The sequence below is a fragment of the Paenibacillus whitsoniae genome, assembly GCF_003955665.1.
Taxonomy (GTDB): Bacteria; Bacillota; Bacilli; order Paenibacillales; family NBRC-103111; genus Paenibacillus_E; species Paenibacillus_E whitsoniae.
The window spans coordinates 288,358-403,700 of the sequence record NZ_RXHU01000015.1; the positions used below are offsets into that span (position 1 = coordinate 288,358).

69 protein-coding genes (2 of these 69 only partly in view) are annotated in these 115,343 nt (G+C 48.2%); 15 read left to right on the plus strand and 54 right to left on the minus strand.

What is annotated here, in order from left to right; all coding sequences use genetic code 11:
- The 3 genes in view from EJQ19_RS05855 to EJQ19_RS05865 are tightly spaced (at most 36 nt apart) and all read left to right on the plus strand, a layout consistent with a single transcriptional unit that may run on beyond the window.
- A protein-coding gene (locus EJQ19_RS05855) for an ABC transporter permease (protein ID WP_206438368.1) crosses the window boundary here: on the plus strand, positions 1-628 show its 3' portion. The gene continues 335 nt to the left of window position 1, outside the view; 628 of the gene's 963 nt are visible here — the last part of the coding sequence; its start codon lies off the left edge, out of view; its stop codon occupies positions 626-628.
- 18 nt (positions 629-646) lie between these two features.
- Positions 647-1,537: a carbohydrate ABC transporter permease gene (locus tag EJQ19_RS05860; protein WP_126140256.1), complete on the plus strand. Its 891-nt coding sequence runs from the start codon at positions 647-649 to the stop codon at positions 1,535-1,537.
- A gap of 36 nt (positions 1,538-1,573) precedes the next feature.
- Positions 1,574-3,193 carry an extracellular solute-binding protein gene (locus EJQ19_RS05865; protein ID WP_126140257.1) on the plus strand — a complete coding sequence of 540 codons (1,620 nt, stop codon included), beginning with the start codon at positions 1,574-1,576 and terminating at the stop codon, positions 3,191-3,193.
- Here EJQ19_RS05865 and EJQ19_RS05870 read toward each other — a convergent pair.
- The 5 genes from EJQ19_RS05870 to EJQ19_RS05890 form a co-directional block, all read right to left on the minus strand.
- Positions 3,190-5,535 (minus strand): helix-turn-helix domain-containing protein, encoded by a 2,346-nt coding sequence (locus EJQ19_RS05870; protein ID WP_126140258.1) that lies wholly within the window; start codon positions 5,533-5,535, stop codon positions 3,190-3,192. The two genes, EJQ19_RS05865 and EJQ19_RS05870, sit on opposite strands and share 4 nt — an antisense overlap.
- A 149-nt stretch (positions 5,536-5,684) precedes the next feature.
- Positions 5,685-10,145 carry an OmpL47-type beta-barrel domain-containing protein gene (locus EJQ19_RS05875; RefSeq protein WP_164716343.1) on the minus strand — a complete coding sequence of 1,487 codons (4,461 nt, stop codon included), beginning with the start codon at positions 10,143-10,145 and terminating at the stop codon, positions 5,685-5,687.
- A 118-nt stretch (positions 10,146-10,263) separates the two neighbouring features.
- Positions 10,264-11,118, minus strand: coding sequence for a carbohydrate ABC transporter permease (locus EJQ19_RS05880; RefSeq protein WP_126140260.1), 855 nt, complete (start codon positions 11,116-11,118; stop codon positions 10,264-10,266).
- Positions 11,112-12,086: an ABC transporter permease gene (locus EJQ19_RS05885; RefSeq protein ID WP_241242748.1), complete on the minus strand. Its 975-nt coding sequence runs from the start codon at positions 12,084-12,086 to the stop codon at positions 11,112-11,114. The genes EJQ19_RS05880 and EJQ19_RS05885 overlap by 7 nt, the downstream gene beginning before the upstream one ends.
- 27 nt (positions 12,087-12,113) lie before the next feature.
- Positions 12,114-13,703, minus strand: a complete 1,590-nt coding sequence (locus tag EJQ19_RS05890) for an extracellular solute-binding protein (RefSeq protein WP_126140261.1) — start codon at positions 13,701-13,703, stop codon at positions 12,114-12,116.
- A 273-nt stretch (positions 13,704-13,976) separates the two neighbouring features.
- On the opposite strand from EJQ19_RS05890, the gene EJQ19_RS05895 reads away from it, so the two are divergent.
- Positions 13,977-16,313, plus strand: coding sequence for a helix-turn-helix domain-containing protein (locus tag EJQ19_RS05895; protein ID WP_164716344.1), 2,337 nt, complete (start codon positions 13,977-13,979; stop codon positions 16,311-16,313).
- Between the two features lie 164 nt (positions 16,314-16,477).
- Here EJQ19_RS05895 and EJQ19_RS05900 read toward each other — a convergent pair whose 3' ends face one another.
- Together EJQ19_RS05900 and EJQ19_RS05905 are read right to left on the minus strand one after the other, a co-directional pair.
- Positions 16,478-19,126, minus strand: coding sequence for a 3-keto-alpha-glucoside-1,2-lyase-like domain-containing protein (locus EJQ19_RS05900; RefSeq protein WP_126140263.1), 2,649 nt, complete (start codon positions 19,124-19,126; stop codon positions 16,478-16,480).
- 233 nt (positions 19,127-19,359) lie between these two features.
- Positions 19,360-19,827 (minus strand): nuclear transport factor 2 family protein, encoded by a 468-nt coding sequence (locus EJQ19_RS05905; RefSeq protein ID WP_126140264.1) that lies wholly within the window; start codon positions 19,825-19,827, stop codon positions 19,360-19,362.
- A 145-nt stretch (positions 19,828-19,972) separates the two neighbouring features.
- Here EJQ19_RS05905 and EJQ19_RS05910 point away from each other — a divergent pair, with 145 nt between their 5' ends.
- Entirely contained in the window at positions 19,973-20,614 is a 642-nt protein-coding gene (locus tag EJQ19_RS05910; protein ID WP_164716345.1) for a TetR/AcrR family transcriptional regulator, read from the plus strand.
- A 196-nt stretch (positions 20,615-20,810) separates the two neighbouring features.
- Here the strand turns inward: EJQ19_RS05910 and EJQ19_RS05915 are convergent, their stop codons facing one another.
- The 7 genes from EJQ19_RS05915 to EJQ19_RS05945 all read right to left on the minus strand — a co-directional run bounded on the left by EJQ19_RS05915 (position 20,811) and on the right by EJQ19_RS05945 (position 27,340).
- Positions 20,811-21,578 (minus strand): ABC transporter permease, encoded by a 768-nt coding sequence (locus EJQ19_RS05915; protein WP_126140266.1) that lies wholly within the window; start codon positions 21,576-21,578, stop codon positions 20,811-20,813.
- Positions 21,579-22,337 (minus strand): ABC transporter ATP-binding protein, encoded by a 759-nt coding sequence (locus EJQ19_RS05920; protein WP_126140267.1) that lies wholly within the window; start codon positions 22,335-22,337, stop codon positions 21,579-21,581.
- An 8-nt stretch (positions 22,338-22,345) separates the two neighbouring features.
- On the minus strand, positions 22,346-22,702 hold the full coding sequence (locus EJQ19_RS05925) for a DUF1048 domain-containing protein (protein WP_126140268.1): 357 nt from the start codon (positions 22,700-22,702) through the stop codon (positions 22,346-22,348).
- Positions 22,703-22,713: 11 nt separating this feature from the next.
- Entirely contained in the window at positions 22,714-23,061 is a 348-nt protein-coding gene (locus EJQ19_RS05930) for a DUF1048 domain-containing protein (RefSeq protein ID WP_126140269.1), read from the minus strand.
- Positions 23,058-23,366 (minus strand): PadR family transcriptional regulator, encoded by a 309-nt coding sequence (locus EJQ19_RS05935; RefSeq protein WP_277600924.1) that lies wholly within the window; start codon positions 23,364-23,366, stop codon positions 23,058-23,060. Before EJQ19_RS05935 ends, EJQ19_RS05930 begins: the two co-directional genes overlap by 4 nt.
- 117 nt (positions 23,367-23,483) lie before the next feature.
- Positions 23,484-25,184: a P-loop domain-containing protein gene (locus EJQ19_RS05940; RefSeq protein ID WP_126140270.1), complete on the minus strand. Its 1,701-nt coding sequence runs from the start codon at positions 25,182-25,184 to the stop codon at positions 23,484-23,486.
- Positions 25,185-25,465: 281 nt separating this feature from the next.
- On the minus strand, positions 25,466-27,340 hold the full coding sequence (locus EJQ19_RS05945; protein WP_126140271.1) for an ADP-ribosylglycohydrolase family protein: 1,875 nt from the start codon (positions 27,338-27,340) through the stop codon (positions 25,466-25,468).
- A gap of 116 nt (positions 27,341-27,456) precedes the next feature.
- Here EJQ19_RS05945 and EJQ19_RS05950 point away from each other — a divergent pair, with 116 nt between their 5' ends.
- The 5 genes from EJQ19_RS05950 (at position 27,457) to EJQ19_RS05970 (ending at position 32,650) form a co-directional block, all read left to right on the plus strand.
- Entirely contained in the window at positions 27,457-28,353 is an 897-nt protein-coding gene (locus EJQ19_RS05950) for an AraC family transcriptional regulator (RefSeq protein WP_126140272.1), read from the plus strand.
- A gap of 123 nt (positions 28,354-28,476) precedes the next feature.
- A complete protein-coding gene (locus EJQ19_RS05955) occupies positions 28,477-30,063 on the plus strand; it encodes a spore germination protein (protein WP_241242749.1) in 1,587 nt (528 codons plus the stop codon).
- Positions 30,064-30,096: 33 nt separating this feature from the next.
- Complete coding sequence (locus tag EJQ19_RS05960; protein WP_126140273.1) at positions 30,097-31,245, plus strand: Ger(x)C family spore germination protein; 1,149 nt, start codon at positions 30,097-30,099, stop codon at positions 31,243-31,245.
- Positions 31,246-31,273: 28 nt separating this feature from the next.
- Positions 31,274-31,519 carry a hypothetical protein gene (locus EJQ19_RS05965; RefSeq protein ID WP_126140274.1) on the plus strand — a complete coding sequence of 82 codons (246 nt, stop codon included), beginning with the start codon at positions 31,274-31,276 and terminating at the stop codon, positions 31,517-31,519.
- Between the two features lie 30 nt (positions 31,520-31,549).
- Complete coding sequence (locus EJQ19_RS05970; RefSeq protein WP_126140275.1) at positions 31,550-32,650, plus strand: GerAB/ArcD/ProY family transporter; 1,101 nt, start codon at positions 31,550-31,552, stop codon at positions 32,648-32,650.
- Positions 32,651-32,737: 87 nt separating this feature from the next.
- On the opposite strand, the gene EJQ19_RS05975 is transcribed toward EJQ19_RS05970, so the two are convergent.
- The 18 genes from EJQ19_RS05975 to EJQ19_RS06050 all read right to left on the minus strand — a co-directional run bounded on the left by EJQ19_RS05975 (position 32,738) and on the right by EJQ19_RS06050 (position 60,804).
- Positions 32,738-34,420: a glycoside hydrolase family 2 protein gene (locus EJQ19_RS05975; protein WP_126140276.1), complete on the minus strand. Its 1,683-nt coding sequence runs from the start codon at positions 34,418-34,420 to the stop codon at positions 32,738-32,740.
- Positions 34,421-34,422: 2 nt separating this feature from the next.
- The gene (locus tag EJQ19_RS05980) at positions 34,423-36,774 is read right to left on the minus strand and encodes a helix-turn-helix domain-containing protein (RefSeq protein WP_126140277.1); all 2,352 of its coding nucleotides are present in this window, start codon (positions 36,772-36,774) and stop codon (positions 34,423-34,425) included.
- Between the two features lie 32 nt (positions 36,775-36,806).
- On the minus strand, positions 36,807-38,381 hold the full coding sequence (locus EJQ19_RS05985) for an extracellular solute-binding protein (RefSeq protein WP_241242750.1): 1,575 nt from the start codon (positions 38,379-38,381) through the stop codon (positions 36,807-36,809).
- Between the two features lie 37 nt (positions 38,382-38,418).
- Positions 38,419-39,303, minus strand: a complete 885-nt coding sequence (locus EJQ19_RS05990; protein ID WP_126140278.1) for a carbohydrate ABC transporter permease — start codon at positions 39,301-39,303, stop codon at positions 38,419-38,421.
- Positions 39,303-40,208: an ABC transporter permease gene (locus EJQ19_RS05995; RefSeq protein WP_241242751.1), complete on the minus strand. Its 906-nt coding sequence runs from the start codon at positions 40,206-40,208 to the stop codon at positions 39,303-39,305. Before EJQ19_RS05995 ends, EJQ19_RS05990 begins: the two co-directional genes overlap by 1 nt.
- A 296-nt stretch (positions 40,209-40,504) precedes the next feature.
- The gene (locus EJQ19_RS06000; protein ID WP_126140279.1) at positions 40,505-42,874 is read right to left on the minus strand and encodes a glycoside hydrolase family 95 protein; all 2,370 of its coding nucleotides are present in this window, start codon (positions 42,872-42,874) and stop codon (positions 40,505-40,507) included.
- Positions 42,871-43,797: a glycoside hydrolase family protein gene (locus tag EJQ19_RS06005; protein ID WP_126140280.1), complete on the minus strand. Its 927-nt coding sequence runs from the start codon at positions 43,795-43,797 to the stop codon at positions 42,871-42,873. Before EJQ19_RS06005 ends, EJQ19_RS06000 begins: the two co-directional genes overlap by 4 nt.
- Positions 43,794-44,957, minus strand: a complete 1,164-nt coding sequence (locus EJQ19_RS32780; protein ID WP_277600925.1) for a glycoside hydrolase family 43 protein — start codon at positions 44,955-44,957, stop codon at positions 43,794-43,796. The genes EJQ19_RS06005 and EJQ19_RS32780 overlap by 4 nt, the downstream gene beginning before the upstream one ends.
- Positions 44,923-45,354, minus strand: coding sequence for a family 43 glycosylhydrolase (locus tag EJQ19_RS32785; protein ID WP_206438371.1), 432 nt, complete (start codon positions 45,352-45,354; stop codon positions 44,923-44,925). The genes EJQ19_RS32780 and EJQ19_RS32785 overlap by 35 nt, the downstream gene beginning before the upstream one ends.
- A gap of 106 nt (positions 45,355-45,460) precedes the next feature.
- The gene (locus tag EJQ19_RS06015; protein ID WP_126140281.1) at positions 45,461-50,689 is read right to left on the minus strand and encodes a discoidin domain-containing protein; all 5,229 of its coding nucleotides are present in this window, start codon (positions 50,687-50,689) and stop codon (positions 45,461-45,463) included.
- A gap of 62 nt (positions 50,690-50,751) precedes the next feature.
- A complete protein-coding gene (locus tag EJQ19_RS06020) occupies positions 50,752-52,197 on the minus strand; it encodes a glycosyl hydrolase family 28 protein (RefSeq protein WP_126140282.1) in 1,446 nt (481 codons plus the stop codon).
- 130 nt (positions 52,198-52,327) lie between these two features.
- A complete protein-coding gene (locus tag EJQ19_RS06025; protein ID WP_126140283.1) occupies positions 52,328-53,962 on the minus strand; it encodes an extracellular solute-binding protein in 1,635 nt (544 codons plus the stop codon).
- 47 nt (positions 53,963-54,009) lie between these two features.
- A complete protein-coding gene (locus EJQ19_RS06030; protein ID WP_126140284.1) occupies positions 54,010-56,358 on the minus strand; it encodes an AraC family transcriptional regulator in 2,349 nt (782 codons plus the stop codon).
- A 167-nt stretch (positions 56,359-56,525) separates the two neighbouring features.
- Positions 56,526-58,139, minus strand: a complete 1,614-nt coding sequence (locus EJQ19_RS06035) for an ABC transporter substrate-binding protein (protein WP_126140285.1) — start codon at positions 58,137-58,139, stop codon at positions 56,526-56,528.
- A 54-nt stretch (positions 58,140-58,193) separates the two neighbouring features.
- Positions 58,194-59,075, minus strand: a complete 882-nt coding sequence (locus EJQ19_RS06040) for a carbohydrate ABC transporter permease (RefSeq protein ID WP_126140286.1) — start codon at positions 59,073-59,075, stop codon at positions 58,194-58,196.
- Between the two features lie 11 nt (positions 59,076-59,086).
- Positions 59,087-60,064: an ABC transporter permease gene (locus EJQ19_RS06045; protein ID WP_126140287.1), complete on the minus strand. Its 978-nt coding sequence runs from the start codon at positions 60,062-60,064 to the stop codon at positions 59,087-59,089.
- 138 nt (positions 60,065-60,202) lie between these two features.
- Entirely contained in the window at positions 60,203-60,331 is a 129-nt protein-coding gene (locus tag EJQ19_RS32790; protein WP_277600923.1) for a hypothetical protein, read from the minus strand.
- Positions 60,328-60,804 carry a hypothetical protein gene (locus tag EJQ19_RS06050; protein WP_126140288.1) on the minus strand — a complete coding sequence of 159 codons (477 nt, stop codon included), beginning with the start codon at positions 60,802-60,804 and terminating at the stop codon, positions 60,328-60,330. The genes EJQ19_RS32790 and EJQ19_RS06050 overlap by 4 nt, the downstream gene beginning before the upstream one ends.
- Before the next feature lie 162 nt (positions 60,805-60,966).
- Here EJQ19_RS06050 and EJQ19_RS06055 point away from each other — a divergent pair, with 162 nt between their 5' ends.
- Positions 60,967-62,016, plus strand: a complete 1,050-nt coding sequence (locus EJQ19_RS06055; protein WP_126140377.1) for a DUF3231 family protein — start codon at positions 60,967-60,969, stop codon at positions 62,014-62,016.
- Between the two features lie 126 nt (positions 62,017-62,142).
- Here EJQ19_RS06055 and EJQ19_RS06060 read toward each other — a convergent pair whose 3' ends face one another.
- The 4 genes from EJQ19_RS06060 to EJQ19_RS06075 form a co-directional block, all read right to left on the minus strand.
- Positions 62,143-64,221: a 3-keto-alpha-glucoside-1,2-lyase-like domain-containing protein gene (locus tag EJQ19_RS06060; RefSeq protein WP_164716346.1), complete on the minus strand. Its 2,079-nt coding sequence runs from the start codon at positions 64,219-64,221 to the stop codon at positions 62,143-62,145.
- Positions 64,222-64,409: 188 nt separating this feature from the next.
- Positions 64,410-65,234: a carbohydrate ABC transporter permease gene (locus tag EJQ19_RS06065; protein WP_164716347.1), complete on the minus strand. Its 825-nt coding sequence runs from the start codon at positions 65,232-65,234 to the stop codon at positions 64,410-64,412.
- Positions 65,219-66,103 carry a carbohydrate ABC transporter permease gene (locus EJQ19_RS06070; RefSeq protein ID WP_164716348.1) on the minus strand — a complete coding sequence of 295 codons (885 nt, stop codon included), beginning with the start codon at positions 66,101-66,103 and terminating at the stop codon, positions 65,219-65,221. Before EJQ19_RS06070 ends, EJQ19_RS06065 begins: the two co-directional genes overlap by 16 nt.
- 63 nt (positions 66,104-66,166) lie before the next feature.
- Positions 66,167-67,558 carry an ABC transporter substrate-binding protein gene (locus EJQ19_RS06075; protein ID WP_126140292.1) on the minus strand — a complete coding sequence of 464 codons (1,392 nt, stop codon included), beginning with the start codon at positions 67,556-67,558 and terminating at the stop codon, positions 66,167-66,169.
- 204 nt (positions 67,559-67,762) lie between these two features.
- Here EJQ19_RS06075 and EJQ19_RS06080 point away from each other — a divergent pair, with 204 nt between their 5' ends.
- Both EJQ19_RS06080 and EJQ19_RS06085 read left to right on the plus strand, forming a co-directional pair.
- A complete protein-coding gene (locus tag EJQ19_RS06080) occupies positions 67,763-69,394 on the plus strand; it encodes a response regulator (protein WP_164716349.1) in 1,632 nt (543 codons plus the stop codon).
- 13 nt (positions 69,395-69,407) lie between these two features.
- A complete protein-coding gene (locus EJQ19_RS06085) occupies positions 69,408-72,311 on the plus strand; it encodes a sensor histidine kinase (protein WP_126140294.1) in 2,904 nt (967 codons plus the stop codon).
- 71 nt (positions 72,312-72,382) lie between these two features.
- Here EJQ19_RS06085 and EJQ19_RS06090 read toward each other — a convergent pair whose 3' ends face one another.
- The 8 genes from EJQ19_RS06090 to EJQ19_RS06130 form a co-directional block, all read right to left on the minus strand.
- Positions 72,383-74,161: a glycoside hydrolase family 36 protein gene (locus tag EJQ19_RS06090; protein WP_126140295.1), complete on the minus strand. Its 1,779-nt coding sequence runs from the start codon at positions 74,159-74,161 to the stop codon at positions 72,383-72,385.
- 22 nt (positions 74,162-74,183) lie between these two features.
- On the minus strand, positions 74,184-80,702 hold the full coding sequence (locus EJQ19_RS06095) for an S-layer homology domain-containing protein (RefSeq protein ID WP_126140296.1): 6,519 nt from the start codon (positions 80,700-80,702) through the stop codon (positions 74,184-74,186).
- Positions 80,703-81,007: 305 nt separating this feature from the next.
- Positions 81,008-82,927 (minus strand): family 43 glycosylhydrolase, encoded by a 1,920-nt coding sequence (locus EJQ19_RS06100; protein WP_164716350.1) that lies wholly within the window; start codon positions 82,925-82,927, stop codon positions 81,008-81,010.
- Between the two features lie 570 nt (positions 82,928-83,497).
- Complete coding sequence (locus EJQ19_RS32155) at positions 83,498-86,941, minus strand: CBM96 family carbohydrate-binding protein (RefSeq protein WP_206438372.1); 3,444 nt, start codon at positions 86,939-86,941, stop codon at positions 83,498-83,500.
- Positions 86,942-87,191: 250 nt separating this feature from the next.
- Positions 87,192-88,991, minus strand: coding sequence for a glycoside hydrolase family 20 zincin-like fold domain-containing protein (locus EJQ19_RS06115; RefSeq protein WP_126140298.1), 1,800 nt, complete (start codon positions 88,989-88,991; stop codon positions 87,192-87,194).
- Between the two features lie 81 nt (positions 88,992-89,072).
- Positions 89,073-90,635 carry a type 2 periplasmic-binding domain-containing protein gene (locus EJQ19_RS06120; protein ID WP_241242752.1) on the minus strand — a complete coding sequence of 521 codons (1,563 nt, stop codon included), beginning with the start codon at positions 90,633-90,635 and terminating at the stop codon, positions 89,073-89,075.
- A gap of 49 nt (positions 90,636-90,684) precedes the next feature.
- Positions 90,685-91,557, minus strand: coding sequence for a carbohydrate ABC transporter permease (locus tag EJQ19_RS06125; RefSeq protein ID WP_126140299.1), 873 nt, complete (start codon positions 91,555-91,557; stop codon positions 90,685-90,687).
- A 13-nt stretch (positions 91,558-91,570) separates the two neighbouring features.
- Positions 91,571-92,533 carry an ABC transporter permease gene (locus EJQ19_RS06130; RefSeq protein WP_126140300.1) on the minus strand — a complete coding sequence of 321 codons (963 nt, stop codon included), beginning with the start codon at positions 92,531-92,533 and terminating at the stop codon, positions 91,571-91,573.
- Between the two features lie 265 nt (positions 92,534-92,798).
- On the opposite strand from EJQ19_RS06130, the gene EJQ19_RS06135 reads away from it, so the two are divergent.
- Positions 92,799-95,060 carry a helix-turn-helix domain-containing protein gene (locus EJQ19_RS06135; RefSeq protein WP_126140301.1) on the plus strand — a complete coding sequence of 754 codons (2,262 nt, stop codon included), beginning with the start codon at positions 92,799-92,801 and terminating at the stop codon, positions 95,058-95,060.
- A 138-nt stretch (positions 95,061-95,198) separates the two neighbouring features.
- Here the strand turns inward: EJQ19_RS06135 and EJQ19_RS06140 are convergent, their stop codons facing one another.
- Together EJQ19_RS06140 and EJQ19_RS06145 are read right to left on the minus strand one after the other, a co-directional pair.
- Entirely contained in the window at positions 95,199-96,560 is a 1,362-nt protein-coding gene (locus EJQ19_RS06140; protein ID WP_126140302.1) for an RICIN domain-containing protein, read from the minus strand.
- A 453-nt stretch (positions 96,561-97,013) separates the two neighbouring features.
- On the minus strand, positions 97,014-97,604 hold the full coding sequence (locus EJQ19_RS06145; RefSeq protein ID WP_126140303.1) for a TetR/AcrR family transcriptional regulator: 591 nt from the start codon (positions 97,602-97,604) through the stop codon (positions 97,014-97,016).
- 195 nt (positions 97,605-97,799) lie between these two features.
- Between EJQ19_RS06145 and EJQ19_RS06150 the strand changes: the two genes are divergently transcribed.
- On the plus strand, positions 97,800-98,654 hold the full coding sequence (locus tag EJQ19_RS06150; RefSeq protein ID WP_126140304.1) for an SDR family oxidoreductase: 855 nt from the start codon (positions 97,800-97,802) through the stop codon (positions 98,652-98,654).
- A 245-nt stretch (positions 98,655-98,899) separates the two neighbouring features.
- On the opposite strand, the gene EJQ19_RS06155 is transcribed toward EJQ19_RS06150, so the two are convergent.
- From EJQ19_RS06155 to EJQ19_RS06190, 8 genes are all read right to left on the minus strand, one after another.
- Positions 98,900-102,424 carry a golvesin C-terminal-like domain-containing protein gene (locus EJQ19_RS06155; protein ID WP_164716351.1) on the minus strand — a complete coding sequence of 1,175 codons (3,525 nt, stop codon included), beginning with the start codon at positions 102,422-102,424 and terminating at the stop codon, positions 98,900-98,902.
- 185 nt (positions 102,425-102,609) lie between these two features.
- Positions 102,610-103,431 carry a carbohydrate ABC transporter permease gene (locus EJQ19_RS06160; protein ID WP_241242753.1) on the minus strand — a complete coding sequence of 274 codons (822 nt, stop codon included), beginning with the start codon at positions 103,429-103,431 and terminating at the stop codon, positions 102,610-102,612.
- Between the two features lie 18 nt (positions 103,432-103,449).
- Positions 103,450-104,325: a carbohydrate ABC transporter permease gene (locus EJQ19_RS06165; RefSeq protein WP_241242754.1), complete on the minus strand. Its 876-nt coding sequence runs from the start codon at positions 104,323-104,325 to the stop codon at positions 103,450-103,452.
- A 205-nt stretch (positions 104,326-104,530) separates the two neighbouring features.
- Positions 104,531-105,880: an ABC transporter substrate-binding protein gene (locus EJQ19_RS06170; protein ID WP_164716352.1), complete on the minus strand. Its 1,350-nt coding sequence runs from the start codon at positions 105,878-105,880 to the stop codon at positions 104,531-104,533.
- Between the two features lie 119 nt (positions 105,881-105,999).
- On the minus strand, positions 106,000-107,595 hold the full coding sequence (locus tag EJQ19_RS06175) for a response regulator transcription factor (RefSeq protein ID WP_126140308.1): 1,596 nt from the start codon (positions 107,593-107,595) through the stop codon (positions 106,000-106,002).
- A complete protein-coding gene (locus tag EJQ19_RS06180) occupies positions 107,592-109,316 on the minus strand; it encodes a sensor histidine kinase (RefSeq protein WP_126140309.1) in 1,725 nt (574 codons plus the stop codon). The genes EJQ19_RS06175 and EJQ19_RS06180 overlap by 4 nt, the downstream gene beginning before the upstream one ends.
- A gap of 449 nt (positions 109,317-109,765) precedes the next feature.
- Positions 109,766-114,988 carry an OmpL47-type beta-barrel domain-containing protein gene (locus EJQ19_RS06185; protein WP_126140310.1) on the minus strand — a complete coding sequence of 1,741 codons (5,223 nt, stop codon included), beginning with the start codon at positions 114,986-114,988 and terminating at the stop codon, positions 109,766-109,768.
- Between the two features lie 34 nt (positions 114,989-115,022).
- Positions 115,023-115,343, minus strand: the 3' portion of a protein-coding gene (locus EJQ19_RS06190) for a peptidylprolyl isomerase (protein ID WP_126140311.1). 756 nt of this gene lie beyond the right edge of the window; only the last 321 of its 1,077 coding nucleotides appear in the window; its start codon lies beyond the right edge, outside the window; its stop codon occupies positions 115,023-115,025.

Below are 115,343 nucleotides of genomic sequence, written 5' to 3' on the forward strand. Positions count from 1 at the left end.
CGCCATCTTCCTGAACGAGATACGAAACCGTTTCTATAAGCGATTCGTGCAGACGGTGAGCTATTTGCCGCATTTCATCTCGCTGCCGGCGATCGTCGGGATGCTGTTCATGTTCCTCTCGCCCCAGGACGGCCCGTTCAATATGCTGCTCGTCAAAGTCTTCGGTATGGAACCGATCAATTTCATGGGGCTGTCGGAATGGTTCCGGCCGTTGTACATTCTGTCCGATATCTGGACGACGCTCGGGTGGGGCGCGATCATCTACCTCGCCGCCTTGACGAACGTAAACCCGGATATGTATGAGTCCGCCTCGCTGGACGGGGCAAGTCGCGTGAAAATGATCTGGCACATTACCCTGCCGGCGATCCAGCCTACAATTATGATCATGCTGCTGCTCCAGATCGGCAAAATGATGTCGCTCGGCGCGGACAAGGTCCTGCTCATGCAGTCTCCCGTCACCTACGAAGTATCGGATGTGATCAGCACGTTTGTGTACCGTCGAGGGCTTGAGTTCGGCGAATACAGCTTCGCGACGGCGGTTGGATTTTTCAACTCCGTAATTAACATTTTTCTGCTGCTGAGCGCCAACTGGTTCGTGAAGAAGACGACCGACAACAGCTTATTCTAAACCGAAGGAGGTGATTCTATGATCCGAGATCATTCGTTATCGTCCAAAATGTTGGACATTGTGGTGCACGCGGTCATGATTGTGATCCTGATCGTGACCATTTACCCGGTGCTCTATGTATTATCCGCATCGCTCAGCAGTCCGACCGCTTATAATCTGGGCAAAGTGACGATTTTCCCGGTGGATGTTACACTAAAAGCATATCGTCTCATCTGGGAAGCCAAAACCGTCCCCCATTCTTTCTTGAATTCGGTCGTCTATACGACGCTCGGCACCGCGATAAGCATGCTGCTCACGACCTCGCTCGCTTACGCCATTTCGCGAAAAAAACTGACGCTGCGCCGATTCTACATGATGTTCGTGCTGATCACGATGTATTTTAACGGCGGCATGATTACCAATTTTATACTCGTAAAAAACTTGGGACTCTACAACACACTCTGGGCCATCGTCCTGCCAACGGCCGTATCTACGTATTACCTGATCATCATGCGGTCTTACTTCCAAGCGGTTCCTGAAGAACTGAATGAATCCGCTTACTTGGACGGAGCCAACGATCTTGTCATTTTCATACGTATTACACTGCCTTTATCGATGGCGGCATTGGTTACCATTGGCCTCTTCTATGCCGTGAACTATTGGAACGCCTGGTTCTCCTCGTTGCTATATTTGAAAGATACCGATAAATACCCGCTGCAGATGGTTTTGCGACAGATCATCATCCGCTCGGAACTGCTCATGCAATCCATCAAGGCGGGTGAAGCATCGGCCAGCGAGATGGCTTCTACGGACGTAACGTCGATCAAATACGCAACGCTGTTCGTGTCCATCGGCCCCATGATGATCCTGTATCCATTCATTCAGAAATATTTTGTCAAAGGCGTCATGATTGGTTCGTTGAAGGGTTGAGCTTGCGAAGATTATGAAACCAAGGGGGAATTACACATGTTAAAGAAACCGTTTACACTTGTGGTAGCCATCATCCTGCCTCTCACACTGGTCGTCGGCTGTTCCAAGGGCACCGACACGTCGTCAGCATCGCCAACTGCCGCATCTTCCTCATCAACCGGCAAATACGACAAGGAACTGACGATTACCGTGTCCAGAGCGATATTGGATGCCTCAACGGTTAAGGATGAATTGGAAGCGAAAATGTTGAAAGAGAAATTCAACCTTGTGTTCAAGGCTGAGGACTACAGCCGCAACGACTGGGCGACCAAGACGACTCTGCTGTTCTCCACGGGAGACGGACCCGAGTTCATCCCTTACTCCCGCGATCAATGGAAATCGATCGAATGGATGTCAGCGGGCTACCTGCGCCCGTTTGAACTGGACGAGATCAAGCAAAAGCTGCCGAATTACCTGAAAATTTGGAGCAACGAAGAATGGGATACCGTGCTCAAATCGACGCGTTTCTCCGATGGCAAGCTGTACTTCCTGCCGAATAAGCGGACGATCCCGGTGCAGACGGCATGGCAATACCGCAAGGATCTTTTTGATAAATACGGTCTGAAATTCCCGAAAACGCCGGATGAAATGATCAACACGCTCAAGACGATCAAGGACAAAACGGGGCTCATTCCTTTCGTAGTGCCAGGAAACTCGTCATCGCCGCTGTGGGCCGTCAGCACGTTCTTCCAAATGTTCGGTTTTCCTGACCTGCTGCTCACCTGGAACTCCTACGTGGATCCGGCTACCAAACAGTTCTATGCTTACCCGCTTGCAACCGACCAAAGCCGCAATATTCTTGTATTCCTGAACAAAATGTATAAAAACGGCCTGCTCATGAAAGATTTCGCTACAGCTACCGCCGACCAGACCAACAAACTGATCGCGCAAGGCAATCACGTCATCGCGCAGACGATCAATGATCCTTCCTTTATGGACGGACAGCAAAAGGCTGCCGCTCCCGACGCCAAATGGGCGTGGGTCGACAATTACGATCATCCGAGCAGCGACCCGAACAAGACGATTTACAAGAAAGAATCGTATTATTCGTTCTGGGGACCGGCGATCAAGAAAGGCATAAGCCAGGAGAAGGTGGACCGTCTCCTTGACTACTTGAACTGGGCCGTCTCGGAGGAAGGCCAGCTCTGGTACACGTATGGGAAGGAAGGGGTTACGTACGAGAAGAAGGACGGCGTCCCTACGTTCTTGCCGACCATGAGCACGCCAACCCAGGCGCAGGGCGATAAGCTGGCGAACTACGGTATCAATATCGGGGTAATCGGATTAGGCGGGTTTATTACACCTTACAAAACGTTTGACCAAACCTTTAACAAAGCAAAGCTGGAGATGAGCACGGTTATCCCGTCCAAGCCGAATTACTACGGACCCATCGAGCCGATCCTTCAATTAAGCGATGCGGACCGAAAGAAACTGGTTGGCCTTGAAACGACACTGAACGGGGTGCGCGACGAGTACTGGCTGAAATTCATTATGGGTGCACTCGACCCGTCCAATGATGGGGATTGGAAAAAATTCATGGACGCTGCGAACAAAGCCGGTCTGCCGGAAGTCGTGAAGCTGCGGACGGATGCTTACAACAAAGCGAATAACAGTTAACTCTGCATGTCCTTATAGGACGATGGGGATACGCCCATCGTCCTTTTGAACGCTCGGCGGAACGAATGCGTGCTATTGTAACCTGCCTGCACCGCGATATTGTCAATGGACAACGAGCCTTCTGCAATCAATCGGCAGGCAAGCGAAATGCGGAGCTGTTCCAGGTACGAGCTGAACGTTTCACCGGATTGTTCTTTGAAAAACTGCGACAAGTACGATTCCGATAAATTAAAATGAGAAGCAATCGCATATAAGCTGATGTTCGGATCCTGAAAATGATCGTTGATATACGCCACGATTTTGTCCAGGAGGTGCGTGTTTCTGCTTTTCTTGTTTCTCTCGTTCGAGCTGCAGAGGTGGTGGAATTGGAGAAAGATTTCTCGCAGGCTCGGCTCGGCGCCTGAGAGGTTCAGCCCGAGATCCGCGTCTGTCTCCTCGACGAGAACGTGATGACCCATCTCCTCCTTCAACTTAAGCTCCGTCGCCTGCAGTTCGCTGAACAGATGCTGCTTCATGCCGGCGGACAACGTCCGGGTCAAGAAGTTCTCGTTGTACAGATGCTGCAAAATGTGAGCAAGCTCCGTGGCATTCCCCGCCTTAATGACATTCATGAGGCGGATCTCCACTTCCGTCGGGTAATAATAGCCCGTCTGCTCTTTGGCCATTCGGGCATACCACCCGATCGCCGACTTGCCGCTGTCCGCCGCATGGCTGTCCGTGACGGCCAGCTTCGCTTCCTGGTATGAATAGTGCACATCGAGCAGATCCTCATAGATGCTGCCGATGCCAATCATAGGTACGATCACATACCGTTCCTTGATGTCCCGGTTAATTTGGAGAAACAGGTCGTCCAAGTCGCCAACAAACGCCTTCTTTTCCACCGTATCAGATCGAATCAAAACGGCGAGTTCATTCTCATGCATCGTGTGAATGTAGCCTCTCTCCTGAAGGTGATCACGAATGATTCCCTCTATCACGGCCCGAAGGATGTTCAATTCTTCCAAGCTCTCTGCACTGAGCGTTTCGTTATGTTTGTAGATATGGAGTACCGCGATGACAAAGCCGTTCCCGTGCATCTGAAGACCCGCATGCACTAGCATCGCATGCATTTGCGCGCGGTCTTCAAACTCGCCCTTGAACAGACGCTCGATGAACACGTTTTTGAGCGTCTCTGCCTGTCGCTGCAGCATTTGTTGCAACGATTGATTGTTATCGATTAACCGGGTAATGCTCGTCTGTAAATAATCGACCTCATTCGCCCTCTCGGTCTGTTCCTGCTTGCTGCCGGGCTGGTCGTTGCCCCAGAACGCTTTGAGGACCTTGACAATATCTTTCCACGGCTTAGAGTGTCTATTGGCCATCCACAAGGAAATGATCGTGCCAACAACGAGCGTCGCTGCGGCGACAGACAGGGCAATCGTGCGGATGTAATTGACCTTGCCCATCACTTGTTCAATCGGCAAAGACACCACGTAGGTCAAGTTGTTGTAAGCCGACCGGGTGTAGACAAAGAGATGATCTTCTCCCTCGATGGTCGCATGTATATAGCCGTGCTGCTCGGTCGCGCTGCGAATTTTCGCCGGAATCGGAATGTCCGCACTTGCCGTAACGATTTCACCCTTATCATCCAAAATGGCAAATGTCTGACCTGCCGTCTCATCTGTTCCTTCGGTTCCGTCGATGCCGACAAGCTTCATAATATCCTTGTCCTCCATCGCGAATACGACCACGGCTTGGATCTCCTGATTCGTGCCAAGCGGCAGGGAGGTCATGTAGGTGATGCCTGATGTCTCTTTTCCGCTCACCCTTACGTTCCGTGAAGGGAGCATGTCGCGCAAGTGCGGCTTATCGAACAGCAGGGCGTGCCACTCCTCGTACGACATGCCCTCGTAATGAAATTCGTCTTCATAAAACGTCTTTGACGAGTCGGTCATTTGGACTTTGGAGAATACAAGGTCGCTATTTTTCAACACAACGAAAAAGGTATTCGTGAATGCGCTTCCAGTTATAGCTGACGAATGAAAATCTTTATAATAGTTCCAGATGTCGAAGAGCTCCGGCGAGTTGCCGAGCGGCTTACGCAAATAAAACAGCCCCATCAAGCGTGAATCGTAAGACAGTTTAATCGCCGCTTCATCCATATCCGTCCACTGTTTGTCGAGCAAATCCCGTGCTTGTTCCAGGACGTACAGCTTGGCTTCGCGGGACTGCGTCTCAACGATTTGAACCGCCTCGTAGTAGGTAAAGCTGGACAACACAATTGGAATGATCAACATGAATAAGAAGGAGATCATAAACCGTTTGAACACATGGTTTGTACTGAACTTCCCACGCAAGAGCATCCGAACCACCTCAGCGATATGAAGTATTATCGGGTTATTTTAACACATTAGAAAAACCATTGCGAAAAAAAAATGAGCAAATGAACCAAAACCTATCCACGCTAGAGCAACAAAACAGCCCACTCTCACTGAGAGTGGGCTGCCTTCCTTTATTCCAATCGGGCTAGCAGGTATCGGGCGTCCCTGAGCAGGAAGCTCGCAGCCGCGTCGGAGATATGCTTCCCGAGCTGTGCCTCCACTTCCTGAATAAACGGCTTTACCTTGCCGTTTCTCAATTTGGCTTGCAGGCTGTTGGCGATTCCGGGCTGATCAATCTCCTTGCTCCCGGCGAATCGGTTCACCATTGCCATGAGGGTCGGAAGGCCGGTCACCGTCTCGAAATGGATCGTGGTGCTCGCCTGGTTGCCGGCCTTTTCTGAGGCTGACACAACAAGCGTATGCATGCCGGGCGACAACGTATAGAGCGGGATTGCCGTTCCTACTGCGTATGCATATGTGTCCACCGTCACGGTAGTCGCGCTGCCTTCCGCCCCGGATAAGTTATCGTTCACCTCGATCAGTGGCGTCAACTCCCCCGAGCCGTCGTAAGCCCCGTTACCGTTCGGCAAAGTAACCGTAATCGACGGCGCCGTTTGATCCAGATTGACGGCAACCGTCTTGGGCATCTCCGCATTGCCGGCCCGATCTGTCGATCGGATGCTGACGGCGTAGCTGCCGTCCTGATCGATCGTGATCGGTCCCGAATACGAATGCCAGCCGCCTTCCCCGTTCAAGCGATATTCGCTTCCCAAGATACCGGACTGCCGGTCCTCCGCCAATAATTCAAGTGTTACCGGATGGACGTACCACCCATTCGCCCCGTCCGGCTGCCCCGGATGCACAGCTGCCGTTGTGACAGGGGGCTCCGTATCCCGCAGTTGCAGGAGATACGGCGTCAGGGGCTGCAGCTCGAAGCTCGTTCCCGTGAAAGTCTCCCCCGTGATCAGGTTCGTAAATCCGGTCAGCGGGATGCCGTCCCGTTCCGCTGATACCGTAATCGAAGATGCACCATAATTGACTGCGTTCACTAAGGGCGCCCCGTCGTAATCGACGCTTCGCCATTCTACCCCATAAACAGGCTGCCGGGTTACCGGATCGACCAGTCCGATACGGCCGGGATCGACGTTCTCCAAGAGAGGAAGCAGTTCCACACGGATCTGTTCGGCCGTCCGGTCGGTTGAGGCGATGGTAACCGCATGAGCAAAAATATAGTCTCGGTCTGCGGTGGATAACAATTCGCCATGAGGACTATACTTCAGCGTTCCGGAGCCAATCACAAGTACCTTCCCTCCCTGTTCCTGGAACTGCCGAATGCCTTGCAGCGTAGCCGCATCTGCGCGAACCGCATTCGGAACGATCAGCAGCTTGTAATCGTTCAAGCCGCCGCTTGCGATCTGCCGTTCCGAGACGTAGCCGGCTTTCCGCCCGCTGTAGGACAAGGCCTCATAAGCCCGCAAGCTGACCTTGGCATAATCGCTTGTAAACACGCCCGATGCCAGCGAGTACAGAATGGCAACTTGCGGCTTTTCATTCTGCAGGGCGGTTACTTCCTTCGCCAGCCGGTTCAGGTCAAGATTGGTGCGGCCAATATCGGCAACCACATCCGGACGGTGAAGAATGCTGCCTTCCCGGCTTGATGCCGCGTCGTATGTGCGTTCCCAGATCCAATACGTAGTGGCGCTCTCGCCGTGAATGGAGCTCTGCCACAGATCGGAACGGACATGGTCGGCCTGCTCCGGAATGTACGATTTGTCCCCGTCTGCAATGACATGATGCTCGGAATTGAACACCGGCGCTTGCTTGAAAGAAGTCTGAAGATCGTAGAAGCTGAGCTCTTCCATAAACCCTTTGGGTCCTTCATTAATATAGTTCCAGTTATCGTTGCCGTTGATCTGGCTCAAACCGGAGAACCGTTCCACGTCGATTCCCCAGGACAGGCTGCCTTGCGGATCGCCCATGATCTTCGCATGCACAGGCAGCTCCGGAGCAAGTTCATGAATAATGCCGGCCATCCATTCATGCCAACGGGCGAAATAGTCCTGATTGAACAGCACGTAGTCGTAAGCTGCCGGGGTGGCCGTAATTTGCGCTGGCATCGTGACATCGGCGAACGAACTGTAATTTTTGTTGTACACCACGTTTAACGACTGGATATCCCCGTTATAGATACTGCTCAAGTAATCCTGCCACGCGCCAACAGCATAGGGATCCTGATTGGCTTGATAGGTCGGCTCGTTGCTTAGCGTGACGCTGTGCAGCGAAGGATACGTTTTTATCAGCGGAATCAGCGTCCTCAGATAGTCTTCGATGATGCTTCGAGCTATTGGCTGCATCATCGAGAATTTGATGCCACCGCTATTCGTCGTTTTCAGCTCTGGCCATTTATCCAAGGCCCACGCAGGAAAATAGTGCGGTGACAAAAGCAGGTTGACGGCAATATCATTATCTGCGGCGCGCTGAAGCACCTGCCGGATATCCGAGTCGATTTTTTTCGTCGATACGATGTACGGTTTATTTTCCGAATAGCCTCCCAGCTCTTCAAAACCGGGATTCTGCACGAGATTGACCGTGCTCCCTGCCTTGACGACGGATAGATCGTCGATCCAAACCGTCCCTGCATTCTCGGAAAGAACCGTCAACCGGTAAGAGGTTTCGGCCGCTCCAGTCGTGTACGTGTAAGAGACTTCTGTCCAATTGTAAGTTCCGCTTGGGAATGATTTGCGCTGCTTCCATCCCGCTCCTCCGGGAAACCAGACATTTTTGGCGTTCTCGCCTTTGACCCATACTTTAAAGGTGTAAGTCGTATTGGGCTCTACCGGAATAGTCTGGCCTACATTCACATAAACGTTGGATTGGAACGGACTGCTGTTCGCAATCCGCAGCGAGTAGTCGCCCGAATGGCTGTCGCCGCTAACCGGATTCACCGATGCCGTGACGCCGCCCGAACGGCCGACCTCGTATTGATTCACGAAATCCTTATTGTCAACGATCACGTCGCGGGGACCAATCTCAATCTGTATGATGTTGGCGCCGAGGTCCTGAAACTTCGGAATATCGCTCCTGACCTGATTGAAGTGGCCGTAGCCCGTATAGAAAATCGGCCGCCGCTCCGTCGCTCCGGTGCTTCTCACGTTGGTATTCCCCAGGAAGGAATAGCCGGAAATATCGGACTTTCCGGTGACATATCGCGGAGCGGCTTGAGGCACCTGCGCCCCGCTCAAATAGCTCTGCAGCTTAGCCTCCGCCTCGTCATACAAACGCTCCAGTTCAAAGGCTACATATTGGGCCCGGCTTAGCCTGCCATTGGCAATATCGTCCTTGCCGTACTGGACAAAGTCCTTAATGACCGTGTAGTTGACCCGTTCATAATCGGTTGACAACCCCTGCGCTTCATTCTGCAGGAGCAGTTGCTCCAGCTGCGGAAGCTTCGCATTCACGCTGTCCAGGATCGCGCCAACCGCTTGCGCGCTCAAATTGGCTTCCACTTGGAAGCTCTGTTGCTTCGTTTGGCCGGACACGGCATCCGCCATCGTAAAATCAAGCTGATACGTCTTCGCCTCCGTCGCCGTAAAGGGCAAGGTCAGCTCCGCAGCAGACTGACCGGGGATGACGACCTGCTGCCGAACGCCGAGTACCTCCGAGGCCAGTTCCAGTGTCTGGGGCGTGTTCTTCCAGTTCACTGCGTACAATTTGTAATCGTTTGCAATCATGGTATCGGTCTTGCCCGGACCTTCCACCCAGAAGCTCCATGGCTCAGCAGTCGGAATAAGCTGCAGGCGGGCGTGATCGTCTGGACTTTTTGCCTTCCCGATGCCCGGCGTCCACTCGATCCACCCCTTCCGGCCTGCACCGTCATTGTCGTTGATCAGCAGCGTGAAAGGAAGAACGCCGTTTGCCGGCTTTCCTGTCGATATCGTCGTCCACGGCATTTTAACCTCGTAGACCGTTTCATTCCCCTGCTGCGACGCGGCCGCCGTTATCTGATCCTTGCCGGCTACGGCCTGCCCTTCGCTGAACTGCCATAGATGGGCCGTGCCATCCATGTAGTTGATCCCGTATTCGGGCCCGTAGATCCCGCCGGGACTGAAGGCGAACTGGATGCTATCCCCTCGCCACATCGTGCTGTCGGCAACGGGGGTGTGCACATTATCCTTCACCCGAGCCGCCCAATAAAAGAAATCATCATCGTACGCCAAATAAACATCAGCGGACACATCGGCCTCTCCGGTCCATCCGCTCATGACGACTTGCCCAGATGCCGCCGGCAGATGCAGCCCCGAATAGGACCCCCACTCATTCAATGTCCCGTCAATCGCGATATTTCCCGCGTGAATGACAGGTATGGCGGTATGTCCGCCAAAGGTAGTCTGGAACGAATCCCATGGTGTGATGACCGGAGTAACGGATTGATAGGTGGCATCCGTGACAGATGCGGATGCCACCACTTCTGATAGCGCTTTCAAATCCATCCCGTAGGCAGTCGATTGAACGACTCCTCCGACGCCGAGCAGCCATGCAAGCGCCAGACTGCAGCCAACTTTCCATGCCTTCCTTGATGACGCCTTTCCCATTGCTTCAACCTCCCTAATGGTCGCCATATATGAATGGCGTTTTTGTTCTCAGCCGACAGGAGCGACGAGCGGACGGTTTCTCGCCCGCTCGGTTCTCCTATGGCCACTTCGTCCTGCGTTAGCCCTTCACGGAACCCAGCAGCACCCCCTTGACGAAATATTTTTGCAGAAATGGGTACACACACAGAATCGGGCCTACCGTGATCACGATCGCCGCCGCTTTAAGCCCCTCCGGTTGGATGTACTGGGAAGGGTCCGTGCCGCCAAGCAAGGAGTCGATCGGCGTCTGCAGCATCTGGTACAGCTTGACCGTAACGGGCAGAAGCTGGGATTTGGTAATAAAGTATAATGCGCTCGAGTAGGTGTTCCACAGCGCTACCGCATAGAACAGGGAGATGGCAGCCAGAATCCCCTTGGATAAGGGCAGAACCAGCTTCGCAAACACGGTAAGATCGCCCGCTCCGTCCATTGTCGCCGACTCCTCCAGCTCTGTCGGCAAGCCTTCGAAGAACGATTTCATGACGAACAAATTGTAAGCACTGACCAGCCCGGGCAGCCAAATTGCCCAGAACGTGTTGAGCAGATGCAGCTGTTTGACCAGCAAGAACAAAGGAATCAAGCCTGTGCCGAACAGCATGCCAAACAGCACGATGTAGGTAAACAGACGCCTGCCTTTCAGCCTTTTTTTGGACAGCGCGTAGGCTGCGAGGGTCGTCGCGAGCATCTGGAGAGCAGTTCCGATGACGGTGATGACGACCGTATTCCCCATCGCCTTCAGCAATTGCCCGTCGAGCAGCAGCTGTTTGTAGGCAAGCACATTAAATTCCACCGGGATCAGCTTTACCTCCCCGGAGATGATCGCCCTGCTGCTGCTGAACGACATGGATATCACATTGAGAAACGGAAACAACGTGACGAACGCGCACATCGCCAGGAACGCGTACAGAGGCGCGTATGCAAGTCTTTTTACCATAAGCCGCCCTCTCCCAGCTTCTTCACGATTTTGTTCACAAGCACCACCAGGATTAATCCAATAACCCCCTGAAACAACCCGACGGCCGTGGCCATGCTGTATTGCGCGTTCTGGAGCCCGGTTCGATACACATAGGTGCTGATCACGTCCGCCACACTGAATACAGCCGGGTTCTGCAGATTGTACACATGCTCGAAACCGACGTCCATGACCTTGCCCATCTGCAGAACCAGAAGGACCGCGATCGTGCCCCGAATGCCGGGAATCGTGATGTGCCAGATTTGACGCAGCTTGCTCGCCCCGTCCATCTTCGCCGCTTCGTATAGTCCCGGATCGATGGCGGAGATGGCTGCAATATAGATGATCGTCCCCCACCCCGCGCTTTGCCAGACGGTGGAGGCGCTGAAGGCAACCGGCCACCATTCGGGTCTGGTCATGAAATAGATCGGCTCCAGCCCGAACGACCGGATCACGACGTTGACCACGCCTGTCGAGGGCGACAGCAAGGAAACGATAATGCCCCCAAGCACGACCCATGATATAAAAAACGGCAAATACAGCATATTTTGGATCATGCGCTTGTACCAATTCACCCGCACCTCATTGAGGAGCAGGGCGAGCACAATCGGCGCAGGGAATGCGAACACGAGATTATACAGGTTGAGCAGCAGCGTATTGCGCAGCACGATCCAGAAGTCGTGACTAGCGAACAGCGTCCGAAAGTGCGCCAGCCCGACCCATTCGCTCCCCCAAATCCCCGCGATCAGGCGAAAATCCTTAAACGCGATAACCTCTCCGTATAACGTAACGAACTTGAACAAAAGAAAGTACAGCATGGCCGGCAACAAAAAGAGGTAGAGCACCCGGTCGCGGTACAAAGTCTTTAGCAGAATGCCGCTCCCTCGCATGGGGCCGGCTGCGGCAGGGACTGCACCGGGAACCGTACGGCGCTCCATTGTCTTCTCCATTTTGATCTCCCCACTCTCCTGGCCGAATTACTTCAGCTTGTCTTTGTTAGCGTCGTACCAGGCCTGAACCTTAGCCGTTACGCCATCTCCTCCGAGGCTGTCCCAGGCTTTGCGAATTTCTGTGACGGCTGTATCGGCGGTCATGCTATCCGTCATGGCCATTCGGGTAATGATCTCTTTCCATTTGGCTTCGAATTGCCCAGAGATCGCCGAATACTCCGCAACGGACGGGACGTAAGGAATATCCTTACGGAACTTGACGGTATTCGAATAGTTGATGATGTCTCCCTTGAGCTTGGCGAATTCCAGGCCGACCGGATCGGTTCCCGCTTGCGTAATCAGCGATTGCGGCGTCATTTGCTCCTGCTGGACGACTCTGTATTCCCCTGCGTAGCTGACCTCTTTCTTCCACTTGTCGGAATCGGTCGTGACCGGAATCTGGTTCTCCAGCTTATAGTGAACCCCCTCGGTTCCATAAGTCAGCGGCTTCCAGCCGTTGTCCAGCATCCAATCGACGAACTCGATCGCCGCCTTCGGGTTTTTCATATCTTTATTGAAGGCTGTCAAAAGATGATTAGGCACCTCAAGCTGATAACCGTTCGTTCCGTACTTGGTAGAAAGCGGAGGCACAACCGCAATCTTCGCGTTCGGATTGTTTTTCTTCAAGTCGTTGAAGGTATTATCCATGTTGATGTTGCTGAAAAAAATGCCGGATCTCCCGGTCGTCCACAGCTGCTTCTGGCGGGAAAACTCCTTGTCGGTGGCGAACTCCTTGTCGACTAGATTCTCCTTGTAGGCAAGCTGGCGGAAATTAAGCGCATCCTTGTACCTGTCGATGAAGAAACTTTGCACGGTCTTGCCGTTCTCAACAAACCATTCCGCGCTGCGCGCCATAAACCAGTCGTCCGTAATTGCGTTGTAGGACGTGGACATCGCCAGCGGAATCGTATCGTTGGCCTGATTCCCGTCGGGATCTTTGTCGCGGAACGCCTTGGCAACGGCAATCAGGTCGTCCACCGATTTGGGCATGGATAATCCCAACTTATCGAGCCAGTCCTGCCGAATGAAGATGGCCGTGTTGGCGCGCGTAGGCCTCATACTGGCGATGGCATACATCTTGCCGTCATCCAGCGTCAAATAAGGCTTCAGCTCCGGATGCTCCTTCAAATATTTTTTATAGCTCGTGCTGTACTTCTCGATATACCCGTCAAGCGGCTGAATCGCACCCTCATTCGCCCAGCGGACGATGAAGTCATGGTTGAACGTGGTCAGCATATCAGGCGCCTGCCCGGAAGCGATCAGCACATTGAATTTGTCCGCTTCCTGATTTCGGGGGATCGGCACCCACTTCACCTTGACGCCCGAATTGTCATTGATGTACTTGGTCCAGCGGTTGTCTTCATACGTACCTTCGCCGGTGGCCACCTGCCCCCTGTCATAGATCGACCCGGAAATCTCTTTAGGGAGCGATGCATATTTGTCCCCGCTTACAGCCGGTGAGCTTTCCCCCGCCTTAGATGGCTCCGATTGCTCGCTGCAGGCGGATAAAACGGCCGTTCCGCAAAGCACAAGCGCCAGCAAGCCCATCCCGGTTTTTTTTGCCTTGATACCTTTCATTTGTTTGACCTCCCGTTACTTCGTGTTATGTTCGGAATAGATGGCGAAGAGCCATACTGCAATCGGCCTTCGTCCCCAATCACAAGGCAACTATAGCCGATCGATCGCGGACAACGAAAGTGGCACAATCTACGATCAGGTTCGATTTGCTGCTATTCGCCGCGTTTTTGTAGAAAACGCAAGTCCATGACGGAATGTGACACTCGACTCCCCCATTCGGCCGACTATATAATAGAAGAGCTTTGGAGTAGGATTCGGGGGAGTGCATGTGGGTTGAATAGAAAAATATCCGTTAAGCTCCAACTCATCAATATCGCTTTAATTGTAACCATCATTTTGTCAACTGTCGCCATTTCCTATATTAGCTATATCCGCCACCTGGAGAGCCAGGTGATCAGCTCCAACCTGAACGTGCTCAGCCAGATCGGCAAGCGGGTCGACAGCATGCTGCAGGAAATCGATCTGACGATGCTAACCTTTCTTCGGGGCAGCGAAAGCCTGTCATTCTTCGACAGTCCCGCTTCGAACTCGCCGCAGTCCCTGATGGGCATCTCCGCCTTGCAGGACAGGCTCGGCAGCATTCTCGGAGCCAATTTCAACATGAAATCCGTCATGCTCTATGCCAAGAACAGCGGGAAGCTCGTCACTCCTGCCGATTATTATAGCGTCAAGGATGCGCCCCAGATGAGCTGGGTCCAATTGTTCAGTGGCACCACTGCCAAATTCGACAAATGGACAGCCCTGCCCACCGGGACCGATGGGGGACCGATCGGGAGCGACTTTCTGATGGTTCGCTATTACCCGTTCACGGCCGGAGCCGCTGACAGCAAAGGAATCGCAGTTACCCGTATCAACGAAAGAAGCATCTCCCGGATGTTCGAGGATCTGCAATTCAACGACAGCTACAATGTTTTCCTTGTGGACAGGAACGGAACCATTATGTCTCATAAGGATCCGGCGCTCATTCATCAGAGCATACGCGACAAGAGCTACAGCGAGAAAATATTGGCCCAGCAAGGGCAGGGCTATGTCATCGATAACACCGATCACGGACGCAATCTGGTGTTCTACAACCATTCGTCTTATACCGGCTGGACGCTGATCTATGTCGTGTCCCGGCAGCAGCTCGGCACGTTGTCCTACATCATCCGCAATATCCTCATCGGCGCTGCCTGCCTGCTTGCGATGCTGGCGATCGCGGTAACCCGGTTCGTCAATAAGCAGTGGTTCGTGCCTATCGAGAATTTCATCACGAGACTGGATGATCTTGTCAGCCGCAGCCACCCTGGCCCCGGGAATCATCGAACCGCGTCATCGTTTTCATACAGCGACCTTCAGAATAGAATCCAGCAAGTGTTCATAGGCTATTCGGATGCGGAGAGACGGCTTCACGAGAGTCTTCCCGCCTTGAAGCTGCAGATCATGTTCGAGATGCTCACAGGCAAACGGACGAAATTCGAAACAGCCGAGCCTCTTCTGAAACATGTCGGGATCGCCCTGCACCCAGCTAACTATATTGCGCTCACCGCCGAATTCGATCACAGGTCGGTGCAGAGCTCCGGCGATTTGCAGCTGTATCTCTACGCATTGTGCAACGTTGCCGAGGAATCGATCGGGTCCCTCCATGACGGGGATGCCGTGAAAGGGGCCGCCGTTCAAATCAATGATTATCAAGCTGTCATCCTGCTGAGCTTCGCCTGTGACCGTCCCGCCGATAATGCGGGATTGGCGCTGATCTTTGCGGAAAGATTGAGAACCAATACCGAGCAGCTGTTCAAAAAAACAATCAGCATCGGGGTAGGCTCCCCTTATCCCGGTTTTCAGGACATTCGAACGTCATACCTGGAATCGGCGGCTTTTGTTGCTTATAAAATTTTGACCGGCCCGAATGCAATCATCACCTCGGAGCAAGCTGGTTCGTGGGATAGCGGCAAAATGACGGAGGTGTTCGAGACGGTGGATGGGGTGCTCGAGGCCGTCAAGCAGGCGGATGCCGGTCGGACGAACCTGAAGCTGGATGCCCTGTTCGACAACGTGGCAGCCACGAATTTAACCAAGGATATGATGGTGCAGCTCTGTCTTCAAGTGCTGCTCAAGGCGCTTCGGATCGCGGCGGATTCGAGTCTGGACGAGAGATTTCAAGAGGATAAGGACACCGTTCTTGATCGGTTTCAGCATTGTGAAACGATGCAGGAGATGCAGGCCGTGCTCGGCGGGCAGTTGAACGGGCTGATCACGGCAATGATCGAAAAGCGGAGCACCCGCAAGAAGACGAACGATCTCATTGAGGCCATCCAAGCCTATTTGACGGTTCATTATGTAAACAGTGACATCTCGGTTAATTACATGGCGGATCTGTTCGGCATCTCCCCCAATTACTTAAGCAAGCTGTTTAAAGAACACACGACGATGAATTTCATCGACTATCTGATCGAGGTACGCATGAAGGCCGCTAGTGAACTGCTGCTCGAAACCTCTCTCAAGCTCAACGAGATTGCGCTGCAAACCGGCTTCAGCAACTTCTCAAGCTTCCTGCGCAACTTTAAGAAATATTACGGCATGACGCCCACGGAATACCGGCAGGTGCATGCGGATTCGATTGCCAAATGAATAACGGGCCGTCGAATAAATTTTTGACCCCTACCGAAAAGCCCACCGCTTGTAGCGATGGGCTTTGGGAAACTCGATAATTTTATCTAAGCCAGTGGAGACCGTGCATCGGTGCCTGCGAGGTATGAAGAACATGATTTAAAAGGCTTTGGAATTTCTCGACACTAGTTAGCAGTCAGCACCAAAGGGTCATCAAAAGATGCATTTACCGAAGTGGTTCTGAACCCGATTTTTCCCGTTGTCAATTCCGTTACCGGATTGGTCCAATCTGTCTTTAGGGCGCCATCCACATACCCTTTTATCGTGTTGCCTTGAACGGAAGCCTGAATCGTATACCACTGGTTCGCCTGAGCTGTGAAAGGCGTGCTGGATACCAGGGTGAGCTGCCCTGACACGGATTTGTACAACTCCAGTTTTTGATTCGATGCATTGATGCGATACATATAATAATTATCCGCATTCTGCACCCTGAACACAATGCCTGCATTGCTATTCGCGATCGGCATTTTCACTTTGGCTTCAAACGTATAATCCTTCCATGCATCGCCGGCGGTAATCAGCGCAGCCGTCGAATTATTTTGATTCAGAACTTTCGTACCGTCTGTTTTCACACTCCAAGAACCGGAAGATGACGTCCACCCTGTCGTAGTGCCATTTTCAAAGTTATCGCTAAACAGAATGATTGGAGAAACGATGACATCGTCAAAATGGACGCTCGCCGAAGTGGTGCGGAAGCCGATTCCCCCTGTCGTCAGTTCTGTTACAGGATTGGTCCATGTCATTTTTAATTCGCCATCCACATAACAGGAAATTTGGTTCCCTTGGACAACTGCCTTAAGCGTATAAAATTGCTTCTCCAGGGCTGTGAACGGCGTATTCGCTACAGACGTCAATTGCCCGTTCACGGATTTGTACAGCTCCAGCTTTTGCGTGGATGAATTAATTCGATACATATAATAATTGTTGGCATTCTGTACCCTGAAGACAATGCCTGCATTGGCATCCGTAATTGGCATTCTCAATCGAGCTTGAACCACGTAATCTTTCCATGAGCCACCGCTATTAGCGGTAATGAGGGATGTGGTTACTTGGCTCCCGCTGGACAACACGTGATTCGTATCGACAGTCGGCACGGTCCAGCTGCCTGCAACAGATGTCCATCCCGCCATATCTCCATCTTCAAAATTATCACTGAACAGCGGAGTGGAGTTGGCAAAATTGACTCCGTTTACATTACTGTTCACGGTTAATTTCAAGTCAGTCAGGTTTGTGGCGAGCTTGCCTTTAACAACAACATCCGAGAAGGTGACCGTGTTAACCATCCCGCCCTTGGTGACATTACCGGAAATTCGGGATTGCTGGGATCCCAGCTCGCGAACATTAATGTTCTTTAAAAGCACATTGCTCACATCGCCGGAAGTGCTGGTAGAAACGCCAAGCCAATAGTTCCCGAATTGATTGATCCCGACACGTTCGATGTCGATATTCTCAAACGTGATATTTTGAGCGTAACCTTCCTCCGGAAGCGTATTATACTGGTAGCCATGATCAATCAGCAAGGCCCTTGCACTTTGATACACATACGAATTTCGGATGGTCACCCCGATCTGCGGCTGCGCTACACCCATCCCAATCTTGAAAGCCGCGCATCGGGTCCAAGCAAGCGCATCATCAAAGACCACATTTTCCAAATGTTCCAGCGCGCCCGGCCACCCTGAAGACATCCCTGTTTGCAGCCAGGTTTTCGTGGAATAATTGTCATCGTCCGATATCGCAATGGCATGCTGAACAAGCACGTTCTGACTCTCGTTAATATCGATTACATCATCCTCGATTTTGTATAGATCCTGAAATCCCTTCAGATTTTTTATGGTCACATTGTCGGAACGAACGACCATGAACGACCAGAAACCCGCATCCCGCAATATGAGGCCATCGAACGTAAAATGGGAGGTTTGCAACGGGACAAGCAGATTATTCAAAAATCCTTCGCTTTTATTCGGTGCCGGCATGATTCTCGCCCGCATCTCCATCCCTTTGCCGTCGATGGTGCCCCTTCCCCGTATGATGATATTGCTGGAGTTTACGGCAGTTCGTATAAAATACGTGCCATCCGCATTTCGTGAATCTTTTCGAAAATCAATCGCGTAGTCCTCCCCTTTGCCTGTGCCTACAATGACAGCACCTCCGGCCAAGTAAAAGGTCACGTTGCTCTTTAAAGTCAGATTCCCACTCTTATAGACACCGGACGGAACGAAGACAATACCGCCGCCAGCTTGATTGGCGTCATCGATCGCCCGCTGAATCGCGCCCGATGCGAGCGATGTCCCCGTCTTATCGGCGTTGTATGGCGATTGGGTCACATTATAGATTCCGGCACCTGTGGACGGGGGAATATCCGTCTCCAAGGGATCTGCGGCGATGACAATCTTTTTCGTCAAGTCATTGATTTTCACGATCACATAGGTGGAGGATGAAAGCGAAAACGTCAGTTTGTTTCCGTTGACCGTACCCTCGATGTTTTTGGCCATTGGACTGATGGAATAAGAGGTGATAGGCTGATTGACCGTAACTTCGATGCGAACCGCGCCCGAAAAAGAAAATTGGGCATAATCATAGTCATCCAGATAGCTGATTACCGGAACGGATTCATCATCTGCTTTTAAGGAATAAATGCTGGACGGGCTGTAGATGGATGGCATTGGATAGTTCTGAATCGTGGCGGCTGCATGTGAGGTCTGGGGCAAAAATCCTAGTGTAGCTATAAGGACAGCAAGAAATAATAAAAAACCATAGACCTTCATTTTTAACATAAATACCTCCTTTGAAGATGTGATGAGTTCAGTATAGTCAGCATCGTATTCTCCCAAAAGGTGGTAATCTTTGTATTTCTGGTTCTATTTTATGGAAAAACGAAACAAGGCCGCTTCGAATTTCTTCAAAGCAACCTTGTTTTGTGTTCTGTGAAAATAAAGTTATAGACTGGATGTATCGAATCCAGGCGGTTTTCGAAATGCAAAACCTTTAGATAACCACTGTCTCAATCTTAATCCGTTGATCCTTGACCAATAAGATCCTCAAAAAGCTGCGATAATCTGTCAAAAGCCATCGCTCCGTCGATCGGGTTGGAATAGTCACGAGAGGATACAATTCTTCCGTCTCGAACCCTGACCACCATAATGTACGAAAAGGTGAAGTGGCGGGCGGTGGCGGTCACTTGCCCGTGTGCTTTCCATTCAACAACGACGACTTCCGGATCTTGCGTCTCGTGCATAGCAAGCAATTCAGCCCCATCAAAGCGTCTCAATCCGGCGATACTCTTGAAACGTTCTCGAAGCTTGTTCCCTCCTTCCGTCAGTTTTGGAACCCCTGGGGGGGCAAACGGAATTTCAATGATCACATCGGCAGCATACAGGTCTGCGAGCTCATCCCACGCGTTTTGAGCCGTAGCCTGTATGAACCTTTCGACGACTTCTCGTGGTCTAGATCCTCTTAATGGTGTCTGCTCGGTCATACCCCTCACCTCAATTCAACATATTAAATTAACAATACTATAAATGGAGAGCGATCTCCGTTTAATGATTATACGGAGAATACTCTCCGTTTGTCAACTAACAAACGGTAGTGTAATATTTAATCAAGAGAGGTGTTCGCTTAAGATGTCAAAGAAGGTCACATCAATTACAGGCAGCGGCAACGCTAGTCCTCCCAGCTTGGCGTCCAAATCAAAAGGACTGAGAGCCGATGCCCAGCGAAATCGGGACAAGTTGCTCGAAATTGCCCACAGGGTCTTTACAACCCATGGAATAAAGATCTCGATGGATGATATCGCTCGACATGCCGGCATGGGCGTAGGCACTGTCTACCGGCATTTTCCGACCAAGGAGGAATTGTTCGGGGCAGTGATGGTTAGCCACAAGACTCGTCTTATCGAGGAAGCAAAAAAATGGCTTCATCATGAAGATCCGGGCGAAGCGTTCTTTCGCTATTTTGCAATCGTCATCCGTGAAGCCATTGCGAACAAGGCGATAACCGACGCCCTTGTCCGCAGCAGCTTGAAAAAGGACGAAGCACTCATAGAAATTGCGGAGGACTTCTGGCGAGAGATCAATCAACTTCTCGTCCGTGCCCAAAAAAGCGGATCCGTTCGGAAGGAAGCCAGTATTGAAGATATCAGGTTTCTTCTTACCTGCATCCTGCAAGCCAACGGTGATGGAAATTCTTTTCCAGACCGTATTGTGTCGATTATATTCGATGGCCTTCGTGGGACAGAGCACAACCACAAAAAGAGCCGTTCATAAGGACAATGCCATTAAGATAAGGCACACGCCCAAAAATCAAAAAAAGAGCCTGTTATGCCCAAATAATTACATACGCAATAGAAATTCTTACTCACCTAACGGGGACGATAAATAAAGGGGTACACATATTATGCATGACTAATATGTGTGCCCCTTTATTTTATTTGACTTTATTAAGTTTAGGTCTTGATAATTTTCATACTCTCTTCCGATAAGCTTTCATTGCAAAGAATCCAGCGACGAGCATAATGCCGCAGCACCAGGCTAGCGCGATCCAAATATCATGGCCTACGGGCTGGCCAGATAGCAAGGCACGGATAGCTTCTACAATGGAGGTGACCGGTTGGTTTTCAGCAAAGACACGAACAACCGTCGGCATCGATGCAGTTGGCACAAAGGCCGAACTGATAAAAGGGAGGAAGATCAGCGGGTAGGAAAAGGCGCTTGCGCCATCGATCGTTTTAGCGGACAGTCCGGGTATCACTGCGACCCACGTTAAGGCCAGTGTAAACAGCGCAAGTATACCGGCTACAGCAAGCCACGGCAGCACGCCCGCGGACGAGCGAAAACCCATTATCAACGCTACAAGAATGATAACAAAAACCGATATGGCGTTGGATACCAACGAGGTGATCACATGCCCCCAAAGCAAAGCGGAACGAGAAATCGGCATGGTGTAAAACCGCTCAAATAGGCCTCGCTGCACATCGGTAAATAATCGGAATGCGGTATAAGAGATTCCGCTGGCAATCGCCATAAGAAGGATGCCCGGCAGCAAATAATTCACATAGTTATCCGTTCCGGTTCGGATGGCACCGCCGAACACATAGACGAACAGCAGCATCATCGCGATCGGCATGATGGTGACCGTGACGATGGTGTCCAAGCTGCGGGAAATATGCCGCATGGAACGTCCAACCATGACGCCCATATCGGTGAAAAAATGATGTTGCACCGTCTCCATTTACTTCCCCTCCCTTTTACCGATGATCGTGAGGAATATTTCCTCTAATGTCGGTTGCTTCTCAACATATTCCACCTTGGCCGACGGAAAAAGCTGCTTAAGATCCGCGAGTGTTCCTTCAGCGATTATCTTCCCCTCATGCAGGATGGCGATGCGATCGGCAAGCTGTTCCGCCTCCTCCAAATACTGCGTGGTAAGGAGCACCGTCGTACCGCCGTCAGCCAGCTCCTTAACCACTTTCCAAACCTCAATGCGAGCTTCAGGGTCTAGCCCGGTCGTAGGTTCGTCAAGGAAAATAATCTGCGGTTTGCCAACGAGGCTTAAGGCAATATCAAGTCTGCGGCGCATCCCACCCGAATACGTAGATACCCTGCGGTCGGCCGCATCTGTCAAGCCGAAGCGTCTCAGCAAGTCTTCCGTAACCTGACGTGGATTCTGGAGGTATCTCAGCTTCGCAATCATCATTAGGTTTTCCCGACCGGTTAAAATTTCGTCCACAGCGGCAAACTGCCCGGTCAGACTGATCGATTGCCGTGCAAGATCAGGCTTTGCCAAAACATCGATCCCGTTGATCGCCGCGGCCCCACCATCCTGCTTGAGCAGCGTGGTGAGGATTCTGACAATGGTTGTCTTGCCTGCGCCGTTAGAACCAAGCAGAGCGAAAATCTCACCGCGCTTGACTTCAAAATCGACGCCCTTTAGGACTTCCGTGTCCTTGAAAGACTTCCGCAGACCGTTTACTTTAATTGCCGTGTTCATCCTGTTCCTCACCCTTTACTTTTTTTATCAGTCACCTTTTTCATCGCCTTGTTCACTTCTTGCATTGCAGATTCTTGATAGATGTCAGCATACGTTTTGGAATCTTTGATGAGATCATCGGCGAAAGCCGCGACATCTCGGCCTGTCACATCCAGCACGCCTTTCCCCATGGCCGCGCCTTCTTCAAAAAGATCGACAATGCCCGAGAGCAACGCTGTTCCCTCTGTCAGCTGGACAGGGCCGACCTTAAAGAAATATTTTTGAATTTCTTTGTAAACAATCTGATAATCTTGCGGAAGCACTTTGACTCGCGCCATGTGGGCCCGCCACTCTTTTTTACCTTCGATGATATCCCGAATTCCCATGATTGTTCCTCCTATTTACCTAATTTTTTGGCAATACTACGATTAAGCTGCTCACGCCACTTATCCCGGTAAGACTTTGCCCCTTCTTCGCCGGCCAGCGCTGCGCAGAAGCCTTGGATATCATCACCCAAAACCTCTTGAATACCTTGGCCATCTGCCGCCGCTTCTTCGAGGAGGCCAAGCACCCCGTCAAGAATAGGCATCAGGTTGCGACCGCTGAAATCTGAGTAGGTCCAAAGAGTAGCATTTACTTTCTGCCATGCCGCTTGATAATCAGCCGGCAGTTTGAGGGCGCGCGATTCAAAAGCTTTCATTTCTTTCGTCATGTCGCTGCCCGTGATTTTTTCCCAGAAGTTCATTGTTTTGTCTCCTTTAACTCGTTAATTTTGGATGATACGAACGACCATTTGTCCCAGAACCTCTGCAGCTCTTTGCGTCCTTCTTCGTTGATTGCAAAAAACTTTCGAGGCGGTCCCATGTCAGAGGGCTTCTTGGTGATTTCCACCAGCTTGTTTTTTTCAAGCCGGATCAGGATCGTATACACCGTTCCCTCCACAACATCCGTGAAACCGAGGGCGTTCAGCTGCCGCGTGATCTCGTAGCCATACGTTTCGTTGCGGCTTATAATTTCAAGGACACAGCCCTCAAGCACCCCCTTGAGCATTTCCGTTATGTTATCCAACACCATCACTCCTTGCTATTCTGTATCACAGGTATGCTGTATTACTTACTACCACTATAACGTAACACTTAGTAGTCACGTTGTCAATAGTCGTTTTTCTCATCGCTGAATAAAATTCAAATGCTTCATTCGGTTGATAACAGCCAACACCTCATTCATTCTTGGCAGCTCAAGCCATCTTTCGAAACCGGGGAAAAAAGAAGAAAATACAAGATCTACGCCTTCTCTCTCCATATCTTCGAGCGCTTTTTGGATCTTTTCATGAAGCAAGATGAGCGAATCCTGATTACTTATCGCGATTTTTCGAAGTAAAAAGGCAATCGCTGCAAGCTGAGCGTGGGATGTGATATTGTAAAGCCCTCTGATATCAACTTGTTCGTCACCGATCATGAGGTACCCCATGGTTGAAACCCTCAGCTTTTCTGTACCACTGCCTTGGGGATAGGCCGAAAAGTGATCGGTGATGATTTCTCTTATCTCCCATTTTGTAAAGGGAATACGTTCTCCTGGCTTGTCATGTTCACATAATTTTTTGGCTTCCTGAGTTACGTTTATAGGCATAAAATTGTCCATCAGAATGATGTAATCGGCAACGGATAAAAATTCGCCGCTGCCGCCAATCACGAGAATGGAAGAAACGCCGACAGCCTCATAAAGCTCCCTGACACGTTCCGTGAAAGGGGTAATGGGTTCGCGCTTGATTAATGAACGCATTTTACTATCCTGGATCATGAAATTCGTCGCACTTCTGTCTTCATCAATAAGGAGCAGCTTGCACCCGAAGTTGATGGCCTCCATGATGTTGGCGGCTTGAGAGGTGGAACCTGAGGCGTAGCCCGTCGAAAACTGCTCAGCCGAACCATGGGGGATCCATTTTATAAACGGCGTAATATTGATATTTTGTATGGATCTGCCTTCTTCTGCCGAGATTTCCATGGCACTTTGATCTGCAATCACAAGTTCTCGCCCATCGCCTGCGATGTGATTGTAAATCGCCGAATTTAGCGCATCCAGCATGGTGCTTTTCCCCGAGTAACCACCGCCGGTGATGACCGTCACACCTTTCTTTATCCCCATTCCTCGCACGCCACAAATTTCGATTTCAAGATCTTCCGGGGATGTAAACGGCAAAGCGCCCTCCAGCGGCCCGCTGCCCTCTTTATTTCTTGGCAGGATGCTGCCATTCCCAATAAACGCACAATATCTACTTGATTTCAGCCATTCGCGAATCCTATTTTGTTTTTTTACCATTTCATAAGCAGCATTTAACTTGGTGAGATCCCAATTGCCGATAAACGCCTCCACTTCTTTAGGAAGCATTTTACAGAGCATCCGCATCGCTTTATCATGATTCTGGAACGGAAGTTGAACGGTAATCATTAGGCATAGAACCCATTGTTCCGAGATGACCTGGACAAAGGAGGCATTACGCTGCAACACCACATTGGTTGGACGAAAACAGTAAAAAGCGCCATTTTCTTTCTCCGAACGTGACCGGTTATAAATCCCTTCATTTAATGCCTCCATATGGCCAACCCATTCTCTTAAGGCAAAATCGGAGAGAACAACGCCATCCGTATTTTCAACTAAGCCGAGACGGTCAAAAGGTATTCTTATGGTGATACACGGTTTATCCAGTGTTAGTTTATGTGTCCTTTCAATGTAATAGGCCACATCATTGTACCAATAGGTTGGGTCGCTGATCATTCCCCCCTCATCGTAATAGGAACCTTCATAAATCAAACTGTACGAGGACTGTCCGGATTGCATGGAGCGAAAATATTGAGCGAGTCTTTTCATCGAATATCATCCTTTCAAAGTTGGTAAAAAAATAACAGCCACTCTGTGAGTGGCTGTCATAGAACGGCAAGAACGCTTACACGTTCCTTCCGCCTAAATATAAAAGCCCTGAGAGTGAATCCTACCCCCAGAGCTAATGTATCCATAAAAAAACGACTATAAAGCGGCATGAGGATAAGACATATATGTTGTTGTTTTCATTGTCCTCACCTCGTTACGAATTATTTTTACAACAGCACAATCATACCATGAACATCGTCTACAATATAGGGAGAGAATCATTATAATGAATGTACCAAATACATATCCGTATAGTAATAATATGGCCCTGGCATTGCGGTATCCCCGGTTGCCACAGGCAAAACATAAACTTGCAGCGGAGCCCCTTCCTTCCAGGCCTCCACTTCCAATTCATAAGTTCCTGCTGCCAACGTTAACTCAACCCGCTGCTCCAGAGGAGCACGGTGATACGCCGGCATAAATTCGGGCACATGCTTGCAATCGATAACGATCTTCCCATCCAGCTTCAAGATAATGGGGGCATTGGCCGCTGCAATCAATCTCACTTGCCGATCCGACGGGTTATGGAGCGTTGTTATCGCTCGATATTGTCCATCCGCTTCCATCCCAATAACATTCTCCCATTCAAGACGGTTGCCCGGGAAATAAGCCTCGATGCCTTCGCTGTGATGAGGTCCCCAAACCTTCCAGCGAGAGGCGCCAATCAGTGTAAACGGCAATTTCACGCTTGCCCATACCGCATGATCGTGAATGCGTGTCCAGTGGAAGACAAGCTCATGTTGACCGACTGCTGAAGCAGGGGCATGAATGTCTGCTTCCCATTCAACATGCTCGTTCGGCTGCAGGATGGTCTTGATTGCATCCGACCCCTCCCAACCTTGGGGCAGCTCAAGAGAAAGGGTTCCCGTAAGTGCCGTCAGAGAGTGATTAATGAGTGTAAACTTCACTGTTTTCGTCTGGTTTGCGCCGATAGCAGGCCCTTCAGGGCCGTACGCAATGATCAGTTCAAGCGCCGGATTCTGCACCGTTCCCTGCGGCAGCATGTAGTGATTTGAAGTTGCACTTCTTTTCCAAAGCGCTCTAACCTCCTCCATTGATGACTCGCGTCCGCTCCAGCAGGTCGGCTGATCGGGATGAACCAGAATATTTGCATGGGAAGCGGCCAACACCTGTTTACCGACACGAATGGTTCGACTGGTCAATTCCTCCAGGTCTTTAGGAACCAGGAATCCATTGATCGGAGGACTGACGACGATACGGTCACCGACCGGACTCACCCATTTATCCGGGAGTCCTTCCGGTCCAAGCAGCATGCCCAGTATAGCGCCTAGCGTCGCGGCCGTACAATCGGTATCGTAACCACAGTTGACGGCTTTGAGGATTGCGTCTTCGAAATCAGTTCCGTAGAGCCAGCCTAGCATGGTAAACGCGATATTTTGCGGCGCATCCGTGAAATTATCGCTGCCATGGTGCTCCAAGATAAGCTGACGAGCATCCGTCCAGCTTTTCCCCTCTCCGTGCCAGGTGAGCAAATCTTTTACGGCCTTATAGGTTCGACTGTACTCCGGTATGAACGTTAAACCAATCTCAATCAGCCGGTCGCGATCCTTCTCAAAGAAAATAGCGCTTTCGATGGCCGCGAAAAACATCTCTCCATATACACCCTCACCACCCGCATGATCGACGATGGCATCCTGATAAGCATACCGAGCTGCAATCTCCGGCATACCGGGAGCGACCATCGCCCATATTTCGGATCGGATGGGAGAACCCATACAGTTAGTGAACGGGTTGTTGAACGAGCCCGCTACCGGAGCAATCAATCCTTGCCGCAAATTGGTCAGCGCATAGCCATACTCATCAAAAGGGAAGAAAATATGATCCAGCCATTCCTGCCCAAGCTCCCTCGCCGTCAAGCCAGGACCGTACTGCTCGAGGGCGTGCAGCCATACGAGCTGCAGGTCGAGGTCATCATTTTCGAGCGGACCATCCGGCAGCTCCGGGTAAAACGTCAATGCCAACAGCTCCTTAACGCCCTCTACCGGCGCACCGAGCGTTCCCCCGATATTTTTACCGAGCCATCCCCCGTAAACGATCCGATAATAATCCTTTTCATTTAGCATGTTCATGCCCATGGCGCAGCCTCCGATTATGATATACTTGTCACAGTCCGATTATAATAACGCTTTCTTGACGAAGCCATGAACACGATTTAGATGTTTTTGCTAAAAAAATCGAAGGGAGTCATCTCATGTACTATTCCATGTCGCGATTATCCTCAATAGACGTGAAGTGGGCCGATCTTTTCAATGCAAATGCGAACCCTTCGTTTCTCGATAAACACTATAATCCGTATTATGAACTGATCGTCGCAGCGGAAGGAACGGTGAATTTGGAGGCCGGTGGCGTCCGCAACGTCCTGGAGGCTGGAGATTCCCTGCTGCTCAGTCCCTGGGAGCAGCATCATGGATGGAGTGTTAAAGAACCGCAAGGCAAATTCTACTGGGCCCAGTTTGCATGTTCCCCCGGACTGGACAAATTCAATACCACGAGCGCAACGGAACTTCATATTGTCCATGCCGAAAGAACCGAACTTAGAACAATCGAATTCGGCCATGAAGATATGCTGATTGTCCCTCGTTTGCACCGGAACCGGCAGCGATATAAATTGCTCAGCCGCTTTGAAGATCTTGTGGATACGATGAGGCATCCGCGGGGCTACTTTCGTTTTCAAAGTACGCTGATGATCGCGGATATGCTCGGTCTCATCGCCAACGATTTCCTAGAGCAAAGCCATCTGGATACGGCGTTCCCGATTTCCTACTTCACCTTCCGCAAGCTAGTCGATCATTTGAATAATTTTTACGAATCCGACATTTCCAGAAAGAAGCTTGAGCAAACACTGGACTACAAATACGAATACTTATGCCAAGTGTTCAAAAAATACGCAGGCATCTCTATACTGCGCTATATTCAGCAGCTTCGCATGCAAAGAGCCAAGTATCTGCTGCACCACACTGGCAAAAGCGTCCAAGACATCTCACAGGAAGTCGGATATCCGGATCCGTTCTATTTCAGCCGACTGTTCAAAAAGCTCGAAGGCGTTGCACCTCAACATTATCGTGACGCGAATACAAAGCACCATTAACCATAAGGCACAGAAAATATATAGATCTTTCCAAATTCAAGGAAAAATTGTGAGGCATTAATATTTCCAACATTGGAAATATTAATGTAAACCGCGCTTACCTTGACGAGGAGGGACTGTTTTGTGAAACTGTTCAAATGGCTAACGAATACGAAGACCAGCTTCCCAGCTCCTTCATCGAATCTGTCTGATAAGCCCGTTTCCTTTGTACCAGCTTCTGATGAATCGTTAGCAGATGCTGCCATATCGAACCGTTTGGCTGCGAATCGCGAGCGGATCGATCACACTTTTATCAATTGCAGCGACATTATTACCCTTTCCTGGTCATATGGGTCTGATATGCAATACGAGGCTTACTCGGTGTATGCCAAAACGCTTATTCAAAAAAAAGACTTTAACGCCTTCAAGGAAACGTTAAAGGATCTGGTTGAAGGTTCTCCCCCTCCTGATGTGGATGTAACGCCGCAAACGGTCAGCTACTATTTCAGCCACCATGCGGCTTCTTCCAAAAGCGCTGACATCATTGAAAGTTTCCCAGAAGCGGTTGACGCCATACTGGAAGGCAACATTGTCATTTTTTTCGATCAGTGGAATTGTGCGTTAAGCTACAAAGCGGTTGGTCTCGAAACGAGACAGGTCACAGAATCGGTTACCGAGCCTGTCGTCCAAGGCCCGCGAGAAAGCACCGTTGAGAGCATCTCCAAAAACTTGGGCATGCTCCGGCTTCGCCTCAAATCGCCGGATTTGAAAATCATTACACTTCCGCCGTCAGGCCGTACGAAGACAACCGTGGCCTACAGCTATTTACAAGGTGCGGTCAACCCCGAAGTGCTGGCCGAATTCGAACGAAGGATGACGAAGCTCCGCGACTTGGATATTCTCGAAACTTCCTATATTGAAGAAATTCTCGAGGATTCTACGTATTCTCCGTTTCCACAATTCAGATATACCGAACGAACGGATGTAGCCACGGCCGCACTGCTGGAAGGCAAGATTATTGTACTCGTCGACGGAACCGGCTCTATGCTGATCTGCCCCAGCTTCCTCGTCGAAATGCTGCAATCCAGCGAAGACTACTATCAACGAACGGTGGTTTCCAGCCTCATTCGACTGCTGAGGATTTTTGCCGTTCTCATCGCGCTTGGACTCCCTAGCCTGTATATCGCTTTTTCTACCTTTCATTCGGAGCTTATTCCAACCGTTCTGCTGATCGCTGTCATCAATTCCAGAGAAGGCATTCCGTTCCCTGCGGTAATTGAAGCTTTTATCATGGAGTTTCTATTCGAGCTGCTGCGCGAAGCCGGCATCCGGCTTCCCCGCCCGGTTGGCTCTGCAGTTAGCATTGTCGGTGCGCTGGTCATCGGCGAAGCGTCCATTAATGCCGGGATTGCTTCACCGATCATGGTCATTATTGTCGCTTTGACAGGTATTGCTTCCTTTGCCATTCCACAATACAACTTTGCTTACGGGCTGCGTCTGCTTCGGTTTCCGATTATGTTGTTTGCTGCGTTTCTCGGCATTTTCGGCATTCTGATTGCCTTCTTGCTGATCTGGCTCCATCTGGCTACTCTGCGCTCCCTCGGGCAGCCTTATTTAAGCCCGATTGGCCCCTTCTACCCCAAACAAATGAAGGATGTGTTCATTCGCGCACCGCTGCGTACCTTAATGCGCTCCCCTCGCATGATGAAGAATGATAAACCGCAGCACTAATCTCCACAGTCTGCGCAAGAGGTGATAACAGGCATGGCTCCAGCCGTATATCGGTTCGTGCTTAGCGCCGGCATGCTGATCCTACTCACCGGATGTTGGGATCGATCCGAGCTCCCCAGCAAGGGGTTCGTCATGGGGGTGGCGCTTGACCGCACGGATGACGGACAATTCGAGATGACGACACAGGTATTCAAGCCTTCCCAAGGGCTGGTGGGTATGAGAACGAGCGATAAATCAACGGTCAATATTGTGACACATAACCATACCTTGTCCAAAGCGATTCGCGATATCCCCATTCATCTCGGTCGCAAAACGATGTGGGGCCACGCGCGGATATTAATTATTAGCGAGCAATTGGCACGTGAGCACAATGTGCTCGAGACCCTCGACTTTTTTTATCGCGATCATGAGCCCCGGCTAACGACTTCGCTCGTCATCGCCAAGGGAAAGGCCAGTAAATATCTGGAGATAAAGCCGCTTATTGAAAACACCATCTCTCAGCAGTTTCATCAAAGCAGCGATGCTGCCGACATGAATAGCTCCAAAACGATCAATACGAACTTGCTGGATCTCGGTTTGCAATTGAAGAGTCAAGTCGGCAACGCAACAGTGCCTTACCTCTACCTTACCGAGGATCACGATGTCGCGGCAACGAATGTCGCTGGCGTTGCCTTGCTGAAAAAAGGCGTCATGGTCGGTCTAATGAAGCCATTTTATGTAGAGAGCTTGCAAATGCTTCAGAATAACTTCAACAGCGGCATGGTTGCCGTCGCCTGTCCCCATGACAACAAAAAGGAAGAAGCTGTTGAAGTCCTCTTTCTCTCCAGCGCTTGGAAACCGGTCATTGTTCCCGATCAGCCGCTTCGCACCCATATCGCAATCAAAGCGGACGTAGCCTTATTGGAAGCTGCCTGCACCAAGCTGGAAACACAAGAAGATGAGCAGCGATTCAAGGAGAAAATCGAAGACAATATTCGCAAGCAGGTATTGGAAATGTTAACCTGGCTGCAGCGCAATAAATTCGACGCCTTAGGACTTGGCAATAAAGTGTACCAGCAGAATCCTGCACTTTGGAAGAAGTGGAAACCCAACTGGGAAGATCGCTTTGCGGAAAGCGAATTTAGCGTAAACGTTAGCGTTCATCTCAGTACAACAGGTACCTCCATTGGTAAGCCAACCTAATTAACTGTGTGACGGGAGGCTGGCAAAGATGACAAACCCTAGCATCTTGATGCTGCTCATTTATGCCGTCATCGCTATCGCTGACTGGTCCAGGCTGAAAAAGCTCAGTCGTCGTGATCAAATTGCCTATGCGGGAATTTTCCTGCTTTCTTGTTATTTGGCGGTTGATTATATCTGGCATCTCTCCCTGTTTTTCATTGAAGATGCCGCACAGCTGCTATTTGGCGGCTGGGGACGCCGACTGCTGGACTTCCTGAACGTTCCGCCAAGCTAAATTAACTTAATGACGGAGGTGATGCACGCGATGTATCAGAAAGAGCAAATCAATTCCTTTCAGATGGCGCTGCTGTTCTTCGCGTTCATGACAGGATCGTCCATTGTCAATATTCCCGGTCCGCTGATCGGCTTTGCCAGAAACGGCGCCTGGCTGTCGCTGCTGATTGCCATGTGCAGCGGCTTGCTCATGCTCTCGGGCGTGCTCTTTTTATACAAGCGCTTTCCCGAGTTGACGCTCATCGAATACAGTCGAAAACTGGTAGGGAATGTGCTAACCTGCATCCTGGCTATCGCTTTCGTATCTTTTCAGTGGCATATGACATCCGGGATCGTGCTGGATATCGGTCTGTTTATGACCAGCTCCATGATGCGGCAGACGCCCTTATATTTGTTTCTCTTCTTCGTCTATATTGTCGCGGCGCTATCCGTGCGCTCCGGCATTGAGACGATAGCCCGCATGCTGCTTGTTCCATTTGTTATCGTTATCCTCTTCATTGTACTGACACTCATTCTGTCGATAAACAATTATGACGTCTACCAGTTGCTCCCCGTCATGCCTGAAGGGGTGAAACCCATTCTACTTGGCGGCTATTTTGCATACGGCTTTCCCTATACCGAGTTGATCCTGATGTCCATGCTGCTCCCTTATGTGCGCTCAGACGAACGTTCCCTGGTTGGCAAACGGATGTATGTCGCCTTGCTGCTGAACGGCTTCTTCCTTCTCGCAGTGACGCTGTGCACAATCCTTGTATTTGGACCTATGGCCGGAGAGCGCAAATATTCCATGTTCGAGGTTGCACGTATTATTAACATGCTGGAGGTCATTCAACGCATCGAATCCATTATCGGCATATCGCTCATCACCACCGCCCTCATGAAGGCGACCATAACCTTGTATATCCTGAATCTTACGCTTTCCAACCTGTTCAAACTGTCGGATAACCGAATTCTTGTCTATCCGCTGGCCCTGACTTGTTTCCTCTTCTCCCTCATGCAAATTAGAAAAGGAGCCGCCTTCTGGGTCAATTCGGTTTCTGTTCTTCATGGCATATGGGGGACGTTCGCCTTAGTCCTTCCCTTACTCTTGTTGATTGCCGTCGCGCTACTGAGAAGAAAGCAAAATGAATAACCCAGCAACCGTAGTGGTTTGCTGGATTATTCAGTACAAGAAGGCGCGATTCCCCCTTTTCAACAATGTCTTACGGTTTTACCTTGCTTAAGTAAAATACGTTTTTACCACCGAGTACGCCAGCTTCGGACGTCGATAACGATCGACAATGCCTTTACTGTTCTGCGTGCCTGCACGTGTCAGCAGCCATCCGTCGGCCTCAGTCACACGACAGTCGCAGAACTGCCAGATCAGCATGCCCGAGAGGAACGGCAAGGATCGGTAGGCCTCCAAATTCGCTTTGATGATATCCGCCTGCCTCTCCTCCGTTCCTTTCACGCGGCTTGGATCCCGATAGCCATAGAAGCCATCCGCACCGAATTCACTCATGATCATCGGCTTATCCTTGCCGCCGGCATCATCCGCCCACTTGCGGGCTTGCAGACACAGCTCGTAGGGATCCTCCTCTCTGTACCAAAGGGGGTATAAATTAACCGAGACAATATCGGCCAGGTCGAAGCACAGCTCCCTCTCCCGATGATGCGATGCGAAGGTGAGCGGCCTTGAGGTATCCATGGAGCGAATCTGCTCGAACTGTTTGCGATACATCTCCCGTCCTTCCACGGTATCGCTTGCACATTCGTTAAGAATAGCCCAGATTATGATACTCGGGTGGTTCACGTGGGCTTCCACCATCTCGCGGTTGCAATCCTCACACTGTCGCTCAAAGAGCGGATGCTGCATATCCTTTAAGCTGAACCCTCTGGCATGATTTTCCTCCCAGACGAAGATTCCCCGCTCATCACATAGATCCAGAAGACGCTCATCATTCGGATAATGACTTGTTCGTACAGCATTTGCCCCCATATCGAGCATTAATTCCATATCCTGCACCATTAACGGGTAAGGAATCGCCGCTCCGCATAAAGGGTGATCCTCATGCCGGTTAAAACCTTTGAGCACGACAGGCTCACCATTTACCTTGAGCTGCCCGCCTTCCGTCGAAACGGTTCGAAAGCCTACGCGTTCAATGAGGTCGTCAAGCACTCTGTTTCCATCATCGTTAAATAGCTGTGCTTCCAGCGCATACAACTGCGGCTGGGATACCGACCACGCAGCTGCTTGCGGAAAAGGAACCGTCACCGAAACCTTCCTTGTTGCATCCGGAGGGACAATAACGCCTTCGTCAAACGGTACATCCCATTCGCCGAGCTTGCCGTGAAGACGAGCGTTCCTCCGTTCCTCACTGGTATTCCTAAGGACAAGGTCGATCTTGCCGCTCCAGCCCTCTTCTGTATATAGGGGCGTAAATGCCATTCGCTCGATAAACAGGTCTGCGATTTCTTCCACGGCTGCCGGACGAATGATGCCCCCATAGCTGTAATAATCGTTCGGAATGTGCAGGGCAGATTCTTCATGAAAGGAATTATCCACCAGCACTGCGATTTCATGTTCGCCTGCTTCAACTTCCGGCAGAACAAACGTGAATGGGGTATAGGCATTGTAGTGGCGGCCCAGCAAACGACCATCCCAGTACACATGTGCCGTATGGCTGACTCCCTTAAAAACCAACCGGATGGCCCCTTTACGGGATACGGTCACTTTGGAGCGATATACACCTCTGCCTCTGTATGTGCTGAACTGCGGATGCATCTCCCAGCAGCCTGGCACTGGCATGCGATACCGGTAAGATGCGGGAAGTTCATCCCCGGAACCAATCGGCTCGAAATCCCAGTCTCCCTCCAACTCTTGTACCGCTCGAATTCGATTCGTCTGAAAAAGCCTTAGCATGGTTATTTCCCCTCTTTGCGAGATTGATCACGATACTGTGTCGGTGTAAGTCCCACATTTCCTTTAAACAATTTATTAAAATACGAATGCTGATACCCTACTCGTTCGGCCACCTCATTAATTTTAAGCTCCGTGCCAAGAAGCAGTTCCTTCGCCCTGTCTATCCGCAGTTGAAGCAGATAGTCAACAAAGTTGACGCCCATGATCTGCTTAAATGAACGACTGAGTGTATACGGGCTGGCGGAGAGTTGATCTGCACAGATCTCCAATGAAAGCTCCTCGGCGTAGTGCACTTTTAGAAAGGCTACAGCCCGTTCAATTAATTGACGCGAATGGATACGCTGCGTGCGTTCAAACTCCTCCAGGAATGGCATAATGACTTGCCCCTTGAACCATCTGGCGATGGCCGCGGCTTCCCTGATGCCAAGCAATTCTTCAAACTGACGACCTTCCGTCAGCAGTGGGTGCTGTTCCAACCCCATCTCAATAAACAAGTGCCGCACGCTGCCAAGAAGTTGAAACATGGACTGTTGAACGAGCATCTCGCGCTCCGCCTCTGCTTGAACTGCTGCCAAGAAAGCGTCAAATTTGGCGTAAACCTCTTCGGCAAGCCCCAGTCTCATCACGTGAAGCAATTCCCGCTCCAAAGCAAACGGATAACCAATCTGCGAATGGGAGGGACGTGAGAATTCTTCCATATCCATGATCTGATGATCGGCAAGCCTGTCCCGATAGCGTGCCGTTAATCTCGCCTGTTCAAACAATTCCGGGATATCACTTGCCCGATCCGTCACTCGGCTAATGATAATGGTCACTTGAAGGCCGAGTATCTTTCGTACCGTTGCGACTAATTCTCCTGTAAATTCATGCAGCAGATCTCGGACGCCGCTCCTTCCCGTTGACTCCGGAAACAATCCCATCAGCCCCACGGACAAATCCAGAAAATTAATCACATTCGACTGCTGCCATCTCAATCGTGCCAACTCTTCCGTTATGTTGGAAGCCGCGAAGCTGATCAGCTCATGATCGTCCTCTTGAAATCGTCCTGTCTGCGCACCCAGACCAGATAACTGAATGAATACGATTGCAAATAACTTGTCTTGCGTATCCCAACCAAGTTGCTCCATGCGGTCTCGTAGGCCCGCTTCGTCATATGCGTACAGGTGACCCTGTACATGCTGGAGCAGAAAGCCTTCTCGCAAGGAAGGCAGGGATCGCTTCAGCTTCTCTTGCAAGGACAATCTTTCTTGCGTAAGCTGCCCCCATTCCCGCTCGATGTACGCAAGCTCATACTTGACTTGCTCCTCATGAGCATCTACGCTGGGGTCCCCGGAATTCGCTGATCGAAACAGCTGAACTAGCTGGCGAATGGGACGATACAAACGATTCGATGCGAACCAGGCAAGCACACAAGCCACAATCAGCCCCAACACGCTGATAGACAAAATCCACTTTGCCGTCTGCACGACCGGCTTGGCCAACTGCGAAAGCGGAGTTGCCGTCACATAGACCCATTGTGCCTTGGTCACTTCACCGTAGGAGATCAGATACTTCTCTCCCCGCCATTTATAGGTAAAAGAGGAAGAGGCCATCTGACCTTCTTTTTCCAATACAAGCTTGCTCAACTGATCATAGAGCTGGGTTTCGCTTTCGTTCAGCGTCAGAGGAGGTACCGATTCTCCGGTCTTGCGCATTAAAAAGGCATAGCTCCCCGTCTCTGTATTCGCCTGACGAATCATACTCTGTATTTCCTGATCGCTCAGGCGGAGAACAAAGGCTCCGAATGGATGATCGGAGTGCCAAGGAAGCTTAAATACAATCGAGACGGGAGATGGCAACATTTGCCCCGGCAATGCCAGATCATAGGCAAAAAACAGACCTTCCCGTTTCCCCAGTAATGAGGCATAGGCTGACGCTTGTGCGGGATTCAAGTAATAAATGCCATCATTGCCGATCAGCGCTTTTTGTGAATGTAAATACAGCCGAGCATCCCCAATCAACAAGTTCGAGCCTCCAACGACAAGCAAGGCCCGCATCATCTCTTGCATGCGGGCAATATTGTTAATAAAATCCAAATGTTCGAGTTCTGTATCGAACATGGAGTTGGCGGACCAACGGCTCATCACCATGGCAATTTGGTCGAATTGTTTATTCATGTTATCCGAGAACTGTTCGAATTTTAACTCGTGTGTACGATAGACTTCCTTCTGCACACGATCAATGCCGATCGCATAACTACTAATACCGATGAAGACAGAGGGAATCGATGTAATCAGCAAAGAAAGAACGAGGCTCTTTCGGAAATACTCGCCTTTTTCCCCTCTAATCCATTTCCATGCCAACCAATTCCTCATCTCGATTCCCCCTGAAGTGTCTTCAATATATGCTATTTTCCGCCATTTGCGTGATACGCTTCGTTAAACTCTTCGAGGATCTTCATATAATTCTTATCCTGTTTAAGTGCTGCTACAAACTGATCCCAATCCGCTAATGTGGCTTTGCCCATAATGACCTTCGTCTTGAGATCCTGAATTTTCTTGCCGTACTCACTGCCCAGCTTGTTGTTCGTTTCAGAGACAAGCCCGGAAAGTGGATATGGTGTGGAAATCGGTTCTGCCACATCAATCAATTTTTTATCGCGAGCAATTTGATCGGCTGTAAGTCCTGCTGTAGCGACATTGGAGTACTTGTCATATTTCATAAAAATGTTCTGCATAAATTGGAAGCTTGGATCCTTTAATGCCGCATCCGTTAGCGTATAGTTCCCATTCTCAAGTTTGAAATGGGTATCCTTCAGCCCATAGTTTGCAAGTTCATGCCCCTCGTCCGACATGCCGTAGTTGAGAAACTCCAGCAGCTTATTCACTTTTGCCTCCGGTACCTTCTTAGGAATGACGAACATACCAAAATGTCCTGTTCCTTTGGCTGCAAATTTTGCACCGGACGGTCCGATTAAGTATGGCATCCATTGCATATCAGGATTGCTTCCTGGCACAATGCTTTTAATATCCTTGATAAAATTGGGCTCCTGGTTTGGTTTATCCGCAAAAATTCCCGCTTTTCCGGAGGACACGAGATCTTTGGCCTGGTTATGCTTTAAGAGAGCAAAATCCTGAGGGATAAGACCTTCCTTATAGGCACGATTAAACCATTCTAACATTTGGCGCATCTCCGGTTCAAAGGTGACGTCAATTAAATTTCCATCTTTCACTTTGTATTTTCCGTTCGAGTTCGTAAATGCGCTTTCAATAAAACCGAATTGTCCCATATCCCCTTCATTGACATAACCGGAAAAACCAACCGTATCCTTTTGACCATCAGGCGCGTTTTCCTTAAATGCCTTCATGACATTATACAGATCGTCAACCGTCTCCGGCATTTTAAGATTTAACTTGTTTAACCAGTCAACCCGGATTAGCGGCTGCGCATTGCCTTCCGTCGGACGCACACGGGGAACCCCGTAGAGCTTTCCTTCAATCTTGGTATTCGCATACGTAATTGCCGGGTATTTCATCAGATTGGGGTAGGCCTTGATCTTCTCCGTCAAATCCCAGAAGGCTCCCTGCTTTGCCATATTTCGAAAAGCGGCGTTGCCAGTGTCAGTGACGAGCATGAGATCAGGAAGATCGCCGGAAGCGAGCGTAACATTGACCTTCTCCCCGAAATTGTTCGGTGTTACCCATGTGATGTTAAGCTTCGTGTTGGTTCTCTTCTCCACTTCCTTCAGAATGACATTGTCCGCAGCAGGCGGCTCCTTCTGATAGAAGATCGACATCATGCTAATCTCGGTTGGCGGACCTGCCGCTGCTGACGCTGCAGGACTACCTGCCGCAGTCGAAGAGGACGCTTGCCCTCCTTGATCCGGGCTTTGTCCGCCGCAAGCTGTAACCGCCAGCATCGCTACGGCAAGCGGCAAGGCGGCCATGCTCATTCTTACGGCGCGCTGTCTCTTGCTATTCATACGTATTTCCTCCCTTTATTCTATGTTCATTATGTCATCATTCCTTCACAGAACCAACCATTGCTCCTTTGGCAAAGTGTTTTTGAAGAAATGGATAGACCAGCAGAATGGGCAGCGTAGAGATAACAACGGCCGCCATTTTCTTGGTTTCAGACGGAATTTCCTGAAGCCCGGTTTCAACGGTATTGACCCCCATCGAGGTCGATGAGTCAATTAACAGATTCTGGAGCAAGATTTGGAGCGGCCATTTCTCATGATCATTAATGAACAGAACCGCGTTAAAGAAGGTGTTCCAGTAGCCCACCGCATAGAACAAACCGAATGCAGCAAGCGACGGAAGTGATAGCGGCAATATAATGCGAAACCACACACTGACATCGTTGCATCCGTCGATTCGCGCCGCTTCCTCCAGACTCGCAGGAACCGAATCAAAAAAACCTTTCATCAGAAGCACATACCACCCGCTCGTCAAGACGGGAATAATGAGCGAGCTTAGATGGTTAATCATCCCTAGATTCTTCACAATCAAGTACCCCGGAATTATGCCCGGGTTGAACAGCGTTGTAAACAATATTGCCATCATCAACAGCTTTCTGCCCTTGAGACGTTTGCGCGAAAGACCGTAAGCCAGCGTTGATGTCACCGCCAGACTGGCCAATGTTCCAACTATAGCGAGATAGCCGCTGACACCGGCAGCCTTCACAAATGCTTTTGTCGACAGAATATACTCATAGGACAACAAGGCCCAGGATTTAGGAAATAGCAGCAGTCCTCCTTGTCGGAACTCGTTCGGCGTTGTAAAGGAAACGACAACAACATAGTAAAAAGGAAAGGCGCAGACAAGACCCACAAGAATTAGAAAGAGTATGTTGAACCCTTTGAACCATCGTTCCCCGGTGCTTTCGTGCAGCTTCACGTTCATTAATAGACGCCCTCCTCTCCAAATTTCTTAGCCAGCCGATTTGCTCCAATGACAAAGATTAACCCGACAACGGATTTAAACAAGCCTACGGCTGTACTAAAACTGAATTGCCCCTGCCGAATCCCAGAGCGATACACATACGTATCAAAGACATCCGCAACTTCGGAAACCGCGCCGTTCATCATTAAGTACACCTGCTCGAAACCGACGTCCATAATATGCCCGATGCGCAAAATTAACAGAACCACGATCACATTGCGAATCGCCGGCAAGGTCACATGCCACATTTGCCGCAAGCGCCCCGCTCCATCCATCCGCGCCGCTTCATAGAGCTGAACATCCACACCCGCAATCGCTGCCAGGAATATGACCGTTCCCCAGCCGACCTCTTTCCAAATCGTCTGAAGCGTCAACAACCACCAGAAATATCGAGGTTCGGTTAGAAAATCAATCTTGATGCCTCCCGCTGCTGCAATCAGTTCATTAATTACCCCGCTCGTCTTGGATAGCATCAGAAAGCTAATGCCCACGATAATAACCCAGGAAAGGAAATGAGGCAGGTAAATAATCGATTGGATCGTTCGCTTAAACCATTCGCGCCGTATTTCATTTAATGACAATGAAACGATAATCGGCAGAGGAAAGAAGAACACGAGGCTCAGCAGATTAATCATCATCGTGTTGCGAAACAGCATCGCGAAATCCGAACCGCGGAAGAGACGCTCGAAATGCTCGAAGCCAACCCAAGGGCTATGTAAGAAGCCCAGATAGGGTGAGTAATCCTGAAAGGCAATCAGCACGCCCCACATGGGAACGTATTTAAACAATACAAAATAAAGAACGCCAGGGAGGATAAGCAGATAGAGAAAAAAGTCCTTCCGCATAGCGGTAAGTGTCGCCTTCATCGTTGTAGTACTCCTTTCTGAGTTGAGTAGCGGCCGTACACCGCTTATGCTTCACAATACGATGTTCCATTTTTGACTGCATTAAAAACATTTTGCCCGCCTCTTAACCGGGCTAGCAAAATCTTGCGCAGACGAAATAGGCTCTTTTGCAAGAGCCTACTTGGTCTGTTTTCGGTATTGAGCTTGTGAACATCCGTGAATGTCAGGGCAGCAAGCAAATCATTCTCGTGAGGAAAAAGCAAAGCGTCTGCCCCAAGCCAAGAGCTTTGGGGGCAGACGCTTTACGCGTATTTCCTTCAAACGATCGCTACAACGTAGCGTTTTCCGCCTTCCGCCAGGAACCCGATGCAGCCGTTCCCTAGCTGAGCGTAAGTCACTTCTTCGCCATCTTGCGTAATCTTGACCTGCTGCTTGGCTAACACTTTGCAAGTCTGCGTGTTTGACGCGTCAATCACCGCTTTGGCCAATGCGCCGTTCTTCCATGCCAACTCCACTCCATAGCCGCCTCTGCCTCGCAGCCCTTTGACATACCCGTCTTTCCAGGCATCGGGCAACGCCGGCAGGAATTCCAAATAATCCTGATGAGATTGCAGCAGCATCTCGGCGATCCCCGCCGTGGCTGCAAAGTTGCCGTCGATTTGGAATGGCGGATGCGCGTCGAACAAATTGGCGTAGACACCGCCTCCCTGACTCATCGGCGCGTCACCCTTGACCAGCGTTAACAAATTTGAGATTAACCGCTCAGCGCGATTGCCGTCTTTGAATCTTGCCCATAAGCCGATTTTCCAGCCAAGGCTCCATCCCGTCCCACCGTCTCCTCTGATTTCAAGCGATGTCCTCGCCGCATCAAAGAGTTCGGGAGCAGACTGCTCCGTAATCAGACGTCCTGGATAAACCCCGATAAGATGAGAGACGTGACGATGATGGACATCTTCCTCCTCGAAATCTTGCGACCATTCCTGCAGCCGGCCGTGCTTGCCGATTTGAAGCGGCAGCAGCCTTTGCTTCGCCTGTGCAAGTGTCATCGCAAAATCTTCATCCTTCTTCAGCTGATCCGCTGCCTGGATACAGTTGTCAAATAATTCACTTATCAACGATAAATCCATGGTCGACGCAGCGCTTACAGCATGCCCCCTGTCGCCAACCACAAATTTTTGCTCGGGCGAGGTCGAAGGCGACGTAATGAGGTACCCCTCTTGGTCTTCAACGAGCCAATCCAAACAAAACAGCGCCGCTTCCTTCATAATGGGGTATGCGGTATCTCGTAAAAATGCGTCATTCCCATTGAAGGCATAATGCTCCCATAAATGCTGCGTTAACCAGACCCCGCCCATCGGCCAGTACGCCCAAACGGGGTCGCCATGACCATAATCGCCGACCGGTGCCGTCTGGGCCCAAAGGTCGGAATTATGATGCGCTACCCATCCCCTGGCCCCATAATTGGTTTCAGCCGTCTTCTTGCCGCTCAATGCCAATCTGCCGATAAAATCAAGGAGCGGTTCATGCAATTCTGCCATATTGCAAGACTCTGCAGGCCAATAGTTCATCTCTGCATTAATATTGAGCGTATAGTTGCTGCTCCACGGCGCCCGCGTTGACTCACTCCATATCCCTTGAAGATTGGCAGGCTGAGTTCCCTGGCGTGAGCTTGCTATCATCAGGTACCGTCCATAATGGAACAGGAGTTCAACCAGCCCCGGATCGCTGCCGCCCCATTCAGCAATCCGCTGATCGGTCGGCATATCCGAGGGGGCTTTGCTTTTTCCAAGCGACAGGGCAACTCTATCAAACAGCTGGCGATGATCGTCAAGATGATCATGACGAATTTCTTCATATCGTTTTCCGCGAACGGCATCGATCGCTTCAGCGGTTCTTTGCATCGGATCACTTTCGCGGCAGCTCGCGCCGATGTTCGGATCAAAGCTTGTCGCCGCATTGAAATATAACGTCGCGCTGGTCGCTCCAATCATGTGCAGACCGCCCGAATCGGCTTTCACCGCTCCGCCTTCCTGCACCACAGCCAATCGGCCATGGAACTTCAATGCTTGGGAAGTCTCTGGATCGCCGTACACAATCGGATTTTCCGTGTAGTAATAGTTGGGCCATACTTGCTCAGGCGCTGTACCGGATATCAGGCATTGATCGGCATCAAAGGACGATTCATAACGAAGAGGACTGTCCAGCCAAGTACGAAAATGAAGCATATTTTCCTTGCTCGACGTTAACCGTACAACAATGACTTGATCGGGATAAGACGCGAATATTTCTCTGGTGTACTGAACGCCGCCAACGTCATACGTGACGGTCACAATGCCCGTTGAAAGGTCCAGCTTACGGCTGTACTTGTGTTTCACATCGCCATGAGCCATTCGGATATGCAAATCGCCGAAAGGCAAATAGGATTGCGTATAGGGACCCATCATGTCCTTGGCTAGCCGATCCGCCTCTTCGTATCTTTCTGCTGCGATCAACTCTCGCACCTTGGGCAAAACTTCTTTCGCCCCCGGGTTGTTCCATTCCTTCGGGTAGCCAGACCAAAGCGTATCTTCATTCAAAGCGATGCGCTCTTTCTCAACACCGCCGAATACCATCGCGCCCAGTCGGCCATTCCCAACAGGAAGCGCCTCTGTCCAATATACGGCAGGAGAATGAAATTGAATGTTCATGGTGATTGGATATCCTCCTCATTCATCAATAACGTAAACGCTTCATCACGGTCACAGAACAGATCACCGTCGACAACGTTGAGCTTGGCAACCTGAATGGACGAGCGGCGCATATCATAACCCGAATCTCCATTATGCCCATGAACACGGCCAGGATGCGTGAAATAAAAGATATATCCCTCTTCTCCTTGTACGACCACATCTGCGTGAAGGCCGATCGTTCCGTCATCCTCACGCTTGCCAGGCTGATCGAGAATGAGGCCGTTTCGTTCCCACGCTTCAAGATCATTCGAGCGGTATACCCCCTGCCCGCGCCACTCGTCTACAATCATCCAGTAATAGCCGCCCAAGCGGAACACATTCGGTCCTTCGTGGCCTCTTTCCGTTATCACCGGCCCAATCGGCTGCCAATCATACAGATCCTTGCTGTCGGCGGCATAGGTATGATTCCACTGCTTGAACCACATTCGAAACGTGCCGTTCGGGAGACGGTACACACAAGCATCGATCACGTTCTCCTCACTAATGCCAAGCGTGGACTGGAAATTCCAGCGAATAAGGTCGGGGCTTGTATAATGCCGAATGCGAGCCTTGCCCGTCCAATCTTGCGGTACGCCGTGGACATACGTGACGTACATATGATAAAGCCCCTCATGCCATATGACTTCAGGCGCCCAGAACGTATTTCTGCCCCATTCTGTTTCGAGTCCTTCCAGGATTCCCCGATATAACCAGGTCGAGCCGCCATCCGATGAAGAAGCAACTCCGAGATCGGTGCCATGCACCCATCCATATTTCGGACCTTCCTGCGTGGCCCGACGGTTCGTATAAATCATCCACCATTCCTTGGCTTGCCGATTCCAAATGACGACGGGATCTGCCGCTCCATCATAGATAGGATCCCTAAACAATGGCGATTTCATCTTTTCTCCACCCCCGACACTTCATACCCAAATTGATCGACATCCACATAACCCTGTTCACTCTCGCAGTTATAGCTGTATAATCCAACTGGATCTCCCCTGTAATGCCCCCATCCCAGCTGATACGCGTCTCCAAAGCTTATGAATTGGTCCCCATCAACGCTATATTCGAACCGGTTGATTCCGTCGAGGTCCCACACAGACCTTAACCAAAGTTTGTTGCCTGTTAATTCAGGACCCCATGCAATCGTTCCCGAATGGTTAAACTTTAGAACCCTTCTACCCTTCTGTTGTTGTACGCCAATCGTACAGTAGGTTTTGGAGTAATGGCAAAGGCCCGCCTCTTGCCCATCTGCCATGCCGCCGATTTCTATTTTTGCCGTAACTGTATTGTGAGCTGTGCGATATGCTCTTTGGGAAAGGACGTTGCAGACCGTAAAAAAATTGTCCTTCTCGATGGGTTTGCAGGCGTATAGACGCATATGGCCGGGCCTTTCGGTTAACGACCATTTGTCGGCTCGCGGCTGGTGGTTCCATTCCCAATACGGTTCGAGCACCTCCCGTTCAAAATCGTCATGGCTGGCAAGAACCGTCACGGAATGTCCATTTATAGGCTTATTGCCGCCCCAGACCATCTCTCCGATTCCATCGCCGTCCGTATCATGGCCAATGATCGGCCATCCTTCCACCCACGTTACAGGCAGCAAGTGAAGCGTTCTCCCTTCCCAGCCGCCTATGCCTTGATGACTGATGAAATACCAATCCCCATCAACGGTCTGAAGTAGACCGCCTTGGTTCGGCTCCCGGTCTACCTCCTGCCCGTGAGTATGGATTAGCTCCTTTTCCTCGTAGGGTCCATAAATATGCGCTGACCTTAACATCATGACGACTCTGACGTCAACGCCTTCTTCACGACGAACCTCGCTGTGGAAAAAATAGTAGGTTCCGTCAATTTTGTAAATCTTATTGGCTTCGCTTCCTTTGTACTGATGAATAATGGTATCAGTGTCATGCAACAGTTCTTTGCCGTCTTCACTTAGTTTAAATAAATGGATATGGTAATTATCGGAAAAATTCGTGGCAACAAAGTAGCCTTGTCCGTCATCATCCCAAAACGGGCAGCCATCATCCCAGCCGCTGACCGCCCAAACCTGATGCAGCGGCTCCCAAGGCCCAGCTGGGTCGGCCGCCGTTCATGAACAAGCCTTCATCCGGCGTGAAAAAATAGACCCAATACCTCCCCTTGTGGAATCTGATCGCGCCTGCCCAGACGCCTCTGCCGTACCGGTTCATGCGATCGTAATTATATTCCGGGCCGATGTTTGTCAAATCGTTCACAACGTGCCCGATCATTCTCCAATTCACGAGATCTTTGGAATGCAGGACCGCCATGCCTGGCGAGCAATGCAGCGTAGAGGAGATCGCGTAGTAATCATCTCCGACCCGAATGACATCCGGATCGCTATAGTCACCTGGCAAGACCGGATTGACATACGTGCCGTCTCCCTGATCTCCCCAAGCTGCCTTCTTTGATAATAAATGGTAGTTTGCTTCCAATGCATATTCATCCTTTCAATTGTGCCACGACGAAACAAAAAAAGGGCCGGTCATAAACATTCGGATTTAAATTCCCGATGACCGGCCCCCATGCAATAGTCAAATCTTATCTATTGGACAACAAATACCTGGCATCCCGCAGTAAGTAGCCTGCGGCTTGCGCTGAGATGTGCTTGCCGCTTTGCGCCTGCACTTCGTTCACGAAATCAGCGAGCTTGTTGGCAGTAAGCTTGCTCTGCAAGCTGTTCGCAATGCCTGCGTTATCGATCCATCCACCAGTCTTAAAGCGCGTTACCAAAGCCTGCAAGGATTCGATGCTGGTCGTAGTCTGGAACGTGATGGTTTGAATGTCCGTATTCCCTGCCAAGTCGCTTGCCGTCACGATAAGCGTGTGCGACCCGAGCGGCAGCGTATAGAGCGGAATGGCTGCTCCTTGCTGCACGGCTTGTTGTTCGCCATACGTACTAAGCGTGACCATCGTCTTGCTGCCGTCAACTCCGGAGAAGTTATCGCTCAGCGTAAGGATCGGCGTGACATCCATGGAATCGGTATACGTACCGTAAACTAAACCGGTAACCGTAATCGTCGGAGCTGTCTTGTCAATCTTCACTGTGACCGATTGGACATCCGTCGTGTTCGTCAGCCGATAGTTAAGCGTATGGACGCCGTCCTGGTCCAGTGTGATCGGAGAAGCATAAGAATGCCATGTGTTCTCGCCATTCAGGGTATATTCCATATTCCCATATGCCGACAACGTTACGGTAACCGGAACCGTATACCATCCGTTCAGCCCATTTGGCGCAGCGGGATTTACGGAAGCCGTTGGCAAATATTGCAGCCCTTCCAAAGCCGACTTCAGGCTTTCTGATGCCGCATCGACCTCCGTCTGCGTTGCATCCGGTTTATTCGATACGCTTGTCGCCGACGTTACGGTATTCTGAAGAACTGCGACGCTGTGCGATGTATACTGGTTAGCGCTAATGGCTGCCGCTTTATCCAGTAGAAGTGTGAGCAGCGTTCGATCCACAATCTTCTCGTAGAATTCCAGTTCACCTACATTCGCAGAGCCGCTAGGCGTATAGTACCGCAAATAACGGTATGCGGTACTGTTGTTAATCACTTGCGAGTACCATTTAAGTTCGGTAATGTTGTTGATTGTATACAAGGTGACAAAATTGGTTCCATCGTTGGAGCCTTGAATCAGCGCGCCATTCATCCGGGAAATTTGGTTGGGTCTTGGTATAAACTTAATTTCACCAATCACTTTGGCGTTACCTGCGCCCAAATCGGCTTGGGCCCAACCCGCGGACGTTTTCGTATCAGGCGAGGTGGTCGTATCCCCGTCAAAAGCGCGCCACCCGTTCGCTGCCGCGTTGGCCGTGCCGTCCCACGAAATGGACGAGGCCATAGCCATCGAAGACGTGATATTGATTTTCTTGTAAATATCTTTAATAGAGACCAGCAGCCCCTGAGCCTGCACCAATTGCTTGAATAACGATGGCTTGTCGGCTCCAGGCTGGTTCAGTGCCGTCTTGATTCGATTGACTTCATTTTGGTATAAGTAGTAGCTCCCTTTGGTATAACCGTCCGGAGGCAGCAAATAACCGGTTACCACGGTAGAGATGCTTCTCGTATCTGCTGTTGTCCCATCCGCCAGCTTCGTTACAGTAAAGACTACGTTCACCAATGTGTCATAATCAGGTTGCGTGATCGTTCCGTCTGTACCGATAATACCCGGAGGCGATGTTGATTTAATCGACAGTGTATACCCTGCCGGAATTTTGGGCATCGCGATGCTCGCTGCATACATGGCCTGGGTCGGTATGCTTGTAATTTTAGATGCAACCATCGCGGCAGAGGCCGTATAATCCCCATAAAATTCAACTTCCGCCACGTCGCCGGACCAAGCGGAGCTATTGTACAGCCTGAGATACCGGTAAGCGTTATGGTCTACGATTTGATCATTGTCCATTACGTACCATGTGTTCGCTAGTGCACCTTTAACGCCGGTAGTTATGTTCGTCCAATTGACATTATCGTTAGAGCCTTGAATAACCATGCCATTCAATCTTGCAGGGAACGATGCTCTTGGCATGAGCACAGCTTCATCCAGCTTAACAGTCACACCTTCACCGAAATCTATCGTGTAATAGGAACCGGAGGCGGTATTCAAATCACCGAAAGATGACGTACTGCCGTCAAACAGCAAGGAACCTACCTGATCCGCCGACAAACCATTGCCAGGCCACTGTTTATCCGAAGCAGTAACTTTAGCCAGCATGGGAACATTGATGTACTTGGGGCTGGTAATGAACAGCTCGCTGCCATCGGTAGAACCGAATGTGGTGTCGCCATTTGTTCCGTCATTCTTTTGGTAGTCTACGCTAAAATGAAGATAGCCGGCAGGAACATTTCCGGCCATCGTTGCCACGGCCGTCCAGTTGATGTTGTCTGTCGTGGTGACCGTCGCATCAATGCCTTGAATGCTGACCTTTACATTCTGGATGGGTTCCTTGGCTTTAATCGTTACTTTTGCCGTGTCCCCCGCGGAAATTTTGCCGTTGATGCTTTGATCCGAACTGATCGATACGGTGTCTAACTTGTTGCCAATTTCATAACGCGTGCCATAGACGTCAAAGTCTGTCATTTCCAAGAGATTCACCACTTCACCATAAAGAACGGCAGGCAGCGGTTGAATCATTTCCAATTTGATATAACGGTATTTCTCATTTTGGCGTGCGGGATCCACATCAAGGGTTTGGTAAGCTTGCGTATACTGGGTGACCCCAGGTGTCAGTCGTGTCCAGTTCAGCTTATCATTCGATCCATATACCGTTGAGTTGGCGAGACGATCTACGAAGATATTGGTAAGGAATCCAAACTTGGTAGCTGAAACTTTATAATCAGGACCGAAATCCAGCAAGTGGTACAAATGCGGTGCTGACCCCAGCGCGAGACCATACCCAGAGCCGGTTAAATTCGTACCATCGTCCATATTAGAGGCTAATGAACCCCAGGAGGACCACGCGACAACCTTCGACCAACGCATGCCGTAATTAGTTAAAGGCGTCACCAATGTCAGCCCCTCGGTTGCAGCCCTTAACGCTTGCAATTGCTTATCAAAATCCACTTCGGACGCCGTGTTCATCTGGCTCAACGTGTTGGTATAAACCGTTTGGAAAAGGCCCAGCGTAGCTTCCACGTATACTTGGTTAGGATCATAGGAAGCAATAATAGCTTGCACGGCGGAAGCACGGTCGCTGCTTACGATGATGTTTACATTTTTGACCGAAACCGTCGTGCCGTCCGTAGCTGCAACGACAACGGTATAGTTTCCAGCCTCTGTAGGGTGCCAGGAAAGTGCGCCAGTCTGTGTATCGAGGGGAAGTCCCTTGGCATTATTCTGAAGTTCATACGTTATCACATCCGTGCTGCTTGCATCTGTAGCAGACAAATCCACGTTCACGAACGCGCCTACATAGGTATAAATTTTTAAATCCGAGCTTCCGGATTTAAATACCGGCGGTGTCAGATTCGTACCTGCTGCTGCATCAACAAAGTCCAAATCGACCGTAATGCCAGGCGTTCCTTTTACCTTCATATAAACAATATTGTCAAACGTTCCTGAGAGGTACACATATTTCCACTCTCCCTTTGTATTCGGAAGCGTGAAGGTCGAACCAAACGCATCCAATGTGGCGACCCCATTGGTTCGAATCTTGAATCCAAACGGGCCAGAACCCGCAGCCCCTGCAAAACTGAGGGCAGCTATTTGACTTCCTTCTTGCGTTGCATGAAATCGGATGAAGCCGGTATCTCCCTCTTGCATAGTAGCCGTATTGCTGTCAAGCTTCGTGAACCGGTCTTCCAATTGCAGGATTTTGCCGCTTGTTTTATCCTGAGGAATAAACTTTGCTGCATCAGCCTCGGCCTCCGCTGGCAAATAGAGCCAGAAGTCATTGCCTGCATCCTTGTTGGCCCACATACCGGGCGTTGACGGCTGCTTCTTGGTGAAGGCTTCATAATAATAGGGAGCAAGCTGGGACACATCTTGATGTTTGACATACGTATAGTAGGAATAAAAATCCCAAAAGTTAGCCGTGTCAAACCTGCCTCTGTACCCCGGTGAAACAAAATTATAAGTGTCTCTGATATATCCGCCCATGCCAACGTTATCAGGATCGCCACCGGTGATTGCGTAAGCCTGTGGTGTCCATGGCGTGTCATAACCGAGCATAAACTGCCAGAAATAGTTGGCTGCCGCTAACAGTCGATGATTCAGAAACTCCATGATATCTACGGCATTGTCCGCTGTAGACGGGGTTCCGGCTACCGGGTCGATACGGGTACCCTGGGCATGGATCAGACGGGTTATGATCGCCGCATTGGTTAAGTCACCGCCGCCGTGGGCTTGGTCTCTGCCCATCTCCATATGCTGGACGTGGGGTTCTACCGGCGTTCCCTCTCCGACTTTGGTTCCCGGTTTTTCCTCCTCCGTTACCCACCGGAACAACGCCTTAATGGCTCCGTTAAAGCCTTGATCTTTAGCAGTACGGTTAACGGTAAACCATTCCACGGACTCGTTATATCTGTCCCTGTTGCCAGTGAAAATATAACCGGCCATAGCGCCCAGGATCGGATAATTATGCTGGTTCATAAAATGATTTTGATCATGCAGCAAGGTTTCCGTGACCGGAATGATCAGATGATTGGTAAAATCAGCTGTATCTTGATCCGTCCAAGCCAGTGATGCTGTTTGAGTGCTCGTATATCTTAAAATCTCCGCCGCCATAACCATTCGGTTAAGAGGAACGCCCGCATGAATATGCGCATCAGTATAGTACGCATATTTCGCAGGGTCCATCTTCTCCCAAACACGGATGATCATCATCGCATTGGCACGGTATACATCGTCACCGGTCAAATAATACATGACCGCCTGGGCATAGGCCTTTACGGCATCAGCAATAAACCTTCCTTCAATCCCCTGACTGTTAAAATAATCGGCGCTTGGTGTCTTGCCATCACTGCTGTTGCTGGAGGAGATCGTCCTTGAAGCTTCAGGTGCTGGAAGCAGCATCGTATTAAAATAGTACGTCCAAGGCTGCGCTCCCGCCCTTATTTTCGACCTAAGGTTCTCCAGGAGCTCCTTCGTGAGTCCTACACCAGGATGGATAAAGCCTTCCTCATCGGTTACCTGCGTAATCGCCGGCAAATAATCTGTAAAGACCGAAGCTGGTTCAGCCTTAACGGTAACCGGTAAAGCGGATAAACAAATCTGTGCGATCATGAGGATGGTTGCAAGAACAGTTAACACTTTTCCCTTTTTTTGCATGTGCAATCTCCCTTCGTTTGGTGAGCCTTTCCACTTCGAAAGTCTGATCATCGGTCGACAGTTTATGATTCCTGGCGAAACTGGATGCCTTGCGCATGTTCATTGATGTCAAAGTTCCCTTGTTCTGCATCTAAAATCAATTCGCCGTTTATACGCAGATTGATGAAGGTGATCCCGACGATGGATCGTTCCTGGTTAAATCCGTATATGCGATTTTTATTTTCATTTTTACCGTTATACGTCACGTTCCGAAATGTAACATGCTCAACCCGCTTACCCGGCACAGGATTGTATTTCTCGTTCCATACCACCCGGATGTCTACCAGCTGGCCCAATTCAAAATTCTCCACGCGGATATCCTCATAACGAACGTTCCTCACGGTGTTATTATCGCCGACGTTAATATTCATCGCCCCCCAATAATTGGGCTGAGGCTCATGGTGCTCCAAAATATCGATATTGGAGAAATGGATGCTCTGAATCAGGTCGCCTCCCCGACGATAGTCTCCGTGCCCCCCTACATTAAGCGCATGGGCTACATCGGCCCAAAGAACAGAGTCTCGAACGCTTACGAAGCCCGTATCTCCTCGGTAGTCCCAGCGGCTTCCGTAAATAGCAATGCAATCATCGGACGTTCGTAGAAATACATCCTCGATCTCGATATGCGAGCTAGCCATCATGTCAATGCCGTCGGACCAGCCACGCGTGCTGAAGGATTTGAAGTTGCGGATCCGGATATGTTCGGACTTGCCAATGTAAATACTGTAATGCGGCGGATCGAGCAGCACGATTCCTTCCACCGAAATATGGTGCGAGAAGAGGATCCGGACGCCTCGGAAAGCCGAGAACCGGTGGAAGTCGGATAAGTACAGTATCCCTCTTCCGCGAATCGTGACATCCTGCACATGATCACAAACGAGTGAACCTACAACAATGGCGCCACCGGCGATATAGACGGTTTTCCCCGACGGAATGCGAAAGATCGTCTCTTCCAAATAATGCATGCCCGGCCCAAAATAAATCACTTCCGGCGCCGCGCCACCAGGCTGCAGCGGACTGTTCGCCAAACGATCGATATCCTCCATGCGATGGATGGCAGGCTTCAGAAACAGCACATTCGAAGCGTCAGGTTCCGGCGAATCCTCCTCCAGAGGATTGGCAAAGAGATGAAGATTGCCAAACCGATCTCCGTTCACTTCTAATGACAGTTTGCATGGTTCATTCAGACGGAAGGTAACCGCCGCTCCATCCACCTCGTATGGAATTTGCTTCGAGAGCGGGCGAATGACCGCTTGATGAACGGAGCCCTTTCGGCTCACGACCCTAACCTCCACCGTTCCTTCCATGTCAAAATAAGCCATTGAAGCCTGTCTGACATTGTGCATGTCCACCTTCGCTTCATATACGAAGAGCGGCTGCCAGTTCTCCCCAGGAATTCGGACGCTAACATCGAAATCGTCTTGTCCCACCGCCCCTTCGGGAGCCTGCCAAAGCTTTATGAGGCTCATTGTTATATTCCCCCTTTGCATACAACTACTATCGCAAAGCAGCGGGGGATTGAATAGTTTAAAAAACGGCAAATTCAACAATATGAAGCTTATGTACAACTTTAAAACCTTCAAAATGTTTAATTTTTGACTACTTCCCGCCGGCATCCAGATAAGCTTGCACCTGTCTAACGACCTCTTGCCGAATCGTGTCCAAACCTAAGGCGCGCCACTTCTTGTTTTGTTCCCGCGCATAATCCTTCCACTCCTTGACCATGCCGGTCATAAGCAAATCGGATGCTTGCAGCATCAAGGGTTTGACCTTGGCGATTTCAGTCGCGACAGACGCGGAATTAAAAATAAATCCCGATAACGGAAGCTGATAATAGCTGCCATTGTCCCTTGCCCATTTCATGTAAGCCAGCGTCTTCGGATCGTTATCCGTTAGGATGCGCGACATGGTTGAATGATTGGTCAGTTCATAGCCCGGAAAGCGGTAATTGGGTGAATCGGCAGTCAGCTTATAGCCGGCCTCTCCATCCTTAACCCAATGCTCGCCTTCAATCCCAAGCTCGAACAAATCGTGATTCTCTTGACGGCTAAACAGCCAGTCCAGAAACTTCATCGTACGATCCGTATTTTTAGATGTCACAGGTATAACCAGACTGTTATTGGCCCAAAACGTAGTTCCGATTGACGCTGACTGCATATCGCGTTGAGCCTGACTGCCAAGAAGGAACGGCTCGTAATCCGCATGAGCGTCAACCCGCTGCAAATCTTGCCTAAGTCTGGCAATCCCGGATAGGGTCGTGTCGGCTTGTGAAGCAGCCTTTCTTATGTCTAGAGCAATTTCCGCTTCTGACGATAGTGGATTCAGATTGTTGTATTTTCGAAATTGAACCCGGGTCCCAAAATGTCCGTAAATGGCATCATGGGAGTTAAAAGGAGCTGGAAAGTCAGCAAATTCCGAGTCAGGGTCGCCGATGGTTGCAGCATCAATGACTTTCTTGCCATCCTTGGACAACGCCACACTAAATGGAATGCCGCCCGTAAACGAATCCGACATCATCGGAGCCAATCGAATGTCATTGTGTCCTTTGGCATCAGGCAATCCTAATCGGAAAATGCCCCTGCTGCCGATCGTTGCCGGAATGTCATCCGGATATTGCTGAAGGACTTTATCGTAAAAAGCCGTCAAGTCATCCATCGTTTCGAGCGGTTTCATGCCTAACGACTCCCGGATATCCTTGCGGATCGCAATTACCGGCGGGTCGTAATAGGCATCGAACAAAGGAATGGTATAGATATGACCGTTGATTTTATTGGAATCCAGCATTTCCTTCGGAAATGCTTTTTTTAGACCCGGATAATGATCGTTGTTAAAGTACTTATCCAGCTGTTGGTAATAGCCCATGCTCACATTATTGAATAAATGTTTGGTCCAAGGTGCATCGAACATCAGATCGACGGGCTCCCCGGTGGACATTCTTAACATCATTTTTTGTTCATTCTCCATGTAGGGACTAAACTCGAATTGAAGCGCGGTGTTCAAAGTGTCATGCGTCATTTGGTCAAACTTTTGCAATATCCTGTCCATGTCCATAGGTCTTTCTCCAAACAGCATCACTTTTAATTTGACGGGATCGGGAATCTCCGCCGCCATAGATGGGGTTCCTGGCAAACTTGATCCACGGTTTGGGCTAATCGCATTTTCCCGACAAGCGGACAGGAACAAAGTCATGCCCAGGACGATAGCCAGGCAAGTACCTCGTGTGAATCTTTTCATATGTCTCCCCCTGTCATTTGCAAACTTTTCGCTGATTGACCTTGACTTCACTCCAGCAATAAGGTTTCCAGCTTATGTTCCCTACGGTAATGGTCAGGCGTCATGCCCACATGCTTTTTGAATAACACATAGAAATAGTTTGTATTCTCAAAGCCTACGTTTTCGCCGATCTTCCTTGCGGGGTCATCTGTAATTACCAATAGCTCCTTGGCTTTCTCCAAGCGGAGTGCCGTAAGATATTCGGATACGGAAAGACTCATTTCCTCTTTGAATAATCGTCTCATGTAATTGGTGGACAGCCCCACGAATTGAGACATCCGATCAACCGAGAGATTATAATCCAAATAGTTCTCCTTCATGTACTCCACCATGGCGGCAACGGTTTTACTATTTTTCGATTTGAATTCCTGATCACGAAGCTTAACGATCATTTGACATAGATTTATGTACCATACTTCCATCTGTTCCAATGTGTCCAGGCGCAATAATTCTTGCTGGCACGTATGAATCTCGAGGCTATTGTCCGGCTGCTCAAAGCTTGACATGCTCTTGGCTACGCGGATTGTCATAATCAGCAGCTGGATGAGGGAATGGATAATCACGTCATAGGTGAATGCCATCATCTCAGCAAAAAATTCAGAGGTGTATTCCTTAAGGGTCTCCATATCCCCAGCTTTAAGGCTGGTCATGATTTGCTTCTCCAACGAATCCGGATACTCATACTCTCTGGATTCCACCGCGATCAGATCATCGAATGACAAGATGCTGTTTGTCCCAAAGATTAAACGGTATAGGACAGTTTGATAAGCACTATCCCTGGAATCACGCAATTGCTCCATGCTGTGCGCTACGGGCCCAATCCCTATCGTAACCGTCATTTTCAAAAAACTTCTTATGTTGGATTGTATGTCGGCAAATAGGCTCCTCAAAACACCTGTATGCGCTTCCACATTGTCGCTGTCGCTGCCAAGATTGAATACGAAATCGATCGAGTCGTATCCATTCTCAATAATTTCCAATTTAAAGGTGTTGCCGACGATCTCTTGACTGATATTCTGAATGGCGAATTTGAATAGCGATAGATCAACCATATCATATTTCCTCGAAACATCATGAAACCCGTCGATTTTAAGCACACAAACCACAAACTGATCCCCTGCCGAACCAATCTGCAACTTCTCCATCGCTCTTTTCACTTCCTGGTTATGATTCACGATGCCATTAAGGACCGATCGAAGAAGACTTTGTCTGCGCGCGGGTACCGACTGATTGAAATCCGTTTGCAAGGTCTCCACTTTTCCTTCCAATAACGAGAAAGACTTGTTAATCAAATCATATTCGTTCAAGCTAGCTTTCTCTTTCGTCTCGGTTGTTGCTTTAATTCTAATCAGGAGTTTAGAGATCGGGATATAAATGATTCTTGTAAAAAGAGCTGATGTAATTGAAATTAACAGAATACAAACCAAAGTTAGCGCTAATATGAAGTTCTGCAGCGTATGAACTTTCCCTAACATTTCATTTTTTTCTGAGAATACAACGAAATTCCAGCCTAGATTATCCGACTTCACATAAGAAACGCGATATGATTTTCCTTGGATCGTTTCATCCATCTCTCCTCGTATATTGTTGGAACGAACAATCGTGGAGAGGATTCCTTGAGTTGAGGCGTCACCAGAAGACCAACCCGTCGGCTCAGAAATGATGTGACCTTGATAGTTAATGATCATCATCTTGTTCAGTCTTGCATCGTTGCCTTTCAAAATTAGCGACTGAAGCACCTTTTGATCTAAGTTTAAGACCATGCTGTTCTGTGCTTTTCCTGGTTCAATTCTTGTATAAATAATTGAAATGTAGTCCTGCTTGGTCAACTTGTTCGAATCCTTTGAAAAGGATAAGGTTGCCGTTCGCGGAATAAATAATCCGTTCCTTGTTATATCCCCCACCTTCAGTAAATCGGTCATCCCCTTATCATAAAAATCATCAATCGTGCTAAATGCTTTGGCCGAATTGAAGACTACGCCGGCATGATAGTTGTAAACATAAATCGAAGATACTAATGGATTGGTATTTCTAAATCCCCCTAGCTGGCTGTTAATGTCGTAGATTTCATTGGTACTAAAGGAGGTCCCGTTCAACGCTTTAGCGATATATTCATTATTCAGATAAAGCTGAGAGTAATAGTTGTAGGTAAAGGAAAGCAGAATATCCGCCGTATTATACGTTTGATTCATCATTCTCGTTGAGGTTTCCACAATTTCCTCTGTCATATTCGATGAGACTCTTTTAAGCACCAAATAGGAAAAGCAGCTTATAAATAAGAAGCCGATCAACACATACGAAAGGATGATTTTAAACAACATATTTTTTTTCCGAAACACAGTCATGACATTTCTCATGTTCACGCCACCTAACAGATGAATTCATTTGTATTGTTATTATATCCTCAAACATCATCTTCGTGGAGTAAGATCGCTGTTTGAATATCAACAAACTGTTTAAATTCGATTGAAGGCCAACAAAAAATGCCTGCATAGACCTAAGTCTACACAGGCATTGCCTTCATTTACTTCTTTTGAGCAAGGAAGCTATTGATTTGATTCTTCAATTCTTCTTTAATTTTATCTACACCCGAAGCCTTCAAATCGGCATTCATCTTCGACAAGCTTTCATTGATATCGCCGAAGCCGGACAATAGGAACGGCAGATACTTCTGAACAACCGTGTTGCATTTGGCAATTTCATTTTTTACAGGCTCTTGATCAAATGTAAATCCGGCCAGGACATTTTTCTTATACGTTTCCGGTTTAAATTGATAGTCATAATATTTCTTGAGTTGATCCGGCAATCCCGCTGGGATTCTGTTTAATGTTGGATTCCATGTCAATTGGTAACCTGGAAACAGGTAATTTTTCGCCGGATCGACGCCGTCCGGAACTTTCCACTGATTCGTGCCTACAGGCTGCCAGTTGGTACCTTCAATACCATATGTGAACAAATCATTGTTCTCCTGCTTGGAGAAAATCCAATCCAGGAATTCCATGGTTCTGTCAATCTTCTTGGAAGAAGCCGGTATGGCAAGGAAATTCCACGCTTTACCATCGGTAGATTGCTTTCCAGGTGCCATTTCTTGATTGTTCTTAAAGATCGGCCAGAAACCAAGCTCGGCATTCGGTACCTTTGCTTTAATTCCGGCTTCTGTTCCCATGAAATTACTCAAGGTTACGAACCCGGCAGCAGTTTGTTTACCTGTTCCCGTCGTTGCCGTCAGTGTATCTGCCGGGATAAATTTATTAAACCGCTTTGCTTGATTAAACTCGTTCATCAGATAATCCAAGCCGTATTTGGGATTAATTTTCGCCCATTCCGATGCCGGATCTCCATAAGCCGCTATACCAGCAACAGATTTTCCATCCTCTGCGATTTGGGCATAAAGATAATTCGCTTTAGGATTGCCACCGCCAGTAAATGGGAATACCTTTCCTTCCAACTGTTGCGCATTGATATCGGTAAATAATTTAAAGAAAGCCATATTTCCATAGTTCGCAAAAGGGACCATGTCTTTTTCATTTTGGCTTACTTTGTCAAGGAAGTTATATAAATCGTCATAACTGCCGATTTCCTTCATGCCGTACTTCGTTAACAGGTCTTTTCTGTAGTATACACCTTCCATATCCATAAACGCGTTTGTAACCGGAATGACATAGGTTTTGCCAAAGATCTTGTTGTCATTGATATATTCGGGCGAGAACGCCTTTTGAAGTCCGGGATATTTAGGATTGTTAAAGTATTTGCTCAAATCCGCCAATGCGCCGTCTTTCGCGTTTTTATCCTTATCCCACGGGACAAAGAGGTCGAAATCCTCTCCCGCTGTCAGCCATAATTGTTGCTTTGTCCCATAGTCGGCAGGCGGCGTCCAGGTAAGATTCAAGGTCGTATTCAGGGTATCCTTTGTCCGTTTCTCAAACTCTTTAACGGCGGGATCGACAGCGCGATAGTGCGCATTTTCAGCACCGAACAGACGAACGTTGAGTGTAACCGGGTCTTTGCTTTTGGCAGGCGCAGCACTTCCTGCAGTCGAAGCGCTTTCGGTCGATTTGCTTTCTTCCTTACTGCATCCAACGATTGATGCAGCAAGCAATGTTATAGCAAGCGGCACCACGAATAACTTTTTTTTCATCTTTTTTTCCTCCCTAATCATCATATATCTATACTAAAACCGCTGGTGGCGGGTTCAGCCCTTCACAGCTCCAACCACTAAACCTTTGACAAAGTACTTTTGCAGAAAAGGATAAATGAAGATGATAGGGCCTACCGTGACTACGGCAGTGGCCATTTTGGCCGTATTCGTCGGCACGACATAATTAAGCGTAACCCCGGGCAATTCGTTTACTTGATTCGCAAAGTCCACTTCTCTCAATACCTTCATGATCAGATATTGCAGAGAGAATAAATCTTTATCGTTAATATAAAGTGTGGCTGTGAACCATTCGTTCCAGAAAGCGAGTCCGTAAAACAATCCGATCGTTGCCAGTGCAGGCTTTGCTAACGGCAGGATGATTTTGAATAAAATATAGATGTCATTAGCTCCATCCATTTTGGCGGACTCAGCCAGTGATTCCGGGATTTGCTTGAAAAAATTTCTTAACAAAAACATATTGAACGGGTTAACCATCACAGGCAGGATATAAACTAAAATATTGTCCGTTAAGTTTAAATATTTTGTGATGAGGAGATAAGTTGGTATTAAGCCTCCGTTAAACAACATCGTAAAATAGACGAAAAAAGCAATCTTGTTTCTGTGTGTAAAGGTTTTTACCGAAAGAGCATAGGCCATCGCACTCGTAAGGATCAGGCAAAGCACCGTACCCAAAACGGTGAAAATGATCGTTGTCTTGTAAGCATTAAATATGGCATTGTCCTGGAATATGACCCTGTAGGCAAACAATGATATTTCTTTGGGAATGAGAACGAAGCCAGTCATTTGTACCGCTTTTTCGTCTGATACGGAGCTGGATAGAATAAGGATAAAAGGCAAAATGCAAAACAAAGAAAAGATCGTCATAAACAGATAAGAAAAAATATCTATGCCTTTTCCCTCAAGGCTTTTATTCATGTAAACACCTCCTAAAAAATGGCGGAATCCTGATCGTATTTCTTTGCGAGCCAATTCGTAACAAATACAATAACTAAGCCTACAAACGATTGATAAAGGCCAATGGCGGTGGACATGCTGATATCATTCATCTGCCTGAGCATTCTGAATACATAAGTGTCAATAACATCAGTTGTGTCATACAAATTCGGATTATCGCCGACGATGGCATAAATCATTCCCAAATCCCCGTGGAAGATGCCGCCGATGCCGAATAAAGTTAATAGCACGGCAGTTGTTCTGAGCTGCGGCAGCGTGATCTTTGTTATACACTGCAGCCGGCTAGCTCCGTCCATTTTGGCAGCCTCATAAATTTCCTGGTCAATCCCTGCTATAGCGGCCAAATAGAGGACGGAACCGAAGCCTGCTGTTTTCCAAATTTTCAATACGATCAGGATCCCGGTCCATAATGCCGGATTGGCATAAAAATTGATGGCTTGCCCTTCTTTCAAATAACCAACTGCTTTCAAAACCGTATTGATAAATCCTACATCCGTAGATAACAAGGCAAAAACAAACATGGAAACCAACGTCCACGATATAAAATTAGGCAGAATGACAATGGACTGTGTCACCTTCTTGAAATACTTGGAGCTGATTTCGGATAGAACAATGGCAATAAGGACGGAGAAGAACAAACCGGTTAACAGAAATAAAATATTTAGGTACACCGTGTTCCAGGTGACAGCCAGCCAATCCTTTGAAGTGAAGAAATACTCAAAATTTTTCAGTCCGACAAATTTACTTTTAAAAATCCCTTTTACGACGTTAAAATTTTGAAAAGCTACAATGATGCCTACCATCGGCAGGTACTTAAAAATCACAAAATATAAAATACCCGGCAGTACCATTACGTACAGATAAAAATTTTGTTGAATATCGGATACAAAAGTCTTTTTCTTTTTTAGGACTCGGCTATCCGATTGGGTTTTACTCAAAGCTGTATCCATGGTTTCCCTCCCTTTTCTGACTTCCTTGCTGATAGGATTACTATCGCAAACTTCGGGTGCAGAGAATAGTTTAAGAAGCTACAAAATCAACGAATTCAAACCATTGCTGCACTTCAAAAAGCTTCAAATTCATTAAATTTAGTAGAATGCATAGCGAAGTTCTCCTATGAATGAATGAATGGAAAAGCCAGCAAACGCAAGTGTTTGCTGGCTTTGATCCTTTGCCGTTTCCATACGACGGAGATCCACGTTCACTTCCATACTCATTCCTGATCCCCCTCAGAATCGATCGAATCCCTTTCGGTCTGAGTTCGTAATGCAGATTTTATTAGTGTCCCCACTAAAATCCCAACAAAACAGCCAATTATACCTAACCAAACTGGACCAAGACAATAGGTCGAAAAAATGATACCGACTGTTCCAAAAAAAGCACCAAATACGAACGGGATGGTACTATACGGTCTTGTACCTCCTCCAGCATCTTTATACGCATCCCACATACCAAACATATAAATACAAGGATAAAACATCAACCATTGGTAATTGGTCTGGTTGATTGTCTTTTCAATTTCCCCGTGAAAACTGGAAATGATGATGACATTTAAATTAGAATTTACATTAATTAGAAATTCCAACCCTACTAATAGTAGTCCCTTTAACACCTTGCCGTTCAACAATTGTCCAAATCCTGGAAGAGCTATACTCCAAAGGATGACTTCGAGTTGGATACTTTTTTTCATTTAACTCACGCTCTTCTTTTTTATTAGTTATGTTATTTTGCACTAAAGTTAAGTGTCTTATTATCGGTTCTAGAAAAGAAAGGTAAAATTCGATGCATTGATTTAGTCACGAAAGGGAAAAATAGATGGAAGAAGTTTATCGATCGGAGGGTGCTGTTGAATATGAATAATCTAAAAGAACAAATACAGGTTAATTCTGAAAGTTACGCAAAGGAAAAATTAACGTCAGCCGAACAAGGTAAGCTGTGGGCAACCTATACGGGGAATACCATGTGTATATGCGTCTTAAGTTATATGCTGAATCATGTTGAAGATCTAGAAATCAGGAAAGTCCTTGAAGACGGTCTAAGCTTGTCCAAACAATTTGTACAGTCCATCAAAGAGATATTTGTCCATGAAGATTACCCCATACCTAAAGGATTTTCTGAAGAGGACGTAAACGTTAATGCACCTAGGCTATTTCAAGATGAGTTTTACCTTCATTACTTGAAGTATGTCGGCAAAGCTGGCGCAAGTCTATATGCAATTGGTGTTCCCCTTGTAACGAGGTCGGATGTTCGGACATTTTTCACACAATGTCTTGACTCAACGACAAAATTTTTGAATGAGGTAAACATAACATTAATCAAAAAGGGGTTTATGTCAAAACCCACTTTCATTCCTTATCCCAAGAATGTTGAATTCATTAAGAAGCAAAGTTATCTCAATGGATTTTTTGGTGATATAAGACCGCTTCAAGCTTTAGAGATTACACATCTGTTCGATAACATCGAGAATAACGCGACAAGCAAAGCGGTTTTAATTGGCTTTAGTCAAGTTGCCCAAACGAAAGAGGCAAGGGATTATTTTCAAAGGGGAAAGGAAATAGCCAACAAACATTATGAGATCTTTAGTAAAATGCTACAAAAAGAAAATTTATCATCTCCCCCAATTTTTGACCCATTGGTGACGACTTCAACTATTGCGCCGTTTTCAGATAAGTTGATGATGTTCCATAAGCTGGACATGTTTGCAATGAGAATAAGAGCATATGGGAATGCTTTATCGATGTGTGCCAGACACGATGTTGCCGAAAAATTGGGACGTCTTACACTGGAAGTCGGAAATTTTGTTGAAGATGGAGCTAATATCATGATTGAACACGGTTGGTTGGAACAGCCGCCGCAAGCCGCGGACCGTGACGCCTTGGTTTACAATAATAAAACTGAGTAAGATCTTAAGTTGTTACAACACCGTCTAGGCATCCGAATTCTGGCTGTCTAGACGGTTTTTTTATGGACAAAAACTTAGCCCTGATCATCTTCACGTGATCAGGGCTATTCTGCTTAGACTAGAGTGTTACTGTGTAACCACCGCGTCATCAAAGCTCGCCGTCGAGGAAGCCATGCGGTAGCCGATTTTGCCAGTAGTCAGCTCCGACACGCTATTCGTATAGGTAATAAGCTGAGTATTATTGACCGATCCGTCAATCGTATTGCCCGTTACCTTCACCTTGAGGTCGTACCATGTGCTAATGCTGGAGCTGAACGAAGCACTCGTTAACAAGGTCAGCGTCCCGCTTACTTTTTTGTATAACTCAAGAGCATTCGTGCTGTTGTTGATGCGGAGCATATAGTAATTGTTAGCATCTGTCACACGGAAAAGCAGTCCTGCATTGGCATAAGTATTATTTAGCTTCACTTTGGAAGAATACGTGTAATTCGTCCAACTGCTCCCAGCAAAGGCTAAGGCTTCACCCGTCGCCAATGACTGATTTAACACTTTCGTTCCGTCCGTGATGACACTCCACGTTCCGCCGCTTGTTGTCCAATTACTGGAGCCATTTTCAAAATTATCACTAAATACCGTAACCGTTGGGTTGGAAGGAATCCCTACGCCTTCGTATGCGCCGCGGTCTGTTACACTGTTAGCCGGAACTGCGCTGCCCCAATAATCGATACCACCGTTCCCCGTAATCGCGACACCGCTATCAATGGCCGGTGAACCGTTCTGCAGCTTGTAGCCATCCACCGCAGTTCGACTCGTTCCAGTGCCAGGACTAACTAGCATGGGATTGGATGTAAGCTTATGCGCATCGCTTGGCTCGGAGCCGGGGTGATTGCCATAAAACACATTATAATCAAACACCGTATTCGTGCCGCTGCCGTAGGAGTAGCCGCCGCTGCCTAGGTTATAGATGATATTATTTTTAAAAGACGTATTGCTCGCATAGCCCCCCCAATCGTTGATTAATAAAATATTGGTGCCCGTCCCCGCCTTAACATAAATCGTGTTGTTATAGATACTCGTATTCGTGACAGGGCCTGCCAATTGAAAAATCCGTGTGCCATCGTTCTGACTGATGTTATAACGAACAATGGTGCCATTATTGAAATTACTTGTACCGTTATTACAAATGAGTACGAAGCCGCCTTCGTTGTCATGGCTATAGTTATATTGAATGATCGTTCGATTCGAGTCATAATCGGAGTCAAATCCTTGGCCGTCCAAGCTGCCATGTGTGCTATACGCTTCGTTGTACTGCACGAGTGCATCGTCCGAATTGAACGGCCAGATCGCAACCGCCTCAGCGCCGGAACGCATATTGGCATGATGAACGACATTGTACTGGATGACAGGAGCTGTGCTTACCCTAACCAGAATGCCATCACGCCCTGTATCGTACACCGTGTTATACTGAATCAGCACGTTGGTGAAGCCGGACCACGGACCGGAATCGACCATACCGCCGCGGTTCATCCAGCGGGAATGCGTCTGAATGCCCGTTGCATCCACGGTGTACACGGTGTTATTTTCGATCAGAACGTCATTCCATTTGGTGGATACGGAAGTTCCTAAGGCCTGCACCGCAATGCCGCCGTTTTTCTTATCTGTATTGATCCCATTCACATCATGTACAGTGAGATTGGAGATATGAATGTAGTTGGCTGTTCCGTAGTCCGAAGCAACAACGTTGACGCCTAGTCGTTTGGCAGCGGTCACCCCCGTGTTCGTCACTTCCAGGTTCTTAATTTCCCAGTACTCTTGATTGTACAGATAAACGGCCGCTCCTCCGCTGCCATCCGCATTCATCGTAAGCCCACCCCCGTTAATGAGCGGCTTACTTCCGCTGCCGTAGCTGGAGAGTGTAATCGGACTGCCAGACACGCCAGAACCCTTCGGATAAAGCTGTCCGGTCCAAGTGCCTCCTGATTTCAATAAGATCTGATCACCAGGTGCGAACGTTGTAGCATTCACCTTGGACAGGCTCTTCCAAGCCGTTGCCGCGCTTTTTCCATCTCCACTGTCATCAGGTCTCGAGGAATCCACATAGTAGATGGTACCCGCTGCCATAGCGGCTTTGGGCAAAGCGCCTAACAAGGAAAACAAAATAACGAAGCAAGAGAAGATGGCAAGCAGTTTTTTAGCTGAATACATCAATGATTCCTCCTTACATAATCGGACACACATCTGTTAGCGCTTTCAATTCCTTCCATTCCAATCCTACTTCTCGTTAGCTAAAAAACTAAGCATTCAGCTACTGATAATTTGCCGATCACGCGAATGCTGCTTCCTCACCTCCCTTCAAGAATCCCATTTTCCTTCTTAAGTTTGTATCCTTAGTATCAACCTTTAACCCCTGACATCGTAACGCCTTGAACAAAATACTTTTGTGAAAAAATAAATAGCGCAATCGTAGGCAGCACGGCTACAGCAGCACCAGCCATTTGCAGCGCATAGTCAGCGCCCGCCTCGGTCTGGAAATAGGATAAGCCCACCGTTAGAAGCTGCTTCTTCATGTCTGTTATGAATACAAAAGGCGAAGCGAAATCGTTCCATGTCCATAAGAAGGTGAACAAGACCATAGTCACTAGCGCCGGTTTGGCGAGCGGTAAAATTATGCGATAATACACTTTATAATGCGAACAACCATCCACAATGGCCGCTTCGGATATTTCTTTGGGAATACTAATAAAAAATTGTCGGAGCAAGAACAGGAAGAAGACATCAAAGGCCGCAGGCAGAATAATCGCCCAATGCGTATTATTTAAGTGAAGGTACTTGTACAATAAGAACCTCGCTACAATGGTCGTATCGGAAGGAATCATCATTTTGGCAATCAAGATCATGAAAATGACGTTTTTGAACCGGAACTCCAGCCTGGCAAAGGCATACGCCGCCATCGTGACGAGCAGTCCCCTTAACACGAGAACACCCAGCACGACTTTAACCGAATTCAAATACCAGATGAAATAAGTTTTGTGTTTGAAGATCGTTTCAAAATTGCCCGTAAACGGATGACTGATGAAAAGTGAAGCCGGATGCTGCGACATCTCGATCGGCGTTTTCAGTGAAAATGAAATCATGAACAGAAACGGAATGATCATCACAAGGCCGATGAGAAGCATCACGTAGGTCAGCACGAGTTTCGGTTTTAATAATGTACCCATCTTTTTTGCCCCCTCCATTGGATGATGGTAATCACGAGAATGATGGCAAACAGCAAAATCGCCTGAGCGGAGGCAAAGCTATATTTGTTGTAAGCAAAGGCTTCTTCGTAAATATTTAACGAAATAACACGCGAGGAAGTACCTGGACCGCCATTCGTCAAGTTGCGGAAAATCGCATAGTTCTGAAATGATCCGATAATGTTAGTGATCACAAGAAAGAAGGTCGTCGGTGAAATCAACGGCACAGTCACACTCATGAACTTCCTAAATCGCCCTGCACCATCGAGCTCTGCGGATTCGTACAAATCCTTTGGCACCCCTTGCAATGCGGCTAAATATACAATGGTGGGAAAAGCCAATGAATGCCAAACTTCCACGCCAGCAATCGTTGGCAGCGAAGTGTGAATACCTCCGAGCCACAGCGGGGGATGTGCGATCCCTGCAGCCACGAGCAATTTATTTACAACACCATCATAGGGGTTAAGCAAAATAGAAAACACAATCGCGATCGCCACAACGTTCGTTACATACGGCAGCATAATCAACGTCCGTGCTAATGTTCTCAAGTGGAAGCTTGCATTAAACAGCATAGAGAGCAGCAAAGCTGCCAGAATAACGCCTGGCACATAACAGATCATAAACAGAAAGCTTCTTCCAAATGAACTGATCGCAATAGGATCCTTTAAGACATGGATATAGTTGGAAAGTCCGACAAAGTTTACGTCCGATAAGCTTTTAAAACTGTTGTAATCCAATACGCTAATGACAAAGGCGTAAAGGGTAGGCAGTAAATAAAAAAGCGCAAATCCTGCCACGAAAGGCGTGATAAACCAGAAAGCAACCTTTTCTTCGTTAGTAATCCGCAGCATGCTCCATTCTCCTCTTTTTAGGAAGGAGGACACCATCATGATGTCCTCCTTCGTCACTCTCATTTATTGTTTGCTGGCCGCTTGAATCGCTTGGTCTTCTCTTTGTTTAATGGATTTAACGGCTTCATCTACGGATTTCTGCCCGGCAAAGTACAACTCGGATTCTTGCATAATAATGTTGCTGTACTCACTCATAGCGCTACCTAGCAGTTTCTCTTGTGTGAAGCCTAGTCCGTTATCAAGCAATGCTTTCCGAAGATCGTCCGCTGTCACACTGCCTTGCGATTTATCGGCGATATTTTGCAGAACCGCGTTCATGTCATCCTTGCTCAAATTCTTCTGTGCCGGGAATTCGCCTCTTTCTTTGTAGCTATTCTCTGCAAAGTACGTTAGGAAATCAAACGCTTCCTTCGGATGAGCGGATTTCTTATTAATTCCGAGCGCTGCAGTAACCCCGATATTGTTATTGCCTTTGCCATCATCCGGTGTCGGAGGTTGAACAACGCCCCATTTCCAATCACGCGGATATTTATCGAAATTGTTTAAGGAACCCAAGTACCATGTGCCAATAAACTGCATCGCATATTTACCTTCTAAGAACCCGAGGTTAGATAATTTTTTCGTCTTAAACTCGATCCAGGAAGGCTGAATTTTGTGAACCGCACTCAAATCGTTGTACCATTTCAACGCATCTTTAAAGGCCGGATCGTCATAATTGGAAGTTCCGTCTGCTTTATAACCAGGGACATTTTTTTGTCTGGCCTGCAAGTACAAGTAATTATCAAAAGTAAGCATATAGGAACCTTGGATGCCTTTATCCGGTTTCGTTAATTTTTTGGCCGTCTCAATGTATTGGCTCCATGTCCAGTTTCCTGTAGGGTACGGAACACCTGCTTCATCAAACAGCTTTTTGTTATAAAAGACGGCCCACATCGACAAATTGTAAGGGATATAGTAGACTTCACCGTTGTTGTATTTGGTGAGGGAATCCCCGTATATTTTGTCAATGTCATAGTTAGCTTGCTTGGCCAAGTCTTTCATTGGATAGAGGAAGTCTTTGGATGCATACTTGTTTTGATCGATCGGATTCGAAAGATTTATGATATCCGTCTTGTCCCCGGAGAGCATCGCGATATCAATTTTCTTCATGGCCTCGTCCAGCGTTCCTGGCAAAATATTAAGCTCTAGCTTGTTCCCGGATTTGGCTTCCCACTTTTTCTTTAATTTATCGTTAGGTGAGCCGTCCTCCCAGTCCTTCTGGCCAGCCGAAGTAATGAACATGGACAACGTTACAGGCTCAGCCTTTTTCGGTGCGCTGCTGCTCACAGCAGCAGCTGTTGCCGCTGCCTCTTTGGTACTCGTTGTCTTGGTAGCGCTGCCACATCCGCTTAAAAGGCTTAACCCAACGAGTGAAGACAAACTAAGTAATGCCCAACTTTTTTTGAACCCCTGCATAAAAGCGCCTCCATTTTTGTGAATTCCACATGTTTTGTCTTGCTACGAGTTTCATTGTAAGGGGGCTTCGGTCAAAAAAATAGGGGATGCTTTTTGGATTAGGTTTGATCTTTTTGACTGTTGCCGTTTTCATTCGAAGTTCGTTAGAAGTTGCTTTACATGAAAAGATCGAGTGATTATGATAGATGCAAAGGAGTGAATCCGATGGACGGCACCTATAAAATTATGATTGTTGACGATGAATTCGAGATTCGGGAAGGCTTAAACGCCTACTACTGGGAACGCTTTCAGTTCCAGGTCATTGCGTGCGCGGCCAACGGCAAACAGGCACTTGACCTCATGCAGAGAAATGATGTCGATGTTGTCCTCACCGATATTAAGATGCCCGTGATGGATGGCATTGAACTCAGTAGAGCAATTAACCTTCACTATCCTCATGTCAAAATTGTCATTTTATCCGGTTACAAAGAGTTTTCCTATGCCCGTGACGCGCTTCAAGCAGGCGTATCCGAGTATTTATTGAAACCTGTAGATTTGAAGAACCTCAGCGAAAGCATGATGAAATTAAAGCTTGAATTGGATGCAGAACGGGAAACGTCGCAAAGGCTGCAAGCCTATGAGAACCAATTAGCGAGCTCCTTGCCTGCGGCCAGAAATCACTTCTTCCAAGCTTTGATCGATGAGCCTTTGCCTGAATACCATAAAGCCAAAGAGGAAATGAGCTTATTGGAGATTGAAATGAACGCAACGTATTATTGCTGCGCAGCCGTTAAGCTAGAGGCCACAACGCGTCAAGACAACGCTTTGCCCGACAGCGTGGCAGCGAAAGCGCAGGGCATCCTCGAACGTCATCTCGAGGCTGGTCAATGCCAAAGCTACACACTTCGGAGAAAGGCTGGCGAGCTGGCCGTCTTCCTGAATTTGAACGCGACAGCGGTTCCTGCTCGTCGATCACTTTCTTTGCTGTGGGAGCAGATCATCTCATCCATCGAACAGGAGACGGGGTGCCGATCCATCGTAGGCCTAGGCGAAGTTTATCAGAGCCTGCTCTCTTTCCCCGATTCTTACAAGCAAGCGAGAAGTGTGATGGAACGCAATACTTTTTTGGAACGGGGTGGATTATTTCTCTGGGATACCGCAGACGAACAGCACGTTGAACGCAAAGAATATCCGTACTCTCATGAAACGAAATTACTCGATGCGGTGCTAGAGGGAAATTTGGACAACAGCTTGCTGCATTTCCAGCAATTTTGGACTAGCTGCGGACTGGACTCGGAACGGGCAGAACTCCCCGTCGTCCTGAAGTACTTGGCGCCGCTCTTCACGATGCTGGAGCGAAGGCTTGATCTTCACGGTGCATCTTTGGAATCGATAGCAAGTCTCCCTATGCCGATTAGCGAATTTGTAGAACGTTTCCCTACTTTGTCGACATTAAAAATAGCGTTGGAACGCTTAATCTCAGACATTGCGCTGCAAATTAAACATGTAAACGACGATGTTCAGACGACCTCCCATTCGGCTGTCCAGCAAGTCAAAAAATATATCGAAGAGCATTACAGCGAAAAAATCACCTTAAATCAAATGGCTGAGCTCGTTTACCTCAATCCCAGCTATTTCAGCATTCAATTCAAAAAAGAAACAGGCACTAACTTTATCGACTATTTAAAAAATTGCCGGATGGAAAAAGCAAAGGAATTGCTGCGCCGCATCGACCTCAAGGTCTATGAAATCGGTGAATTGGTCGGCTACCAAGACCGGAAATATTTCGCGACGACTTTCAAAAGCCACACCAAGTTAACGCCGCTCGAGTACCGACAATCCTTCATCACTTACTGAAAGCGGTGTCACCATGGAACGTTTGAAGCTGTTTCTCACAAGCTTTCTCTATAATCATTCGATTCGCAAGAAACTGCTGTTCTGTTCGGTACTGCTTACGTTGACATTAGCCTCAGCTTTTTATTGGTTGTCTGAAGCCTTCGTAAGTCGACTCATCGTGCAAGAAAAAGCGGAATATCAAGTTAATGAATTTAAACAAACAGCCAATTACTTTAAATCCCTATTCGCAGATCTGGATGCCAATACGAACAAGCTGGTCAACGAACCCTCGTTTCAGAAAACCGTCACTGAACCGTTTCCGCAGAACGATTTCATCCAAATTGCCCAACGGGTGCAGTCACTGTCCGGCGAAATTAATGATACCTTGTTATACCATAATTATGTCGACAAAATTATTGTTTTAGGAAAAAACAATCTGGTCTATCTGTACGAATATGATAATGGCGGCAAGTTCGCGGGAACGGACTTTAAGTACGCACATTGGCTGAATGAAAGTGCTGCTTATCTGAATAAACAGCAAGAAGGCGTTCCATTTTACGTTAAGTCTTCGGGTAACCTGTCCAAAAATGCTGCGGATGAGCAAGTGCTTGATGGCATGCTTGCCCATAAAATTGCCTATTACCGTACCATCCGCTTGGAAAATGAAACGGTAGGCACCCTAATCGTGACATTCAACATTCCGGAGTTCGCCAAAGAGGTATTCAATAGCTCTGATACCGATGAAACGCTGCAGTTGCTAACCAATCAACATTTGCCTATTTGGAGCAATAAGCCATCTAGCTTGGATAAGGAAATCTCCCCTTCTTTCTTGCAATCGGATGATGCTTCCTACAAAATCATTCACAAAAATGGAAGGAAAGTGCTGGTTACTTATTTTCAGATAACGTCTTACCCGTTTGAGCTTATGAGTGAGTTCCCAATTTATTCCATTTTAAAAAGCGACGGTGGAACGCACTCCCTGGTCTTCCTATTCGGGCTGGGAGCGCTTGTCTTTGTCATGATCTTATCGTTCTGGTTCGCCGGAACCTTATCCAAACCGTTGTTTGAATTAACGCAAGGGTTATCCGCGGGAGTGGATGCCTTGAACGAACGCGCACCTCTTGAACCGCGAATCATGTTTCCCAATTATCGTGTACGATCAAAGCTAATTGCCTACTTTGTCCTGGCAACCTTTGTGCCTAACCTGCTGTTCGTCCTGCTGCTGACTTACGTGCATTATGACAACTACCAAAATAAGGTGATGCAGCTTACAGCGAGCACGATCCAACAAGTCAAACGGAATATTAATGACAGTTTGAAAAACTACGACAGGTTAACGCAGCAGTTAATTTATCATCCAGAAATCCAGCTGACGATGCGTAAATCGGAAACAACGTCTTTACAGCCTTCGGATAACATGGTGCTCGAACTGCAATTCGGCAATATTAAGCAGCGGAAGAGAGAGTTTCTTTCCATGGAGCTCTATAACCGCACCCGTGAACGGATATACTCCGGCATGTATGCAGGCACAGTTCCGATTTCAAAAACCGATCCACGCGTCTTTGAAAAACTGGATCAAAGTTCAGGCGAGCTGCAGCTCATCGGAACGTATCGCAATTTATACATGACGCCGGTCCTCACATTTGCCAGAAAAATCAGCTCTTCCAGCGAATCCAATCTCGGATCCCCACTTGGGTATTTAATTGTCAATGTGGAACAAGACATGCTGAATAACATCTTCCGAACGATTCGCATCGGAGATTCGGGCTATTTCTTTCTGATCGATGCGAATGGCACTATTCTATCCCATGACAACGACGACCTCACGTCACATGTCTTAGAGCCGGGAGACCCCCTCGTTTCTGAGATGATGCAGCAGCAGAGCGGTTCTTATTTTAAACATGCAGGCACTAAACAGTATATGGTTTTCTACGACACCGCCTCCTATTTTGGCGTTAAAATGGTAGGGATTGTCCCCTCCAATGAATTGAAAAAGAAGGTATTTACCCTTATCTGGTACAGCGCAGCCTTCTTCGTCTTATTCGGGATCTTGATTATGCTCACAGCGACATGGATCTCGAGTCTAATCAGCAAGCCGCTTCGGAAACTGCAGGACTTAATGCATGAGGTGAACGGCGGAAACTTTGAAGCCCGTATGAATCACAAAGGCCGAGACGAAATCGGTGCGCTGGCGCGGCATTTTAACAACATGATCAAGCGGTTGAACGAGTTAATTACCGAGAACTATCAATCGAAGATTCGGGAGAAGGAACTCCTGTTTCTTGAGAAAGAAGCGCAACTTCATGCTCTGCAGCAGCAGATTAACCCTCATTTTTTATACAATACACTGGAGTCTATTAAATGGATGGCTTTCAGGCAAGGGGCCGACGACATCGTTGAAATGACAACCGCGCTGGGGCAATTTTTCAGAGGAAGTATTAGCAAAAAAAGCGGCTTAGTTCGCATGTCAGAGGAATTAGATCACCTGGAGCAGTACCTACGTATTCAAAAAATTAGAGCGAAGAACCGATTCATCGTGATTTGGGATGTGTCCGAAGCGCTGCAATCCTCCTTGACGGTCAAATTGATTTTGCAGCCAATCGTGGAAAACGCAATTTTACACGGCCTGGATACGATCGAGGCGGACGGACTCCTGATGATCAAGGGGTATATCGACGGAAGCCACATGCATATCGAAATTCTTGACAATGGCATGGGGATGAGCGAAGCGAAATTGCAACGGTTGCGCATGATCAAAGAGGAGTCCCGGGAAACGAACCATTCCGGTATTGGACTAGCGAATGTGTTCGAGCGATTGCATTTGTATTTTCATGAAAGCTTTACCTGGGATATCGACAGTGAGCTGGGCAGAGGTACGCTTGTACGTCTCCATCTCCCCGTACTGACCGAGGGTAATCCCTTTACAAGCAGTAAATAGAGCATAAGCTGCATAAGCCGGATAATAGCCCTGCTCAATATTGAGCAGGGCCATCCCACAGGGGGACTATCCTATACTCCAGTAAGCGTTGCGACGCCAGCCGGCGGAACAGGAAGAGAATGGACGCCTTCTTTCATTTGAAACAAGGATTGTTCCACAACATTCCCCATGCAATCCTTAATCTCTAGAGTCCGGCTCCCGCCATCCCTGTCCAATTCCAAAATTACGCCGTCGCTCCGAGTACCATTGACAAGAATGATCGTCTCCGGCAAATCGCGATCAAATGTTACGACCGTTCGGTAGTAGACAGCCGCAATCAACTTGTCCATATTGCTCGCCAGGACGAGCGGATATAGCAGTTCCGGATTGTGGGGTTCAAGACGTCCATCCAACAGAACGCTTCGATGCTCGTTCCAGAAAGCGAGCCAAAAGGCGGTCATTTTAACGTGTTCGACCGGCAGTCTTTCAAGGAGCACCGAGAGTTGCGGCACGGCGAACAAAACGTTAATCAATTGCAGAGCTGCGCTTTCCACCGGTTCCTCCGGGTGCCACATCAGCATATCGGAGTGGGCCGCCGTATCGCCGCACAGCAATCGGATGTCGATGGTTCGCACCCGGTTTTCGATGGCATCGTTCGGACAATCCGCTGCACGGAACATGTTCCCGTACTTGCGCATGTAGGGCCCTACATAGCTTTGACGGAATTCAATCATCACGCTTGGATTAATGCTGCGGAGCCGATCCATGATGTCGGACATGAGACGGTCAACCGCTTCCGGTACGGATACATAATCACGACCTCTGCCTGCGTCATGCTTCTTCTCCTCGGGAAGGTAGAAGCTATCCACAAAATCCAGCTTGAAACCGTCCAAATTCCACTCACGCATGGCCGTTTCATAAAGACCGATCAAATATTCCCTGACCTCGGGATAGCGTGGATCGACAACCCCGTAGCCGCGCGAATCGATTGTATAGAGCATCTTGTCGCTGAAGCGATCCCAAGCTTTGCTATGACGTCCGACATAGGGGACGGAATACCACAGCATGTATTTCATACCGAGGCTGTGTACTCTCTCGACATGAACTTTCATATCCGGTATTTTATCCGCACATACTTCCCAGTCGCCGCAAAAGGCGTAACCACGGGCATTATCGGAGGTTTGCCAGCCGTCGTCAACGATGATCGTCTCGCATCCGAGGTCTTTCGCCAAACGGCACTGCTCCTCAATCGCCTCTGGATTAATGGATTGATGAAGGCTGTACCAAGTTGAATACATGGGCTCGCGCGCGGGGGCGGGAACCGGAGACGGGGTTAACCCCGTCAGTCCGCTCCACCACTTCTGTACGTCATGCAAACTGTCGTAATAGGCCAAATTGCGCACATCCACCCGCAGCGTCGCTTCGTAATTTTCGAACGGAGATGTGGGTTCTTCAAATAAGGTAACGGAGCAATGGAACATTGCCGTTTCTTCATGAACCCCCGCTTTGCACACAACGGGATTAAGCGTGTCCGACAAAGCGAACGTCAGTCGATTGCGGCTTGCACCGTTAAACAGACAGACGACCGGCGCCGAACTGGTTGATTTACTTGGGTAGCCGCCGTTTACAAAATCAGGCATCAGCCCGCGATTCCGATTCCCATTTGGATGCCATGCGCCCTGGATATCCATGATCGGTTGCTCCCAGGACAGCCGTAATACTGGCGGTGTTTCAGGCTGTTTCGCCGTAACGGAGATATGCACGAGTTCGATTCCTTCTTCGGGAACCTCGATGGTTAAGGCTGCTTGAAACTTGTCGCCGCCGCCTGTCAATTGATAACAATGTTTGGATTGCTTTGCGGATTGCAGCATTGCGTACCTCCAGGTTATTTGTTTATCGCTGTTTGAAAAGGTAGTTGTAAATCACTTGTGCCGTTTCAGCCCGATTCGCTTCGATACGTGGACCAAATTGGCGATCCGCCTGCCCTGTCATCAAACCTAGCTCAATGGCTTGATTAATACCGTTCCTAGCCCACTCTGCAGCATTATCGCCATCTGCATATCCGACCAGCAAGTCACTGTGTGAAGTCGGGGCGCCATACCGGTATGAATAAGCTCTGACCATCAACACAGCCATTTCCTCACGGGTAATGAGGCTGTCAGGAGCAAAGCTATCCCCTGATACGCCTTGTATCAAACCCGAGTGGTACGCGATTTGCAGCTCCTTCTTGTACCATGCATTCTCCGGAACGTCCTTGAAAGGAAGCTTATCTTGCGTCGCATCTTGCAAACCGAGCAACCGAACGAGCAGCACGGCAAATTCTGCACGAGTTGTTGGAGCGTCCGGCGCATACAGGCTCTCGGTCTGGCCTTGAACAATATGCTTAGCCGTTAGTACATGGAGCGCCTGATAAGCCCAATGATCAGGTCCGACATCGGAATACGTCTTGTCGAAAGTCATCACCGCATAGCGGCTAAAATGACTGACTGCGGCAGTGATCTTCCCTTGTTTCCCTCGGTCAGTTTCACCGCCGATATAGTCCCAGTTACCGCTTTGTTCATTATCGTAATAGATGCCCAGCAGCTCAATGTCTACGCCATTTTCATTAATTGGGAGCTCGATCAGTACCGGCTCCGCAAAAGCCGATGGCTTTACGCTTCGTTCGCCGCTGCCCACCTTCAACTCGAAGCGGAAGCTTGCGCCCTGAAGCTGCAGCCCTTGACGCGAAGAACTTGCTTGTGCCAACTCGCGTTCGCTTCCAGTTTCCGACTGGACCCTGAATACGATATATCCGCCGCTTTTCTCCTGCTCGCTCAACAGCTTGCCTAATTGCTCCAGATTAGCTGCCGGGATCACCGCTGAGACACCCGCTGCAGCCGAGTCGATGCGCAGATCCTCACCATTCAACAGCGAGGACGCGTTAATTGGCAAAATAACCTCTGTCTTCGTCGGATCCAGTGCAATGATCTTCTTGCCTGCCGTCAGACCGGCAAGCTCCTGCACGCTGACGACCCGCCGTTCCGCTGTACCGACTGGCGTCTGCTCAACCGGTGCTATGGATGGCGAAGATGGCGCCGAACCGCCGCAGTTGCTGCAACCGGATTCCACAGCTTTCGTAAGGAGCGCTGTGTAAAGTCCGCGCTCGCTCCAATTACCGGCGGCGTCACGGGCATGGACGATGAAGGTATACGGCGTATTCGGCGTCAGACCCGTAATGAGCTGGCTTGAAGCCGCCGTATACACACTGTTGTAGACGCTGCCGGTTACGATGCCGTCCGCCATGCCATAGACCGCCCCGCTGACGCTGGTGTAAACAGCACCGGAAACGCTCGCCGACACGTGCTCGCCGTAAATAATCTGATACCCCGTCACCGCCGTATCGTCTTGTGCAGTCGTCCAGCTCAGCGACACGCGATCCGTCCCCACATCTGCTGCGGTCACACGCGCATCAGCTGGCCAAACTGGAGCTGCCATGTCAACCGTTGGCTCGACCGGTGTTGGCGGCGTGTAGTGAATGAATGCGAATGCGTCATACAGCGCTGTGTTTTTCGAATCGGCCGTCCCTTGGGTCCACTGGATAAAATCGTCTCGGCCGTTCTGAAGGTCGGCATCATTGACAGCCACGTTAAAGCCGATCTTTCCGCCGAGTTGCGGCTTCAAGTCTTTGACATAGGATGCCGGAATTTTCAATTCGTAAATTGTTCGATGAGCGGCTTCGTCCCGAATGGCCTGGAATGGCGTCTGTCCGCTGATGTCGCCGTTCGGGTTCGGCTGCGACGAGTTGAAAATGTTAACGAGCGGCCTGCCGTCATCCGTCAGCGCAAAGCCCCATTCCGTATCATCTGCACCGTAAGGAGCCTCCCGATTATTTAGCGGGTCAAGGCTGACTTGAACAGAGTCGTTCTTCCACATGTTGGCAGCATTCTCAGACTGCTTGTGAATGTCGTCTTGCACCGAAACCGCGACGTACATGCCGTCTGGAGCCCACTTGGCGTACGCCGTCGCTTCGAGATTAGCGGGATCGCGATAACCGCTTGAATGCTGCGACTTGCTGCGCAGATGAAACGGGAACGCATCTTGCCAATCGCTTAAGTCACCGTCAATTGTAATGACGCCAGCTTCCTGAATGAGGTTGAATTCGAGCGGTAGCGCCGGGTCGTGGTAAATCACTTTATTCCGTGACGTCTCTTCGATTTGCATATCTACCGTATATTCATTGAACGGAACCGGTTGATGATAATTCCACTGGAAGTCCATTCTCGCAACGCTGCCCTTTTGCAAATTGCTGAACGTGTCAGTCGTAACTGGTTCTAAAAAGACACCGTCTGGTCCTTTGATTGTCACTTTTCCCGTCTTGGCGAAAGACGATGTTCCCGTCAGCTGCACGGACAGCACATCCAGTTGTTCGATCGTCATCTTCGCGGGAAGCAATTTTACATCCAGACCGTCCTCCACCGTCAACTGTACATTCTTCACGTCGAACGGCGCTCCATGATGCAAAATATCAAAACGAACATCATAGCGTCCCTTGAGCGTATTCTCCGGCACGAGCACAGAATATGGGGTGTCCAGCGAGCTTTGTGCCGGAATGGTCAGCACGGATGACGCCGGAGCCGATTGTGACGCTTCCCAGCCGTCCGGTACTTTCAACTGCACCGTCACCTCTTGGGGAGCATCCGTATTGTTCACAAGAGATAACGTCAGCGTATTCGCGTAGCCTGCTTCGCCGTTAGCTTGCGTCGGCACAACGTTGGCCAGCACGCCGATGAATTTTGCCCCTTCGGAATCGATGATCGCCGTTGCCGCATTCGTGAACTCGCGCGCCAGCACATTGTACGCATAGCTTTCTGCGTAACTGCCCCGGCTCTGTGCAGCTTCCGCCAACCTGCCGTATCGGTTCAGTCGCAGCACTGCCGCCGTCGAGATCGGCATCACACTATAATCGCCTTTCTTGGCATTGAATGCCGTTGTCGTCGCCTGCACGGCGGACGCGTAATCCAGATGGTTCGAGCCTAGGCCATGGAGAGCGTAAACCAATGCGACAGATGTGCTTTCCGCCATATTGTACAGTGCCTCAAGCGCTACATAACCGGGAGCCTGCTCCAAGGAGCCGTCCTTGATCTGACCGGCAATTTGTGCCATCAAAGCGTAAATATCCTTGATGCCCTGCTCGACTCCCGCAGCCTGGCTGCCGCTGGCCATCGCAGACGCAAGCTGCGTCTGAATGCGATTCAGCTCCGCCAAATCGGCCGCAATCACAGCGCCGCCGCCCGACTTCTGCGCCAAGATCAGCTTGCCCTCCGCTTGCTGCCGCTTGCTGCTCAGCAGCTTCACTGCGGACTTGAAGACAAAATCGGCGGAAGCGCCTGTTATATATATTGGCGAGCCAGATACCGTAAGCTGCACATCGCCATTGGCGGCAGATTGAACGGGCTCATTGACGCCGTTAATATTCTTGACGCTCGCGCCGGCTGGGCTGAATGGAAGCGTAATCGTGCTAACCGGTGGCTTGACGGCCGGATTGTCTTTGTGATCCACCTTTTTCCAGGCAACCACAACCGGTACGCCATCATTCAAAAATACTTGAACGGCGACATCGGGATCTGACGTATCCCACGTTCCGATATACTTGGCCTGATCCAGTGTCGTCATCAGCTGATTAACGGCGGCGTAAGCCAGCTTCGGCCTGCCGTCATTGTCTGTGATCCCCCAGAAAATATCGTAGTACCTGTCATCCGTGCCGTCGTTTTTGTAATTGTAATACTCGTAAGCTTTCACTTGATCGGTGACCATGTAGTTCAGGAATGCACGCACGATGTAGTCCCGCTGCGTCTCTTCCGATACCGACGGATAGCCCGCTTTGGCCGTCGGCCAGCCGCCCTCAGTTAAGTAGTAATCTTTCCATCCGCCGTAAGCGTTAACAAGATCTTTAACGCCATCCATCATCGCCTGTAAATTGCCGTCAGGCATCGAATTGTACACGTACGGATGATAGGAGTACGCGTCGGCATAATCAAATGAACCGGCTTCCAGTTCTTTCGGCAATACGCTGCGCACGCTAGAGGTATGATCCCCTGCAAGCAGCATCGCGTCTGGATCAGCCTTCTTCATATTCAGATAAGCCACTTTTTGCAATTGAACGAACTCACTGGGTACATAAGGTTTGGAGAATATCTCCGGTTCGTTCGGCATTTCCCATTGCCGGATTCGGCCCTTATACCGGTTTACGGTGTTCGCAACGAAGTCGCCCAATGCCTTCAGTGAAGAGGTTGTATTGACGGTTCCTTCCTGATAATAAGCATTTCTATCGATGCCGAGCACGGTAATCTGGTTGAACCCGTAGGAAAAGAGTTTATCCAACTGCTGGTCAACTCTGCTGTAGTCGTACACGGGGTTCCCCGATGCGTTCTGTGCATGTTTATCAACATCGTCCCACGTAATGCCTGAACGATGAGAGCGCGCACCTAACTTGCGAGCACCATCGATAATATCGTCGTTCCAGTTGAGCGCATAGTGCGTGTTCAGACCGAACTTGCTCTCATTGTCCAGGTCGGGCGTTTGCACCGGCGCAGCCTTATTCACGACCACAAGCCTCATTTTTTTCGACTTGGAAGGCTGTGTGATGCCATCCACCTTAAATTGTGCCGATACTTCGTAAGTTCCGATATCGCGGATATTTGGCGTGAACGCCTCTGTGTCGGTTGTCTTTGCGTATTTGTCCAAATTGTACGTCTTCGTGCCGGAAGCAACGACCGCTTGGTTGCCATCCGCTCGACGTACCGTGTAATCAATTTGAATTGCATGCGCTTCCGCACCAGCTTCCAGTGCCAGCTTGAACCCCGGCGGCTCCGCTTGCGTATAGATACCTGCGTAATTGCCGGACGGCTGCAGATCAATGACATAGGGGGACTGAATCGGTTCGATGTCCAAGTTATCAATCAAGAGATTGATACCGCCGACCACATTCCACTGAAAATATCCTTTTTTCAGCGCTAGGGGATCGGAATCATCTCCGCTAGCGATCTCCACACCGTCAATGAACAACTTGTGCGTAATTCCGCTGATGCGCAGCTCGTAGTCGTGCCATTCATCCAGCAGCGACTTTACATAGTTGGCAATGTAATAGTTACCGCCGAGCGTCGTTTTGCGCATGAGGAAATACTTGGAGTTATGCGTCGCCCACTCTAATGCATTATTGTTGGCATCATCCGTCGCACGGTAGCGAAAACGCCATGTATTTTGGACTGCCGTGCTCGTCCGCTCATATTTGGCTTTAAACTTGACGACAAAATTGTCCGCATTTTGATACATCGGCAAGTTCAGCTTGGCACTGCCCGAACCATTCAGGTTGAATACCTTGTTGCCGTCAGGCAACTGTATGACCCTGGTGTTGCCGCCCACTTTCCAACCGGCAGGCGCCGCATTCACCGTTTCACCTTCAAAATCATTCACATACGGCACAATCTCCCCGATAGAAACCGTCATGGCTCCCGTCCCCGGATAGCGTGTCGTTCGGCCTTCACCATCCTGAGCCGTCAAGTAGTAACGAATGTGGCTGAACTGGTTCGTGCCAGCAATCGTCCCCGTATACGGGCCGTTTCCGCTGCCTGTCGCTTGAATGGCCTGATCAAGAGCTTCGTCTCCATAACCGTAATGGATTTCAGCGGATACAGGTGATCTCGAGCCCGTCAGCGTAAATGAAACCGGTAAATCGGCATAATACGGAATTTCTGACATAGGCGTATGCTCGATCGTAAAGGCAGGCTGGGCGACAATTGGCGAAACCGTCAATTGGTCAACATTTAAGCTGACAGCCGGGCCGATACTTTTTACAGAAAAGCCGACTCCTCCCTCAATCAACGATGTATCAGTGAAAGTTGTCACCGCAACCCCGTCTATGGAAAGCTTAAAGTTGCTTCCCTTAACCTCAATTTGATATTGATGCCAATCTGTCAGATTGAATCCAGAGATAGCTGAGCCGATATCTACAGGTGTGCCAACCTGAACGTTAGTTGATGAGTTAGGATATTTCCACAGCTCAACGGATTTTGTATTTTTAAATTCCAAAAAGTAATAATTCGTGCCGGACGAATACCGGAATATAGCACGGAACCGATCTCCCTTTGCTGAAAATCCGACGTTGTAATCGGTAGAACTGTATGGAAGCTTGGAAGATTTGACCACCGCACGCTGCGGCGATGTTGTCGATGTCGCCCCTTTCAATTGCGCAGCTTCTCCACTTCCTTCAATCGTCCATGCTGTACTGCCAAATAAATCCCAATTGCCTAATCCACCTGCGAAGCTGTCCGTAAATAGCGGGGTCGCCTCAGTCGCTTCAGCGCTTAACGAGTACCATGGCAAGAGAAGAACAGCAAGAAGCAAACATAAAGCCCGAATCCAATTTCTTTTCATACGCTAATTCACCTCCTAAATGTGTAACAAGAGCTCCCACCTCTACTGGCAAACCGTAAGTGGCGGGAGATATTCAATACTTCTGGTGAGTCCAATAAAGAAAGTGCTTACATTTGTAAGATTATATAGGAAGTCAAGAGGCGGAAAAACCGGAGAAAAGGACGATTCCACCCGGGAAAAGTCTTAATTATGATTCGTCCTGTTTTAAAGTGCAAGAAGCCAGCAAACTCAAGGGTTTGCTGGCTTTTCTTATAAAATCCAAACCGCAGCGAATTACTCCTTTGTCATTCAACTATCGCTCCCGGTTAGTTTGGTATTAGTTTAATGTAATCGAGTGACAGATCGTAGTCTGAACTGGAGGCATTTTTACCTGCAACGTTAAACTTGAATGATTTGTCGCCTGCTGAGCTGAAGGTGATCGTGGCCACATTCAGTTCCACATAGTTAAATGCAGATGAATATAAATCCTGAACCGGACCGTGATTGATACCGTTAACCGATAACTGGAACTGTCCCCGGTTGTTCCCCTTTTTCACACCGACCTTTACAATATAGCTGCGCGCTTCAGGCACATTCACTGTGTATGTCACATAGTCATTGACAGCATCGGCATTTAGTGCTGTTCCGTATCCACTACTCAGATTAACATCCGTACCGTTTCCATTTCCGAACATGGCGTGTTTGTCCCCTGAGGTTGCGCTTACCATTAAGTTTTCTGTTTCATAGCGGCTGCTTTGAACGGAAATATTATCATATTTAGCAGTGGAATCATAGGTTCTAACTCCTACCGTCCCACTCTTATAGGCTGAATCCGTCACACTAAGCTTAGGCGTTGTCAGATCACCAACATACACTTTAATAGCACTATCTTGCGCGACAATTTTAACATGATACTTTGTATTTGCCGTCAAGCTCATAGAAGCTGTGGAAAGCGATGTCCAGTTATTGTTTGCCTTCCCGATGATAACCTGCTGATTCGGAACATCGAGTCCGGCATAGTAGCCTTGGTAAGCATCCGCACCCGTTCCAGGATTGGATACCCTAAATACTAGACCCGCATTACCGGTCGAACCTGGTGTTACATCAGCTTCATAAATGACATCTGAGAAATTGCTGTCCAAAAGAGCTTTGGCTCCCGGATTTGATGCTACATTATATTGACCGCCTGATGCTGTCCATGTACCGCCATATTGGGTCCATCCTGTATCATTACTGTCATCAAAATTATCTTCTAAGGCCATTTCGACGGGTTTAATCGAATTATCAGGATTAAATTCAAATTTATCAAATGCCAGTACGCGTTGTGAACTGCTCAGGTAACGCTTATGGTAAAAAATGTACCAATCATTTGTTGTAGGTGATTGAATAATGCCGTTATGACCAGGTCCATCAGCTGTTGTTGTATCGGTATGCAGCATGATTCCTTGCGGTACAAATGGTCCTGTTACAGAGGTGGACGTTGCATACATGACCTTATAAGAGGAATCTGCCCAAACGCCTGCAGCATAAGTCAAATAGTAAATCCCGTTTCGCTTAAACACTTTTGGCGCTTCAAAATAATCATTAACGCCAGTTTTAGTGGGAGTAACTTTCTTATAGACGGTTCCATCCGACCATGTTCCCAGAGACTTCATGTCAGCGTTAAGCTTTACAACATTACACTCGCCCCAGCTGCCATAATACATATACGCCTGACCGTCGTCATCAATAAATACATCCTGATCCATTGGACCTGCGCCATTTCTTACAACATTGATAAGGGGGGCGCCAATCGCATCGGTATAAGGACCTTGTGGATTATCAGCGACCGCAACACCGATTCCGCCTAGTTGCCCATCGCCATTGATGGCGTTAGCAGCAAAATAGATGTAGTATTTCCCATCGCGATAAGCCCCGCTTGGTGCCCACAATGAATGTTGAATCCAAGATACATTGGCCGAACTGATGACATTCGAATATTTGGTCCAATTGACCATGTCCGTTGAAGAGAAGATGTCCACCGATTTGGCGCCAGTGCCAGATTCACCAACTTGAGTCGAACGAGTCGGATACACCCAATAGGTCCCATTAAAATTTTGTACATCAGGATCAGCGTAATAACCATCCGCAAATTGTGGACCATTGTGAATCGGAGCAGCATTAGCTAGTCCCGGTAACGATACGATCAAGCCAAATATAATCGAAAAGCAAAACAATACATAATTTGATTTTTTAATTTTCCCCATCATATAACCTCCTTTTATCACTGACAGCTTACTCTTCTCAGTAAAAGAAAACGCTTACAAATTAATCGAAATTGAATTATTTTTCGCCTAATAAAATTAACCGTTACATATTTACCTCCTCCCAGAAACTGTATTTGCCACAGTTGCCTAGTTGCTTTGGATGCTAGGACCCATTGTTCTTTGAACTCTTTCTCTACGGCGATGTGGTCTCCGCTCAGCACAAATGTGCTCCGGAAGGAGTCCCTGTCGGTAATTCAAAACAGAGATCTCATGTAAAGTATTATACGCTCATAATTTTTATAAAAAATGTAATTTTTTAAATTACTTTTTGTAAAAAATTAAATTTGAGGAGATGACAAAGAAACCAAATGCACAAATGACAAAAGAGCTGTTAGGAGACAAATAAGTTTTGACATTCAGCGTAACGCTTATGGTAACGTAGATTTTTTTCCTAACTCCCCCATTTCACGCATTCCTGTTTCACACTTTTTCCTTGATTTCCCCGTCATTTAAAGAGGAGGGATCCTCCTGGCAACACAATAGCCTTTGGGACCCCCCTCGTATATCGTTTTACCTTGATAGCAGATTATAAAGTACCTGTGCGATTTCCGCTCTGGTGGCAGTGCTTGCCGGCGTTAGCTGCTCGGCACTCCCCCCAATAATTCCAGCTTCAACTAAAAATGTCATGGATCCCTTAGCCCAGGATGCGATATGCTCCGCATCGCTGAAGCTTGAAAGTCTTTTGCCTGAATTGCTCTGCGGCAACTCGTCAGAGACTTTTAAAGCATTATACAGCAAAGTAAACATTTCTTGTCGGGTGATCTCCCTAGTGGGATCATACCTATTGTTTCCAGTTCCCTCGGCTATTCCCAACCTTTTCGCCGCAGCCAGATAGCCGGCATAATAGGAGCTGCCTGCATCTATGAAGTTATTCAGCTGGTTGTCATCCGGGACTATTTGATAAGCTCTCATCAGCATTACAAGGAAATCACCGCGGGTCAGCTTTGCATTGGGACTGAAATTGCCGTTGCCCGTGCCTGTAGTAATACTTCTCGCTCCAACAAAGCCCACTGCCTTGTTATACCATGCAGTTGCCGCTACATCTGCAAAGCTAACCTTATTATAACCCACAGCGTAGTAACTGAAATGAGTGGTGGTGAAGGTCACAGTGCCGGCAGAAGGGTCATAGTGCCCGTTTGGTATCGCTATGCTCTTACCATTTCCATCAATGTACCAAATGATGATTCCTTCAGAATTTACAAGTTCTGCTGCTGTTGGCGAGTAGGGTATAGATACCGTCACAGGTGCGTCCGGGTTGTTCCACTCTAATTGCTTACCATCTATGGACATGGAGAGCTTGATTAGCGGCCTTTCACCAATGACTGTTTTTGCAGCCTCGGGCAGTAAGGATTTGTCATCCTGGCTTATCGAAATTTCAACTTTTGTACCGACTGTTCCTTTTGTGCCCGACAGCATATTTGATGGAACAGTAATGCTACCATTAACGGTATTAACCGTCAGAGCGCCTTGCTTATCCGCCGTTGATAGGTATGAAATTGGAATGCCCATCGTATAGGTAATAACGTCCGGTATGGATGGTACTGTGATAATAGAAGTTCTGCCATTCGATGTTAGGTTATCGATTGGAGCCGTGTCGAACACGGCGGTCCCAGTTTTTGCATCAATTGTTACACTCAGATTAGTATCTTTTGTACTATTTCCCGATGCATCCTTTACTTTGATGATTGCACTATAGTCTTTTGCAGGTGGTATGGAAGAACTGCTGCTTCCGCTGCTGCTTGTGGAACCAGGTTTTTCCTCAAATACAGCCTTTACAGTCACAGCCTCATTGGGCATGGTGAAGGTATTTCCAGTAATGGCTAGTCCTGTTGGACTGATAACCTTCCACTGTTTGAAGATATAGCTCGCCTCAGGCTTTGCCATTAATTTAACTACATCGCCATATACCGCGGAAGCAACATCGGAACTTGCTGCGCCTTGGCCTTCGGTTTCGACTGTTATGTTGTGACTGGATGACAAAATCGGTTTGAGCTCATGCGCAAATTCCCATCCTCTGCTTTCATCCGTTCGGATCTCCCAGTCAAAGGCGCCGCGGAGTGCTGGGTATTTCACCTTGAGCTGGTTCCATGTCGTTACAACTTCACCCACCGTCATGTAATTAGCTGCATCGCTTACTCCGAATCCAACTGAAACATGCTCCGCTCCAAGCGCAGTTACCCACTTGTCGAGATTGCTTATAACAAATGCCGGATCATCCAGCCCCGGGCCATCGTAGTACTGTGGCGCGGCATAATCCAAAGCCCCTGCCTGTACCATCGCTGTGCAGAATACCAGATCGGCCGCTCTCCACGGGGCAGGAGGCGTTGTAATCATAAAGCCAGGGAACATTCTCTTGAGCTCCAGGCTAATCCAGATCATCTCATCCGTACTTGCTGAAGTAGAACCCTCGTAGTTATTCCAATCGATTCCGTCGAAACCGCCCAATTGATCGTAAATATTAACAATGCTGTCTATAAAGTTCTGCGATCTCTCGCGGTTATCGAAAGTGATGCCAGCATGTGCTCCGCCAACTGTCAATATTGCCTTTCGCCCCTGAACAGTTCGAGCATACCTGATATCCTCGATCAAGTTGTCGGCCGCCCCTCTGCCATTACCAGGAGTTGTCCAATATACAGCTCCTGTTGTGCCTGGCGCACCGCCAACCGGTTGTGCATGGAACAGATAGATTAAATTGTAACCAGGATCAATATCTCTTACACGGATCGCAGATGGCGTCCAGTAAGTCCAATACCCGCCTAACACCTTGGTAAGAGGTGGATTGACAACAGGTGTTCCTTCAAATATGGCCTCTATGGTCACCGTCTCATCCGGCATGATGAATGTGTTTCCATTTATGGCCAATCCTGCTGGACTGATAACTTTCCATTCCTTGAAGTTGGCTCCCGCCATAGGTGTGGTTGTTAATTTAATTGGGGTGCCCCTTAATGCAGAATTAACATTTGCGCTTGCACCGCCTAGCCCCCCAGATTTGACTTTGATGCTGTGACTGACCGGTGCGGCGCCGTCAATAATATTGACTGTGAATTTTACGGGGCTTCCGTTATCAAAATTGATTGTAAATTCCGCCTTGCTACCATTTGCAAGTCCAAGCGCAGCCAGATAGCTGCTCTTGATCGTCAAGGCGCTTCCTGTAATGACGTACCCATCCGGCGTTGTTACCGAGTTACCGGCGTATACGACGCCAGTGACAGCGCTCGCTTTATTCCATACGATATTGAAACTTACATCACTAGGTGAAGCTACATCAAAATTGGCGCTCTCTGGAGCGATTTTTGCATCTATGGTCGCAGAATCCTTCAACGTACTCACTGTCAAAACTGGTTTATTAGATATGTTTTCTTTGCTGTTAAAAGTTATCGTGGCGCCGCTATTACTCTCATCTTGAATCTTGAAGGTCATCTTTTGGCCTTTTCCCAGCTGGCTGTTTACATAACTCGCGGCGTCGATCGTGTACCAACCGGATGCCATTACGTTGATTGTGCCAATCGCCACTGCGTCTGTACTGCTGGGCTGTTGATTCCATGTGATACCTGTTTCACTCCATATATCACCACCAGTAAGTCCGTATATCTTTAACGGCACAGCCGTCGCAGTTCCAGGCCCTGCACTGCAATATACTTTAAAGAGGGCAGACTCTACAGATGGTTCAGTAAGTTCGGCTAGATTAAAGCTTATAAACGCTTTCCGAGTATATCCCTCATCAGGATCTCCCTTCACAATGATTGATGTAGCGCTTCCAAAATTTGAATTTGCATTGTCCACCCCGTCTCGAATATAGGCATCGCCATCTGTCAGATAGTCGGCTGATACCGGCGTATATGTCGAAGCGTTTACAATAGAGATTTCGCTTCTGAAGAAAAAGGCAGAGAGTAAAGTTTCCAACATAACGGCGATTGTCAGCAGTACAACGTACTTTTTCAGAATATTTTTCAAATCAGGTCAGCTCCTCTTAGTTCGATTGTGTAGCAACATCATTATGATTTTGCCTAGACCCTGTGCGCATGGCGTACTTCAACAATCTTCACGATAAAATATCACCTCCTATCGGGATATATTCGCCCGTCAAGGTAACCGCATTATAGCCCTCCTTGTTATGGGAAATAAATCTTCACGTACACATCCTATCGTCACTTTTGCGGAAAGCGAAGAAAAAGAATATAAAAATGGAAAATTGGATACTCTTTTAATCATCCATCGTCATGCCCATTTCGTGATATAGCGTCCGTTCCAAATAGTCATGCAAATAAAACCGAGACTTCACATAGTGCTCCGCCATGTCGACTGGCTGGTATCGTTCCAGCGTTGTCATCATCCTTGGCCGGACCTTTTCTCGCCCACGACGATTCCTCTGGTATTGGTTAAGCAAAGACCTCCGTTCCGCGGCATCTCCCGGATACATCTCCCAACGATAGGCGTACTTGTGAATAGCCGGCGTTCGGTCTGTCGCTTCCTCGAAGCCGCGCATCACGCCGATTAGTTCTGCGTACTCTTTGTTTTTGTGCACCTCATCCAACAGCCGCCAGATTATTTCATAGTAGTCCTCAATGCGATAGCTTCCAATTTTGCCGTGAGCCACTTCCGGCGATATGCCGTGGAAGACGGAGAGGAAACGATCCATGTACCCTCCTGTATCGCTCCATCGGTTCCAGGACAAATCGGCATGCAGCAGCATGAGATACCACGTCGTTTCGAATATGCCGTAGGGGACGCCCAAGCTGAAGGGTCCCGTCCAGTTTGTCGCCACCATGCAGTCGATCCCGAGCTTCTCAGCTGCTTTCGTCCATTGCAATAAATTGTCCACTCGGTTCACAATCACCGGGTAATTCTGATGCTCAGCCCCGTCAAAACTTCGAACTGCTGGCGCACCCATGACCTTCAGGCCGATTCTACTGAACTTCTCGAATAATTCAGTTGTCTCCGCCTCAATGTTGCGTCCGTTATACAGCCAGATCATCGCCACACCGCGGCTATCGAGGTGTTTCAATTCTTCCTCTGGACATTTGTGCAGCATGTCGTGCCAGAAGATCGGCGTCTTCCCCCGACTAACTGCAAACGCTATGAGTCGGTTCAAGAAGGAAATGAACGCTCGTTCACGCACGCCGTCGTAGCGCTCCTGGCAGATCATGCATTCACACAAGCTGTATACTTCATCACAGCCAAGATGAATGTAGCGGGAATTCGGGTGTCGATCCATCATTTCGCCCAGCAAAGTAGTAATCAGCGCATACGTTTCCGGCCTTGAAGGGCAGATCTCGCCTGTCGACTTTTCTGTCTCTCTGAGATGCTTGTAGCCGTCAAGCCTCAAGACGTATTCCAGGTGACCGAAACATTGCTGCAAAGGAATAATCTCGATAAAGTACTCGTGCGCCATCCGCTGCAGCTCCTTGAACTGTTCTTCGCTTAGTGCGTGCTTCGGATGGACGAATTCAGGATATGCGGCGAAAGGAAACTTGTCCTCATATTCTATGAGCACCGCGTTCACCTTATAGCGGGCGAAATCCGCGAGATACGAGACCAGTTTCTCCGGTGTCGAATGGGTCTGGCGAAGATCATAATTCATGCAGCGACACGCCGTATCCGGATAATCGATAATCGTTAAGTCCGGGAGATCAGCGTTCTGATCCATTAATTGAAGCAGCGTCTGCATGCCGTAGAACAGGCCGGCCGCATCCATTGCCCGAATGCTAGTTTCGCTTCCTTGAACGGTAAGCAGATAACCTTCCTTGTGGCCGGCTAACGCTGTTAGTTCTTCATCCGTCAATTCGACAACAAGGCTATCCTTGGAAGAGATGTGCAGAGCATAACCCGTCCCTCCGATCTCTCTGCGGAAATCCATTCCAGGGTATGCTCTGCGGCAATGCCGCTCCAGTCGCGGATCGTCCCGCTCCGAACGCAGCGTCACCTTTGGATGATCATTAAGCTTAAACACGGTTGAACCGTTGGTTAAGTCGAAATGTTTTACTTGGGGTATCGTGGGATACATGCTGTGCTTCCTCCTCTAATTAATAATTCGGGCGCTATCCTCCTGCCTTGGGAAGATAACGCCCGATCATGATTTGCCTTATTACTTGACGTTCAGTTTGATGCTCTGAACGCGCTCATAAGCGTTTTTGTTCGTCTCGAGCAGCTTGACGACGCCAAGCTTGTTCATTTCACTCACGTATTGATCCCATTCATTCAAGCTTCTCGTGCCGGTCACAAATTTGGCAAAACTCTCGTCCCGATGTTTGAGAATCGCTGACCCGGTTAACGCAACAAATTGGGTTTCAGCTTCCGTAAGGGCCGGATGCGGCTGCATCGCTGGCGGATCGTACTTCGCCGCTTCCCGGAACGCATATTTCAAGTTGTCGGAGGACAGAGACACATCTGAATTGAAGTCGACCCACGTATACGTGCCGCTCGTCTTCAAACCTGTCGCTTTGCGCGTCTCTATGATGTCCTTGTATTCCGGCTTGAACTTGAGTGTGTCGCCTTCTTTGACATACGTCTCGCCTTCTTTCCCCCAGCTGACAAGCGTGCGGCCTTCATTCGAATAGAAGAAATCCATGTACTTCATGACATCTTTGATGTGTTTGGATTCGGAAGACACCGTTAGGCCGCTCTGAAGAAAGTGGAGATACGGGTTCTGCTGCTTGCCGCCCGCGATGCCGGCCGGTGGCGCCATGAACTGCATATTATACTTGGGATTTTGCTTCTGCATGGCCGTATTAAAAAAGTCGATGCGGCTGATATAATCGATCGTAATGAAAGATTTGTCTGTGGACAGCATGTCCTGCCATTGCTTCGTCTGAAGTGAGAGGAAATCCGGCGGGATTAACCCTTCGGCATAGAACTTTTTCCACGTCGAAATCATCGTTTTATAGTTGTCCTCCGTCGGTCCGTAACGCCATTCCTTCTTGTTAAAATCATAGTAAGTGCTGTCTCCCGTTTCGAAATCCACCGCCATATTTGCAGTGCTCTCGTCTTGGTTTTCCCCGTAGCGGATCGTTAGCGGATAAGAGTCAGGATATTTAGCTTTCAGCGTTTTGAGTGTGGCATACAGCTCATCGTAGTTCGCCGGAACTTTAAGGCCTTCTTTGTCGAACACGTCTTTCCGGTACATCCAAACCGTTCGGTTCGTCTCGCCAAAACCTTGGTTCGGGAACATGTACATTTTCCCGTCTGACGATAAAGCAGCTTTCGCCTCCTCCGGATATTTCCCGATCCAAGCCTTCAGATTCGGCATGTCGTCGATATATTTCAAAATATCAACGAGCGCCCCCTGCTGGCCAAACTTGTTTGAACTCTCACGGCTAGGCATGTACATCAAATCCGGCATTGTACGGGAGGCAATGGTCAGGTTCAAAGTATCTCCCAGCTTGCCGGAAGGGGTTTGAACTTCGAGTGTCACGCCCGTCTTCTCCTTGATCCATTTCCAGATTGGCCAGTCCTTCGAATACGGGAACGTCGGGTTGTTGTCGAACAGCGCCGTAAGCTTCACGTCTGGAAGTGCGGACGGTGCCGCATTGGTAACGGAGGGAGAGGTTGTTGGGCTCTCCTTGGGAGCGTTCCCGCTGCATGCGGAGAGCAAAGCCGCCGTCATAGCGGTTATTGTCAAAAGAGTAACTGGCTTTTTAATCATTTTCATCGAATCTCTCAGCTCCTTCAGTTTTAATTGTTTTGTAACGCGATCGGTTTTAACCCTTTACGGCCCCGATCATCGCCCCCTGGACGAAATATTTCTGCACAAACGGATATAAGATAAGAATCGGGATCGTCGATACCATGATAGTGGCGTACTTTAATGATTCCTCAACGATCAGGTTATCACCTCCAATCTGGGTTACGTCTCCCGAACTCGCGGTGCCGGCCAGAATGAGATTTCGCAGCAGAACCTGCAGCGGAAATAGATCTTGGGTACGCAAGTACAAAAGCGGAAGCATGAAGTTATTCCATAAGCCCACGGTATAGAAAAGGGCGATGGTGGCGAATGAAGCTTTTGACAAGGGGACAATGATACGGAAATAAATGCCAATGTCATTTAGCCCATCCATTCGTCCAGACTCCTCCATCTCCTTTGGAATGCCAGTGAAGAACGTGCGCATCAGAATCAGATTCCAGGTACTGACCGCGCCGGGTAGGACTATGCCCCAGATCGTATCTACCAGCCCGAGTGACTGGACGACCAGGAATGTAGGGATCATCCCGCCGCCAAAAAACATGGTGAACACGATAAGCATCGTAAACGATTTTCGCAACGCCATTTGGCTACGTGAGAGCGCATACGCTCCCATCGAAGTTACTGCAAGCGAGATGGCGGTTCCGAACGCGGTATACACGATCGAGTTTCGGAACGCCGTCCATATTTTCGAGTCGCCAAGCACGAGATCATACATGTGGACGTTGAAGCCTTTCGGCCATATAGTAATCTCATTCATCATGACGTAGGTATCAGCGCTGAACGAGACCGCGAGCATATGCACGAACGGATACAGCGTAGCGACGACGACTAACGTAAGGATGGCGGCGCTGACGACTGGGAACAGTGATAGCTTGGACGATTTGGTCATTGAACGACTCCTTTCACCATAGACTGGTCTCGCTAACTCGTCGGCTGAGCCAGTTTGCGCTGTAAATGAAGATTAAGCTAATTACACCCATGAAGAGCCCGATTGCAGATCCGTAACTAAAATTGCCTTGCACGAGCCCAATCCGATAGACGTAAGTGCTGATAATGTCCGCCGTATCGTATATCGCCGGGTTTTGCATCAAATAAACTTTTTCAAAGCCGATCTCCAGCACATTGCCAATATTGAGAATAAGCGTGATGACGATAGCAGGGGAAATGCCGGGAATCGTGACGTGCCAAATCCTGCGCATTCTGTTCGCTCCGTCAATGTTAGCCGCTTCATAAAGCTGGGGGTCTACGGCCGTCAACGCCGCCAAGTAAATGATCGTCTCCCAACCGATATGTTGCCAGATCTCCGAAATCACGTAAATACCTCTAAACATCTCTGGTTTGTTCATGAAATTAATCGGATCGAACCCGAGACTTTGCAGAATATTGTTGACCAACCCGCCCGTCGGCGATAGGAACATGATGACCATGCTGGCGACGATGACGTTAGAAATGAAGTGAGGCAAATAGCTGACTGTCTGCACAAACCATTTGACAGCCTTCCTCCTCACTTCATTAAGCAGCAGCGCAAGTATAATCGGAGCCGGGAAGCCGAACACCAGATTATAGAAGCCGAGAAGGAACGTATTCTTCAACAGAGGCCAAAAGTCCGGATTTTGCAGGAACATCCTGTAATATTTGAGTCCTACCCAATCGCTGGCCCAAACACCTTTGAACAGATTGTAATCCTTAAATGTAATGACGAGCCCAAACATAGGCGCATATCGGAAAACTAGATAATAGAGAAGGCAAGGCAGAAAGAGCAGCCATAGGTACTTGTTGATGTGCCATAGTCGCTTGAACCGAAGTGCTCTCGACGCGGATGTCGATTTCTCCTCGGTTCGTAGAATTGCATTTGTTTGAACCATTCGCATTTCCCCTTGTTGTTGATATTATTGATAGATTTCACATCGCTCTCCATGCACGTCCTTGGGTCGATGTATCCGCATTATAACTGGAAATTTGAAAGGAAAACTATCTGCATGAACGCCTGCAAATCGTCACTATTGCGGAAAGCGGATGTAATGAATATGAAAATGAGAAAGTGCATATTGTTCGCGTTCATTTGCAGCCAGTATAATAAGAAAAATATAAAGGTTACACGGGGCCGTATACAGAGGGGGATTTGAGAGAATGATAAAACGCTTCAGATTCAACCTTGCTTACAACACTTTATTCTTCAAATTAATGGTCAGCTTTCTATGCGTCATTATTCTGCTCGCTTCCTGCAATCTATTCACCTATATCCATTTAAGACAAAAGCTGTACAAAGAAATCGTTCGCAACAATGAGCTTGGCATGGAGCAGACGGTGGAGAATTATGAGAATCAATTCCGGATGACGCAATCCATGTTGATCGCCCTTATGCGATCCGATACATGGAGCGCTAATCTCGAGCTTCTGGATCGCGTCCCTGAGAACAAGCGCTACGACCTCATTCCCGAAATAAAAGAAGACTTGGCCGCGCTATACACCAATCCGTTCCTTCAACTGGACAACTTTATTCTTATTTTCCGTACGGCAGGCTTTGTACTCGAAAAGGAAGGCACAAGCAGTATCGATGACATGTTCGCCAAGTACTATTCCAGCAGCGAATATCCGGCCGATTTCTGGAGAAAAGCTACGATCGGCCACTCCTTTATGCAAGTGCTGCCAGTTGCTGAATATGCTGAAAAGACGATGGGGAAGACTCGCTCATTGGGGGCCTTGATGCCGATTCTCTTCAAGGCTGTGCAATACGGAGAAGTTTACGGCCTCTTGATGGTGAATTCGCAACGGTTGTATACCGCATTCGGCCAGTCGGGAGATTCAACGTTCTACATTTTAGATCGAAGTGGCACTCCGCTTTTCGCATCCGCACCTTCAGAGGGTATGCAGGGGGCTGCCTCCCTTCCTCGGGAAGACACGTATCATGAACGTAACGGTAATTTTTATACCTTTTATAAAAAAGGGGCAGATACCGGCTTCACTTATATGCGCGTCGTCCCCATCGCCAGTATTGCCTCCGAAATGATGAGAATGAACCTGATACTCATTTCATTGCTGTCTACCACAGTCGTGGTTGCCATCATCACCTCGTTGCTGTTCAGCATGAGGCTTAACAATCCTCTTCGCCGAATCCTTGAGATGCTGGAACATAATTCTCCGTCAACACTTCCGACGTCTAGCAGCATTCGAGAGTATGCCATCCTCATCGACAGGATGAGCCGCATCATGCAGACGAACGAGTTGATCCGAACAGATCTCGACAAGAAAAATACACTCGTACGACAGTTTGCGTATACGAACAAAGTGAAGAACATCCCGATGGCTCCGAGTCTCGCCGATATCGAAGAACTCGCGCAGGCGGATCGTCCCTTTGCGGCCGTCCTTTATGAAATCGCCTTCAAGAATCAAGAGAGGGAATATGACGAAGAGATGCTGATCCTCCGCAGGCTCATTCACGGCCTGCTATCTTCCATGGACGTCGTTACGCTTCAAATTGAACAGAACCGGTTCATGTCACTCATTTTTGATCCGGGCTCTAGGGACGAAATCGTGCATATACTTGAAACACTGAAGCAGTTGCTTCACGCCGATAACTATCTCTACATGACAATCGCAGCCAGCCCTATCTATGAGGTAAACACGTCGTTCACCGAAGCTTATGGGCACTTATCCGCCTTGCTCAAGGAGCGAAGATTAAACGGAGATACGCAAATCATCACAGGACTTGGGACATCTTCGTATCGTATGAAGCTAACAACGGGAGAGGAACTACATGCGCTGCTGCTCTCTGGCAACGAGAATGCTGTGCTGGAGTGGATCGATCGACAGCTTAATCAATTGAATCGTAAGGATGCGGCTGTTGGAGAGTATCAAGAGTTTGCTCGGGGAGCGGCGGACCAAGCGGAGAAGACATTAACGAAGCTGAACATGAATATGCCAATGTTGATGGAGAAGTTGATCCCTTCTTCCTTCGATGCGCTAAACTGCTTCTACTCCGTGAAGCAGTACCAAGATTGGTTCCGGAAGCTCATCATACCGATACTAGCCGCCATTACGGAAAAGAATGTAACGAAGGATCCGATTGCTTCCTTTGTACTTGAGTACATGGAAGCTCACTTATGCGAGGATATCAATCTCGACGCGATCGCATACAAGCTAAATTTGACGCCAGGTTATCTCTCTGGTTACTTCAAAGAGAAAACTGGAGTTAACTTCAGCGATAAGTTGAACGAGCTCAGAATTAATCGGGCCAAAGAGCTGCTCACGACGAATATGGAGCTTCGCATTCAGGATGTGGCCCATTGCGTTGGCTACCAGAACGTCAACTCCTTTATCCGCATGTTCAAGCGCAGCTCAGGCGTTACGCCGGGTGAATATCGTAAATCTCTGCCATCTTCAACATCATAAATTAAACAATCTTTGAAAAAGACAGCCGCAAGAAACAAGAAAAGCGGCTGTCTTTTTGATCTTCCTACTGGGCAATTTTTATTCAGTATCCGGCAAAGACTTAATGGGATTGCTCACTTGTCAACGTTTCTCGCTTTCCTAATTTGACAAAAGCGGTTTGAGTGTTTTGGAAAATTCCCACCCTCTGCTTTCATCCATATGAATCTCCCAGTCAAAGGCACCGCGGATCTTCGGGTATTTCGCTTTGATCTGGTTCCATGCCGTCACAACTTGATTGACCGTCATGTAATTGGCCTGATTGCTCACACCGAAACCAACTGCAACATGCTCAGCACCAAGCGCAGTTACCCACTTGTCGAGATTGCTTACAACAAATGCCGGGTCATTCAGCCCAGGACCATCGTAGTACTGAGGGGCGGCATAATCCAATGCCCCAGCCTGTACCATCGCTGTACAAAGTGTCAGATCGGCCGCTCTCCACGGAGCCGGAGGTGTTGTAATGATAAAGCCAGGGTATCGTTTCTTCAACTCGAGGCTGATCCAGATCATTTCATCCGTATTTGCCGAAACCGAACCCTCATAGTTATTCCAATCAATTCCGTCAAACCCGCCCAGCTGATTATAAATACTCACTATGCTGTTGATGAAGTTTTGCGATCTCTGACGATTCTCAAACGTAATGCCGGCGTTTGCTCCGCCGACAGATAAGATGATCTTTCGACCTTGGACGGTTCGGGCATAATTGATGTCTGCAACCAAGTTGGTAGCTGCACCTCTGCCATTGCCTGGTGTGTTCCAAGTTACAGCCCCCGTCGTGCCTGGAGCGCCGCCAACTGGCGTTGCACTAAACAGGTAAATCAAATTGTAGTTAGGATCGATATCACGTATGCGGATCGGCGATTGCGGCCAGTAAGTCCAATACCCACCTAAAACCTTGGACTGCAAACCTCCCTCCAAAGTCAGCTTCCACTTCTGCGCACCAGTACCATTGGATTCAGCGATCTGTACATTTGTCCCGTTTGTAACGCCGGACCAGGACACATCGAGCGGCTTATTGGCATATTTGTTCACAATAGTAAAAGTGCCGTCGCTATTCGTATTGATAGACCACTTTTGCCCTTCGGAACCGTTATCCTCCCATAGATGAACGTTAGTACCATTGGTTGTTCCCATTCCGCTGATATCCAGCACCTTGTTACTGATAGAGCTCTTGATCCGATAAAAGCCATCGGTGGTGAGCGAAATCACCCATTTCTGAGCACGGGTAGCGTCCTCCGCCCACTGCTGGACGTTAGTGCCGTCAGTCGTTCCCGAACCTGCCACATCCAGCAATTTATTACTGTTTACATTCACGATTTTGTACGTCGATCCGGAAACAACAGCTGGGTTTGCCGCTCCTAATGCTTGTTTTGGGACAAAAGTAAATTGGGTAATCATCAAGGCAATCGAAAGAAAAAAAATGAATAGCGGGTTTTTAATCATTCCGTTAATTTTTGGCAACGTTACCTACCTCCTGATTTTTCTTTTACCTGCATTGCATTGCAAATATTCTGCCATTCCTGGATAAATTCCCTCGATCACCCCCGCGCTGACTTTCCATCAACTTCAACGCAATTCTACACAACGGTTCCAGGTTCTGATATCAGCAGTTTTGGGGGTCTGTATGCATTTCTGCCAAAATCGTAATAAACGCTTATTCAATTTAGAAAATGAATGTAACTCGAGTAATGCCTCGGGTTTGCCAGTTCAACCCCTGTTGGGGTGCAAGTCCATCTCCATTATCATAGCTTTGTTTCAGTACCCAGGTCCCTTCGTTCCACGTTGCTTTCACTTGTATTTGTGAAGCATCACAAAAACCCGCCGCAAACCTGTGGCCTGCGGCGGGTTAATAGCAAACATGAAGCCAAAAGAGCGTCAGATGCAGCTGCGTTGCATTACGGTAACAAATTGACTTTATACGGGAGTTCCCCAAAAAGGGTGCAGATTAACCGTGACAACTTCCATTACGTCTTTAACCATCGTTTCCACCGAGCGGTCTTGAGGATTCCGGCTCCACTGCAAGGCCGATCCGAAAATGCCCCAACTGACGACAAGAGCCGTTGCTTCCACTTTCTCTCGCGAATTGCTCTGAATTGGCCCTTCTATTAACCAATTAAGCAGGAGCCGGTGAAGTTCCTTTTGCATGGCGATTTCAAACATGGGCTCAAACTGTTTGTCTCCTGGAGTGATATACTGCCGAAACTGAAGAAGAAAATCGAATATGGTTTGGATGAGGATTTGAAAATTATCCATATTGAATTTTGAATCTTCCGGCATTCTTTTCTGAATAATCAACTTAAACTTCTCCACCATCCAGTTCTCGAGAAAAGCAAATTTATCTTCGAAGTGAGCATAAAAGGTGGCACGATTCACTGTCGCCCGAGTTGCAATGTCGTGCACTGATATTGAATAGATATTTCTCTTTTCTCCAAGTAGATCATGGAAGGCCTGCATAATCAATTGACGCGTTCTTTTTACACGGGGGTCATTAGGATTCACTCTCATTTAAACCACACTTTCTTTTGAATTCAAAAACAGTCAAAAAAGGATAAATGTTGGGAAGACAACAGTAGCTGCCTTTTGTTGGTTGTTCGTAAGACTCTTTCCATTTATCCTTTAATTATACAATGTATCTCACACAAAATTGTAGTGTAAGCAACACTGTATGAAGTTTCAGCAAAAAGAAAGGATGTTGTAGTCATGATTATCGTTACCGGAGCAAACGGGAAATTAGGTCGGGGTGTGGTAGAGCAGTTGCTTAAACGTGTACCTGCTGGGCAGATCGGTGTCAGTGTCCGCGATCCGAATCAGGCGATAGCGCTCCAAGAACGCGGAGTCCGTGTTCGTCAGGGCGATTTCGGCGATGCCGAAAGTCTGAGCCACGCCTTCGAAGGGGCATCTCAAATTCTCATTGTTTCATCAGGCACCTTGGGCGAGGCTGGTATTCGGCACCATCAAACAGCGATCGATATCGCAAAGAGGGCAGGGGCCCGTCGGGTGTTGTACACAAGCCACATGGGGGCTTCCCAGGCATCATACTTCACTCCTATGATTCACCATTCATCTACCGAAGAACTGCTAAAAGCTTCAGATATCCCCTTCACCTCACTCCGCAATGGCTACTATGCCGGATCGGCTCTAATGTTGATCGGCGATGCACTGGAAACTGGGAAATTGATCGCTCCTGAAGACGGTCCGTTTGCCTGGACTGCTCACTCCGACTTGGCTGAAGCTGCGGCGGCGATCATATGCGATCATAAATTAGATGGCATATCTCCCAATCTTACAGCATCCGAAGCCATTGACATGGAAGGGATAGCGAAGATCGTGTCTGAGATCATGGGGAAGACTATCCGTCGAATCGTTGTGTCGGACGAAGAGTATCGGGAGCGCTTAATATCCCAAGGCTGGCCGGAAGCAAGGGTCGATTTGATCTTAGGGATGTTTATGGCCAGCCGTGAAGGTGATTTCGCGCAAGTCGATCCTGCCCTAGCTAATTTGATCGGCCGCCCTCCAATGAGTTTTAGGGAGGTCTTGAAAGAGTCGCTTTCTTAGCAACAAGGTCGATTAAGTTAGCTCATACGAATAGGGCATCTGTTATGGATGCCCTGTTGCGCCTTTTTCTCAATCCGGCGATATATGGTTCTGGAGTTTATCCGAGCAGCCCATCAGCTCTTTTGATTCCACCAATACAACCAACTTAAACGGAGAAGATTTATTAAAATAAGTTTTGAAGTACTTCTTACAAACCATTGTCTACAATCTCATTGAACTCCCTCGTTTCCATAATAAGCTTGATTTCATGAATGATCATGAGGCACTGTGATGGTCGCTGAAGCAGACGTTTCGTTACCCGCGTTGTCAGTTGCAGTATAGGAAATGGTATAAGTACGTCCTATTCCATTACCTAATCGTTCAGCACGTAAACGAAATGAAGTGGCCTTTGTACCGTAAATGGCCTCAATGTCACCATGACCACGATCCGGTTCATTGCTCGTAATGGAGGTTAATACCACCGATGCAACGCCTGATGCATCATCGCTCGAATTCAACGTTGCATGAATAGTCACCATTTGATGATTTGCCGGCCATATAGACGCTTTATCCAATTGTACGGATAGTAATGGCGCCGTTTTGTCTATCTTAAATTCGATTGTTTTGACCTGTTCTACATTGCCCGCTTGATCGTAACTGCGGTAACCAACCGTATAAATCCCTTCATCAAAGGCAGGAATGGAACCGGTATAGGTCATCCAACCCCCATTATTCACTTGGTATTCTATTTTTGCTACACCGGATAAATCGTCGCTTGCAGAGAAGCTCACCATTACATCCGACGTAAACCATCCATTGCTGCCATTAGGTGAAGCCGGTCTAACAGATGCGGCACTTACGGGTGCTGTCTTATCAGCTTGGGTCACTTTCACTTCAGCTTCTGCATAAAGGGACGTCAGTGGATTCGTGACGCGGATCACAGCGCTGCCAACAGCCAAAGCACGTAGATGCCCTTGGGCATCAATGTCTGCCACATCGCTATTCGTACTACTCCAAAGCAGATTTTGATCCGTTGCGTCGTTTGGAGTTATCCCTGCCGTAAATAGATGCGTATCTCCTATATGCAAATCAAGCGTCTGGGTATCCAAGCTGATGCTCGTAGGAGGGATGAATTCAAATTTGGCGACATCCGCACGAAGGGGTCTGTCATGGGCTGAATTTGCATCCTCGACAGTGATGTAGCTGGACGAGCCTCGCGGCAAATCATAGATGCCGAGTACCTGCCATGAGCCTTGTAGTGAAAATTGATCGATAATCTTAGAATCACTCTTTACGCCATCCGTATAAATCGAGTATTCGGCAGCTTTGGTCGTATACGCCGGAGCCGCTGGCGTTCCTGGCAAATAAACCGATACCCTATATCGTCCGGGTTGGGAGATTGTCGGACTCCATTTGGCCGATGCGCCCGTTGGATTCGTAATCGCCCGCGATATGCCGCCGTTATAACCTTTGAGAACCGTAGAAGTCACCCACTTATTCGTTGCGGTTCCTAGAGGCCCGTTGACTTCCGTATACCCCCCGTTTGTGCCATAACTATGATAGAGCGTAACCTGCTTAATGACAGGCATCGTTACTCGGATCCTCGCCTCGGCATAGAGGGAAGTTAGCGGATTCGCAGCACGAATCACCGCCTCTCCGGCCCCCGTCGCATTCACGTGCCCCTCAGCATCGACGGTTACGACTTGACTATTTGAACTGCTCCAAACCAGCGTCTGGTCCGTGGCCTCAGCAGGCGTAAACACAGCTGTGAAGTCGTGCGTATCTCCTACCCGCAGATCAAGCGAATCGGTATCCAAAGCAATCCCGGTCGTAGGGATGGACTCGAACTTAATGACATCCGCCCTAAGCGGTCGATCGTGAGCGGGGTTTGCATCTTCGAGCAGGATGTAACTGCTTGTTCCTCTTGGAAAATCATAGGATCCCAAATCTTTCCAAGATCCCTGCTCTGTGAATTGATCAACAACCTTCGTTTCCTGTTTTACTCCGTTGATATAAATCGAATACGCAGCCATTTTCGTCGTATTCACCGGTGTGGATGGCGTTCCGGGAAGATACGCAGAAACTCGGTATCGTCCGGACGCGGACACATTCGGCGTCCATTTGGCAGAGGATCCCGTTGGATTCGTAATCGCTCGCGAAATACCGCCGTTGTAGCCTTTGAGCACGGATGACGTTACCCATTTATTCGTAGCCGTTCCAAGCGGTCCATTGACTTCCGCATACCCCCCCATGTTGTAACCACTATAAAGGGTGATCGGATTGGTAATGGTCGGTGGAATCTCTTCGATATAAGGAGCCTCCAGCCCGCCTTTGACATATATCGGATTCTCATCCAGCCGTAGCCGTACGTAGCCATTCGTTGGCGTATACGTCAACGTATTCCCCATCATATCCGTGACATGAAGGGGGCTGCTAGTATAAAGCTTGAGGTCGGCTCCCGCCGGAGCGTACATAACCCGAATATCTTCCGTCGCTGTATGAAACTTATGACTATAAGTTCCGGGGGCTACATCCTCCGTAGTTTGGAAATCCGCTCCCGTTAATTCCCGGGTCATCGTGGCATAAGCGGCATAGGCCGGCTTCGGCACATACGCCCCTTTTGCATCGTCGGGATTCCGAATCAAACCGAACGTTCCCTCATATTCATTCGGAACCGTAGATTTATTTTGCAAATTATAAATATTGATTTTTTGGACACCGTTGGCCAAAGCAGTTACAATCCTTCTAGCTACATAGTTGGCTTGCACATGCTCATCGAAATTAAAGTTGCTGAAACCTGTCTCCGAAAGATTGATGGGGATCGTTTGATTGTTGTTATAGGTTTTCATTATTTTTTTGTGCCTGTTGATATCTTTAACGAAATCCTCAGGGTTCCTCGTATACGAATGAAACGAATACTCATCCATATAATTCAGCGCGCCCTTCTGATAAAGCGATTCCAAAAATGCGTCTGAACCTAATTCGCCAAAGACAAATCCCGTTATTTTCACATTCGGAAAAAGGGGATGAATTTGTTCATAGGATGTTTTTAACAGGTTAAAGTAAAAATCCGCCTTCTCTTGCTCCGTGGTAAGTCCCTTTCCAAACGAAGGAATGTCCGGTTCGTTCCAAATTTCCACCTGACCAATTTCCGGGTATCTGCTCAATACTTGCTTGCCATATTCCGCAAATGCCTCCCTTGCCTCCAGGCTCGTCGGTACATTTCCCCCATCGTATAAATTATTATATAATGCCAGAGTGATATAGGGCTTGAGATCGTTCGCCGCCACACGCGACATGAAATCGTCATGGAAGGATTTGAAGCTATAGGCCCCCTTCGTCGTATCCTCGATGTCCCCCCAACGCAAGGAATCCCTGATATACTTAACCCCCATTTTCTTGGCGATCGGGATCAGCGCTGCTGAGTCTTGAGCAATTAGATCGGTTCGAGCGGCATGCGTTTGTACAGAAAAATGCGAATCCGCTACTTGGCTCAAATCGAAATTGGAAACCACGGCGAACGATGTTTCTTTCGAGGCCATAACGTTCCCGTTTTGCTTGGCTGTAATCACTAAATTGAACCATCCATGTTTCCCGGGATTAACGGTTAGTACGGTGTTTCCATTACTCACCGCTTGGCTTCCGGACTCTACGGTGTTATTCCAATAATCGGAATATGCCCAATCAATCGAGTCCCCCTCCGTATTGATTTTGAAGCTCTTGGTGTCATTTTCATAGAAAATGTTCCCTACTGTGTTTTGCTCGATGGATAGTGTTGCAGCATAAACCATCTGGCTTCCTGTAATCAGTGTGAACCCACATGCTGTCAGTAGCGTTATCACCAAAAATACAGAATATAAACGACTAAACTTGTTTGTCATAGCATACTTCTCCCTTCAAATTTAAATAGTTTCTATACGTTCATTTAAACCTGTTCTATTTGCACCTCCCCCCTCATATATGGATGGGGATACGGTTACCCCTTCAGGCCGCTGCTGGCGATGCCTTCAACGAAGAATCTTTGGAAGATAGCTACGACAATGATGAGAGGAAGCAGCGCCGAAACAGAAGCAGCCATAATTAACGAATAATTCGCACCGTATTCATCTACAAAGCTGGAAAGACCAATCGGTAGTGTAAACAAATCACTCGAGCGCAAGAAGATCAACGGATTCTCATATTCGTTCCAGTGCCAGGTAAAAGTAAGTATGAGAAGCGTCACGATGGCAGGCTTCGTTAAGGGCAAACATATTTGCCAATACACGCGCCAGAATCCCGCTCCATCCACTTTTGCCGCTTCAAGAAGCTCGTTCGGGATCGTGCTGAAAAATTGCCGCATCAGGAAAGTGCCGAAAACGGTAAAAATCCCCGGCAAAATGACGGCCAGATGGGTGTTCACCAAGCCAACCCGATCGAACAGGATAAACCTTGGGACAAGCAGTACCTGGGCGGGGATAATCATCGTAGCCAAGTACATGAGAAAAATAAAGTCCCTTCCTTTAAAGTTCAATTTGGCGAACGCGAACCCAGCCAACGAGCTGGTAATGATCGAGCCGACAACCGTAATGAAGGTAATTTTGGCCGAGTTCCAATAGAACAAAGCAAATTTATATTTGCCGCCCCAAACCTCTTCGTAATTCGAGAAAATCGGATTTTTGGGAATCCAATCGATCGGGTATTTGAATAAATCAGCTTGGATCTTGAAGGAGGAAGAAATCATCCAGATAAACGGGATCAAGACCACTACACCCAAAACCAACATGCAAAGCGTTACGCTTAATTTTCGCAAAGAAACCACTACGAACCCACTCCTCCATTAAAAATGCTGCTGCCACTTCTTCTGGCTGCGCCACTGAATCAAAGTTATCGAGAATATGATGACGAATAAAACCCATGACATCGCTGCCGCATACCCCATTTTGTAGTTTTGGAAGGCGGTGAGATAAATATGATACGCAATAACCATGGTCGAATTGACCGGTCCGCCTTGTGTCATCACATTCACAACGGCAAACACCTGAAAGGTGGAAATGATAAGTGTGACGGCAATCAAAAAGGTAGTTGGCTGAAGCATGGGGACCGTGATCTTAAAAAACTGCCTGATCCCTGTGGCTCCATCAATCGAAGCTGCTTCATATAAATCTTTCGGAATCCCTTGTAGTCCCGCCATGTACAGCACCATGGTATATCCGATGTAAGTCCATACGACCATAATAATGATGGCCGGCAGCGCCCATGTGGTACTCCCCAACCACTCGGGAGGATTGTCAACTCCTAGTGATTTCAGGAAAGCATTGATCGGGCCATCTTGGGCATTATAAAGCACGCTCCACACCACAGAAACGGCAACCAAACTGCTGACATAAGGCAGGAAAAACAAAGTTCGTAATACACCCTTGGCATACACATGTCGATTAAGCAGCACAGCTACAACCAGACCGATCGCCATTGCACTAGGCACTGTTACTGCTGTTAGAATAAAATTGTTCCTTAATGCTTTCCATAAATAAACATCACTCACTAATTTTTTCAGATTACCAAGTCCGGCAAAGCTAAGCCCAGCAAAGCCCTTTAAGTAGTCCCAATCTGCAAAAATCAGCATAAAACTGAAAAGCAGAGGAAGAATGACGAAGAAAAAGACGCCGAGAAAGTTCGGCAAAATAAACAAATAACCCGCCAATTGTTCCTTCATGTTATGTTTGGACATTCGTCGCAATGATGCCACCTCATTTAACTATATTTAATCCATACCTGAATCATAAGCAGTAGAGACTCTGAGTGGAATGGCGTGATTTAGGTTGTTACAGCGTTGTTTTTAAGATGTATGGAAACAAGCAAAAAAATGACCTGATAGACTTCCTATTGAAGTCCGACAGGTCATTTTCATCACATAACAACTATTTTTTTTCAGCCTTAATCGCTTGATCCGCTCTTGTCTTCATATTCTGAATCGCTTTCTCTAAGGGCTGTACACCCATGACATATTTCTCTGTTTCTTCGTTGATAATTTTGGTCATTTCCGGTAAGGCGGTGGAAATCGTTTGAACAGGGAATGTATAATCGCCCTTGATGAGAGCTTTCAGAGAATCTACGTTAATCAGGTTTGCGGCATCTCCAATCATGAGTTCAGCCACTTTGTCCACATCGATCTTCTTGGAAGACGGTAAACGGCCGCCGGGAATCATGAGAAGATTTCCTTCCGTTATGTACCACGAGATAAATTGAAAAGCTTCGTCCTTGTTCGTAGACGTATTGTTAATGGACATGAAGTCGTTGAAGCCTGCCGTATTCACTTTGCCGCCTTTCTCCAACTGCGGCACCGGCGCAAAAATAGTTTTAAAGTCATGCGGGAAACTTTTGGTGTCCTTCACATTCCTTAGTAAGTGCGTACCTCCAAAGATCATAGCCGCTTTACCGGTTAAAAGCTCGTTTGGAGGAAGCAGCTTGTTGGCGATAATTTCCGGCCACTTCACCGATAATCCCTTGTCCTGCAGTGCTTTTTGATATTCCAAACCCTTCTTGACGGCCGGACTATCGAAAGTGGACAATCCATCAGCTGCATAATAGGAATCTACCGGCTTATTCTCAAGAATGGCAAAACGCACCATATTATCGCTTGGAGCCTGGATAAAGCTGCCCTTCTGATCAGCTGTATGCAGCTTCTCGGCAAGAGCCATGTAGTCATCCCATGTCCATCCTTGAGCCGGAATCTTCTCTCCCGCTTTTTCCAAGGCTGTTTGATTAATCATAACGGAGGATAACAGCTTCATGGCCGGTAAATAATGCGTTTTCCCTTTGAACGGGACGATATTATCTTTGCCGATGATCTCATCCACATTAAGCTTGTACTTGCTAATCAAATCATCTAGCGGAAAGGTGACGCCCGCGTTCGCCCGACGATTGTAATTCGTTTCGCCATAACTGAAGAAGATGTCCGGGGCTTCGGAGTTGCTTATAAGAGCCGTATCGAGCTTTGTGTTACCGCTATCATCGTTCACGTAACGTGTATACTCTACTTGGATATCAGGATGCGTGCTGTTCCACTTCGTGACCACATCCTTGGGTCCGCTTTCTTCCGGGATACCACCCCAAATCTTAAGCTTGACTGTTTTGTTGGGAGCTGCGGAGCTTGCTGTGTTCGCAGTAGTAGGCGATGGACTTGTTTGGTTGTCGCTTTTTGAACAGCCGGAAAGCATCAAACTGACTGCCATTGTGAGTGATAATACGGAATACATTGATTTCTTCATACAGGTAAAACCCCTCTCTTCCTTGTATTCATCCGTTTGGAACATCATTAGCATAACAAAGTGATCATTCCTGCGTAATGAATTCATTTAAGATCTTACCCGTCTTGATTTATCCGCTTTTAATGAATATAGCGCTTACGATATTCTTGCGGATAGATCCCTTCAATTTTTTTGAACAGCTTGGCGAAATAATTAGGGTCCGAATATCCGATCGCGTCCGCAACTTCATATATTTTAACATTGGGATCTTGGAGCAGTTCCCTGGCTTTCTTCATTCGTATACGGATCAAGTAATCGATCATCGTTTCACCGGTTTCTTTCTTGAATAAGGAGCTTAAATACGGTTCCGTAAAATTAACTTCTTTTGCCAATTCGGACATTTTAAAGGAAGTGCTGTACTTTTGTTCGATCATTCTTTGAACGGCCTTAATTTCAGCTCGAGGCTGATGAACCGTACTTGCGATCAAGTGTTCGAAGAAGACTGGAATCCACCCAACCAGCCACTCGCATATTTCATGAATGGACTCAGATAGCCTCACTACATGATGAGGATATTTCCCTTCGTAAGGGGCAATCGAATAGAGATCTCCTCCTTTTTGTTGCAGGAAAACCTCGAATAGATTCACAATATGCAGCCAACGTTCTCTGGCCAGATCTGGATAAGGTCTGGATACTTCGTCTTCTGAATAGGCGTCAGCCATATTCCTTATGGCATTCTGCAGCGCTTCTATGTCTCGCCGCGCCATCGAATCGAGCCATTCATCCTGTGATGAAATGGGTATAGCATGGTTTGAAAACATTTGCTCTCTATAGGGAATGACACGATTCGAGTCAATGTAAAATCTCTCCAAAAGCGCTTCTTCAGCAAATCTACACGCTTCATGCAGGTCGTATGCTCGTTCAACTGGGGAATAAGTACCGAAATAGACAGGCAATTTGAGATAACGCTGCATACATTCCGCCATCTCCTGAAGCATCGGCTCCGCTCCTATAGCGGATATCATACCGAAACGCCCCCCATCCATTTCTACAATGTGTCCTGCCTTATATTTGCGCATGATTTCCTGAAGCACGTTCATCACAGAAAAGCGCAGCAACTTTTCACTCTGAAAGCGATTCTCATCTACAACAGACTCGTAACGGTCAATTTTCATCATCGAAACCGCCCATGGAAATGAAGGGAGAAGATTTTCATATTCCTGTGACAGCTCATCCGCTTCCCGCTTCGAGTATTGCATGGTCATGAGATCACGCAAATGCTTTTCAATGGTTACTTCCTGACGAAATTGCAGCGCTGTCCGATTAAGCAGTAACGTTTCCTCCTGCTTTTTACGCTCGTTCTCGATTTCCTCTCGGATCTGCTGCAGCTTGGTTTGAAGATCCTCAGGCTGCATAGTCAATTTCAATATATAGTCGGAAGCTCCAAGCTGCAAGGCACGTTGAACATACCTAAAATCATTGTAGTTGGATAAAATCAAAAATTTGATGTGCGGATATAGTTCCTTCACTCGTTCCATCAGCGAGATCCCATCCATATTCGGCATGGAGATGTCAGTAATCAAGAGATCACATGGCTTTTCAGCGAGAATGGTAAGCGCATCCAATCCATCCACTGCCTCGCCGATCAATTCAAAGCCAAATTCCTCCCAAGGAATAAACGTTTTGAGCCCGAGCCTCACCAAAAATTCATCTTCCACTAATAAAAGCTTCGTCATGCTGGATCCTCCATCCGCTTCCAAGGCAGCTTAATAACTGTCTCTGCTCCAGCATCAATGCCATTGTGCATAAATAGCCCGTATGGTTCCCCGAAATGCATACGTATCCGACTTTGAACATTCTCAAGACCAATTCCACTATATTTCCCTTGCCTTATGGGATCGGCACACTCAAAATCGTCGTCATCAGAAAGCTTTCTCTCAGACAGCCCTTGTCCATTATCTGCAATGGTGACAAACAACAAATCATCTACATAATAAGCCGCGATGCGGATAATTAGCGGCATTCGGTTGCCATGGATGATGCTGTTTTCCACAATAGGTTGAAGGGTGAATTTAAGAATGCGAGCAGACATTAGATTTTCATCGACATCAATCGACAACTCAATATTATCGTTAAAACGAATTTTTTGCAGCGAAAAATAATGTTGTATAAAATCAAGTTCATCTCTCAGTGTGACAACTTCGCTCTCCTGCTTCATACTATAGCTCAACATAATACCAAGGGAGGTAATCATATCCCCAACATTTTTAGCTCCTGAAAATAAGGCCAGCCACTTAATAGAATTGAGTGCATTAAACAAGAAATGAGGAGAAATTTGAGCCTGCAGGGCATGAAACCTTGCTTCCTCTTTAAGCTGCTGCTCTTCTCGAAGCGTCGCAACCATTTCCTTCAAGCTTGACAGCATACGGTTGAAGTGATGGCTCAGCAGTCCGATTTCATCATTTCCACCAGCCAAAGCAGGCTTTTCGAAATTTCCGTATGATGCTTTCCCCATTGCCTGTACGAGAGAGCGAATAGGCTTCATCAAACGAAGAGTAAAGATGACATAGATGAAAAGAAAGGATGCGAATACAACGATGACACTCCATGTCGTTGTGGAACGTACGTTTTTCAACTGCTGCACCCATTGTTCTTGCATGGGGATCCATCGTAATTGCCAGCCGGTTGCTTTTAATATTTGAGTAAATGCAGATGGTTCCTCTCCCGATTGGGTCCTGTTCCACAAATCATTCCGTCCCCACAGAAGACGGTTATGATCAGATATCAGGAATTGAGTAGGGGAATCCTCCTCTAAGCCACTGGAAACGGGAAACATCTCCTTGATTGGAAATGCGATAAAGACTAAGCCATACCCCTTTGTCGTCTCACCCCTAATTAACCGAACCATAGTAATAAAGCTTCCTTCTTGGTTCCCTTCATGACCTTTAATATTCAAAGAAGAGGTCACGCCCCAAGCAGGAGCACCGTTTTTTTCTTTGGCTTGATTCACATAATCCGGCATCACTTTAAGAATCGCTTCGTCTTGATTGGTCGTATAAATGCTGCCATTAAATCCATAAACCGCAACAATGGCATGGTTGTCCAAAATATATGCGATCAGGTTGTCCATCTTGCTCTGAAGACCAATTACCCTCTGGTATGTAGGGTAATCGTCTAAATTCGACTGCCCCGTACTTCTTAGCAATTGCAAAACATCATAGTCGTTCGTGAGTAAATTCGATACATTTAAAGTCCGATTCAACATGTCGTCGGCTCGATCCGTAACCCGCTTTAGAACCTGGGTTTGCGTGTCGGTCATTTGTTTTAGAAATATTTTGTCCGATTGAACGAAGTATATATATAACATAAATAAAATGGGAGCCACAATGAACAACGTAAATGCAAGTAAAAACTTCAGACGAAGCGAGAAAAATAACTGCCTCTTGTTTATTGTCATTTCCCTCTCCCCCTTCGAAACCAATGTGCAATAACAACCGTTCACCGAACGGTTGCCATCATTATTATATATTTAGTATTATAACTCCCGCATTACTTATATAACTAGGTGTTGTTTTATGTTTAAACACGGTTAAATTTAAACGAAATAAATCCAGTATCCGTACTTCAAAACCTTAATTGTTACTTCAGAACTTATTTGTACATCAACAAGAGTCAATAGCCACCACTTTCGTTCTTCTTACGGCTGTTGGATGACAAATTAGTTTTGAAGTGCAGAAAGCCAGCAAACACAAGGGTTTGCTGGCTTTTTCTCATAATTCAAAATGACAAATAAAGTTTTGAAATGGATTTCGGGGGAAATTGTTTGAATTACAAATTTGTTTTGAAATACTAATGACAAATATTTTTCACAAAAAGAATTGAACCAGAAAACAATCCAACCTTCTTTTAATGTGTGACCTTCACCGTCAGTTTGTCGCTGGCCGTGACACCCGCAGTATTCACAAGTTCGCAGCGGTACTCGTACACGCCAACGGCTTTGCCGGAAATCGCGGTCGCCGTGTTTTGCGCGCCTGGCGAGGCTGCCGTCAGGCTCTTCGTGTCGATGAGCACATTATTCTCATACAGGCGGTACTCCGTGGCATTCGTTCCCCACCAGAGGTTCATGGATACGGTGAAGTTCCCGTCACCGTCCCAGTTGTCCTCCGACAGCACCGCCTTCCCTGGCGAGGCGTCCGTCACTTTCACGATGAGCGGCTGACTGACGGTTTTGCCTGCCGAATTGATGAGTTCGCCTACATACGTGTAGGTGCCGTTGGCTTTGCCAGTCGTCGTCCATACGGCGGTTTGCGCTGCAGGCGATGTCTTTGCCAGCGAAGTCGTATTTACTAACACCCCGTTCTCATACAAGTTGAACTGGGAGCCGTTCAGTCCCCACCACATGTTCATCGTAACGGTGTAGTTGCCGTCGTTCAAGCCATGGGCATACCCGCTGTTCGAAGACAGCACCGGCACGCCGGGCACGCCCGCGTCAACAACAGCCGGGCTCGTCACTTGAAACAGCATCGAAGCCTCCGTCACATTGCCGGCGACATCTGACACGCGATACGCGATCGTATGCGCGCCAACCTTCAGGCTTCCCGCAGGGATCGCCTGTCCGCTCGAGATAGCAACGCCGTCCAGCACCAGCGTTTGCTCGTTGACGCCCGACATGCTGTCCGTGCTTGCAAGTTCAAAGGCCACTGGCATATCAACCGGCATATCCCCGACGTTGTGACCAGACTGAGTCAGATTAGCCTCAGGAGCCATCGAATCCAGAAAGAAGCTGATCGTATGGACAGGTTCAACATTGCCCGCGTTGTCCGTCGAACGGTAGTTCACTGTATATTTGCCGTCTTGACTCAGCGTTACCGGCGCCACGTAGGCTTGCCAAGTGCTACCGCCGTCCAAACTGTACTCGGTCTTGGCGACGCCCGAAAAATTATCGAATGCGCTTAAAGTGACCGCTACCGGATGCACGTACCAGCCATTCTGTCCATCCGGTTGCGAAGGCATCAAGTTTAGGGTTGTAATCGGCGGAGTCGCATCTGCCGTTTTAATAATAGCCGTCAAACCTTGTGCGCTCCAATTTCCGGCGTTATCCCCTGCAATCACTTTAAAGGTGTAATCCGTATATTCCGCGAGTCCCGTTACGCTATAGTTGTATACGCTGCCTGATACCGTATCTAGCAAACGGTCCCCGATATATACGCGATACTGTGTAACACCCACATTATCCGTTGCTGATGGCCACGCTAACATAAGCGATGTCGATTGGACATTCATTGCCGAAAGTGTGCTTCCAGCAGGCCATGCTGGAGGTGTAGAATCCGAAGGAACTGCACTAAAGTCATCAAAGTACCCCGAGATTCCTCCGTCCTGCAAGATAATCCTTAATGTCGTCAAACTGCCGCTGTTCACTTTGAGGGTGAACTGTTTCCAATCGCTGTTATTGCCGATATTCGTTTGTGCAATCGTCTTCTCTTGGGTGTCCAGCACTTTGAAGAGCGCTATTTTAGTGGAATCCCCATTATTATTGGTTTTGGCATAAAGCGAGAAGGTATAATCCGTGTTTGGTTTTACGGCGACATCCTGTCTCAGTCCTCGATAGTCGCGTTTTCCTATCATTTTCATGGATTGCGTGCCACCTGCTGTATGGTTTTCTTCCGTTGAGAAAGAGAATGGAGAATTCGGGTCTCCATAATAATAGGACCACGGTGTATTGCCTGTCGTCGTAAACTCAAATCCTGGATTTTGTACAAGGTTGTCACTTGCTGGCTGCGTATAAGTCCTTATAATCGGCACCAATTGATCAGCCACTTTTTGCTGACCGGCGTCGGTCGGATGCGTGCCATCTACATAATCGGACGTGACCAGCCATCCTGTTGTATCCACATAATGGATTCGAGTATCGCCGGCATTTGCTCGATCTGTAACTGCCGCTTGTGTTGGAGCTGCCTTATAACCGCCGAACGTCCGCAGCACGAAAATTTCAGCAGCCGGATACTTGGCGCGAATATTTTGCAGAAATGTGATATAAGCGCTTTGAAAATCTCCGTCTGCCACATTAAACACACTGTCATTGGTTCCTAAATTAACCACGATCGCCGTTGGTTGGTAGGCCGTGAAATCCCAATCCGGTGAAGTGGGGGAGTCAACGGTCTGCATTTTAAAATACTGACGGCTCATACCGATGGCATTGGGGGAATAGCAGGAAATATTGTCCGTCAGACATATGCCGGTATAAGCAATTTGCGTATGCTCCGTCTTGAGCTGTTCCGCAGTCTTCCAAGCATAAGAGGAAAGCGCAATATTCGTATTTTTGTAGCCTACTGTTATGGAATCCCCGATAAATTCAATCAACTTGTCACTCGTATATGGCGCTTGAGTGACTGCACCCGAATCGAGAAACAGCCCTTGTAAACGAATCACATCCTTAATATCTCTGGCTGCGACAAGGAGTGAATGCACGCCATTGCTTAGCGGCGCCGGCGTCAGATCGACCGTACCTTTGGCATTGCTGTAAAGCTTCGGAGCGCCATTGTCTAATTGAATAAAAAAGTTGACAGCGTCACTGCCGCTTAATTTCAATTTCACGGTAGTCCCTGTAAAATTGACTCTAAAATAGGCTCCCGCCCAGTAACTACTGTATTGCGAGCTGTTGCTCTTATCCCATCGTCCGAAATAACGGATGTTCGGATCGTCCGGACCGGAACTTATTGGCTGCTGCACCTCTTCTACAACAGAGAAATCATCAAAGTACCCCGAGATTCCTCCGTCCTGCAAGATAACCCTTAACGTCGTGAAGCTGCCGCTGTTCACTTTAATCGTGAACTGCTTCCAGTCGCTGCTATTGCCGATATTCGTTTGTGCAATCGTCTTCTCTTTTGTGTCCAGCACTTTGAAGAGCGCTATTTTACTGGAATCCCCATTATCATTGGTTTTTGCATATAGTGAGAAGATATAATCCGTGTTTGGTTTTACGGCAACATCCTGCCTCAATCCTCGATAGTCGCGTTTACCGGTCATTTTCATAGATTGCGTGCCGCCTACTGTATGGTTCTCCTCTGTTGAGAAAGAGAAGGGTGAGTTCGGGTCTCCGTAATAATAGGACCACGGTGTATTGCCTGTCGTCAAAATTTCAAAATCGGAATTTAATAAAAGGTTTCTCGGCCCTGGATTTACTGCTTTGCTTTTCAGGCTAAAATCATCAAAATAAGCTGTTCCGTTCGCACTGTCCAGAATGCAAATCTTTACACTATCCAATGCTGAGCTATTAAATTGAACGATATACTCCTTCCAGCCGGAGGATGCTGTAACAACTGCCTGACCCAGCAGCCCGTTTCCTGTAACCGGCATCACTTTGACGGTTGCCCCGCCAACCGATGATTTGGCTTTAAAAGTGAGGGTATACGCCGTATTTGTTTTTACTTTTGCCTGTTGTACCGATGTATTTCCGCTGGTTGTTCCCGTAAGCTTCAATGAAGATGAACCGGAACTGAAATCCTCGTTGGAACGCTCGAATCCGGCGCCAAGCTGCCACGGAATATTGGACGTAATTGGATCTTCGAAACCGGGATTGCTCAATAGATTTGTTCCATCGGGTATCGGTTTATTATCCTCAGCCTGATATTCAAAGGCTCCAATATCCGGTTTTCCAAAGTAGAGAGGATTACCCCAATAGTCTTGACCTCCGTTGTTGGGTATTACTTTTCCAGCATTAAGGGCTGGCGATTCCGGTTTTAATTGGTAGCCGTTAACGCCGGCCTTAAAATCTCCGCCTTTGCCCGGGTCGACAAATAACGGATCGGCCGTGATTGGATTGGGATCGTCAGGAATGATGCCGGCGCCCATATATACATTGGAATCATACAAGAAATCTTGCTGGTAAAAGCCGCCGGCGCCAGAAAAAATATTATTCCAGATTTTTGCTCCTTGGGTATTCAGGCCTGTATTTTCGTCGTTGCTTATTCTCACAAAGCAATTCAGACAATAAATATCATTGTTGTATATATACGTTTTATCCGTGTACCTTACTTTCATTTCGCCGTTCATATCGTTTTGGCTAATATTGTACCTTATGATAATATTTTCGAGCGGCTTATTGTCACGGTATGGGGTCTGATCGCCCATCACCAGGAAAAATCCGCCCTCATTGTCGTGGCTATAGTTGTACTGAAAAATAATATTGCCGCCATTGAAAAGATCCGCGTCCAAGCCTTGCCCGTCCGAAATTTCTTTCTTCGTTCTGGCCACTTCGTTATACTGAAAAGTCGCGTTTTCCGAGCGATGCGGAAACATGCCTGCAATCCATCTAAACCCTTGACCATTGATCCCCGCATCCAACACCGTGTTGTACTCAGCCAGCACATTTTTGGCTTGCGCTACAATGATCCCGTCGCGCCCCGTTTTGTTGACGATATTGTTGCTAACGACAATTCCGTCGGAAGTGCCTTCAGAAAAATGGAATATTCCCCCAACGGTCACGTCATGCACATTGTTGCCGGATACCAGCACATCGTTGAAAATTCCGTAAAATTGAATGGCGGCAGAACGCCAAACATCGCCATCTGTGTACACATGAATGCCTTCTACGTTGTGGACGTCCATATTCAGGATTTGAATCCCATGCAGAGGCTCGGCAGTCGAGCTGTTCTCATTGCCATGGATAAAGATGCCGTTTCGCATAGCGACCTGTGAAGCATCGTTGGTAATCTCCAGGTTTTGTATCGTCCAATATTCCTGCATGTACAGCTCTATGGCCGTACGTGCGCCATTGCCCATAATCAGCGGTTTGTTGCCGCTCCCGTAGCCATCGATCGTAATCGGAGCGCCCGCTGAACCGGAACCCAGCGGATGAAGCGTACCGGTCCATGCCCCGCCTGCTTTGAACAAAATCCGGTCTCCTGGCATAAATGTGGTACTGTTCACTTTGTCTAATGTTTGCCAGGCAGCATCCGCACTTGTTCCTGCATGGCTATCGCTGCCGGTTGACGCATCAACATAATAGGAGGTTCCCATAGTCAATAGTTGATCGGCCGACACAGAAGCGGGAACCATTGCCGGAATCGTTATGCTCAGCATCAAGCAGATAAGGAAATTCGTAATCATCGCCTTCACTTTTTTTACCATATAAACAATCCTCCTCCATATAACTCCAAATCTTTTACAATATGATGCTATTATAGACACTGTTGTTGATGTGAATAACCGCGTCCTTCATCAATTGTGCTACTAGCTCGTTATATTGTTGATCGATTACATCTGATTTAACCTGCTCTTTTACTTCGAGAAACGGCCGATACCCTTGTGGAATTTTCTCCAGGCATTCCATCATCGTGAAGGCGCCGTTCTCTTCAAATACATGACTTATCCCGCCAACAGACAACTGTTCTGCAGTATCCGTTAGAATAGGACTTTTCATCGTGTTGACCCTGAGAGATGCATTATCCAAGCTTTGTTCTTCCACTGCGATAAGTCTTGAATT

Excerpts from the sequence above, each read along its gene's own strand:
- EJQ19_RS05860 (WP_126140256.1), top strand. The coding sequence starts at position 647 with ATGATCCGAGATCATTCGTTATCGTCCAAAATGTTGGACATTGTGGTG.
- EJQ19_RS05865 (WP_126140257.1), top strand. The coding sequence starts at position 1,574 with ATGTTAAAGAAACCGTTTACACTTGTGGTAGCCATCATCCTGCCTCTC.
- EJQ19_RS05870 (WP_126140258.1), bottom strand. The coding sequence starts at position 5,535 with ATGCTCTTGCGTGGGAAGTTCAGTACAAACCATGTGTTCAAACGGTTT.
- EJQ19_RS05875 (WP_164716343.1), bottom strand. The coding sequence starts at position 10,145 with ATGGGAAAGGCGTCATCAAGGAAGGCATGGAAAGTTGGCTGCAGTCTG.
- EJQ19_RS05880 (WP_126140260.1), bottom strand. The coding sequence starts at position 11,118 with ATGGTAAAAAGACTTGCATACGCGCCTCTGTACGCGTTCCTGGCGATG.
- EJQ19_RS05885 (WP_241242748.1), bottom strand. The coding sequence starts at position 12,086 with ATGGAGAAGACAATGGAGCGCCGTACGGTTCCCGGTGCAGTCCCTGCC.
- EJQ19_RS05890 (WP_126140261.1), bottom strand. The coding sequence starts at position 13,703 with ATGAAAGGTATCAAGGCAAAAAAAACCGGGATGGGCTTGCTGGCGCTT.
- EJQ19_RS05900 (WP_126140263.1), bottom strand. The coding sequence starts at position 19,126 with ATGTTAAAAATGAAGGTCTATGGTTTTTTATTATTTCTTGCTGTCCTT.
- EJQ19_RS05905 (WP_126140264.1), bottom strand. The coding sequence starts at position 19,827 with ATGACCGAGCAGACACCATTAAGAGGATCTAGACCACGAGAAGTCGTC.
- EJQ19_RS05910 (WP_164716345.1), top strand. The coding sequence starts at position 19,973 with ATGTCAAAGAAGGTCACATCAATTACAGGCAGCGGCAACGCTAGTCCT.
- EJQ19_RS05915 (WP_126140266.1), bottom strand. The coding sequence starts at position 21,578 with ATGGAGACGGTGCAACATCATTTTTTCACCGATATGGGCGTCATGGTT.
- EJQ19_RS05920 (WP_126140267.1), bottom strand. The coding sequence starts at position 22,337 with ATGAACACGGCAATTAAAGTAAACGGTCTGCGGAAGTCTTTCAAGGAC.
- EJQ19_RS05925 (WP_126140268.1), bottom strand. The coding sequence starts at position 22,702 with ATGGGAATTCGGGATATCATCGAAGGTAAAAAAGAGTGGCGGGCCCAC.
- EJQ19_RS05930 (WP_126140269.1), bottom strand. The coding sequence starts at position 23,061 with ATGAACTTCTGGGAAAAAATCACGGGCAGCGACATGACGAAAGAAATG.
- EJQ19_RS05935 (WP_277600924.1), bottom strand. The coding sequence starts at position 23,366 with ATGCTCAAGGGGGTGCTTGAGGGCTGTGTCCTTGAAATTATAAGCCGC.
- EJQ19_RS05940 (WP_126140270.1), bottom strand. The coding sequence starts at position 25,184 with ATGAAAAGACTCGCTCAATATTTTCGCTCCATGCAATCCGGACAGTCC.
- EJQ19_RS05945 (WP_126140271.1), bottom strand. The coding sequence starts at position 27,340 with ATGGGCATGAACATGCTAAATGAAAAGGATTATTATCGGATCGTTTAC.
- EJQ19_RS05950 (WP_126140272.1), top strand. The coding sequence starts at position 27,457 with ATGTACTATTCCATGTCGCGATTATCCTCAATAGACGTGAAGTGGGCC.
- EJQ19_RS05960 (WP_126140273.1), top strand. The coding sequence starts at position 30,097 with ATGGCTCCAGCCGTATATCGGTTCGTGCTTAGCGCCGGCATGCTGATC.
- EJQ19_RS05965 (WP_126140274.1), top strand. The coding sequence starts at position 31,274 with ATGACAAACCCTAGCATCTTGATGCTGCTCATTTATGCCGTCATCGCT.
- EJQ19_RS05970 (WP_126140275.1), top strand. The coding sequence starts at position 31,550 with ATGTATCAGAAAGAGCAAATCAATTCCTTTCAGATGGCGCTGCTGTTC.
- EJQ19_RS05975 (WP_126140276.1), bottom strand. The coding sequence starts at position 34,420 with ATGCTAAGGCTTTTTCAGACGAATCGAATTCGAGCGGTACAAGAGTTG.
- EJQ19_RS05980 (WP_126140277.1), bottom strand. The coding sequence starts at position 36,774 with ATGAGGAATTGGTTGGCATGGAAATGGATTAGAGGGGAAAAAGGCGAG.
- EJQ19_RS05985 (WP_241242750.1), bottom strand. The coding sequence starts at position 38,381 with ATGAATAGCAAGAGACAGCGCGCCGTAAGAATGAGCATGGCCGCCTTG.
- EJQ19_RS05990 (WP_126140278.1), bottom strand. The coding sequence starts at position 39,303 with ATGAACGTGAAGCTGCACGAAAGCACCGGGGAACGATGGTTCAAAGGG.
- EJQ19_RS05995 (WP_241242751.1), bottom strand. The coding sequence starts at position 40,208 with ATGAAGGCGACACTTACCGCTATGCGGAAGGACTTTTTTCTCTATCTG.
- EJQ19_RS06000 (WP_126140279.1), bottom strand. The coding sequence starts at position 42,874 with ATGAACATTCAATTTCATTCTCCTGCCGTATATTGGACAGAGGCGCTT.
- EJQ19_RS06005 (WP_126140280.1), bottom strand. The coding sequence starts at position 43,797 with ATGAAATCGCCATTGTTTAGGGATCCTATCTATGATGGAGCGGCAGAT.
- EJQ19_RS06015 (WP_126140281.1), bottom strand. The coding sequence starts at position 50,689 with ATGCAAAAAAAGGGAAAAGTGTTAACTGTTCTTGCAACCATCCTCATG.
- EJQ19_RS06020 (WP_126140282.1), bottom strand. The coding sequence starts at position 52,197 with ATGAGCCTCATAAAGCTTTGGCAGGCTCCCGAAGGGGCGGTGGGACAA.
- EJQ19_RS06025 (WP_126140283.1), bottom strand. The coding sequence starts at position 53,962 with ATGAAAAGATTCACACGAGGTACTTGCCTGGCTATCGTCCTGGGCATG.
- EJQ19_RS06030 (WP_126140284.1), bottom strand. The coding sequence starts at position 56,358 with ATGAGAAATGTCATGACTGTGTTTCGGAAAAAAAATATGTTGTTTAAA.
- EJQ19_RS06035 (WP_126140285.1), bottom strand. The coding sequence starts at position 58,139 with ATGAAAAAAAAGTTATTCGTGGTGCCGCTTGCTATAACATTGCTTGCT.
- EJQ19_RS06040 (WP_126140286.1), bottom strand. The coding sequence starts at position 59,075 with ATGAATAAAAGCCTTGAGGGAAAAGGCATAGATATTTTTTCTTATCTG.
- EJQ19_RS06045 (WP_126140287.1), bottom strand. The coding sequence starts at position 60,064 with ATGGATACAGCTTTGAGTAAAACCCAATCGGATAGCCGAGTCCTAAAA.
- EJQ19_RS32790 (WP_277600923.1), bottom strand. The coding sequence starts at position 60,331 with ATGAGTATGGAAGTGAACGTGGATCTCCGTCGTATGGAAACGGCAAAG.
- EJQ19_RS06050 (WP_126140288.1), bottom strand. The coding sequence starts at position 60,804 with ATGAAAAAAAGTATCCAACTCGAAGTCATCCTTTGGAGTATAGCTCTT.
- EJQ19_RS06055 (WP_126140377.1), top strand. The coding sequence starts at position 60,967 with ATGAATAATCTAAAAGAACAAATACAGGTTAATTCTGAAAGTTACGCA.
- EJQ19_RS06060 (WP_164716346.1), bottom strand. The coding sequence starts at position 64,221 with ATGTATTCAGCTAAAAAACTGCTTGCCATCTTCTCTTGCTTCGTTATT.
- EJQ19_RS06065 (WP_164716347.1), bottom strand. The coding sequence starts at position 65,234 with ATGGGTACATTATTAAAACCGAAACTCGTGCTGACCTACGTGATGCTT.
- EJQ19_RS06070 (WP_164716348.1), bottom strand. The coding sequence starts at position 66,103 with ATGCTGCGGATTACTAACGAAGAAAAGGTTGCTTTCTGGTTTATCACG.
- EJQ19_RS06075 (WP_126140292.1), bottom strand. The coding sequence starts at position 67,558 with ATGCAGGGGTTCAAAAAAAGTTGGGCATTACTTAGTTTGTCTTCACTC.
- EJQ19_RS06080 (WP_164716349.1), top strand. The coding sequence starts at position 67,763 with ATGGACGGCACCTATAAAATTATGATTGTTGACGATGAATTCGAGATT.
- EJQ19_RS06085 (WP_126140294.1), top strand. The coding sequence starts at position 69,408 with ATGGAACGTTTGAAGCTGTTTCTCACAAGCTTTCTCTATAATCATTCG.
- EJQ19_RS06090 (WP_126140295.1), bottom strand. The coding sequence starts at position 74,161 with ATGCTGCAATCCGCAAAGCAATCCAAACATTGTTATCAATTGACAGGC.
- EJQ19_RS06095 (WP_126140296.1), bottom strand. The coding sequence starts at position 80,702 with ATGAAAAGAAATTGGATTCGGGCTTTATGTTTGCTTCTTGCTGTTCTT.
- EJQ19_RS06100 (WP_164716350.1), bottom strand. The coding sequence starts at position 82,927 with ATGGGGAAAATTAAAAAATCAAATTATGTATTGTTTTGCTTTTCGATT.
- EJQ19_RS06115 (WP_126140298.1), bottom strand. The coding sequence starts at position 88,991 with ATGTATCCCACGATACCCCAAGTAAAACATTTCGACTTAACCAACGGT.
- EJQ19_RS06120 (WP_241242752.1), bottom strand. The coding sequence starts at position 90,635 with ATGAAAATGATTAAAAAGCCAGTTACTCTTTTGACAATAACCGCTATG.
- EJQ19_RS06125 (WP_126140299.1), bottom strand. The coding sequence starts at position 91,557 with ATGACCAAATCGTCCAAGCTATCACTGTTCCCAGTCGTCAGCGCCGCC.
- EJQ19_RS06130 (WP_126140300.1), bottom strand. The coding sequence starts at position 92,533 with ATGGTTCAAACAAATGCAATTCTACGAACCGAGGAGAAATCGACATCC.
- EJQ19_RS06135 (WP_126140301.1), top strand. The coding sequence starts at position 92,799 with ATGATAAAACGCTTCAGATTCAACCTTGCTTACAACACTTTATTCTTC.
- EJQ19_RS06145 (WP_126140303.1), bottom strand. The coding sequence starts at position 97,604 with ATGAGAGTGAATCCTAATGACCCCCGTGTAAAAAGAACGCGTCAATTG.
- EJQ19_RS06150 (WP_126140304.1), top strand. The coding sequence starts at position 97,800 with ATGATTATCGTTACCGGAGCAAACGGGAAATTAGGTCGGGGTGTGGTA.
- EJQ19_RS06155 (WP_164716351.1), bottom strand. The coding sequence starts at position 102,424 with ATGGTTTATGCTGCAACACTATCCATCGAGCAAAACACAGTAGGGAAC.
- EJQ19_RS06165 (WP_241242754.1), bottom strand. The coding sequence starts at position 104,325 with ATGAAGGAACAATTGGCGGGTTATTTGTTTATTTTGCCGAACTTTCTC.
- EJQ19_RS06170 (WP_164716352.1), bottom strand. The coding sequence starts at position 105,880 with ATGAAGAAATCAATGTATTCCGTATTATCACTCACAATGGCAGTCAGT.
- EJQ19_RS06175 (WP_126140308.1), bottom strand. The coding sequence starts at position 107,595 with ATGACGAAGCTTTTATTAGTGGAAGATGAATTTTTGGTGAGGCTCGGG.
- EJQ19_RS06180 (WP_126140309.1), bottom strand. The coding sequence starts at position 109,316 with ATGACAATAAACAAGAGGCAGTTATTTTTCTCGCTTCGTCTGAAGTTT.
- EJQ19_RS06185 (WP_126140310.1), bottom strand. The coding sequence starts at position 114,988 with ATGGTAAAAAAAGTGAAGGCGATGATTACGAATTTCCTTATCTGCTTG.